This window comes from Mesorhizobium sp. P160927, assembly GCF_057766385.1.
On the sequence record NZ_JBYMDW010000001.1, the window covers coordinates 5,025,901 to 5,136,837 of the forward strand.

At 64.8% G+C, this 110,937-nt stretch carries 110 protein-coding genes and 4 pseudogenes (1 of these 114 only partly in view); 54 read left to right on the forward strand and 60 right to left on the reverse strand.

Annotated features, from left to right (window positions below):
* The 3 genes from AC3CB8_RS24495 to AC3CB8_RS24505 form a co-directional block, all read left to right on the forward strand.
* Positions 1–492 carry the end of an NAD(P)/FAD-dependent oxidoreductase gene (locus tag AC3CB8_RS24495; protein ID WP_352595300.1) on the forward strand. It extends 642 nt beyond the left edge of the window, so the window shows 492 of its 1,134 coding nt (coding positions 643–1,134); the start codon falls outside the window, past its left edge; it ends in the stop codon at positions 490–492.
* A gap of 45 nt (positions 493–537) precedes the next feature.
* Positions 538–2,166, forward strand: coding sequence for an ABC transporter substrate-binding protein (locus AC3CB8_RS24500; protein ID WP_352563640.1), 1,629 nt, complete (start codon positions 538–540; stop codon positions 2,164–2,166).
* Between the two features lie 87 nt (positions 2,167–2,253).
* The gene (locus AC3CB8_RS24505) at positions 2,254–3,354 is read left to right on the forward strand and encodes a serine hydrolase domain-containing protein (RefSeq protein ID WP_352563639.1); all 1,101 of its coding nucleotides are present in this window, start codon (positions 2,254–2,256) and stop codon (positions 3,352–3,354) included.
* A 6-nt stretch (positions 3,355–3,360) separates the two neighbouring features.
* Here AC3CB8_RS24505 and AC3CB8_RS24510 read toward each other — a convergent pair whose 3' ends face one another.
* A complete protein-coding gene (locus tag AC3CB8_RS24510) occupies positions 3,361–3,924 on the reverse strand; it encodes a cytochrome b (RefSeq protein ID WP_352547479.1) in 564 nt (187 codons plus the stop codon).
* A gap of 142 nt (positions 3,925–4,066) precedes the next feature.
* Positions 4,067–4,786, reverse strand: coding sequence for a 3-keto-5-aminohexanoate cleavage protein (locus AC3CB8_RS24515; protein ID WP_352547481.1), 720 nt, complete (start codon positions 4,784–4,786; stop codon positions 4,067–4,069).
* A 276-nt stretch (positions 4,787–5,062) separates the two neighbouring features.
* Between AC3CB8_RS24515 and AC3CB8_RS24520 the strand changes: the two genes are divergently transcribed.
* Positions 5,063–5,257: a hypothetical protein gene (locus AC3CB8_RS24520; protein ID WP_023774040.1), complete on the forward strand. Its 195-nt coding sequence runs from the start codon at positions 5,063–5,065 to the stop codon at positions 5,255–5,257.
* Between the two features lie 95 nt (positions 5,258–5,352).
* Here AC3CB8_RS24520 and AC3CB8_RS24525 read toward each other — a convergent pair whose 3' ends face one another.
* Positions 5,353–7,458: an EAL domain-containing protein gene (locus tag AC3CB8_RS24525; protein ID WP_023795768.1), complete on the reverse strand. Its 2,106-nt coding sequence runs from the start codon at positions 7,456–7,458 to the stop codon at positions 5,353–5,355.
* 228 nt (positions 7,459–7,686) lie between these two features.
* Between AC3CB8_RS24525 and AC3CB8_RS24530 the strand changes: the two genes are divergently transcribed.
* Entirely contained in the window at positions 7,687–8,136 is a 450-nt protein-coding gene (locus tag AC3CB8_RS24530; protein WP_023774038.1) for an ester cyclase, read from the forward strand.
* 61 nt (positions 8,137–8,197) lie between these two features.
* Here the strand turns inward: AC3CB8_RS24530 and AC3CB8_RS24535 are convergent, their stop codons facing one another.
* The gene (locus tag AC3CB8_RS24535) at positions 8,198–8,728 is read right to left on the reverse strand and encodes a hypothetical protein (RefSeq protein ID WP_051407678.1); all 531 of its coding nucleotides are present in this window, start codon (positions 8,726–8,728) and stop codon (positions 8,198–8,200) included.
* A gap of 127 nt (positions 8,729–8,855) precedes the next feature.
* Positions 8,856–9,182, reverse strand: coding sequence for a DUF1330 domain-containing protein (locus AC3CB8_RS24540; protein ID WP_023774036.1), 327 nt, complete (start codon positions 9,180–9,182; stop codon positions 8,856–8,858).
* 176 nt (positions 9,183–9,358) lie between these two features.
* On the opposite strand from AC3CB8_RS24540, the gene AC3CB8_RS24545 reads away from it, so the two are divergent.
* The 5 genes from AC3CB8_RS24545 to AC3CB8_RS24565 all read left to right on the forward strand — a co-directional run bounded on the left by AC3CB8_RS24545 (position 9,359) and on the right by AC3CB8_RS24565 (position 12,896).
* Positions 9,359–10,051 carry a winged helix-turn-helix transcriptional regulator gene (locus tag AC3CB8_RS24545; RefSeq protein WP_488377349.1) on the forward strand — a complete coding sequence of 231 codons (693 nt, stop codon included), beginning with the start codon at positions 9,359–9,361 and terminating at the stop codon, positions 10,049–10,051.
* Positions 10,052–10,115: 64 nt separating this feature from the next.
* Positions 10,116–11,234 carry a bifunctional DNA-binding transcriptional regulator/O6-methylguanine-DNA methyltransferase Ada gene (gene ada / locus AC3CB8_RS24550; protein ID WP_352563659.1) on the forward strand — a complete coding sequence of 373 codons (1,119 nt, stop codon included), beginning with the start codon at positions 10,116–10,118 and terminating at the stop codon, positions 11,232–11,234.
* 14 nt (positions 11,235–11,248) lie between these two features.
* On the forward strand, positions 11,249–11,467 hold the full coding sequence (locus tag AC3CB8_RS24555) for a hypothetical protein (RefSeq protein WP_352563637.1): 219 nt from the start codon (positions 11,249–11,251) through the stop codon (positions 11,465–11,467).
* Positions 11,468–11,604: 137 nt separating this feature from the next.
* Entirely contained in the window at positions 11,605–12,156 is a 552-nt protein-coding gene (locus tag AC3CB8_RS24560; RefSeq protein WP_352563636.1) for a methylated-DNA--[protein]-cysteine S-methyltransferase, read from the forward strand.
* On the forward strand, positions 12,153–12,896 hold the full coding sequence (locus AC3CB8_RS24565) for a 2OG-Fe(II) oxygenase (protein ID WP_023795765.1): 744 nt from the start codon (positions 12,153–12,155) through the stop codon (positions 12,894–12,896). Before AC3CB8_RS24560 ends, AC3CB8_RS24565 begins: the two co-directional genes overlap by 4 nt.
* Before the next feature lie 8 nt (positions 12,897–12,904).
* Here AC3CB8_RS24565 and AC3CB8_RS24570 read toward each other — a convergent pair whose 3' ends face one another.
* Positions 12,905–13,807 (reverse strand): LysR family transcriptional regulator, encoded by a 903-nt coding sequence (locus AC3CB8_RS24570; RefSeq protein ID WP_352563635.1) that lies wholly within the window; start codon positions 13,805–13,807, stop codon positions 12,905–12,907.
* Between the two features lie 185 nt (positions 13,808–13,992).
* On the opposite strand from AC3CB8_RS24570, the gene AC3CB8_RS24575 reads away from it, so the two are divergent.
* The 3 genes from AC3CB8_RS24575 (at position 13,993) to AC3CB8_RS24585 (ending at position 15,604) form a co-directional block, all read left to right on the forward strand.
* A complete protein-coding gene (locus AC3CB8_RS24575) occupies positions 13,993–14,907 on the forward strand; it encodes an alpha/beta fold hydrolase (RefSeq protein WP_023774030.1) in 915 nt (304 codons plus the stop codon).
* Positions 14,908–15,051: 144 nt separating this feature from the next.
* The gene (locus tag AC3CB8_RS24580) at positions 15,052–15,423 is read left to right on the forward strand and encodes an alpha/beta fold hydrolase (protein ID WP_352563634.1); all 372 of its coding nucleotides are present in this window, start codon (positions 15,052–15,054) and stop codon (positions 15,421–15,423) included.
* Positions 15,359–15,604 carry a hypothetical protein gene (locus tag AC3CB8_RS24585; protein WP_352547498.1) on the forward strand — a complete coding sequence of 82 codons (246 nt, stop codon included), beginning with the start codon at positions 15,359–15,361 and terminating at the stop codon, positions 15,602–15,604. Before AC3CB8_RS24580 ends, AC3CB8_RS24585 begins: the two co-directional genes overlap by 65 nt.
* Before the next feature lie 44 nt (positions 15,605–15,648).
* Here the strand turns inward: AC3CB8_RS24585 and AC3CB8_RS24590 are convergent, their stop codons facing one another.
* The 6 genes from AC3CB8_RS24590 to AC3CB8_RS24615 all read right to left on the reverse strand — a co-directional run bounded on the left by AC3CB8_RS24590 (position 15,649) and on the right by AC3CB8_RS24615 (position 20,661).
* The gene (locus AC3CB8_RS24590; RefSeq protein ID WP_352563633.1) at positions 15,649–16,581 is read right to left on the reverse strand and encodes a sigma-70 family RNA polymerase sigma factor; all 933 of its coding nucleotides are present in this window, start codon (positions 16,579–16,581) and stop codon (positions 15,649–15,651) included.
* Positions 16,578–17,108 (reverse strand): dihydrofolate reductase family protein, encoded by a 531-nt coding sequence (locus AC3CB8_RS24595; RefSeq protein WP_023782847.1) that lies wholly within the window; start codon positions 17,106–17,108, stop codon positions 16,578–16,580. The genes AC3CB8_RS24590 and AC3CB8_RS24595 overlap by 4 nt, the downstream gene beginning before the upstream one ends.
* A 2-nt stretch (positions 17,109–17,110) precedes the next feature.
* Positions 17,111–18,049, reverse strand: coding sequence for an alpha/beta hydrolase (locus tag AC3CB8_RS24600; RefSeq protein ID WP_352563632.1), 939 nt, complete (start codon positions 18,047–18,049; stop codon positions 17,111–17,113).
* A gap of 104 nt (positions 18,050–18,153) precedes the next feature.
* Entirely contained in the window at positions 18,154–19,035 is an 882-nt protein-coding gene (locus AC3CB8_RS24605) for an SDR family oxidoreductase (RefSeq protein WP_352563631.1), read from the reverse strand.
* Between the two features lie 122 nt (positions 19,036–19,157).
* A complete protein-coding gene (locus AC3CB8_RS24610; protein WP_352563630.1) occupies positions 19,158–19,745 on the reverse strand; it encodes a dihydrofolate reductase family protein in 588 nt (195 codons plus the stop codon).
* 37 nt (positions 19,746–19,782) lie between these two features.
* Entirely contained in the window at positions 19,783–20,661 is an 879-nt protein-coding gene (locus tag AC3CB8_RS24615) for an NmrA family NAD(P)-binding protein (RefSeq protein WP_352595307.1), read from the reverse strand.
* Positions 20,662–20,771: 110 nt separating this feature from the next.
* Between AC3CB8_RS24615 and AC3CB8_RS24620 the strand changes: the two genes are divergently transcribed.
* Positions 20,772–21,188: a winged helix-turn-helix transcriptional regulator gene (locus tag AC3CB8_RS24620; RefSeq protein ID WP_023782851.1), complete on the forward strand. Its 417-nt coding sequence runs from the start codon at positions 20,772–20,774 to the stop codon at positions 21,186–21,188.
* Positions 21,189–21,348: 160 nt separating this feature from the next.
* Positions 21,349–22,596 carry a DNA polymerase IV gene (gene dinB, locus AC3CB8_RS24625; protein WP_023795752.1) on the forward strand — a complete coding sequence of 416 codons (1,248 nt, stop codon included), beginning with the start codon at positions 21,349–21,351 and terminating at the stop codon, positions 22,594–22,596.
* Positions 22,597–22,657: 61 nt separating this feature from the next.
* Here dinB and AC3CB8_RS24630 read toward each other — a convergent pair whose 3' ends face one another.
* Positions 22,658–24,745, reverse strand: a complete 2,088-nt coding sequence (locus tag AC3CB8_RS24630; RefSeq protein WP_352595310.1) for an alpha/beta fold hydrolase — start codon at positions 24,743–24,745, stop codon at positions 22,658–22,660.
* 163 nt (positions 24,746–24,908) lie between these two features.
* Between AC3CB8_RS24630 and AC3CB8_RS24635 the strand changes: the two genes are divergently transcribed.
* Together AC3CB8_RS24635 and AC3CB8_RS24640 are read left to right on the forward strand one after the other, a co-directional pair.
* Positions 24,909–25,208 (forward strand): hypothetical protein, encoded by a 300-nt coding sequence (locus AC3CB8_RS24635; protein WP_352563627.1) that lies wholly within the window; start codon positions 24,909–24,911, stop codon positions 25,206–25,208.
* Positions 25,209–25,415: 207 nt separating this feature from the next.
* Positions 25,416–25,799: a YkvA family protein gene (locus AC3CB8_RS24640; RefSeq protein WP_023774017.1), complete on the forward strand. Its 384-nt coding sequence runs from the start codon at positions 25,416–25,418 to the stop codon at positions 25,797–25,799.
* Between the two features lie 78 nt (positions 25,800–25,877).
* On the opposite strand, the gene AC3CB8_RS24645 is transcribed toward AC3CB8_RS24640, so the two are convergent.
* Entirely contained in the window at positions 25,878–26,411 is a 534-nt protein-coding gene (locus AC3CB8_RS24645; RefSeq protein ID WP_023795749.1) for a sterol desaturase family protein, read from the reverse strand.
* A 184-nt stretch (positions 26,412–26,595) separates the two neighbouring features.
* On the opposite strand from AC3CB8_RS24645, the gene AC3CB8_RS24650 reads away from it, so the two are divergent.
* Positions 26,596–27,060 carry an NUDIX hydrolase gene (locus AC3CB8_RS24650; protein ID WP_023795748.1) on the forward strand — a complete coding sequence of 155 codons (465 nt, stop codon included), beginning with the start codon at positions 26,596–26,598 and terminating at the stop codon, positions 27,058–27,060.
* Between the two features lie 50 nt (positions 27,061–27,110).
* Here AC3CB8_RS24650 and AC3CB8_RS24655 read toward each other — a convergent pair whose 3' ends face one another.
* A complete protein-coding gene (locus AC3CB8_RS24655; protein ID WP_352595312.1) occupies positions 27,111–28,298 on the reverse strand; it encodes a Gfo/Idh/MocA family protein in 1,188 nt (395 codons plus the stop codon).
* A gap of 302 nt (positions 28,299–28,600) precedes the next feature.
* Between AC3CB8_RS24655 and AC3CB8_RS24660 the strand changes: the two genes are divergently transcribed.
* From AC3CB8_RS24660 to AC3CB8_RS24700, 9 genes are all read left to right on the forward strand, one after another.
* Entirely contained in the window at positions 28,601–29,494 is an 894-nt protein-coding gene (locus AC3CB8_RS24660; RefSeq protein WP_023774013.1) for a MurR/RpiR family transcriptional regulator, read from the forward strand.
* Positions 29,495–29,571: 77 nt separating this feature from the next.
* Positions 29,572–30,354, forward strand: a complete 783-nt coding sequence (locus AC3CB8_RS24665; protein ID WP_352563625.1) for an SDR family oxidoreductase — start codon at positions 29,572–29,574, stop codon at positions 30,352–30,354.
* Positions 30,351–31,883, forward strand: a complete 1,533-nt coding sequence (locus AC3CB8_RS24670) for a mannitol dehydrogenase family protein (protein ID WP_352563624.1) — start codon at positions 30,351–30,353, stop codon at positions 31,881–31,883. The genes AC3CB8_RS24665 and AC3CB8_RS24670 overlap by 4 nt, the downstream gene beginning before the upstream one ends.
* A gap of 31 nt (positions 31,884–31,914) precedes the next feature.
* Complete coding sequence (locus AC3CB8_RS24675; protein ID WP_488377350.1) at positions 31,915–32,832, forward strand: sugar phosphate isomerase/epimerase family protein; 918 nt, start codon at positions 31,915–31,917, stop codon at positions 32,830–32,832.
* Between the two features lie 89 nt (positions 32,833–32,921).
* Positions 32,922–33,956: an ABC transporter substrate-binding protein gene (locus tag AC3CB8_RS24680; protein ID WP_352726220.1), complete on the forward strand. Its 1,035-nt coding sequence runs from the start codon at positions 32,922–32,924 to the stop codon at positions 33,954–33,956.
* A gap of 168 nt (positions 33,957–34,124) precedes the next feature.
* Positions 34,125–35,672 (forward strand): sugar ABC transporter ATP-binding protein, encoded by a 1,548-nt coding sequence (locus AC3CB8_RS24685; protein ID WP_352563621.1) that lies wholly within the window; start codon positions 34,125–34,127, stop codon positions 35,670–35,672.
* Entirely contained in the window at positions 35,669–36,643 is a 975-nt protein-coding gene (locus AC3CB8_RS24690; protein WP_352563620.1) for an ABC transporter permease, read from the forward strand. Before AC3CB8_RS24685 ends, AC3CB8_RS24690 begins: the two co-directional genes overlap by 4 nt.
* Positions 36,644–36,719: 76 nt before the next feature.
* A complete protein-coding gene (locus AC3CB8_RS24695) occupies positions 36,720–37,718 on the forward strand; it encodes an ABC transporter permease (RefSeq protein ID WP_352563619.1) in 999 nt (332 codons plus the stop codon).
* 59 nt (positions 37,719–37,777) lie between these two features.
* Complete coding sequence (locus tag AC3CB8_RS24700) at positions 37,778–38,752, forward strand: nucleoside hydrolase (protein WP_023782862.1); 975 nt, start codon at positions 37,778–37,780, stop codon at positions 38,750–38,752.
* 180 nt (positions 38,753–38,932) lie between these two features.
* On the opposite strand, the gene AC3CB8_RS24705 is transcribed toward AC3CB8_RS24700, so the two are convergent.
* From AC3CB8_RS24705 to AC3CB8_RS24735, 7 genes and pseudogenes are all read right to left on the reverse strand, one after another.
* A complete protein-coding gene (locus tag AC3CB8_RS24705) occupies positions 38,933–39,241 on the reverse strand; it encodes a DUF1236 domain-containing protein (protein WP_023774004.1) in 309 nt (102 codons plus the stop codon).
* 69 nt (positions 39,242–39,310) lie between these two features.
* Positions 39,311–39,535 carry a hypothetical protein gene (locus AC3CB8_RS24710; protein ID WP_023782864.1) on the reverse strand — a complete coding sequence of 75 codons (225 nt, stop codon included), beginning with the start codon at positions 39,533–39,535 and terminating at the stop codon, positions 39,311–39,313.
* A gap of 786 nt (positions 39,536–40,321) precedes the next feature.
* The gene (locus tag AC3CB8_RS24715) at positions 40,322–40,924 is read right to left on the reverse strand and encodes a cupin domain-containing protein (RefSeq protein ID WP_023795740.1); all 603 of its coding nucleotides are present in this window, start codon (positions 40,922–40,924) and stop codon (positions 40,322–40,324) included.
* Between the two features lie 105 nt (positions 40,925–41,029).
* Entirely contained in the window at positions 41,030–41,338 is a 309-nt protein-coding gene (locus AC3CB8_RS24720) for a DUF982 domain-containing protein (RefSeq protein ID WP_023795739.1), read from the reverse strand.
* A gap of 87 nt (positions 41,339–41,425) precedes the next feature.
* Complete coding sequence (locus tag AC3CB8_RS24725; protein WP_023773999.1) at positions 41,426–41,650, reverse strand: hypothetical protein; 225 nt, start codon at positions 41,648–41,650, stop codon at positions 41,426–41,428.
* Positions 41,651–41,654: 4 nt separating this feature from the next.
* A pseudogene (gene groEL, locus AC3CB8_RS24730) lies at positions 41,655–42,389 on the reverse strand (chaperonin GroEL); the annotation flags it as partial.
* A 59-nt stretch (positions 42,390–42,448) separates the two neighbouring features.
* Complete coding sequence (locus AC3CB8_RS24735; protein ID WP_352563617.1) at positions 42,449–42,763, reverse strand: co-chaperone GroES; 315 nt, start codon at positions 42,761–42,763, stop codon at positions 42,449–42,451.
* Positions 42,764–43,155: 392 nt separating this feature from the next.
* Between AC3CB8_RS24735 and AC3CB8_RS24740 the strand changes: the two genes are divergently transcribed.
* Positions 43,156–43,434 carry an usg protein gene (locus AC3CB8_RS24740; protein WP_023773995.1) on the forward strand — a complete coding sequence of 93 codons (279 nt, stop codon included), beginning with the start codon at positions 43,156–43,158 and terminating at the stop codon, positions 43,432–43,434.
* Positions 43,435–43,524: 90 nt separating this feature from the next.
* Here AC3CB8_RS24740 and AC3CB8_RS24745 read toward each other — a convergent pair whose 3' ends face one another.
* The 3 genes from AC3CB8_RS24745 to AC3CB8_RS24755 all read right to left on the reverse strand — a co-directional run bounded on the left by AC3CB8_RS24745 (position 43,525) and on the right by AC3CB8_RS24755 (position 46,282).
* Entirely contained in the window at positions 43,525–43,665 is a 141-nt protein-coding gene (locus AC3CB8_RS24745) for a hypothetical protein (protein ID WP_023795737.1), read from the reverse strand.
* Between the two features lie 65 nt (positions 43,666–43,730).
* Positions 43,731–45,233: a helicase HerA domain-containing protein gene (locus AC3CB8_RS24750; protein WP_352563616.1), complete on the reverse strand. Its 1,503-nt coding sequence runs from the start codon at positions 45,231–45,233 to the stop codon at positions 43,731–43,733.
* A gap of 338 nt (positions 45,234–45,571) precedes the next feature.
* Positions 45,572–46,282, reverse strand: coding sequence for a glutathione S-transferase family protein (locus AC3CB8_RS24755; RefSeq protein ID WP_352563615.1), 711 nt, complete (start codon positions 46,280–46,282; stop codon positions 45,572–45,574).
* 215 nt (positions 46,283–46,497) lie between these two features.
* Here AC3CB8_RS24755 and AC3CB8_RS24760 point away from each other — a divergent pair, with 215 nt between their 5' ends.
* The gene (locus tag AC3CB8_RS24760) at positions 46,498–46,806 is read left to right on the forward strand and encodes a hypothetical protein (RefSeq protein ID WP_015316958.1); all 309 of its coding nucleotides are present in this window, start codon (positions 46,498–46,500) and stop codon (positions 46,804–46,806) included.
* A gap of 21 nt (positions 46,807–46,827) precedes the next feature.
* Here AC3CB8_RS24760 and AC3CB8_RS24765 read toward each other — a convergent pair whose 3' ends face one another.
* The 3 genes from AC3CB8_RS24765 to AC3CB8_RS24775 all read right to left on the reverse strand — a co-directional run bounded on the left by AC3CB8_RS24765 (position 46,828) and on the right by AC3CB8_RS24775 (position 49,632).
* Positions 46,828–47,658, reverse strand: coding sequence for an aldo/keto reductase (locus AC3CB8_RS24765; RefSeq protein WP_352547537.1), 831 nt, complete (start codon positions 47,656–47,658; stop codon positions 46,828–46,830).
* A gap of 86 nt (positions 47,659–47,744) precedes the next feature.
* A complete protein-coding gene (locus AC3CB8_RS24770; protein ID WP_023775517.1) occupies positions 47,745–48,377 on the reverse strand; it encodes a Vgb family protein in 633 nt (210 codons plus the stop codon).
* A gap of 34 nt (positions 48,378–48,411) precedes the next feature.
* Positions 48,412–49,632 (reverse strand): helix-turn-helix domain-containing protein, encoded by a 1,221-nt coding sequence (locus AC3CB8_RS24775; RefSeq protein ID WP_352563614.1) that lies wholly within the window; start codon positions 49,630–49,632, stop codon positions 48,412–48,414.
* Between the two features lie 291 nt (positions 49,633–49,923).
* On the opposite strand from AC3CB8_RS24775, the gene AC3CB8_RS24780 reads away from it, so the two are divergent.
* Positions 49,924–50,664, forward strand: coding sequence for a DUF899 domain-containing protein (locus tag AC3CB8_RS24780; RefSeq protein WP_023774862.1), 741 nt, complete (start codon positions 49,924–49,926; stop codon positions 50,662–50,664).
* A gap of 98 nt (positions 50,665–50,762) precedes the next feature.
* Positions 50,763–51,026 (forward strand): hypothetical protein, encoded by a 264-nt coding sequence (locus AC3CB8_RS24785; RefSeq protein ID WP_023774861.1) that lies wholly within the window; start codon positions 50,763–50,765, stop codon positions 51,024–51,026.
* A gap of 124 nt (positions 51,027–51,150) precedes the next feature.
* On the opposite strand, the gene AC3CB8_RS24790 is transcribed toward AC3CB8_RS24785, so the two are convergent.
* The gene (locus AC3CB8_RS24790) at positions 51,151–52,443 is read right to left on the reverse strand and encodes an MFS transporter (RefSeq protein WP_435053022.1); all 1,293 of its coding nucleotides are present in this window, start codon (positions 52,441–52,443) and stop codon (positions 51,151–51,153) included.
* Positions 52,444–52,641: 198 nt separating this feature from the next.
* Here AC3CB8_RS24790 and AC3CB8_RS24795 point away from each other — a divergent pair, with 198 nt between their 5' ends.
* Entirely contained in the window at positions 52,642–53,595 is a 954-nt protein-coding gene (locus AC3CB8_RS24795; protein WP_352563613.1) for a LysR family transcriptional regulator, read from the forward strand.
* Between the two features lie 55 nt (positions 53,596–53,650).
* Here AC3CB8_RS24795 and AC3CB8_RS24800 read toward each other — a convergent pair whose 3' ends face one another.
* Positions 53,651–54,265, reverse strand: coding sequence for a TetR/AcrR family transcriptional regulator (locus AC3CB8_RS24800; protein ID WP_023795646.1), 615 nt, complete (start codon positions 54,263–54,265; stop codon positions 53,651–53,653).
* A gap of 251 nt (positions 54,266–54,516) precedes the next feature.
* On the opposite strand from AC3CB8_RS24800, the gene AC3CB8_RS24805 reads away from it, so the two are divergent.
* The 6 genes from AC3CB8_RS24805 (at position 54,517) to AC3CB8_RS24830 (ending at position 62,221) form a co-directional block, all read left to right on the forward strand.
* Entirely contained in the window at positions 54,517–55,029 is a 513-nt protein-coding gene (locus AC3CB8_RS24805; protein ID WP_023774856.1) for a (2Fe-2S)-binding protein, read from the forward strand.
* Positions 55,026–56,084, forward strand: a complete 1,059-nt coding sequence (locus AC3CB8_RS24810; RefSeq protein ID WP_023784435.1) for an FAD binding domain-containing protein — start codon at positions 55,026–55,028, stop codon at positions 56,082–56,084. The genes AC3CB8_RS24805 and AC3CB8_RS24810 overlap by 4 nt, the downstream gene beginning before the upstream one ends.
* A complete protein-coding gene (locus AC3CB8_RS24815) occupies positions 56,074–58,332 on the forward strand; it encodes a xanthine dehydrogenase family protein molybdopterin-binding subunit (RefSeq protein WP_352563612.1) in 2,259 nt (752 codons plus the stop codon). The genes AC3CB8_RS24810 and AC3CB8_RS24815 overlap by 11 nt, the downstream gene beginning before the upstream one ends.
* Positions 58,333–58,446: 114 nt before the next feature.
* Positions 58,447–58,929, forward strand: coding sequence for a (2Fe-2S)-binding protein (locus AC3CB8_RS24820; RefSeq protein ID WP_023795643.1), 483 nt, complete (start codon positions 58,447–58,449; stop codon positions 58,927–58,929).
* Positions 58,926–59,909 carry an FAD binding domain-containing protein gene (locus tag AC3CB8_RS24825; RefSeq protein ID WP_352563611.1) on the forward strand — a complete coding sequence of 328 codons (984 nt, stop codon included), beginning with the start codon at positions 58,926–58,928 and terminating at the stop codon, positions 59,907–59,909. The genes AC3CB8_RS24820 and AC3CB8_RS24825 overlap by 4 nt, the downstream gene beginning before the upstream one ends.
* Complete coding sequence (locus AC3CB8_RS24830) at positions 59,906–62,221, forward strand: xanthine dehydrogenase family protein molybdopterin-binding subunit (protein ID WP_352563610.1); 2,316 nt, start codon at positions 59,906–59,908, stop codon at positions 62,219–62,221. The genes AC3CB8_RS24825 and AC3CB8_RS24830 overlap by 4 nt, the downstream gene beginning before the upstream one ends.
* Positions 62,222–62,314: 93 nt before the next feature.
* Here AC3CB8_RS24830 and AC3CB8_RS24835 read toward each other — a convergent pair whose 3' ends face one another.
* Positions 62,315–63,325: a zinc-dependent alcohol dehydrogenase family protein gene (locus tag AC3CB8_RS24835; protein WP_352563609.1), complete on the reverse strand. Its 1,011-nt coding sequence runs from the start codon at positions 63,323–63,325 to the stop codon at positions 62,315–62,317.
* Positions 63,326–63,422: 97 nt separating this feature from the next.
* Here AC3CB8_RS24835 and AC3CB8_RS24840 point away from each other — a divergent pair, with 97 nt between their 5' ends.
* Complete coding sequence (locus AC3CB8_RS24840; protein ID WP_352563608.1) at positions 63,423–64,349, forward strand: LysR family transcriptional regulator; 927 nt, start codon at positions 63,423–63,425, stop codon at positions 64,347–64,349.
* Positions 64,350–64,639: 290 nt separating this feature from the next.
* On the opposite strand, the gene AC3CB8_RS24845 is transcribed toward AC3CB8_RS24840, so the two are convergent.
* Both AC3CB8_RS24845 and AC3CB8_RS24850 read right to left on the reverse strand, forming a co-directional pair.
* Positions 64,640–65,521, reverse strand: coding sequence for an EamA family transporter (locus AC3CB8_RS24845; RefSeq protein WP_352563607.1), 882 nt, complete (start codon positions 65,519–65,521; stop codon positions 64,640–64,642).
* A gap of 200 nt (positions 65,522–65,721) precedes the next feature.
* Positions 65,722–66,804 carry a sensor histidine kinase gene (locus AC3CB8_RS24850; RefSeq protein ID WP_023784428.1) on the reverse strand — a complete coding sequence of 361 codons (1,083 nt, stop codon included), beginning with the start codon at positions 66,802–66,804 and terminating at the stop codon, positions 65,722–65,724.
* A gap of 161 nt (positions 66,805–66,965) precedes the next feature.
* Here AC3CB8_RS24850 and AC3CB8_RS24855 point away from each other — a divergent pair.
* Positions 66,966–67,124, forward strand: a pseudogene (locus tag AC3CB8_RS24855) (two-component sensor histidine kinase); the annotation flags it as partial.
* Positions 67,125–67,287: 163 nt separating this feature from the next.
* Here AC3CB8_RS24855 and AC3CB8_RS24860 read toward each other — a convergent pair.
* On the reverse strand, positions 67,288–68,748 hold the full coding sequence (locus AC3CB8_RS24860) for a coiled-coil domain-containing protein (RefSeq protein ID WP_352563606.1): 1,461 nt from the start codon (positions 68,746–68,748) through the stop codon (positions 67,288–67,290).
* A 269-nt stretch (positions 68,749–69,017) separates the two neighbouring features.
* Between AC3CB8_RS24860 and AC3CB8_RS24865 the strand changes: the two genes are divergently transcribed.
* On the forward strand, positions 69,018–69,620 hold the full coding sequence (locus AC3CB8_RS24865) for a sulfotransferase family protein (RefSeq protein WP_352563605.1): 603 nt from the start codon (positions 69,018–69,020) through the stop codon (positions 69,618–69,620).
* An 83-nt stretch (positions 69,621–69,703) separates the two neighbouring features.
* Here AC3CB8_RS24865 and minE read toward each other — a convergent pair whose 3' ends face one another.
* From minE to AC3CB8_RS24930, 13 genes and pseudogenes are all read right to left on the reverse strand, one after another.
* Entirely contained in the window at positions 69,704–69,976 is a 273-nt protein-coding gene (gene minE, locus AC3CB8_RS24870) for a cell division topological specificity factor MinE (RefSeq protein WP_023774842.1), read from the reverse strand.
* Positions 69,973–70,788, reverse strand: coding sequence for a septum site-determining protein MinD (gene minD, locus AC3CB8_RS24875; protein WP_023774841.1), 816 nt, complete (start codon positions 70,786–70,788; stop codon positions 69,973–69,975). Before minD ends, minE begins: the two co-directional genes overlap by 4 nt.
* A 167-nt stretch (positions 70,789–70,955) precedes the next feature.
* The gene (gene minC, locus AC3CB8_RS24880) at positions 70,956–71,861 is read right to left on the reverse strand and encodes a septum site-determining protein MinC (protein ID WP_352563604.1); all 906 of its coding nucleotides are present in this window, start codon (positions 71,859–71,861) and stop codon (positions 70,956–70,958) included.
* A 161-nt stretch (positions 71,862–72,022) separates the two neighbouring features.
* Complete coding sequence (locus tag AC3CB8_RS24885) at positions 72,023–74,080, reverse strand: response regulator (RefSeq protein ID WP_352563603.1); 2,058 nt, start codon at positions 74,078–74,080, stop codon at positions 72,023–72,025.
* Positions 74,081–74,083: 3 nt separating this feature from the next.
* Entirely contained in the window at positions 74,084–79,822 is a 5,739-nt protein-coding gene (locus AC3CB8_RS24890; protein WP_352547568.1) for a HAMP domain-containing protein, read from the reverse strand.
* A 189-nt stretch (positions 79,823–80,011) separates the two neighbouring features.
* Entirely contained in the window at positions 80,012–80,161 is a 150-nt protein-coding gene (locus tag AC3CB8_RS24895; RefSeq protein WP_352563602.1) for a hypothetical protein, read from the reverse strand.
* 56 nt (positions 80,162–80,217) lie between these two features.
* On the reverse strand, positions 80,218–80,505 hold the full coding sequence (locus AC3CB8_RS24900; RefSeq protein WP_015316916.1) for a hypothetical protein: 288 nt from the start codon (positions 80,503–80,505) through the stop codon (positions 80,218–80,220).
* Positions 80,506–80,700: 195 nt separating this feature from the next.
* Positions 80,701–81,024, reverse strand: coding sequence for a DUF2934 domain-containing protein (locus AC3CB8_RS24905; RefSeq protein ID WP_023774834.1), 324 nt, complete (start codon positions 81,022–81,024; stop codon positions 80,701–80,703).
* Between the two features lie 119 nt (positions 81,025–81,143).
* Positions 81,144–81,742: pseudogene (locus tag AC3CB8_RS24910) on the reverse strand (BA14K family protein).
* 118 nt (positions 81,743–81,860) lie between these two features.
* Positions 81,861–82,367, reverse strand: coding sequence for a DoxX family protein (locus AC3CB8_RS24915; protein ID WP_023784419.1), 507 nt, complete (start codon positions 82,365–82,367; stop codon positions 81,861–81,863).
* Positions 82,368–82,613: 246 nt separating this feature from the next.
* A complete protein-coding gene (locus tag AC3CB8_RS24920) occupies positions 82,614–83,093 on the reverse strand; it encodes a tetratricopeptide repeat protein (protein WP_023784418.1) in 480 nt (159 codons plus the stop codon).
* A 30-nt stretch (positions 83,094–83,123) separates the two neighbouring features.
* Positions 83,124–84,095, reverse strand: a complete 972-nt coding sequence (locus AC3CB8_RS24925; protein WP_023784417.1) for an MBL fold metallo-hydrolase — start codon at positions 84,093–84,095, stop codon at positions 83,124–83,126.
* Between the two features lie 134 nt (positions 84,096–84,229).
* The gene (locus AC3CB8_RS24930) at positions 84,230–84,475 is read right to left on the reverse strand and encodes a DUF680 domain-containing protein (protein ID WP_023774829.1); all 246 of its coding nucleotides are present in this window, start codon (positions 84,473–84,475) and stop codon (positions 84,230–84,232) included.
* 648 nt (positions 84,476–85,123) lie between these two features.
* On the opposite strand from AC3CB8_RS24930, the gene AC3CB8_RS24935 reads away from it, so the two are divergent.
* The 3 genes from AC3CB8_RS24935 to AC3CB8_RS24945 are packed head-to-tail and all read left to right on the forward strand — an operon-like array spanning position 85,124 to position 90,396.
* Positions 85,124–89,242, forward strand: coding sequence for a Pls/PosA family non-ribosomal peptide synthetase (locus tag AC3CB8_RS24935; RefSeq protein WP_352563600.1), 4,119 nt, complete (start codon positions 85,124–85,126; stop codon positions 89,240–89,242).
* 57 nt (positions 89,243–89,299) lie between these two features.
* Positions 89,300–89,746 carry a GNAT family N-acetyltransferase gene (locus AC3CB8_RS24940; RefSeq protein ID WP_245275628.1) on the forward strand — a complete coding sequence of 149 codons (447 nt, stop codon included), beginning with the start codon at positions 89,300–89,302 and terminating at the stop codon, positions 89,744–89,746.
* Positions 89,743–90,396: a 4'-phosphopantetheinyl transferase family protein gene (locus AC3CB8_RS24945; RefSeq protein WP_023774826.1), complete on the forward strand. Its 654-nt coding sequence runs from the start codon at positions 89,743–89,745 to the stop codon at positions 90,394–90,396. The genes AC3CB8_RS24940 and AC3CB8_RS24945 overlap by 4 nt, the downstream gene beginning before the upstream one ends.
* Before the next feature lie 295 nt (positions 90,397–90,691).
* On the opposite strand, the gene AC3CB8_RS24950 is transcribed toward AC3CB8_RS24945, so the two are convergent.
* From AC3CB8_RS24950 to AC3CB8_RS24960, 3 genes are all read right to left on the reverse strand, one after another.
* Positions 90,692–91,822 carry a KamA family radical SAM protein gene (locus AC3CB8_RS24950; protein ID WP_352563599.1) on the reverse strand — a complete coding sequence of 377 codons (1,131 nt, stop codon included), beginning with the start codon at positions 91,820–91,822 and terminating at the stop codon, positions 90,692–90,694.
* 86 nt (positions 91,823–91,908) lie between these two features.
* On the reverse strand, positions 91,909–92,805 hold the full coding sequence (locus tag AC3CB8_RS24955; RefSeq protein ID WP_352563598.1) for an NmrA family NAD(P)-binding protein: 897 nt from the start codon (positions 92,803–92,805) through the stop codon (positions 91,909–91,911).
* Positions 92,802–92,999, reverse strand: coding sequence for a YjiS-like domain-containing protein (locus tag AC3CB8_RS24960; RefSeq protein ID WP_352563597.1), 198 nt, complete (start codon positions 92,997–92,999; stop codon positions 92,802–92,804). The genes AC3CB8_RS24955 and AC3CB8_RS24960 overlap by 4 nt, the downstream gene beginning before the upstream one ends.
* Before the next feature lie 215 nt (positions 93,000–93,214).
* On the opposite strand from AC3CB8_RS24960, the gene AC3CB8_RS24965 reads away from it, so the two are divergent.
* Positions 93,215–94,126, forward strand: coding sequence for a transcriptional regulator GcvA (locus tag AC3CB8_RS24965; protein ID WP_023774822.1), 912 nt, complete (start codon positions 93,215–93,217; stop codon positions 94,124–94,126).
* A gap of 74 nt (positions 94,127–94,200) precedes the next feature.
* Here AC3CB8_RS24965 and AC3CB8_RS24970 read toward each other — a convergent pair whose 3' ends face one another.
* Positions 94,201–94,653 carry a winged helix-turn-helix transcriptional regulator gene (locus AC3CB8_RS24970; protein ID WP_352563596.1) on the reverse strand — a complete coding sequence of 151 codons (453 nt, stop codon included), beginning with the start codon at positions 94,651–94,653 and terminating at the stop codon, positions 94,201–94,203.
* Positions 94,654–94,766: 113 nt separating this feature from the next.
* Here AC3CB8_RS24970 and AC3CB8_RS24975 point away from each other — a divergent pair, with 113 nt between their 5' ends.
* Together AC3CB8_RS24975 and AC3CB8_RS24980 are read left to right on the forward strand one after the other, a co-directional pair.
* Positions 94,767–95,063, forward strand: a complete 297-nt coding sequence (locus AC3CB8_RS24975) for a YciI family protein (RefSeq protein ID WP_352563595.1) — start codon at positions 94,767–94,769, stop codon at positions 95,061–95,063.
* A 51-nt stretch (positions 95,064–95,114) separates the two neighbouring features.
* The gene (locus tag AC3CB8_RS24980; protein WP_352563594.1) at positions 95,115–95,933 is read left to right on the forward strand and encodes an oxidoreductase; all 819 of its coding nucleotides are present in this window, start codon (positions 95,115–95,117) and stop codon (positions 95,931–95,933) included.
* A gap of 159 nt (positions 95,934–96,092) precedes the next feature.
* Here AC3CB8_RS24980 and arsK read toward each other — a convergent pair whose 3' ends face one another.
* Genes arsK through AC3CB8_RS25000 form a run of 4 tightly spaced genes read right to left on the reverse strand, consistent with a single transcriptional unit; the run spans position 96,093 to position 98,797 of the window.
* On the reverse strand, positions 96,093–97,319 hold the full coding sequence (arsK, locus tag AC3CB8_RS24985; protein ID WP_352563593.1) for an arsenite efflux MFS transporter ArsK: 1,227 nt from the start codon (positions 97,317–97,319) through the stop codon (positions 96,093–96,095).
* Positions 97,300–97,713 (reverse strand): arsenate reductase (glutaredoxin), encoded by a 414-nt coding sequence (arsC, locus tag AC3CB8_RS24990; protein WP_352563592.1) that lies wholly within the window; start codon positions 97,711–97,713, stop codon positions 97,300–97,302. The genes arsK and arsC overlap by 20 nt, the downstream gene beginning before the upstream one ends.
* Entirely contained in the window at positions 97,710–98,402 is a 693-nt protein-coding gene (locus AC3CB8_RS24995; RefSeq protein ID WP_352563658.1) for an aquaporin, read from the reverse strand. The genes arsC and AC3CB8_RS24995 overlap by 4 nt, the downstream gene beginning before the upstream one ends.
* 41 nt (positions 98,403–98,443) lie before the next feature.
* A complete protein-coding gene (locus AC3CB8_RS25000) occupies positions 98,444–98,797 on the reverse strand; it encodes an ArsR/SmtB family transcription factor (RefSeq protein WP_023795619.1) in 354 nt (117 codons plus the stop codon).
* 42 nt (positions 98,798–98,839) lie between these two features.
* Here AC3CB8_RS25000 and AC3CB8_RS25005 point away from each other — a divergent pair, with 42 nt between their 5' ends.
* Entirely contained in the window at positions 98,840–99,376 is a 537-nt protein-coding gene (locus AC3CB8_RS25005) for a DUF6428 family protein (RefSeq protein WP_435053018.1), read from the forward strand.
* A 78-nt stretch (positions 99,377–99,454) separates the two neighbouring features.
* Here the strand turns inward: AC3CB8_RS25005 and AC3CB8_RS25010 are convergent, their stop codons facing one another.
* Both AC3CB8_RS25010 and AC3CB8_RS25015 read right to left on the reverse strand, forming a co-directional pair.
* Positions 99,455–99,667: a tautomerase family protein gene (locus AC3CB8_RS25010; protein WP_023774813.1), complete on the reverse strand. Its 213-nt coding sequence runs from the start codon at positions 99,665–99,667 to the stop codon at positions 99,455–99,457.
* Positions 99,668–99,755: 88 nt separating this feature from the next.
* Positions 99,756–100,511, reverse strand: coding sequence for an SDR family oxidoreductase (locus AC3CB8_RS25015; protein WP_352552044.1), 756 nt, complete (start codon positions 100,509–100,511; stop codon positions 99,756–99,758).
* A gap of 104 nt (positions 100,512–100,615) precedes the next feature.
* Here AC3CB8_RS25015 and AC3CB8_RS25020 point away from each other — a divergent pair, with 104 nt between their 5' ends.
* A complete protein-coding gene (locus AC3CB8_RS25020) occupies positions 100,616–101,509 on the forward strand; it encodes a LysR family transcriptional regulator (RefSeq protein WP_023774811.1) in 894 nt (297 codons plus the stop codon).
* 149 nt (positions 101,510–101,658) lie between these two features.
* A pseudogene (locus AC3CB8_RS25025) lies at positions 101,659–103,316 on the forward strand (acyl-CoA synthetase).
* A 363-nt stretch (positions 103,317–103,679) separates the two neighbouring features.
* Here AC3CB8_RS25025 and AC3CB8_RS25030 read toward each other — a convergent pair.
* A complete protein-coding gene (locus tag AC3CB8_RS25030; protein WP_023774809.1) occupies positions 103,680–104,042 on the reverse strand; it encodes a nuclear transport factor 2 family protein in 363 nt (120 codons plus the stop codon).
* 430 nt (positions 104,043–104,472) lie between these two features.
* On the opposite strand from AC3CB8_RS25030, the gene AC3CB8_RS25035 reads away from it, so the two are divergent.
* Positions 104,473–104,823: a DUF2200 domain-containing protein gene (locus AC3CB8_RS25035; protein WP_023784400.1), complete on the forward strand. Its 351-nt coding sequence runs from the start codon at positions 104,473–104,475 to the stop codon at positions 104,821–104,823.
* 66 nt (positions 104,824–104,889) lie between these two features.
* Here the strand turns inward: AC3CB8_RS25035 and AC3CB8_RS25040 are convergent, their stop codons facing one another.
* A complete protein-coding gene (locus AC3CB8_RS25040; RefSeq protein ID WP_031241435.1) occupies positions 104,890–105,780 on the reverse strand; it encodes a LysR family transcriptional regulator in 891 nt (296 codons plus the stop codon).
* Between the two features lie 205 nt (positions 105,781–105,985).
* Between AC3CB8_RS25040 and AC3CB8_RS25045 the strand changes: the two genes are divergently transcribed.
* Positions 105,986–106,975, forward strand: coding sequence for a DMT family transporter (locus AC3CB8_RS25045; RefSeq protein WP_352563591.1), 990 nt, complete (start codon positions 105,986–105,988; stop codon positions 106,973–106,975).
* A complete protein-coding gene (locus tag AC3CB8_RS25050; RefSeq protein WP_023784398.1) occupies positions 106,972–107,694 on the forward strand; it encodes a haloacid dehalogenase type II in 723 nt (240 codons plus the stop codon). Before AC3CB8_RS25045 ends, AC3CB8_RS25050 begins: the two co-directional genes overlap by 4 nt.
* Positions 107,695–107,740: 46 nt before the next feature.
* On the opposite strand, the gene AC3CB8_RS25055 is transcribed toward AC3CB8_RS25050, so the two are convergent.
* Positions 107,741–109,750 carry an ABC transporter ATP-binding protein/permease gene (locus AC3CB8_RS25055; RefSeq protein ID WP_352552071.1) on the reverse strand — a complete coding sequence of 670 codons (2,010 nt, stop codon included), beginning with the start codon at positions 109,748–109,750 and terminating at the stop codon, positions 107,741–107,743.
* A gap of 185 nt (positions 109,751–109,935) precedes the next feature.
* Between AC3CB8_RS25055 and AC3CB8_RS25060 the strand changes: the two genes are divergently transcribed.
* Positions 109,936–110,820, forward strand: coding sequence for a hypothetical protein (locus AC3CB8_RS25060; protein ID WP_352563590.1), 885 nt, complete (start codon positions 109,936–109,938; stop codon positions 110,818–110,820).
* The last annotated feature ends 117 nt before the right edge of the window (positions 110,821–110,937 follow it).

Here is a 110,937-nt window from a genome sequence, read left to right on the forward strand (position 1 = left end):
CAGCCGAAACGGCGCACCGCCTTCCTGTTCGATCCGCCCGCCGGGTTGGACATCGCGGGCTGGCCGCTGGTGGTCGACCTGCACGAGCAGTTCTACTTCAAGCCCGATGCCGGCAGATTGATCGGTTCGCTCGCCGACGAGACAGACTCCGAGCCTTGCGATGCGTATCCCGAAGATATGGACGTCGCCATCGCCGTCGACCGCATCGAACAGGCAACGTCGATGCGCATCGGCCGCCCGTCGACGCCATGGGCGGGCCTGCGCACCTTCGCGCCCGACCGCACGCCGGTCGCCGGCTTCGACCCGCGCCTGCCCGGCTTCTTCTGGCTCGGCGGCCAGGGCGGCTACGGTTTTCAGGTGTCGCTGACGCTGGCCAGGCTGAGCGCCGCGCTGATGCGGGGCGAGCCGCTGCCCGAAGATGTAATCGCGCTCGGCATCACCGCTGGGGCGCTGGCGCCTGATCGCTTCCTTACCTCGGCGGCGACGCCATGAAGTTCCTTCCCTCAACCCCGAAATGCGTCATCAGGAGCGTTTGCGATGAAATCTATGCGCGCGGTGCTTGTCACGTCCCTTCTGGCCACGTCCCTTCTGGCCACGTCCCTTCTGGCCTCATCCGTCCTTCTCGGCGGGCAGGCCTACGCCAAGACGCTGGTCTATTGCTCGGAAGCCAATCCCGAGACCTTCAACCCGGCGATCGGCATCGCCGATTCCACCATGGACGCCGCCGCAAAGACGATCTTCAACCGGCTGGTCGAGTTCAAGCCGGGCACGACCGAGGTCGGACCGGCGCTGGCCGAAAGCTGGGACGTCTCGTCGGATGGCAAGACCTACACTTTCCATCTCAGGCACGACGTGAAGTTTCAGTCGAACGAGCATTTTTCGCCCACGCGCGACTTCGATGCCGACGACGTGCTCTACACCTTCAACCGCCAGCGCGACGCCAACAATCCCTATCACAAGCTTGGCGGCGGCTCTTACGAGTACTTCAACGCGTTGGGCATGGGCACGCTGATCGGGAAAATAGACAAGGTCGACGATTACACCGTGCGCTTCACCCTGACGGCTCCCAACGTCACCTTCCTGGCCGGGCTGGCACTCGACTATCTCTCCATCCTGTCGCTGGAACAGACCGAAAAGATGGTCGCGGCCGGCACGCCGGAATTGATCGACAGCATGCCGGTCGGCACCGGCCCGTTCGTGCTTGAGGCCTATGTGCCCGACAGCCAGGTCCGCTACGCCGCCAACAAGGATTACTGGCGCGGCGCGCCGAAGATCGACACGCTGGTCTTCGCCGTCACGCCCGAGCCGACGACCCGCGTCGAGCGCATCAAGGCCAATGAATGCCAGCTCGCCGCCCCGCCGCCGCCAAGTGCTGTCGCCGACCTGCGCAGCGATCCCGACATCACGGTTCTCGACCTCAAGGGCCAGAACATCGGCATCCTCGGCTTCAATGTCGAGCACCAGCCGCTGGGCGACGTGCGCGTGCGCACGGCACTGGCCAAGGCCATCGACCGCAAGGCGATCGTCGATGCGGTCTACGCCGGCGCCGGCACGGTGGCCGGCAGCGTCGTGCCGCCGGCGCAGCTCGGCGCCGTCACCGATGCCGGCATCGACTACGATCCCGATGGCGCCAAGAAACTGCTCAAGGAATCGGGCCACGAAAGCGGCCTCAAGATCAGCCTGTGGGCGATGCCGGTGTCGCGCCCCTACAACCCCAACGCCAAGCGCATGGCCGAGATGATCCAGGCCGACTGGGCGAAGGTCGGCGTGCAGACGGAGATCGTCAGCTTCGAATGGGGCGAATACCTCAAGCGCACCGCTGCGGGCGAACAGGACGCCTTCCTGCTCGGCGGCAGCAGCGACAATGGCGATCCCGACAACATGCTGAGCTATCTGCTCTCCTGCGACGGCGTGAAGGGCGGCTCCAACCGCTCGCGCTGGTGCGACAAGGGTTTCGAGAAGCTGCTCGATGAGGGCCGCGTTGCCGCCGACCCGAAAGAGCGCGCCGCGATCTATGGAAAGGCGCAGGCCATCCTGAAGGCCGAGGTGCCGGTGGCGCCGATCGCCCATTCGATGGTGGCGATCCCGATCCGCAAGAGCGTCCTAAACTACGTGCTCGACCCCTTCGGCCGGCAGAATTTCGCCGCCGTCGACATGTCGGAGTGAGGCTTGTCACGCCGGGTGCCCCCTCATCAAAGGCAAAACGCCAGCCGATTTGCGAAGATCCCGCGATCCACAAAAAGCGAGACCACCGTGCCAAAAGACCTGAACGCTCTCCTCGATGCCTACCTCGGCGATGGCGCGGTGGGTGCGTCGCTCGCCTATGCCAGGGGTGACACCACACCGACCGCCCTCACCGCGGGCCTCGCCGATCGCGCGCAGGGCACGCCCGTCACGTCGGACCATCTGTTCAAGATCGGCAGCTGCACCAAGACCTTCGTCGCCGCGGCCCTCGTCAAGCTCGCCGAGACCGGCGAGCTCGACCTCGGCGCGCCGATCGCCTCCTGGTTCCCGGACCTGCCTGGCGCCAAAACCATATCGGTACGCCAGCTGATCAACCATCGCAGCGGCCTGCCGGAATTCGAATATTACATCCCGATGGACCCGAGCTGGCAATGGACGCCGCAACAGCTGGTCGACATCGCGTTCGCCTCCGACAAGCAGAAGGCGCCGGGCGGACCTGCCGTTTACAACAACACCGGCTATGTGCTGGCCGGCCTTCTGATCGAGGCGGTCGCGAAAGACTCTCTGGGCGGTTATGTCAGGACCGCGATACTGCAGCCGCTCGGCCTGAAAAATACCTGGTCGCCGGCGACCGAAACCTTTCCGGAAAAATCGATGGTGCGCGGCTATTACCATCGGCCACCGCCGGCGCCGAACGCGCCCACCGATATAGCCTCGGGCGGCGAGATGTGGCGCATGGACGGCGTGCTGCCCTACCGCGATGAGCTGCAGGATTCGTCCGACTCCTTCCCGTTCGCCGCCGCCTATGGCTGCGGCGACATGGTGTCGACCCCGTCAGACATGGTCGGCTTCATGCGTGGCCTGTTCTCCGGCAAGCTGCTGTCGCCCTCCTTCTTCGCCGAGATGTTCGAACACCGCGTACCGGCGAGTTTTCCAGGCACACGCATGCGGGAGACGGGCGCGGGCATGTTCCGGAGCGCCTATGCCGGCCGCGCCTTCTACGGCCACCAGGGCAGCATTCCGGGCTACGTCGCCGTCATGCTGCACGACCCCGAGACGGACCTCACCATCGCCATGACCAGTAATGTCGGCTCCGGCAATCGCCTCTCCTTCCAGGCCAGTGGCCTGCACGGGGTCGTCGATCAGGCGATCCGTATCATTCTCGACTGACCACGTTCAGCCGCCCCGGCGCGACGACGGATCGGGCAGGCCCGGCAGCATCTGGCTCAGCACCCGGTCGCGAAGGAAGAAATGGTGGAAGATGGCGGCGGCCGCGTGCAGGCCGGCGAGCCACATCATGACGTCGCCGAGCGTGCCGTGAATCTCCGCCAGCGGCGCGCCCCAGCTGCCCGAAAATGGACCGATCGCTCCCAATCCATAGACAGTAACCGGGTGGCCGCCGAACAAGGCGCCGACCATGGCTGTCGCCGGAACCGCGAACAGCAGCGCATAGAGCGCCCAATGCGTTGCCTTCGAGGCGACCCCCATCCAGGACGGCATGGCCGGGGCATCGGGAACACGATCGAACCGGCGCCAGATCAGGCGAACGACCAGCAAGCAGAAAACGGTGAAGCCGAGCGACTCGTGCAGCAGCAGCGTCGACGCCCTGGCCGCCGAATAGACCCGCTCCGGCGGACCGCCCGCCGAGACCAGGAAGGCAATGAGCACCAGCAGTGCCGTCAGCCAATGAAATGCCTGGGCGAGGCGCCCATAGCGGGTTGTCGTGCCGGACAGCGACATGCGAGAGCTCCGAAACGGTTGGACATCTCCCCTCGCTCGTGAATGTGGCCTTATTTCAGCTGTTCCTCAATCGCCTTGCTGCGCGAATGGCATCGCCGAGTTCGCTGGCGGCGCAGCCCGACAAGGTCCGACAAGGTTCAGCTTAACTCGTGGAGCGGAAGATTGTGGCGGCGCCAGCCACCATCTCGGCATTGTCCCTAGCCACCGTTCCATCGGCGAGCGTCTTGCCGTCCTCCAGCCCGACTCGTGTCGACCAGCGCTTTTGCCGCGCAAGGTGCACGAACGGCCAGACCGTGCCGTCGACGCCGTGCAGCAGGATCTGCCGCCGCACGCCTGCGCGGTCGAGCACGGCGGCGATGTCATGCGCCTCGTCGAGGGCTCCAGGCAGGTCCGGTATGTCGATCTCGATCAGGATGCGCAGTACGCGGCCGTGATCGGCGAGCGCCACGAAGCGCTCGGCATCTTCCGTCGTGGCCAGCCCCGCCTCGATGCCGACGCCCTGCTTGCGCAACAGCTCCATCACGGCGGGCGCGTCGGCTTCCGAAAGATTGACCGAGGCATAATCGGGCAGTTCCCGCCAGGCGGCGATTGCCGCGCGGGTGCGCGCCACATCGTTCTCGATCCAGTCGCCGGTCGAGACGCCGATCAATGTGCCCGGGCAGGCTTGGCGCACGGCAAGGACCGTCGCATCCACCGCCGCCAGGCTTTCGCGCCCGTCGGCGCCGCGCGGATGGATGTGCAGTTCGGCGGCACCCGCGGCGACGCAGGAAGCGGCATCGCCGGCCATTGCCTGTGCCGTCAGCGGCAGCGTGGGATGGAAATCGCGCGGACGCGCGCCGTTGATGCAGGCTTGAACGATCATCGATTTCACCTCGGACTAAAGAGCGCACTCCAGCTCTGTGCCTTTTACGCAATTCCGGACGGAAACCGGTTACACACTTTCCTGGGATTGCTTGTCTTATGACTCTAGCCGCGCCGCCAAACCGTGCAAAGCCATGGCGCCCTGACACGGCGGCGCCGCCGCCAGGGCGCCTCTCACGGCATTCGCCGGCATTTGAATAAAAGGCGCCTGGGGATATTTACGCCACTTTGCGCCAGGCCGGCCAATATCCATCAGGGCGGGATCATGGAGGGACCATTGACCAGCGATTTTTCAGCCGCCCGTCTCCATCTCGAACGCGCCTACCACTATCTGCGCGGCAATGACGAGACGAGCCGCGCCACATGCGAGGCCCTCGACCTGTTGATCGAGATGGTGGCGGAAGCACAACACAGGAAGCCGGAACCCGGAGTGCTGGAATTTCCGCGAGCGTCGGCGCGCCGACTCGGCTGAACAGCACGCGTGGAATTGGTTCAGCCTGCGCATCAAGTCTACGTCTTCACGCTTGGCGCTCCAGGCCGTTTTTGGAGCGACGTGCATCTGATCCGTCAGGACGCCCTGCGTCTCGATGCGGCGCCGGCCATTCGAGCCGCTTGCGCCACGACCCGCTCCAGCGGTTCGGGCCGGTGCAGCAGAAAACCCTGACCGAACTCGACGCCCATATCGCCCAGCATGGCCACCGTGTCCTGCCGCTCGATCTTTTCGCCCACCACGGTGCAACCGAGGCTGCGGGCAATGCTGGTGATGGCCAGCACGATCTCGCGATCGAAGCGGCTTTCGGTGACGTGTTCGATGAAGGAGCCATCGATCTTGATCGCGTCGACCGGAAAGCGCCTGAGATATTCGAACGAACTCATGCCGGCGCCGAAATCGTCGAGGCTGACCCGGCAGCGCCGCTCGCGCGCCTTGCGCACGAACGCCTCGGCCGCATCGAAATTGGTGACGGCGGCGGTTTCGGTGATCTCGAAGCCGATACCGAAATGCGGCGTCCCGGTTTCCTCGATGACCCGGTCGACAAAATCCCATAGTCCCGGGTCGCTCAGCGTCTGCGCCGACAGGTTGAAGCCGAGCGTGATCGCGCCGGACTTCATCGCCGCGCCATGCCGAGACAGCGCGGTGCGGATGATCCAGCGGTCGAGCCGCGCGGCAACGCCGAAGCGCTCCGCCGCCGGAATGAACTCGCCAGGCGGGATCAGCCGGCCACCCTGTCCGGCAAGCCGCGCCAGCACCTCGACATGGCGGCTCTCTTCCCAGGGCCTGCCCAGCAGGTGGATCTGCTGGCCGAACAATTTCAGCCTGCCGTCATCCATGGCGTCGACCGTGTCGGCTGCGAGCCGAGCCGCGTTGAGGCCGACCGAACCGGAGACGGCATCGGTCGAAAACAGCGCGAAGCGATCGCGCCCGGCGGCCTTGGCCGCGTAGCAGGCATCGTCGGCGCAGGCCAGCGCGTCGGCAACCGTGGTGGCACGGTCGCGGACGATGGTGATGCCGATGCTGGCCGCCAGCCGGCGCGACGTCGCGGCAAGGCCAAGATCGGCGTCGCGCACGGCCGCCAGGATGGCGGCGGCCAGACCTTCTGCTTGCACGGCGTCGCAATCGGGCACCATCAGGGCGAACTCGTCGCCGCCGAGCCGCGCCGCATGCGCCGATGGCGGCAGGCAGCGGCCGATACCCGCCGCGACGCTCTTCAGCGCCAGATCGCCCGCGGCATGGCCGGCGAAATCGTTGAGGGCCTTGAAGTAGTCGAGGTCGACATAGAACACCGCCAGCGGCACGCCAGTCGTGATGTGGTGGGCGAGCAGCCGGTCGAAGGCGGCGCGGTTCCAAAGGCCGGTCAGTGCGTCGTGTCGGGCGGCGAAGGCAAGCTCCTGTTCGCGCAACTTGTCCTCGGTGATGTCGCGCACGGTGCCCAGGACCTGGCCCGCGGCACCGGCGGCGGCGATGAAGCGCAGCAGCGAATCGACATGGCGGATCTGGCCGTCGCGCTTGATAATGCGGTACTGCGCGGCGATGACGCCGTCGCTTTCCAACGGCACCCTGTGGGCGCGTTCGGCGGCGTCCTTGTCGTCGGGATGCAGGTAGCTGTGCCAGAGATCGGCCGTCACCTCGTCGGTCACTGCGACGAGGCCGAATATCTCTCTTGTGCGCGCGTCCCAATAGCTCTTGTTGGTAGCGATGTCGTAGTGCCAGATACCGGTGCCGCTGGCGGCGAGCGCCAGGCGAAAGCGGATATTGACCTGTTCGAGCGCGGCTTCGGCCGCCTTCTGCTTGGAGATGTCGGTCTGCACGCCCATCAGCCTGAGCGGCTTCCCGTCGGCGTCGCTCTCGACGATGCCGCCTCGGTCGAGCACCCAAACCCAATGGCCCTGCTTGTGCTTGAGCCTGAGTTCGGTCTCGATGGCGTCGGTCAGCCCGGCAATGTGGCGGTCGCCACTGGCCTGCGCCCGTTCCCGATCGTCGGGATGGGTAAGCTGCAGCCACAGGTCACTGGTATTGGCGAGTTCGCCCTCCTCGTAACCCAGCATTCGCGCCCAGGTCGCCGAATAGAAGCAGTCGCCGGTGCTGAGATCCCAGTCCCAGACGCCAAGATGGGCCCGCTCCAGGGCCTTGGCCCAAAACGCTCCGCTGCGACTTTTCTTACCCTGACCCGCCATCGTCCGTTCCGCCACCCCCGCCCCTGGGCAATCTGCGGCAAAACCAGAGAAGAAACCGTTACCGGGCCGTGGAAGGGCGGAATGTCCACCCTCCCGGCGACGATCTTGGCATCAGCCTTTTGATTGGCGGGCAAGAACCGGAGTTTGGCGCGCCTCGATTGATCATAGGAATGGCCGTGTTCACCAGCCAGTCCGGTGATCGCGAAGCAGGACAAAAAGGACCTCCCAATGACCAAGCAGGAAGACAACAAGGCCGTCGTAATCAGATGGTTCACCGACTTCTGGGGTGAAACCTGCGACCTCTCCGTCGTCGATGCCGTCGCCGCCCCCGATATGCTGCTCAAATACTCGCTGCACGAGCCGCGCCGCGGGCGCGCCGACATCAAGGCATTCATGACCGATTTTCGTGCAGCCTTCCCGGATCTCAACTTCTGGGCCACCGCCGATCTCATCGCCGAGGGCGACTACGTCGTCGGCCAGTGGGAAGGGGGCGGCACGCATACCGGCCCGGCCTTCGGCGATTTTCTCATCGGTTCGCTGCCCGCCGCGACGGGCCGCACGATGCGCTTCACCGGCACCACGGTGCTCAAGGTGATCGACGGCAGGATCGTCGAGGAAATCGGCCTCGACGACGGCGTCGCCGCCCTCACCCAGCTCGGGCTGATCAAGACCGCCTGAGAAACTTCACCCAGAATCGAGACTTCGGCCAGGCGGCATTGGCGCCGCCTGGCTATGCCGCTTACTGGCTCGGCGCCATCGCGTGTTCGCACGACACTTTCGGGTTCATGTCGGCGAACGTGCCGGTCGGGTTGCCTTTCCAGGCCCAGACATGCAGTTCGTAGAACTCACCCAGGCCATAGCGATTGGGCGCGCTGTTGAAGTTGAACAGCTGTCCCTCGAGCGACGCCGGCCCCTTCGAGGTGATGTATTCGACCGCCACCAGCTTCAGCGTGCCGTCGGCCATCGGCTCGTACATCACCGCTTCGGGACGGGCGATGTCGATCTTGTCGTCCTTCAGGTACCCGCCATTGACATAGTGGATGCCCATGGCGCCGCCGGTGATACCGCTGGCGCAGGGAATGGGCGCATAGCCTTCCGCCGTCGCGGCGTTGACGTCGAGAAACCGGCTGTTGGCGGCCCGCACCTTTTCGGCCAGCGGATTGGCACCGGACGCGGTTTCGGCCGCCTCCTGATGCGCCTGGGCAAAGGTGGTGCAGACGGCCAGAATGGCCCCTGCCACGAAAAGCCCGTTGCGAAAATCGCGTATCATGTTTGTTCCATTCTTCTTGAAAAAGCACTGCGGGCCGGCCGCCGAAAATACGGAGGCCCGGCAGGCAAGCGCTGTGACTGTTGTTGCCTGGTGACCCCGGATACGGTGCAAGGAATGCCGGGAGAGATCATCCCTTCGGCAGATACGGGATCGTTCCTGCCAGATCGGTGTCGTCGATCAGCTGGAAACGGCTGTCGCTGCCGCCCTGGCGGGCCGAAACGAAAGGCGCGTAGGCCGGATCGTCGGTGAAGGCGCGCGCCGCCGCTTCCGACGGGAACGCCATCAGGGCGATCAGCGTGGTGTCGAGCGGCTTGCCTTCGAGCGTCTTCACATTGCCGCTGCGCGACAGATATTTGCCGCCATGCTTGTGGACGAGGTCGTGCACCGAGGCGGCATAGGCCGGCACCCATTTCGGGTCCTTCATCTTGATATCGGCGATAACGTAAGCAGTCATTGTCGTCTCCTGGTTGCGGCGCACAGGGATATCCCGTGCAACCGTCCAATGGGTTCGCATGGCGGGGCCCGAGCCGACCAGTCCGCGATCTGTACTGGGCCGGTACAGTTTCTGTACTCGCCGCTTCAATCACGAAGGCCTAATGTTCTCCCAAGGTTCGAGGGAGAGGCACGGCCATGACCCAGCACGGATACAAACAGTTCTGCCCGCTATCGATGGCCGCCGAGGTGCTGTGCACCCGCTGGACGATGGTGCTGATGCGAGAGCTTGTGGCCGGTTCGACCCGTTTCAACGACTTGCGCCGCGGCGTGCCCAAAATGTCGCCGACCCTTCTGTCGCAACGGCTTAAGGAGCTTGAGCTGGCAGGAATCGTCGAGCGCAAGGAGGTCCTGGGAGAAAAAGAAATCTTCGACTATCGGCTGACGGAAGCCGGCCGCGATTTGCGCCCGGTGGTCGAGGCGATGGGCTTCTGGGGCCAGAAATGGGTCGAATCCAGGCTGTCGCTCAAAAACCTCGATCCGTCGCTGCTGATGTGGGACATGCGGCGCAATTTGAACCCCTCGCCGCTGCCCGAGGGACGCACGGTGATACAATTTCTGTATCAGGAACTCCCCGCCTCCAAACGCTCCTGGTGGCTGATCGTCGAAAAGCACGGCGAAGTCGACCTGTGCTGGTACGATCCGGGCTTCGACGTCGACCTCTATGTCTCGACCGACCTGCACACGATGACGGCGATCTGGATGGGAGTGCTCACCGTCGAGAAGGCCGGTGCGAAGGTCACCCTGACCGGCGACCAGGCCATCGGCAGGAAAATGCAGGCCTGGCTGGGGCTGAGCCCGTTCGCGGTGGAACCCAAACGCGCGGCGTAGGCACGCGCGGGCCCTGTCAGGAAACGGGTGGCGAGGCCGGCTTTTGGCGGCTTCAATGCCGGCCATGTTCATCGCCCTGGCCAAACATCTGCAACCCGCGCCGCTGCCAGTCGCCCACGATCCGCGCTGGGCCCGCATCGTCGCGCGCGACAAGTCGGCCGATGGCGCGTTCTGGTATTCGGTGGCGACAACCGGCGTCTATTGCCGGCCCTCCTGTCCGTCCCGGCGCGCCAACCCCGCCAATGTCCAGTTGCACGACACTTTGCAGGCGGCGAAGGCGACAGGCTTTCGCCCATGCCGGCGCTGCAATCCGGACGGCCGTTCGCTCGAGGCCGCCAACGCCGCCATGGTCGCCGATGCCTGCCGCAGGATCGAAGAGAGCGAGGACGAACCGCCACTTGCCGAACTGGCTGCCGCCGCCGGCCGCAGCCCCGGCTATTTCCACCGCGTCTTCAAGGCGATCACCGGGCTGACACCGAAGGACTATGCCGCGGCACGGCGGGCCGCCCGCGTCCGCCAGGGTCTCGAGGACGGCGCCAGCGTGACGGCGGCAATCTATGACGCCGGCTTCAATTCGAGCGGGCGTTTCTATGAAAAGTCCACCGGCATGCTCGGCATGACGCCGACGCGCTACCGTTCCGGCGGCACCAACGAGGACATCCGCTTCGCCGTCGGCGAATCCTCGCTCGGTGCCATCCTGGTCGCGTCGAGCCGAAAAGGCGTCGCTTCGATTCTGCTCGGCGACGATCCCGACGCGCTGGTGCGCGACCTACAGGACCGCTTCCCCAAGGCCCGGCTGATCGGTGGCGACCGCGACTACGAGGCGCTGGTCTCCCGCGTCGTCGGTTTAGTCGAGGCGCCGGCGCTCGGTCTCGACCTGCCGCTAGACGTGCGCGGCACCGCGTTCCAGCAGCGCGTCTGGCAGGCCTTGCGGGACATCCCGGCCGGCCGCACGGTTTCCTATGCCGAGATCGCCGGCCGTGTCGGTGCTCCCAAGGCGACCCGCGCCGTCGCCGCCGCCTGTGCCGCCAATGCCCACGCGGTCGTCATCCCTTGCCATCGTGTGATCCGGAAGGATGGCGCCCTGTCGGGCTATGCCTGGGGCGCCGAGCGCAAACGCGCGCTGCTCGACCGTGAAGCCGGCGAGGCACCCGACAATGCCTCCCGGTCCTCGCGGGCCTGACGGCAATGCGCGCGATGGCCAGGTCTTCCACCGCCGGTGCGAACGGCCAGGTCGCCAACGGCGCTGCCGTCGGCCTGGAGGACGCGAAGGCGCTGGTGTTGGCTGCCATTGGCGAGCTTGTCGAGGATGGCAAGGCCGAGTGGCGCCGCATGGCGACCGGCGAGTTCGAGCTGCGGCTGATATCAGGCGAAGTTTTTTTGCTGGGCGAGATCGGCGTCACCCGTGTCGCATGAGGGTGGTCAAAAACCGCACTCGACGGCACCTGCTTTCGCCGTTCAGCCCCCAGGGATTTGAATTTGAAAGCAAGCACCGGAGTGAGGAACATCAGGCACATGGCTAGGGTTCAGGCACACAGAAGGAGTGAAAGGCGATGAACCACATGCAACCCGATCTCAAGGCGACAGCCGCCAGCGTCGGCCTCGACACCATCACCTATGCCATCGGCCAGTCGGCGCTTGGAAACATCCTGGCGGCGCGCGGGCCCATCGGCGTCTGCGCCATCCTCATCGGCTCCGACGCCGGCACGTTGCGGCAGGACCTCGCCAACCGCTTCCCCAGCAGGGTGCTGCTCGAAGACGCGGCCGGCCCGAGCAATGATCTCGCGGCGATAGCGCGCTTCATCGAAACGCCCGGCGCCGGGCTCGACCTGCCGCTCGACATGCGTCACGGCACGCCCTTCCAGCAGCGCGTGTGGGAGGCGCTGCGCGCCATCCCACGCGGTGCCACGGTCACCTACACCGCCCTTGCCCGGCGCCTCGGCATGCCGGAGGGCGCCCGCGCCGTGGCGACTGCCTGTGCCGCCAATGCCATCGCGCTCGGCATTCCCTGCCACCGCGTGTTGCGCGCCGACGGTTCGCTGTCCGGCTACCGCTGGGGCATAGAACGCAAGCGCGTATTGCTGGAAAGGGAGGCCGCGATATGAACGCCGACGCCAAGGTCGCGCCATCGCTGATCGAAGCCGCCGAGACACGCATCGCCGCCTATGATTGGCCGGCGCTCGCCACCGAGCTCGACGGCTTCGGCTGCGCGGTGATGGAAAAGCTGCTCTCCGCCGATGAGTGCCGGCAACTCGCCGGCCTCTATCCACAGGAGCAGCATTTCCGCAGCCACATCCATATGGCCAGGCATGGTTTCGGCAAGGGCGAATACCGTTATTTCCGCTATCCCTTGCCCGATCTGGTCGGCGGCCTGCGCGGCGCGCTCTACCCCAGGCTGGCCGAGGTCGCCAACCGGTGGAACGAGCGCATGGGCGTCGCCACGCGCTACCCCGCCACGCATGCCGCGTTTCTCGACCAATGCCATGCCGCCGGCCAGGTCAGGCCGACGCCGCTTTTGCTGCAATATGTGCCCGGCGACTTCAACTGCCTGCACCAGGACCTCTATGGCGACCTCGCCTTCCCGCTGCAGGTGGCGATCCTGCTTTCCGAGCCGGGCGAGGATTTCACCGGCGGCGAATTCGCTTTGACCGAACAGCGGCCGCGCATGCAGAGCCGGGTCGAAGTGGTGCCCTTGCGCCAGGGCGATGCGGTGGCCTTCGCGGTCCACAACCGGCCGGTGCAGGGCACGAAAGGCAATTACCGCGTCAACCTGCGCCACGGCGTCAGCCGCCTGCGCTCAGGCATGCGCCACACGATCGGCATCATTTTTCACGATGCGAAATGAGCGCCGGCTCAAGCCTCCCAATAGGGCGGATCGCCAAAGGCATCGCGCAGCCATGCGGTCAGCGCGCGCAGTTTGGCGGAACCGCGCCTGTCCTCGGGACACGCTATATAGATGGCGGCTCCTTCAGGCTCGGCGCCGACATCGATGACCGTCAATCCCCTGTCGGCGATCTCGGTCCGGATGAAATAGGCGGGGAGCAGTGCCAGGCCGAGGCCGGCAAGGGCTGCGTCGCGCATCAAAATCCCATTGTTGACGCGCAGCGCGGTTTGCGGGCGGATCGTCACCAGCCGCCGCGAAATCTTGAACCGCCAGTCGGCTGCACCCCGGATGGAAAAGATGATGCCCTTGTGGCGTTTCAGCTCGTCGGTGGTCGCCGGCCGTCCGAATCGCTCGACATAGTCCGGTGAGGCGACCAGGAAGCGACGGCTGGAAGCCAGCTTCCTGACGATGACGGCTCCGTCATCGACGATCGGCCCGTGACGCACGATGGCATCGTAGCCATCGGCCACTATGCTGACGAAACGATCGTCGAGATCGAGCGTCAGCTCAACCCCCGGGTACCTGGCGAGGAAGCCATACAGCGCCGGGCCGAGATGGAGAATGCCGAAACTTGTCGGCGCCGATATCCTGAGCGGTCCGGCGAGTTCGCCGCGCTGTTCGGCGATTTCGGCTTTGGCCTCGACCACCTCCTGCATGATGCGCTTGGCGCGCTCGTAAAAGCCTCGCCCCGCTTCGGTGATCGAGAGTTTGCGGGTGGTGCGGTCCAGCAGCTTTGTGCCGAGGCCGCGTTCAAGCTCCGACAGCCGTTCGCTGATGACGGATTTGGACAGGTTCATGCGCCTGGCCGCCTCGGTGATCGAACCGGATTCCGCGACGGCGACGAAGGCGGCGGCGGATTCGAGCTTCAGCATTGTTCGGCTTTCCCGAATTCACAATCAGGCGACCGACGCCTAACGAAATCAAGGACATGGTGTCATAGTTCACAAAACCGCGATACCGCGGTGATAGAGCAATTCCAGGGAAAGTGCGTAGCGGTTTTCCGTCCGGAAATTGCGCAGAACAAAGATTCCAAAACAAAATCTCCAGGAGTGATTTCATGTTTCGTCCTTTGGTCATCGTGCTCGGGTTGTTGGCAATGAGTGTGCCGGCTTCGGCCCGCGTGGTCGCTTTTCCTGCCAGTTTCAAGACGCAGACGATCAAGACCAACGGCACCAGCCTGCACGTCCGCGTCGGCGGAAAAGGTCCGGCGGTTGTACTCCTGCATGGCTTCGGCGATACCGGCGACATGTGGGCTCCGGCCGCGATAGCCCTGATGAAGGATCACACGGTGATCGTGCCGGACCTGCGCGGCATGGGCCTTTCGGCGCACCCGGACAGCGGCTACACCAAGAAGAACCAGGCGGTCGACATCGCCGGCGTGATGGACGCGCTGAGGGTCGACAAGGCCGATCTGGTGACACACGACATCGGCAACATGGTCGGCTATGCGCTAGCCGCGCAGTATGCGAAGCGCATCACCAAATGGGTTGTCATTGACGCGCCGTTGCCGGGCATCGGCGATTGGGACAAGATCAAGCAAAGCCCGCTTCTGTGGCACTTCAACTTCCGCGGCCCCGATATGGAGCGGCTGGTCGCAGGCCGCGAGCGCATCTACCTCGACCGCTTCTACAATGAACTGTCGGCCGATCCGAAGAAGATCGACGAGGCGACGCGCGTCCACTACGCAAAACTCTATGCGCGGCCGCATGCCATGCATGACGCCTTCGAGCAGTTCAAGGCATTCGACGAGGACGCCATCGACAACCAGGCGATGCTTTCCACCGGCGGCAAACTGCCCATGCCGGTGCTGGCGGCCGGCGCGGAGAAATCGGCAGGCACGACACAGGCCGACGTCCTGCGGTTCGTTGCGTCGGACGTGACGGGCGCCATCGTGCCAGCGTCCGGCCATTGGATCATGGAGGAAAACCCGGATGCCACCGTCAGGCTGATTACAGATTTCCTCGCCAAGTAGCAGCACGGCTTCAGCGACCACTGCGCCCAGCAAGGGTGCGGCCCTTCGCGACGATGGGAGACGTTCTATTCCGCTAACGCATTTTCCTGGCTCGCTCTGGGAACCGCGTTCTCCTGACGGCGACAGCACCGGCGTCAGCCGCCGATGTTCCAAAAGAAAACGGTCGTCCTGGTGCATGGCGCCTTCGCCGACGGCTCGAACTGGAGCAAGGTCATTCCCTTGCTGGAGGCCAAGGGGCTCAATGTGGTGGCGGTGCAAAATCCGCTGAGCTCGCTTGCCGCCGATGTCGGCGCAACCAAGCGCGTCATCGATGCCCAGCAGGGGCCGGTCATTCTGGTCGGCCATTCCTGGGGCGGTGTCGTCATCAGTCAGGCGGGCGTGGACGACAAGGTCAAGGCGGTGGTCTACGTCGCCGCCTTCGCGCCGCCAAAGGGCCTGTCGGTGAACGATCTTGGCGAGGGCCAGCCGGCACCTGATCGCCGCCACGCAAGGTCCGCCCTTTGCCGGCATTTTTGACGAGAAGCTCACTGCCGCCGCCTACGAGACCAAGCCGAGCTTCTACATCGTCACCAGTCATCATGGCATGATACCGCCGGCTGCCGAAGCGGCGATGGCCAAGGCGATCGGCGCTGAGGTGACCGAGCTTGCGACCAGCCACGTCGCCATGCTCGCTAAGCCCCGCGAAGTCGCTGGGTGAAGTAGGCAGAGAAACGATACCGGCGAGGAGACAGGATAAATCCATTACCCCTCCGCGTTTGCCATCTCCAGCATCCATGGACACGCGTAGTAATCGGCAATGCTGTCGATCACCCCGCCCGTGGCGCCGATCCGGACCAGATACGCCTGCCGCCAGACCTCGCCATATTGCCTGTCGACGACCAGCACCATCTCCCCTTCGAACGTGCCTGGCCGCATGCGCCAGGGCAGTTCGCTGCGCTGATATTCGACGAAGTAGGGCGAAGCCGAGAGCAACCCGCTGTAGCAATCCGACACTTGCAGGCGTGCATCGGCGCTGGTCAGTGCGCGCACGCCGTCCCAGTCCCTGGCGTTGAAGAGCGCGACATAGCGATCAAGCAGCCGCTCCAGTTCGGGATCGTGTGGCGGTGCCGCTGCCGGTTGCGCGGGTAGAGCGGCGAGTTTGGCGCGGCCGCGGCTGAGCGCCGACTTGACGCCGCCCGGTGTCGAGCCGACCAGCTCGGCGATCTCCTCCAGCGAGTGGTCGAAGACATCCTTGAGCAGCACGCAGGCACGCTCCTTCGGTGGCAGATGCACCACCAACCGCTCGATGGCGCGGCCGGCGCCCGGACCGGCCGGCTCGACCGGCTGCACCATGTCGTCGCCGCCGTAGAAGGCTTCGGCCGCGTGCCGCGTGCGGCGATTGCGGATGAAATCGATGCACCTGTTATGCGCGATGCGGAAAAGCCACGGCCGGAGCGCCCGCGCATCGTCGAGCAGCTCGATCTTGCGATAGGCCTCGAACAGCGCCTCCTGCATGATGTCCTCGCCATCCAGCGCCGAGCCGGTCATGCGCGCGCAATAGCCATGCAGCCTGGCGCGCAGATGCGAAACCGTCTCCAGGAACGCGGCGTAGCGCAGGTCGAACACGCGGTCGGACCCGGGCCAGGCCCGCATACCTTGCGCCGTGTCGGGGGATTTGCGGATCTGCTGGTTCATCGCGGCACATAGGTCAGCGTCACCACGCCATTGGCAAAACGGTGCGTGTCGACCAGTTCGAGATCGATCGGCCCGACGTCGTCGAAGGCGCGCTTGCCGTGCCCGACCCATGTCGGCACGATCGACAGATGATACTCATCCACCAACCCAGCGGAAAGCAAGGTGCGGTCGAGTTGCGACACGCCATATTTCAGGATGTCGCCGCCCGGCTGGCGTTTCAGCGCCGCGAGCGCCTCGGCGACGTCGCCCGTGATCAGCGCGGCATTCCACGACACCGTCTTCAGCGTCGTCGAGGCAACCAGCTTCTTCAGGCCGTTGATGCGGTCCATGTACGGACCCTTGGCCCCAGGCCAGCGCGCGAAGAACATCTCGTAGGTGGCGCGGCCAAGCAGGAAGAACTCGACGTTCGAAAGCGCCTGCAAGGCGTGCTCCACATTGTCTCCGACGAAGAATGGCGAGGCCCACGTCATCGGCGCCTCGATGACGCCATCCAGGGAGACGAAACTCGATACGATCAGCCGCCGCATGCTCACGCAGCCTTTTCGCTGGTCTTCTCACCGGCGGCCGGCAGCCCCAGTCTCGGCCGTACCCACGCGGCGAAGCGGGCAATGGCGTCGTCGGCCTCCGGCGCCCGCCCTGCCATCATCTGGAAAGAGTGGAGCATGCCGTCAAAGACGTCGAGCCGCGTCTCGACCCCCGCCTGCCTCGCCCGCTCGGCGAACATCCGGCTTTCGTCGGCCAGCGCCTCGTCGGCGCCGGCCTGCAGGAAGACGGGCGGAAAGCCTGAGAGGTCGGCGTAGAGCGGGCTGACTTCGGGATCGCGCCGATCGGCATCGCCGATGAAATTGGCCGCTAGCCAGTCGACGGCTTCCCTGGCGAAGGCCGGATCCCTGTCGCGGTTGGTCTCGTAGCTGGCGCCCGTCAACGCCATGTCGAACCAGCCGGAGATGATCAGCGTGGCGACGGGCAGTGGCCGCCTTTGCGCGCGCAGCCGCTGCAGGACGCCATAGGTCAGCACCGCGCCGCAGGAGTCGCCGGCGATCACGATCCGCTTGGGGTCGAAGCCTTGGTCGACGAGCCAGTCCCAGGCCGATGTCGCGGCTTCGAGCTGGGCCGGATGCTTGGCTTGGTGCGCCAGCGGATAGTCGTAGAGCAGCGCCCGGCAGCCGATAGCCTTGACGAGATGGCCGACCAGCCTGCGGTGGGTGTAGATCGAGCCGCCGATGAAGCCGCCACCATGCGCATAAAACAGCACCCGCTGCTCGTCGGCGCCCTTCGGCACGACCCACATCGCCGGCACGCCGCCGGCATCGACCTCGATGTAATCGACGCCGCCCGGCTCGCCGGTCAGCGCCGTCCAGTGCATATCGTTGTGGTCGATGATGGCCCGCGGGCTGGTCAACTTGCCTGCATTCGCCGCGAGCGCGGCGTAGTGGTTCCTGTTTGCCTGACTTTGCATGCTCGCCATGACTGTTTCTCCGTTGCTGCCGATCGCGGTCCGGCGCGACCTTCAGGCAAGAGACGGACGGGCAGGTAAAAAGGATACGTGCCGACCTGCTTTTTTTCGGCGGCCTACGCCCCGCCCCGCAACATCGCCGCGTGGCGTTGGGCGAATTCGACGAACGGCGTTGCGCGCACGCCGAACATCTCGTGAGTGGCAAGATGCACCCGCGATTTCGGCCGCCGCAGCCGCTCGGCCAACTGCTCGTCCAGCGCATCGGCGAAGTCGGCGGGAACGCCGGCGGCCAGCAGGTTGCGTCGGCGGTCCTGCGGGCTGATGTCGACATAGCGGACCGGCTTGCCTATCGCCTGCGAAATCCGCGCCGCGATATCGCTCATCGTCAGCGCCTCGGGTCCGGTCATGTCGAGGCTCTCGCCTTCATGGCCGCCATCGCGCAGCAGACGGGCGGCGACCTTGGCGATATCCTCGACATCGACCGGCGACAGTTCGGTGCCGCCAAGCGCCAGATAGAAAGCGCCTTCGGCGGCGATGGTCGGCGCGTCGCGCAGATAGACCTGCATGAACTGGCTGGGGCGCAGATGCGTCCACGCCATGCCGGCTCCTTCGAGATAGCGCTCGACCTCTTCATGCATGCGTGTGAAGCGGAACTTCGTCGCGTCATAGCCGATGTTGGATTCGGCACCGGAAAACTTCACCACATGCGCGACGCCGGCCTGCTTGCAGGCGTCGATAAAACGGCACTGCGTCTCGACCATGTCTTGCGCGGCGGCCGAAATCATCAGCACGCGATCGACACCATCGAGGGCCGCGCCAAGCGTCTCCGCCCGCCGCATATCGCCCTCGGCCAGCTCGACGCCGGCAAGTCCGCCGAGCCCTGCCGCGGATGCCCGGTCAAGATCGCGAACCAGCGCCCTCACTTGATGCCTCTGCCGCGCGAACTCGCGCACGATTGCCTTGCCGTTCAGGCCGGTGGCGCCTGTCACCAGGATCATCTGTCTCTCCATTCAGAATTGATGCGGCCGCCCTTCCGGCGACCCACCTAGAAGACGAAGAGAAGCGGGCAAAGGATTCCGGCCAAATGTCTTTTACCGGCGTGCGGCCCGCACGCCCGCGATCAACCTGCCGGCGCGTAGCGGCTGACCACCATGCCGCAGGCATAAGCCTTCGAACCAAGCAGAAGCAGGTTTTGGAACCCGCCTTGGTCGAAAATGCGGCGGCCGGCGCCCAGCACGGCCGGATTGACGAACAGCTGGAACTCGTCGATCAATCCGGCCGCGATCAGCGCCGACGCAAAGCCAGCCCCGCCGAAGACGGCCATGTCGCCGCCCTCACCCGCCTTCAATGCGTTGACCTCGCGCGGCAGGTCGCTGCTCACCACCGTCGTGCGCTCCCATCGCGAGGTCTCGAGCCTGTCGCTCGGCACCACCTTGCGCGCGTCGACGATGCGCTGGGCGAAGGCATAAAACGAATCGGCCGGATATTTGCTCGCCGCATGGCCCCAATGGGCGAGATAACCTTCCTCAGCCATCTTGCGGCTGAGCAGCACGGTGTCGATGCCGGCAAACACGGCGTTGAAATCACGCTTCAGCTCCTCGTCCCACCCGATGTCGTCGCCCCATCCCCAGAGTTGCCAAGGATGGTCGGCATCGCCGCCGACGAAACCGTCGACCGACATCTGCATCTGAAGGATCAGCTTTTTCATGGGGTTCTCCTCGTTTCCGGATTCCAGTCAGGAAGGATCACGCCGCGTTTTGCGAACGGGCAAAGGCTTGTGCCCAGCTTTCGAAAGTGGTCGGCGTGGCGTTGCGGATTGACGGTGCCTCAAGCGCCCAGCGTTCACCCTTGTTGAAACTCGCCGCCGTTTCGCCGAGCGCATCGGCAAAGCTCGGTGACAGGCCGCTGGCGATCATCCCGGCGCGCGCCTCAGTGAATGGGGCCGCCTTGTAAGCGACCTGCCTCCCCATCGCGCTGCCAAGGATCGCGGTGGCCTGCTCCAAGGCATAGTAGCCGCCGCCATGCAATTCGATGATCCGCTCGCTTGGAAAACGCGTGGCGTCCAGCAGGGCGGCGGCGCGCTGGCCGACATCGCTGGCAGCAATCAATGGCATCGGCGGATCGCCCCGGAACGGCGTCATGAAGATGCCGGAAGCGGCCTGCCGGACAAAGCCCATGCCCTTGGCGAAGTTCTCCATGAAGAATGAGGCGCGCAAAAACACCAGTTCGTGGAGGCCGAGCGCCGCCAGCCGTTCCTCCATCAAGGCGGCGCCGAGCGAAGTTCCCATCCTCAGATGGGCGTTGAGGCCGCTGAGCAGCACGACGCGGCGCACGCCTGACTTCGCGATCGCCGCCGCCAGCCGCGCACCCACTTCATCCTCGAAGCGATGAAGATCCGGCGCCGTGATGTCGAACGGAATCATTACATAGGCGCTGTGGGCACCGGAAAAGGCGGAGGCGAGCGCGTCGCTATCGTCAAGCGCCACACCCAGGCTGCGCGCCACGCCGCGCACAATATGCCCCCGCCCGGTCAGGACCTGGGCGACCGCCTTGCCAACCTCGTTGGTAGCCCCGACGACCACGACGGTTCTTGGTGTGCTGATTTTCCCGATGGCCTGGCTCATGACGTCCTCCTGCTGGCCAAGTTGCGATCTAACGATTTACTTTTGGAAGCATTTGACTGATGGAAAGAATGATGTCAATAGTAAAGTGATTTAAAAATGGAACCATAGAGATGTCAACGCGTGAAAGATCCGGCTGCCCCATCAGCCTGTCGCTGGAACTGCTCGGCGATCGCTGGACGTTGCTCATCATCCGCGACCTGGTCTTCGCCGGCAAAAAGCATTTTCGCGAGTTCCTGCAATCCGATGAAGGCATCTCCTCGCGCACATTGGCCGAGCGGCTGCAGACGCTGCAAGACGAAGGCATCCTCACCCGCAGCGACGACCCCAGCCACGGGCTGAAGGCGATCTATCGGCTGACCGAAGCCGGCATCGATCTCCTGCCGGTGCTGGCGACGCTTGGCGCCTGGGGCAGCAAGCACCGCAAGTCCGACGACAAGCTCGCCCGTATCGCAGACGAACTGTCGGCCGGCGGCGAGCCGGCGCTGGAACGGATGAAGGCGGCACTGCGGGCGGAGCATGTTGTCTAGGAAGTGGCGCTGCCTCCCTTCTTTCCTGTGGAGAAGCAGGAGCTTTGCGCGCCTCGGTTACTCCTAAAGAGCACCGGTGCGCCAAAGATCAATTGACAATGATCTCTATTTGTTCACTATATGTTCCTATCTATCAGCAATCGCGGATGAGCGGAACAGGATGGAAACGACGGCCACCATCCTGCATGCCGATCTCGACGCCTTCTATGCCTCGGTCGAGCAACTGCTCGATCCGACGCTGCGTGGCAAGCCGATCGCGGTCGGCGGCGGCGTGGTGCTCGCCGCCTCTTACGAAGCGCGCGCCTTTGGCGTCCGCGGCGGCATGCCGGGGCGCAAGGCGCGCGAGCTTTGCCCGCAATTGATCTTCGTCGGCGGAAATTTCAGCCACTACCAGCGGCTGGGCGACGCGGCGATCAAGGTGCTCGACGATTTCACGCCGGTGGTCGAACGCATCTCCATCGACGAGGCCTTCGCCGATGTCGCCGGCTGCACGCATCTGTTCGGCTCCCCGCGGGAAATCGCGACCACGATCCGCGGCCGTGTGCGAGCCGAACTCGGCCTGCCGATCTCGATCGGCGTGGCGCGCACCAAGCATCTGGCCAAGATCGCCTCGCAAGTCGCCAAGCCCGACGGGCTGGTGGTGGTCGAGCCCGGCACCGAGCTTGCCTTTATGCATGATTTGCCGGTCTCGCTGATGTGGGGCGTCGGCCCGGCCACCAGGGCGCGCTTGGCCGAGATCGGCGTCGAGACCATCGGCGAGTTGGCCCGGACCCACAGCGGCGCCCTGGCCCGGCTGCTTGGCCCCGCCGCCGGAGAAAAGCTCGCGGCGCTGTCGTGGAACCGCGATCCGCGCAAGCTGGAGACGAAGCGCCGGGCGCACTCGGCCGGCGCGCAATCGGCCCTCGGGCAAAAGCCGGCCGTGGCCCGGGTGATCGTGCCGACACTGCTGCATCTGGCCGACCGCGTCGCCAGCCGGTTGCGCGCCAAGAACCGCCCCGGCCGCACGGTAACGGTGCGCGTGCGCTTTGCCGATCTCAGCGCCGTCACGCGCTCGATCACGCTGGAACAGCCGATCTCGGCGACCGCCATGCTGGCCGAGATCGCTGGGGATTTGGTGCGCGGCGTGCTCGCCGAGCATCCCCGGGAGAAAACGATCTCTCTGCTGGCGATCTCGGTCTCGCACCTGGAGGAGAGCGCTGAACTGCAGCTCGACCTGCCACTCGGCCTCGCCGACGAGAAGCGCCGCCCGGGCAGCCAAAAAGGCCTCGCGCGCTTCGGCGCCGACCGCGCCATCGACAAGATCCGCCAGCGTTTCGGCAAACAGGCGGTCGGCTACGGTACGGTGGCCCTGGAAGCGGCCCGCTCGGTGCCCGACGCATTCAGGGAACTGGCGGAAAAGGAGCTTTGACCGGAAAAAGGGACTGTCCCCGGCGGCGCGTCAACCGACACCATTCCGCGCTTCGCCGCTGTCAGGCCGACGCTGCACCGACCCCATAGAGTTGCCCGCCTCCCGGCACGGCGCCTGTTTCGGTCCCGCCGCGCTCTGTAAACACAAGGCTGGAGCCCGGCACGAGGTCGCGGATTGTGCGCGACGTAATGATCTCGCCTGGCGAGGCTTGGCCGAGCATCAGCACTGCTTGGTCGATGGCGGTGCCGGTTAAATCACCGTTTTCCCTTTCGCACTCGCCAATATGCACCGCGGCACGGACGGCGAGGCCAGAAGGCTTCAAACTGTCGCGGATCGCCATGGCGCATTGGATCGCCCGCGTCGGACGCTGGAAGGCAGCGAGGAGGCCATTCGCGTCGCGCCGGATCTCCCTGCCCTGCGCCAGCTGCACTTGATCGCAGATCGCGTCCACATATCTCCGCCTCAAATCCCGGCCATCGGCGGAGGCAGATGGCGAGGTGATGTCCACGCAGAGAATGGTGACCAGCACACGCTCGCCGGGTGCCGCCGGCAAGGTGCCGCTGACGAAGGACTGGATCTCATCGATCAGGCGATCCGAGCCCTCACCCCAGATGACATGGTCGTTGCCCGCGAGCTCGATGTAGCTCGCGCCCGGGATGTGTTTCGCCAGGTAGCGTCCCTCCTCGGCCTTGACCCAGCGATCGCCCGTTCTCTGAACGATCAGCGTTGGAACGTGGATGGCTCCCAGTATCTCCCGAACGTCGATCTCGACGCTCCAGCACCACAGCGAGATCGCATCGGCGGGCGAAGCTGAATTGCGCAGGAAGGCCGCGAACCATTCGCGCTCGAATGCATCGTTCATCAGGCTGGGCGCGGCATTGCTGAGGTCGGCCGGCTCTCCCCATTCGCGCTCGATGGATATGAGTTCTCTTTCCACCTGCGCCTTGGTTTTCGCCCAGGGGTAGTCCGGCGCCCATACACCTCGGGCATAGGTCCCGTTCAAGACGAGGGCCGCCGTGCGTTCGGGATAGGTCGCGGCAAACAGCATGCACATGCTGCCGCCCTCGGAGCTGCCGAACAGGACGGCACGGTTCGAACCGACCGCGTCCAGGACGGCGCGCACGTCTTCCATACGCTCTTCGAGCGTCGGCAGGCCGACATTGCGATCCGACAGTCCGGTGCCGCGCTTGTCCATGCGGATCAGCCGGCAAAAGGAGCCAAAACGGTGCAGGACATGCGCCAGCCTGGGCGATGCCCAGGCAAGGTCCAGATTGGAAACCCAGCCTGGCACATAGATGAGGTCCACTGGGCCGTTGCCCGTTACCTGATACGCGATGTTGCTGCCGGCCGATTTGACATAGTGGGTCGGCGGCGACGTAGGCCGTGCGCCGGGCGCAACCGGCCCGGCGGGTTCTGGAGCAGCCGACGCCGTGCGGCGGGCGCGAAGCTGTTCATAGAGCTGCCTCGTTTCCGGTTCCGGCTGAACATGTAGCTGGCGCTGCAAGGCATCGCGGCAGAGCTCATATTGTTTCAGCGCCAAATTGACGCGACCTTGGGCCGCACAGGCCCGCATCAAGGCACGGTGGATATCTTCACGCAGCGGCTCCCAGGCTAGCAAGCGTGTCGCCGCCTGCACGCAGGACGCCAGATTGTTCTGTGCGAAGTAATGCGCGACGAGCTTTTCCAGCACCAAGACGGCCGTGGCCCGCAGCCGTGCGCGTTCGACCCGCAGCCAGTCCTCGAAGGGTTCTTCCTTCAGGCTGAAGCCATCGAGGAGATCGCCTCGATAGAGGCTGATGGCCTGCTCAAGCTGCTCGGGTGCCGCCTCGGCGGCCAGCACCTCGAACCGGGCGACGTCGAAATCGAGATCATCCAGCTCCAGCATGATGCTGTCGCCATCGATCAGGAAGCGCCCGCCATTGGCCGAGGGCATAGCCTTCCTCACGACAGAAAGGGCCTGCCGAAGGTTCATACGTGCCTGCGGCTCGCCGGTGTCGCCCCACAGCAGGGCGGCAAGCTTTTCGCGCGAGAGGGAATGCCCCGATTGGATCGCAAGATAGGCGACCATGGCGCGCGCCTTGCGGGTGAAGGACGGGGCCACGGCACCGCCAGCGAAATCGAACCCACCCAACAGTGAGAGGCGCGCCATCGGATCCACCACAGCTTCAGCGGCAATCCTTTACCGGTGCCGATACCAATTCAACCGGCATTCTGCGTCTCGCGACGCTTTTCACGATTTCGTCACGCTGACACCAACGCGAGTCCGACGGCTGTGACGCACGGTGCTGCTGACAACTGTCATGGAGAATACGATGCTGCTCCCGCACCCAACAGACTGGCCGCCGCTGTTCTACGGCGATCCATGGCTGACGTCGCGGTCTCGGGACCGGGTCACGCCGCAGCGCTACGACCTGGCGCTGGCAGGGTACCTGGAAAAACAGGCGGCCAACCGGGAGGCGGATCGCCGGCCAGGCCTCCTCGGCCGCCTTATCGACAAGATCCGTCAGCGTTTCGGCAAACAGGCGGTCGGCTACGGTACGGTGGCGCCCTGGAAGCGGCCCGCTCGGTGCCCGACGCACTCAGGGAACTGGCGGAAAAGGAGCTTTGAGTGAGTAGTCCCCCCGTCGCTCACGCTTTCCGGATCGACGTCCCGAACCAGGTGGCGCGGTGGTCGTCACCAGCACCCGGCTTTCAATAGGTCTTCTTCACGCACGCCCCTCGGGTGGCGGGTCAGTTTGCAGATCGTCGACATCGCTGCAATGATCCAGGCGAAGGAGCGGAGACGCCGATGTTCGGGGCCTTCTAAGGAGAGTTGCCGGGTGACTGTCCTCGACAAGGCAAAGCAATGGGCGAGAGCCATCAAGCGCGATGTCATGGCCCTGTGGCTGGCCGCCCGCGATCCTCGCGTTCCCTGGTACGCCAAAGTTGCCGCCGGCATGGTCGCCGCCTACGCGCTCAGTCCTATCGATCTGATACCCGATTTCATTCCCGTACTCGGGTATTTGGACGATCTGATCATCGTACCGCTTGGCATCCTGCTTGCGGTGAAGTTGATCCCCGCCGATCTGATGGCGGAGTTTCGCGCGGAAGCCATTCGCCGATCGAGGCCGACCAGCCGCGGCGGTCTCGCATTCATCGTCGGAATTTGGGTTCTGATGGCCGCCGCGCTCATCTGGTTATTCTGGCCAGATCGTTTCGCCTAGATTTCGGCCTCGGCGTTTCTCGTCACTCGACCGCCCGTCAGACCACAATCGGTGGCCCGCCGACAGACCCATCCCCTGTCAAAGCCTAGCGGTGCCGAAAATCCGGTCCCAGAATATCGAGGTCACGCCGAAATTGGCGTTGTCGTCGATATGGTGGTGCACCGCGTGGCGGCGCTTGAGCGTGTAGAGATAGCTCGGATGGGCCGGATGCCAGTGGTGGATCATGTGGTGGACGCTGATGTACCAGAGATAGCCCAGCATCAAACCGCAACTCACCGCGCTGGCGGTCGCGAAGTCGGAGACCACCCAGACGGGCAGGAACGCCACCAGCGCATGCACGCCCAGACTTAGCCAGGTGGGGGTGCCCACCGGACTGCGCTCCTCGACGTGGTGACGGTCGTGCAAGTCCCGGATCCAGGGGACGTGGTGCAGCACGAAGCGGTGCAGCACATATTCGATCAGCGTCCACAGGCCAAGGCAGATCATCATCGTGCCGACCCAGTCCGGAGCGCCTTCTTCTCCGGCCTCGATCAGTCCGGCCACCCCCAATATGGCGATCACCAGGGGATAGACCACGAAGTCGCTGTAGTAGCCGATCAGACCCAGCTGCATTCGGACGCCTCACCTGATTTTCGACGCCGCCCCAAAAACGATGCTATCAGTTTGCCGGACTCGCGCATGAGGTGCAATGCGGATGCATCTGACATAGCGTCGCAATTTCCAGGTGCAAGATCGGCAGCCATGATCGCTCGGAATCGGCCGGCTTCGCACCGGTGCCGCAAACGGACATGCAAACATGGCAAAACGCAGCGCGGGTCTGCTGATCTATCGCCGGAGCAATGACGATATCAGCGTCCTTCTGGTTCATCCCGGCGGCCCGTTCTGGGCAAAGAAGGACGATGGCGCCTGGTCGATCCCGAAGGGCCTCGTCGAGGAGGATGAGGACGAATTGGCGGCGGCACGACGCGAGACCGAGGAAGAGCTCGGCATCGCCTTCGAAGGCTCCTTCGTCCGCCTCGGCGACTACAAGCAGCCGGGCGGTAAGATCGTCATGGCCTGGTCCGTCGAGGCCGACATCGATGTGGCCGCCATCAAGAGCAACACCTTCACCATGGAATGGCCGCCGCGGTCCGGATCGATGAAGGAATTCCCGGAGGTCGACAGAGCCGGCTGGTTCACCTTGACCGAAGCCGGAGTGAAGATTCTTCAGGGTCAGCGCCCGATGCTGTCGGATTTGGCGGAACAGTTGGGTATCGCATGATCGCCAACGGCAAAAGCTGCCGATCTCCCTCTCGCAGGGAGATCTGCAGCTCATCCCGCAAACCTTGCCGCCGTCCACGCCCCGCCGGCCGCGTTCGACTCCACCGCCGCCGCGACGAACTTCACGCCGCGCGCGCCGTCGATCACGTCGGGCACCCGCGCCGCGTGCGCTGCATCCACCACCCCACCGGAACGATGCGCCCGAATGATGTCGGCGGCGTCGCGATAGAAATTGGCGAAGGCCTCGATATAGCCTTCGGGATGCGCCGCCGGCATGCGCGACACGCGGCGGGATTCAGCGGTCGAGCCGTGGCCGCCGCGCACCAGCGTGCGGGTTTCCTCGCCATAGACGGAAAAGCGTAGTTCTTCCGGCCGCCCGCCTGACCATTCGAGCCCCGCTCTGTCGCCATAAATGCGCACGGAGAGATCGTTGTAGTGGCCGGGAGAGGTCTGGCTGGCCAGGATCGTGCCTCGTGCGCCATCGGTCCAGCGCACCAGCACATGGGCGTTGTCGTCGAGCCGGCGCCCCGGCACGGCGGTGAACAGGTCGGCCGACACCGCCTCCGCCTCGCGGCCGGAAATGAAGCCTGCCAGGTTGAAGGCATGCACGCCGATATCGGCCAGCACCGCCGACTGCCCTGCCCGCGCCGGATCGGTGCGCCATTCGGCCTGCTTCTGGCCCTCGGCGTCGATCGGCTTGGTCAGCCAGTCCTGGATGTAGGCGCCGTGCACCGACACGATCCGGCCAAGCTCGCCCGCCATCACCATCTCGCGCGCCTGGCGCACCATCGCGCAGCCGGTGTTGTTGAGGGTGACGACGAAGCGGCGGTTTTTCGCCTTCGCGAGTGCAACCAGTGCCTCGGCGTCGGCCAGCGTCGTCGACAGCGGCTTGTCGCAGATCACGTCGATGCCGGCCTCGAGGAAGGCGGTGGCGATCGGCGCGTGCAGATGATTGGGCGTGACGATGACGACCGCCTCGATACCGTCAGGCCGGGCGGCCTCCGCTTTGGCCATGGCGCGGTAATCGGCATAGCTGCGCTCCGGCGCGATGCCGATCTCGGCGGCCGAGGCGGCGGCATTGTCGGGATCGGACGAGAGCGCGCCGGCGACCAGCGCGATCTGGTCGTCGAGGCGCATGGCCAGCCGGTGCACGGCGCCGATGAAGGCATTACGGCCGCCGCCGACCATGCCGACGCGCAGACGCTGGCGCGCCGATCCATCCGATGTTGCGTAGACCATGTTTTCTCCTCGGAGCTGATCACTAGCAGGGTCGTCATCCTGGGGCGTAGCAAGGAGCGAAGCGACGCGGCGCAGACCCCAGGATCCATGCCGGGGACTCCGGTGCGTTGCCACGGTGAACAATTCTGCTCCGTTGCACTCTACAACCAAAGTCGCGGCATGGATCCCAGGGTCTCCGGACGCCGCTGCGCGGCTGCTTCGCCCTGGGATGACGAAATCGCCGAGCCCTCGCCACTATCCCCAGCGAACACCATTTCCAATTTCCATATTGTAAAACGATCGTATCGCGCTAGCCTGAATTCATGAGCGGGGCGAGAAAACCATCCGGACGATCCAGTGCCGACGAGGCGGCGACGCGCAAACGCGGCCGTTCGCTCGCGGCACTCGGCTATATACAGCCGCGAACCTATGAGGAGCTGCGCGCGGTGCTGTCGTCAGGCACCGTGCATTTTCCCAAGCGCCTGCGCCAGGTGGCGATCTTCCTGTGGCAGCACCCGAGCGAGGTGGCGCTCGGCACGATCGCCCAGGTGGCGGCACAGGCCGGCGTGCAGCCCTCGACCCTGGTTCGCTTCGCCCAGATCTTCGGCTATTCCGGCTTTTCCGACTTCCAGGGCCTGTTCAAGGACCACATCAAGGGATCTTGGCCGGAAGGCCGCGGCGAGCAGCGCGCCGAGGCAGAGCCCAATGCCGCCACGCATTTCCTGCGCGGCATGGTCGGCGCCTCGCAGGCCTCGCTCGGCCGCATCGAAAGCGGCTTCGATATCCAGAGCTTCGAGAAGATGGTGGCGACGCTGGCCAAGGCGGACCTGATCTACGTCATCGGCTCCAAGCGCGCCTTCCCCGTCACCACCTATCTGTCGCTCACGCTTTCGCAGCAAGGCGTGCGCAATGTGCTGGTAGACAATGTCGGCTCGACCGCGCTCGACCAGATCGGCTGCATCGGCCGGCAGGATGCGGTGCTGGCGGTGTCCTTCAGCCCCTACAATTCGATCACGCCGGACTTGGTGGCCGTGGCGCATGAGCGCAAGGCGCGCATCGTCACCATCACCGATAGCACCTTCTCGCCGCTGATCCGGCTGTCGGACAGCTGGCTGGAAGTGGTGGAATCCGACTTCGCGGGCTTCCGCTCGCTGGCGGCGTCGCTGGCGGTGGGCATGGCGCTGGTCCAAGGCGTCGCGGCGCGCCGCGGCACATGAGGCGCCGCTGGTACAATTGACTATCGGGAATTGGCATTCCATATTTCAAAAATAGAAACTTTGTTCCGGGAGGAGGAATGGAGATCAGGCTCGAAGGCAAGGTGGCGCTGGTCACCGGGTCGACGCAAGGTATCGGCCGTGCCATCGCCGAGACGCTGGCGCGCTCCGGCGCTGCCGGCCTGCTGATCACCGGGCGTGACCGCAACCCCGGCGAGGCCGTGGCTGCGGAACTGTCGGCCCTCGGTACTCCGACGCTCTTCGTCGCCGCCGACCTCGGAGACCCGGAAACGCCCGCCCTTTTGGCGCAGGCTTGCATCGACCACTTCGGCCGCATCGACGGCCTGGTCAACGCCGCCGGCCTGACCGACCGTGCCTCCTTCCTAGACGCGACCCTCGATGACTGGTCGGCGCTGTTCGCCGTCAACGCCCGTGCGCCGTTCTTCCTGATGCAGGCCGCGATCGCCGACATGAAGAAGCGTGGCCAGGGCGGCGCGATCGTCAACATCCTGTCGATCAACGCCCATTGCGGCTCACCGGAACTCGCCGTCTATTCGGCCACCAAGGGCGCGTTGGCGACGCTGACCAAGAACGCCGCGAACGCCCACCGCTTCGACCGCATCCGCGTCAACGGCATCAATGTCGGCTGGACCGACACGCCGGCCGAACGCATCATGCAGGCGCGGACGCTGGGCAATGGCCCGGGATGGCTCGACGCGGCCAATGCCGCGCAGCCCTTCGGTCGGCTGCTCAAGCCGGACGATATCGCCAATCTCGCCGTGTTCCTGCTTTCCGACGCGGCCGGGCCGATGACCGGCGCGGTGATCGACCAGGAACAGTCGGTGGTCGGGGCGAACCGGTGAACGCTATCGAAAGGCTCGGGCCCGGACTGCTGGAGCGGCTCCCCGCAGCCGTGCAAAAGCCGTCATACGACCGCGCGGCGCTCTCACCAGGCATGGCGCATCTGGGCGTCGGCGCATTCCATCGCTGTCACCAGGCCGAATACACCGACGACCTGCTTTCGCGCCGGTTCGACCGCTGGGGTATCGTCGGCATCAACATTCGCCCGCCCGCCCTGGCCGAGACGCTTGGCCGGCAAGACGGCCTCTACACAAGGCTGATCCGCGAGAACGGCCATGTCGAGGCACGCGTCATCGGCAGCATTGTGAAGGTGGTCGACAGCCAGGACAGCGCCGCACCGGCGCTCGAGGTGCTCGTCTCCGCCGACATCGAGCTGGTGACGATGACGGTGACCGAAAAAGGCTATTGCCACGTCCCCTCGACTGGCGCGCTCGACCTCGATCATCCCGACATCGTCCATGACCTGGCTAACCCGGAAGCGCCGCGCAGCGTGCCCGGCATCCTCACGCGGGCGCTGGAGCAACGTAGGGCCACGCATGCCCGGAAGCTGACGCTGCTCTCCTGTGACAATATTCCGACCAACGGCAGCATCCTGGAAAATGTCGTGCGGAGCTTTGCCGAACGGCGCGGCAATGGCCTGGCCGACTGGATCGCGGCCAATGCCGCCTTCCCCTCGGCCATGGTCGATCGCATCGCGCCGGCGGTGACCCGGCAAGACCTCGACAGCGTCGAACAGCGCTATGGCTATCGTGATGGCGCGGTCGCCGTCGGCGAACCCTTCCGGCAATGGGTGATCGAGAAAAAATTCGCCGGCCGCATGCCAGGCTGGGACCTGGCCGGCGCTACCTTCGTCGATGACGTCACCCCGTTCGAGCACCTCAAGATGCGAGTGCTGAACGGCGCCCAGACGACACTCGCCACGCTCGGCGTACTGGCCGGCCTCGAACACACGTCGGATGCCATCGCCGACCCGCTGCTTTCGCTCTTCGTCAGGCGCATGCTGGTCGAGCAAACCCTGCCGACACTGATGCCGGTGGCTGGAATGAACCCATCGGCGTATGTCGAGCAGAGCCTTGACCGGTTGAAGAACACCGCGATCCGCCATCGCAACCACCAGATCGCCACCGACGGCTCGCAAAAAATCGTGCAGCGCCTGCTCAACCCGATTCGCGACCGCCTGAACCTGGGGGCCGGTATCGGCCTGCTGTCGGTGCCGGTCGCCGGCTGGATGGCTTATCTGATCCTGGCCTCGGCAGGCTTCGGCAAGCGCTGGCCAGTGTCGGATCCCTATGCCGGCATGGTCGCCGCGATTGCGGACGAAACTGGCCACGATGCGCGGGGGCTGGCTTCCGCCATCCTGGCCATCGACACGATATTCGACCCGGGCCTTGCCGCGAACGAGACGTTCCGGCAGGCCGTCACATTGGCGCTTGGCGAACTGCTTTCGGGCGATCCGATGGCGGCAGTCCGTCATAGTCTCGAACAAGACGAGGTCGCGAGGTTGAAGCGATCCAAACAATCGGCATTATAGGCATCGATCGCGGGTTCGCGGTCAGGGAGGCATGATGAAACTTGGACTGCTCACCGCACCGTTCGCGGACACGCCGCTTGGCGAGGTCGCCGGCTGGGCAAGCTCTGTCGGCTTCGAGGCACTGGAAATCGCCTGCTGGCCGAAAACCTCCGGCGCGACCCGCCGCTATGCCGGCACCAGCCATATCGATGCTGATGGCACTTCGGCCTCGCGGGCGAAAGAAATCGTTGCCTCGCTGGCGGAAAAGAACCTCACGGTTTCCGGCCTCGGTTATTACCCCAACCCGCTGCACCCGGATGCCGCCCATCGCGAGGCGGTCATCGGCCACCTGAAGAAGGTCATCGTCCTGGCCGCCAACATGGGCGTTCCCGTGGTCAACACCTTCTGCGGCGGCGATGCCTCCAAGACAGTCGACGTCAACTGGCAGGACGCGCTGAAAGTCTGGCCGGAAATCGTCGCCCATGCACGCGACCACGGGGTAAAACTCGCCTTCGAAAACTGCCCGATGATCTTCAGCCATGACGAATGGCCGGGCGGGCACAACATCGCCTATTCGCCGCAGGTCTGGCGCCGCATCCTGGAAGCCTGGGGCGGCGAGGTCGGCATGAATTTCGACCCCTCGCATCTGGTCTGGCAGATGATCGACCAGGCCCGCTTCATCCGGGAATTCGGCCCCTATATGCTGCATGTCCACGCCAAGGACCTGATGATTGATCATGATGGTTTGTACGAGCGCGGAACCCTTTCGGCGGGGATAGGCTCGCAGGTGCCGCGCATGCCGGGGCTGGGCGATGTCGACTGGAGCGGCTTCTTCTCGGGTCTTTACCGCGCTGGTTATGACGGATCGGTCATCATCGAACACGAGGACAGGCGCTTTGAAGGCAGCGACGAGCAAGTGAAGCGGGGCTTTCTGCTCGCCCGCGACGTGCTGCGCCCCTTCGTCAAGTGACGGCAAAGCGGCCCGCTTGACACTGATTGTGAGTGGCGCGGCTTAACGGGTTGAAACTGAACTGAAAAACAATGTGGAGGAAGACTGAAATGAAGAAATATCTGACCATGGTCCCGCTGCTTGCCAGCGCGGCGCTGCTGGCCTCGGTGGGCGCGTCGTCCGCTGCCGGCAAATACACGATCGGCATTTCCAACACCGTGCAGGGCAATGGCTGGCGCGAGGAAATGGTTTGCGCCATGAAGGCGCAGGCGCTCGCCTCCGGCGAAGTGACCAAGCTCAACATCGCCCACCGCAACACGGATGCCGCCGGCCAGTTGGAAGACATCCGCAACCTGATCAGCGCCAAGGTCGACGCCATCGTCGTCAACCCCGCCGACCCGGCCGGCATCAAGGCCGGCCTGGAAGAAGCCACCAGGGCCGGCATCGTCGTCGTCGCCGTCGACCAGGCGGTCACCGAGCCGTCGGCTTACATCATTTCCAACAACCAGGAGCAGTATGCGTATCTCGGTGCCAAATGGCTGTTCCAGCAGATGGGCGGCAAGGGCGAGGTGTTTTATATGCGCGGCGCGGCGGGCGCTTCGGCCGATAGCGATCGCGACAAAGGCTTCAAGAAGGCACTGGCCGAATTCCCCGACGTGAAGGTGGCGCAGGAGGTCTTCACCGGCTGGCAGCAGGATCAGGCCAAGCAGCAGATGCTGTCGTTCCTGGCCACCGGCACGCCGTTCAACGGCGTGTGGACGTCGGGCATCGATAACGTCATCGTCGACGCGCTGGTCGAATCGCAGGCGCCGCTGGTGCCCGTGGTCGGCGCCGACAATGCCGGCTTCGTCGGCCAGCTGAGCTCGGTCAAGGGCCTCTTGGGTGCCGCCGTCACCAACCCCGGCTCGATCGGCGGTGCCGGCCTGACGCTGGCGCTGCAGATCCTCGACGGCAAGAAGCCGGCGCAGCAGACCGTGCTGGTCGACCCGCAGCTGTGGGAGAATGCCACCGAGGAAGGCAAGGCCAAGCTGAAAGCCGCCGCCGACCCGTCGCTGAGCCCCGAATGGCCGGTCTCGATCATGATCCCGGAGTGGACGACCTACACCAAGGAGCAGATCGTCGCCTGCAAGGGCCCGGGCGAGTAAGGCTGGCTTCGCCAGCGGACCCTCCGTTGGCGCCGTCCCTCACCTGCCTGCACGGCGCCGCAACAGCTTCTCTCTCCCCGTCATACGGGGAGAGATGTCCAGCGGGACAGTGAGGCGCGGCGCCGACGTTCGCCAGGATTTCACCACAGAAACCGAGAACCATCCGATTTGACCACCGCCCCCCTCCTCGACGCGTCAGGCGTCGCCAAGAACTACGGCGCGGTCGCGGCTCTCCGCGACGCGTCGCTCTCCGTGCTGCCGGGCGAGGTGCATGCGCTGATGGGTGCCAATGGGGCCGGCAAGTCGACGCTGGTGAAGATCCTGACCGGCGCGATATCAGCCAATGCCGGACGCATCCTGATCCGTGGCGAGGCGCGCGACATACGCTCGCCGACCGCCGCGCGCCGGGCCGGGCTGCTGCCCGTCTATCAGGAGCCGTCGCTGATCCCCGATCTCGACGTGCTGTCCAATCTGCGGCTGACCGGCACGCCGGTCGAGCCGTTCCGCGCCTGGGTACGCGAACTCGGCATACCTGACCTCGACCTGCGCGACACCGCGCGCCACATCCCGCTCGCCATCCTGCGCGTGCTCGACCTGGCGCGTGCGCTGGCCGTCGAGCCCGACGTGCTGCTGCTCGACGAGATGACGGCGGCACTGCCCGCCAACCTTGCCGAAAAAGTGCTGGAAGTGATACGTCGCCAGGGCGACGCCGGCCGCGCCGTGATCTTCATCTCCCACCGCTTCGTCGAAATCTCGGCCCTTTGCGACCGCGCCACGGTGCTGCGCGACGGCGCGACCGTCGGCGTCGTCGACATCGTGCCGGGCGTTGAGGAAAAGATCGTCGAGCTGATGCTCGGCACTCGCATCGTCAAGACCCATGTCGCCGCCCGGAGCGCCAGCGAAAAGGCCCGCGCCCCTGCCCGCCCGCGCATCGCCGTGAGAAACCTGCGCGTCGGGACCAAGCTCAGCGATGTCTCCTTCGATCTCCGCGATGGCGAGGTGGCCGGCGTCGTGGCGCTGGAAGGCCAGGGCCAGGACGAACTGTTCGCCGCCCTTGCCGGCTCGATCAAACCATCGGGCGGCACGATCGAGGTCGACGGCAGCCCGGTGAAATTCGCCCACCCGATCGACGCCATCCGATCGGGGATCGCCTATGTGCCGGGCGACCGTTCGGAGGCGCTCGCCATGCAGCGCTCGGTGCGCGAGAATATTGCGCTCCCCTTCAGCGCCGCCTTGCGCAACTGGGGGCCTATTCGTATGCGCAAGGAGCGCGCCACCGTGGCGAGCGCCATCCAGCGCCTGCAGATCGACACCCGCGCGCAAGGCGAGGTGCAGCGCCTGTCCGGCGGCAACCAGCAAAAGGTCACCATCGCCCGCTGGATCGCGGCCGACGCGCGCACAATCTTGTGTTTCGACCCGACGCGCGGCATCGATGTCGGCACCAAGCAGGAGATCTATCGTCTGCTGCGCGAGCTCGCCGGCAACGGCAAGTCGGTTCTGTTCTACACCTCCGAACTGGAAGAAGTGCAGCGTGTCTGCGACCGCGTCATCGTCATCTTCGGCGGCCGCCTGGTCGATATTTTCCCCGTCGAGGAGGCCGACGAGCCGACGCTGATGCGCGCCGCCTACGGCCTGCCGCGCGGCGTCAAGGCGGATATCGGTATTTTGGCCGCACCCACGGCCAATGCCTCCGATGCGCCGGAGGCAACGCCATGAGCCATTTCCTGCGCCGGCAGGGCTGGGTAACAGGCCTGTTCGCCCTTCTCGTCATCCTGTTCATCGCCACCAAAATCATCCAGCCGGCGTATGGCAGTGGCGATTTCGGCTCGCTGGCGCGGGCCGTGCTGCCCTACGCCTTTGCCGTCGCCGCGCAGACGGTCGTCGTCATCGCCGGCGGCATCGACCTCTCGGTCGCCGCCATGATGGCGTTGACCAGCGTCACCGCCGCCTCGATGATGGCGGGCGCGAGCGAGGAATACGCGCTGTTCGTGGTGCCTTTCGTGCTCGCCATGGGGTTCGTGCTCGGCGCGCTCAACGGCCTGCTCATCGTCGTCACCCGCGTGCCGGACATCGTCGTCACGCTGGCCATGCTGTTCGTGCTGCAAGGTGCGGCCCTTCTGGTGCTCGGCGCCCCGGGCGGCGCGGCGGCCGAATGGCTGAAGGCGCTGATCTCGGGCACCGCGCCGATACCGGGCCTGCCCGACGCCGTCGACGCGTGGCTGCCCAAGGCGCTGCTGGTGCTGATCGTCTGCCTCTGCATCGTCTGGATTCCGCTTCGGCGGTCGCGCCTCGGCCTTTCCATCTACGCCATCGGCTCCAGCGAACTGGCGGGGTTCCGCAGCGGCGTGCCTGTCGCCCGCACCAGGGTCATCGCCTACGCGCTGTCAGGCCTGTTCGCGGCCATGGGCGGGTTGGCGCTGACCATGAGCACAGGCATCGGCGCGCCGATTCCCGGCCCCTACCTGCTGGCCAGCGTCGCCGCGGTCGTGCTGGGCGGCGTGGCGCTCGGCGGCGGCAAGGGCGGCCTGCTCGGCCCTATCGTCGCCGTCTTCGTGCTGCGGCTGGTGCGCACGGATCTCACCTTGCTCGCCATCGACCCCAACGTCACCGCCATCATCGAAGGCCTGATCATGGTCGCCGTGGTGATGTTCGGTGCCTTCATCACGATGCGAGGTCGCCAATCATGAAACTCCCTCGCAGCGCTCTACGGCGCCGTAGAGCACCATCCTTCCAGAACACCTCCTCGCGAGCAGGAGCCACCCCATGAGCACCACCGCGATCACGCCCGCGCCGGTCCCCTTCGGCCGCCGCATAAAACGCTTCATGGCCGATCGGCCTCTCATCCCGCTGATCATCCTGCTGGTCATCCTGGTGATGATCCTGCAGATCCTGCGCCCCGGCATCGTCAACGAGCGCTGGATCGCCAACACCATCAAATTCGCTATTCCGCTGGCGATCCTCGCCGGCTGCCAGACCATGACCATGTTGACCGGCGGCATCGACCTTTCGGTCGGCACGGTGGCGACGATGAGCGCCTTCATCATGGCAACCCAGATCGTCAGCCAGGACCCGGCGGTGGCCTTCCTCCTGGCGATGATGCCGGCGGTGCTGATCGGCCTCGTCAACGGCATCGGCGTCGGCGTCTTCCGTGTCCATCCGCTGATCATGACGCTGGGCACCAGCCTGATCGGCACCGGCTGCCTGCAGGTCTACCAGCGGACGGTGATCGCGTCGGGCGCAAAAATTCCCGATTTCCTCGCCTGGCTCGGCACCGGTGTGACCCCCATGCTCGGCTTTGCCTTGCCCAACGCCTTGCTGCTCTTCTTGCCGCTGGCGGCCCTCATCGTCTTCACGCTCGCCCGCACCGGCTTCGGCCGCCTGCTCTACGCCGTCGGCGACAATGAGCGCGCGACGCGCCTGTCGGGCGTGCGATACTGGCAGGTCATGACGGCGCTTTACGTCACCTCCAGCGTGCTCGCCGGCATCACCGGCTTGCTCTATATCGGCCTGATCAAGGCGCCATCGCTGTCGCTCGCCGAACCGCTGGTGCTGCCCTCGGTCGCCGCCGCCGTCATCGGCGGCACCTCTATCTTCGGCGGCCGCGGCGGCTATACCGGCACCGTCATCGGCGCGCTGATCTTGACGGTGCTGACGACGCTGCTGACGATTTTGCAAATGCCGGAGGGAGCGAGAAGGATCCTGTTCGGGTTGATCGTCCTGTTCGTGACGGCGGCATATCTGCGCATTGTCGAGGACAAGTAGGCGCGGCCGACTATTGGCGCGGGGCAGCCACAGGCTCCGCCGACAAGGGAGATGAAATCATGGAAAAGATCATCCTGGACTGTGATCCTGGGCACGACGACGCCATTGCCATCCTGCTTGCGGCGGGAAACCCGATTATCGACCTTCTCGGCATCACGACGGTTTCGGGAAACCACAATGTCGAGAACACCACGCGCAATGCTCTGGCCGTCTGCACTGCCTATGGCATCAAGGTGCCGGTGGCGAAGGGCTCACCCGGCCCGCTCATCGGCGACCAGGTGCTGGCCGTCGAAATCCATGGCGATACCGGGCTCGACGGCCCCGTCCTGCCGCCTGCCTCGTTCGAACTCGATAAGCGGCATGCCGTCGACTTCATCATCGACACCGTCATGGCACACGAGCCGAAAACCATCACGCTGGTGCCGGTCGGTCCCTACACCAACATCGCGCTCGCCATTCGCAAGGAACCACGCATCATCGGGCGGGTGAAGGGCGTCGTCGCGATGGGTGGAGCGTACACGCGCGGCAACATCACGCCAGCGGCGGAGTTCAACGTCTATGGCGACCCGGAGGCGGCGGACGTCGTGTTCCGCGCTGATTGGAACGTCACCATGGTCGGCCTCGACCTCACGCACCAGGCGCTGGCCACTCCGGACCTGCAAAACAGGGTACGCGCCGTTGGCGGCCCGATAGCCAAGTTCGTCCTCGATATCTGGGAATTCATAGCGACCACGCATGGCGGCCTCCTGCAGATCGAGTATCCTGCCGTCCACGACGCCTGCTGCGTCGCGGCCATGATCGACCCGACCGTCTTCACCACCGAGAAGGCCGATATCCGCGTCGAAATCGCCGGGCGGTGGACCAAGGGGATGACGGTCTGCAATTTCGAGCAGATGGGCGGGATGCACCATTTTGGCGGCACCGCGAGCGAGCAGGTCGACTTCCGCCATACGGTGGCGATGAGACTAGACCATCCAAAATTCTGCGACCTGATCGTCGATGCGCTTGAGCGACTGACCCGCGGCAAGGCATGACGCCGCCCGTTTACCCGCACGACCGGCGGGTGTTGGGCAAGGGTCCTGTTGAAGATCGCACGGCCGTGTGAACGGTTTCGACTGTGTTCACAGGCATTAAAGTGGCTCCGTTTAGAAAGCCCGCCGCGCCATTCGCGGCACGGCGGGCCGCCCCCTTTGACCAGGGGCCACCTACCAGCATCACTCGATGATCTGCACGACCCTGCGTGTATCGGGGTCCACCAGGACCGCATGGTCCCCGACAACGGTGTATTTGTATCTGACGTCGGGAACGTCGATTGTATGGAGCTCGACAGTGTCAGGGAGAGCGGAGCCGACGTTGAGTTCGACGCCGAGTAGGCTGACTGATGCGAGTTTTTGCTTGTGGATGTATTCGCGGACGACCGTCTGCTGCTCAGGCTTGAGAATTACGACGTCTCCCGCGAAGGAAGCACCAATTCCAGCCGCAAGCGCGAGGGCCGCGACAGCGCCGACAAGATATCTTTTCATGACAAGTCCTTTTGTGAACTAAGAAACATTCTCAGAGGCCAGAACAATTCTGGCCTCTGCCGCAGCCAATCAGCCGCCATTGGCAGGTGCGGCGGGCTTCGCGGGCGCTGAAGTGGCCGGAGCTTCCACCTTTGGCGCCTCAACCTTCACGTTGATGTCCTTCCCGCCGCCGCCACCGATGTTGATGACGCCGGTAAATATCAGCAAGACAACGATGGCGATTATCGCAAGAACAATAGCGACCGCAGTGCCGCCGCCACCTCCAGAATTAACAACAGTTGGACCGTCAGCCATGACTTTCTCCTCTCCTATTCTTTGAGTTGTCACCGGTCAGCAACGGCTCCCGCTGCATTGCGTTCCCGGGCAAGGCTTAGGTCTTATAGACGGCAAGACCGAGGTCTTATGCGGCAACCCAAATCTTGCCGATACGTTAGGTTTCGCGCGGGAGCACGCGGCCAATCATCCATCATCGCCGAATCCAGCTCGACCGCCGGATATTCTGAGAGCGAGGCAAGCAGTGACATCAGCCCACAGACCGAGCATCCGCGACGACAATCGCCCTGCAAATGACAATGATGTTCAGGCACCGGAAATCCCCTCGGCCCTGCCCGTCTGTTTGAGTGAGGACGCCAACATTGTCGATCTTGTCAGGCGAACCGAGCGCTTGGCCATCGCGGTTGTCGTGGGAATGGCGATCTGCCTGACGCTTATCCCGGCGATCTATGTTGCCCTGACCTACGGAATGTAGACGGTATGGCAGTCGTCTGTCCGCCTCCGAGGCAGGCGCGATGTCTTGACCACCTGCTCTCTCCAGGCTTTGCTCCCAACATCGCGCCTGGCATGCCGGATCCCGCCCGCGTCAATCCCGAGAAGCTCAGACAAAAAAGAACCCGCCCCGGCGTCAACCGAAGACGGGCTCTCTCCGTTTTCCAGTCCGTTGATAAAGCACTCGACGGCTACCAACCTCCAATGCCCGAGAGCGTTCCACCGGAATAATGACCCATGCTGGGATCCGCCGGTGGATCGTTCCGAGGCAGGGCTTGCGTCGGCAAGCTTTGCTCTCTTTGGCTTTCGGCGTACTCAATCTTTCTTCCACGCCGCCAACAGCGGGCCCTTGCCTCCATAGACGGGGTCCTTGCGCGGACGGCCGACCTTGGGGATCGTCACCACCGCCTTGACGTGGTCGGCGGTGGTCGTGCATTCGTCATAGGTGCCGGACGGCGGATAGGCGCCAACGACGAGAAAGTCGTCGGAGGCGGAGATGCGCTGGTGCCCGGTGCCGGCCGGAAGGACCGCGACATCGCCGGCCTTCAGCGCCAGCGTTCGGCCCTTCTTGCCGCCAAACCGGACTTTCGCCGTGCCACGGGCCACGCCGAGCACTTCGTGGATGCGCGAATGGTAGTGGACATAGTCGTAGATGCCGTTGCGCCAGCTGTCCCCCCAGCCATTGGCCGAGAAAAGCTCCTCTATCACGGCCGCGGGATCGAAGTCTTCCGGCAATCTAACCGCGCCGCGATAGACGACCAGCGGCCACGACGGGTGATTGGGCACCAGGCCATCGTCGCCAAACCTGAACTCGTTCGCTTTTCGCGGCCTGACAAGGTCGGCCGCCTGTCGACTGTCCGGTCTTGCGGCACCGGTCACCTGTTCGGCCACTTTCTTGATGCTTTGCAGGATGCTCATGACGTCGCCTCGCTTGGGGAGCCCAGGGCTGATTCAACCCGATGGCCATCGCTTGGTTCCCGCGGGCTCGGCGCCCGTCGCGGCCGCGAGGCGGAGCACCAAAGATCAGACGGACCTGCCGCCTCCCCCCGCCTGCAGCGCATTGTCCATCGCAGAGGCCGGCGAAACCATGTCCGGCAGCAATATGTCGTTGCGGCGTGCGAAGGTGACCAGCGTCGCGCGCACCGTCTCCGGGTCGATCTCACCGGCGATGCCCGCCTTGCAGGCGTTGAGGGCGACGGAATGAGCGCTGTTGCGGCTGGCGGCCGGCCATTCCTGCAACACCACGTAGGCTTCCATCAGGCTTTCGATCTTCCTCGGAAAGCCCATTCCGACCAGAATGGTCACCGGTTCTTCAAACTGCCAGCGATTCATGGCTTGTGCCTCCTCTCGATTGTGCGAGCCAAACACCGGAAGGGCGAGGCCCGCCGCGTAAGGGTTAATGGGACTGGATGTCGGCGCTCAGCCGCCGGCCGATGCCTCGGACGCCTCCGACACCTGTTGCGCGGCCAAGAACATCAGCGTCGCGGCAACGGTCCGCCGCTTCCAGCCGGCGGCTTCGGCTCTGTCGAGCAGTTCCGCCAGCAGCGGCTTCAGCGCCGCGCGGCATTCGCTTTCATAGGCCAGGAACTCCTTTGCCTGAAGTGTCGGCGCGGGCACGGCCCCAAGGTCAGCAAGTGCATCCATATCTCTCTCCCGACTGGACCACCGCTTCCAGCACCGGAAGCAGTGCCTGCAGGTTGGCTAGCTTCTTTTCATGGATCAGCACGTAGGGCTCGTCGAGTTCGACGCGCATCTTGTCCTGGTTGGTGACGAAATAGGGCGAGAGGTAGCCGCGATCGAACTGCATGCCTTCGACGACTTCCAACTCGGTCTCGGCGGTCTTGGCTTCCTCCACCGTGATGACGCCTTCATTGCCGACCTTCTCCATCGCTTCGGCGAGGAAGCGGCCGATCTCGGCGTCGCCATTGGCGGAGATGGTGCCGACCTGCGCGATCTCGTCGTTGCGGGTCACCTTGCGGGCGTTGGCCTTCAGCTCGGCGACGACAGCGTCCACCGCCTTGTCGATGCCGCGCTTCAGGTCCATCGGGTTCATGCCCGAGGCAACGGCCTTGGCACCCTCCTTGACGATCGCCTGGGCCAGGACGGTCGCGGTGGTGGTGCCGTCGCCGGCAAGGTCATTGGTCTTGGAAGCGACTTCGCGCACCATCTGCGCGCCCATGTTCTCGAACTTGTCCTCGAGCTCGATTTCCTTGGCCACGGTGACGCCATCCTTGGTGATGCGCGGCGCGCCGAACGACTTTTCGATGACGACATTGCGCCCCTTGGGGCCGAGCGTCACCTTCACCGCATTTGCCAGGATATCGACGCCGCGCAGCATCTTCTCGCGCGCTTCGGTATGGAATTTTACCTCTTTTGCAGCCATTGGATCACTCCTCTATCTCTAGGCAGCATTCGTTGACTGGTGGTTTTTCGAAGAAGCCGTCAGGCGGCCTTCTTCACTTGCGCTGTCTGCTCGATCACGCCCATCACGTCGCTTTCCTTCATGATGAGCAGATCCTCGCCCTTGAGCTTGATCTCCGTGCCGGACCATTTGCCGAAAAGGATACGGTCACCCACCCTGACATCCAGTTCGGCCAGTTTGCCGCTGTCGTCGCGCGCGCCTGGACCGACGGCGATGACTTCGCCTTCCTGCGGTTTTTCCTTGGCGGTATCGGGAATGATGACGCCGCCGGAGGTCTTTTCCTCGGCCTCGATGCGGCGGACCAGGATACGGTCATGCAATGGACGGAACGCCATGTCGTTCTCCTCTTGGGACAAACAGGTTTTCAGCTTCCTCCACACCGGACCGGCAATTCGGGCCGCTGCGGAATGCGGCGACCCTTTGGCAGGCATCGCGCGCGCATATCGAGCTAGTTTTCCCTTTTTTCGGTTTCAAGAGGCCGGCCAGAAAATTTTAGCACTCACGCTGGTGGAGTTCCAACCTACTGTTATTGCGGTCTTATTCGCTCTGCGTTGAGAGCTGACGGTTGAATTCCCGCCTCGATACGGCAAAAATATCCGCGGCCAGTACCATCGCGGGCGCCGGAACCGCTCACCCTCTGAAGGAGTTGTTTGCCGACGGCGCACGTCGATGGGCCGAAAGATTTTTTCGCCATTACGGCCACCGCTGCCGCCGAAAGGAGACATGAATGATCGCAAACGTCAGCAAGGAGTTCCGCCTCCAGATGGAGGGCTATGGCCTGACCACCGCACAAATCCATTACCATCTGCCTGACCATCGGAGCCTGCTGCAGCTTTATGTCTGGCAGGACTACGACCTGGCGCCGGAATTCCCCGAACTCAAGGGATTTCTCTCCTATTGGGAGCGCGAATTGGAAGGGCCGCTTCACTCCGTTCACATCGCGCATCACCGGCTCATCACCCCATCGGAATGGCGGGCGGTCGACGGTGTCATCACGGTCCAGTAAGGGCGGCGGCGTCGTGCGGTGCTGACCTCATCAGAAGCCGACCAGCGACCTCATCGGCATCGCCTTCGCACCGCCGCCTGCAAGCAAGCTTCAGATACGATGATCGACCAGCGCCACGCCGAGCCCGGCAAGGATCGAGCCGCGGGTTCCCTGCACCGGCAACCCGGCGCCGCTTGCCGGGGACCGCGCAAGCGCCAGCGAGGCGATGCCGACCGCCGCTAGGTCCGCCATCGAGAACCAGCGGATCAGCGTTCGCCGATGAGGTCGCACTGCAGCCACGGCCGCGTTGGATGCCCTCACAATGCCAGGCTTCCCTGCTCCGCCCCCTCGGCATTGGGATCGCCGGGCGCCGTTGCCCAGGCGAGTTCGACCAGCGTCACGGTGCGCTTTCCCGTGCCGTCGAGCTGGCAGACGATGAGGCCCTGCTCCTCGATATAGGTGAGCAGCCGCCGGGCGCGGCGCATGGAGTGCGAGCCGTAGGCACGGGCGATCGCGCCATCGCTCGGGCATGGCCAGCCCTCCTTCGCCGCGCGCGCGATCATCATGAACACGCCTTGCATGTCCTCCGGCAGCAGCGAAGCGCGCACCGAGACGTCGCGCCACACATCGTCCTCGCTGGTTTCGGCCCCCAGCCCGGCACGGGCGCGCGTCAACATGCGGCGGAAGGCGGGCAGATCAGGCACGACCGAGGCGAGGCCCTCGATGCGGCAGCGCACGACAAACTCCTGGTAGAGCACCCCGATCACGCGGAAGCCCGCGTCAGGTTGTGCAAGAATGGCGCGCAGCACGCGGTCCACCCGCTCGCGCCGCTCCGCCAGGTCCTCGGCGCTGACTTGCGGCTCCGCAGGTTCGGGGCGGATTTCCAGCGCAGCCGACTTCGCCGCCATCAGCTGGTCGAGCAGGTCCGGCGACGCCACCCGGCGCGGCGCGCGCATCGTCTCGGGCGGCGGGGCGGCCAGGATGATGGCGCGGGCATCCTCGAGCGCCGCCTCGGGCAGCGGCATCAGCCTGGGCGTGCCGTTGCGCGGGCTGGTGTCGGTGGGGCCGATGCGCAGGCCGAGCGGCCGGCGCGACAGTGCCGGCCCCAATGCCATGAATTGGCCACGCTCCAGATCGCGGAACGCCTCCGCCTGCCGCCGCTCCATACCCAGGAGATCGGCCGCGCGCGCCATGTCGATATCGAGGAAGGTGCGGCCCATCAGGAAATTGGAGGCTTCCGCCGCCACGTTCTTGGCGAGCTTGGCCAACCGCTGCGTGGCGATGATGCCGGCAAGCCCGCGCTTGCGGCCCCGGCACATCAGGTTGGTCATGGCGCCGAGCGAAAGCTTGCGCGCCTCGTCCGACACCTCGCCGGCCACCGCCGGCGCGAAAAGCTGAGCTTCGTCGACCACCACCAGCATCGGGTACCAGTGGTCGCGCGCGACCTCGAACAGCCCGCCGAGAAAAGCGGCGGCGCGCCGCATCTGGTTCTCGGCATCGAGGCCTTCGAGGTTGAGCACGGTCGAGACACGGTGGATGCGCGCCCGCTCGCCGGCCGCCTGCAGGCCGCGCTCGGTATGCTCCTCGGCATCGATCACCAGATGGCCGTAGCGTTCGCCCAGAGACACGAAGTCGCCTTCCGGATCAATGATGGTCTGCTGCACCCACGGCGCGCTCTGTTCCAGGAGACGCCGCAAGAGGTGCGACTTGCCGGAGCCCGAATTGCCCTGCACCAGGAGGCGGGTCGCCAGCAACTCCTCGAGATCGAGTTTCGCCGGCGCACCCGCTGTCGTGTGTCCCATCTCGATCGCAACGGTCATGCCAGACTCATCAGCTCCTTCGCAGACGGGCTTAGCAATCCGATCGCGGCTCGTCGAGCGTGGCATGGCCGGCGATTCGCGTTGCGCACAGCCGAGACAATGACGACTTGGCCGCGATGGACGGCCGCAATCCGGCGGGCCGCCTGCCGTTACAGCCCCGACCTGTGGATAGTAACCACCTGTTCACCATGGGCCGGCGTTCCGCTTGCGGCGGCCGGCCATCCGCTTAGCCTGGTCTTTGCATCGCCCCCCAAAGCGATGCACCCCAACGCCCCAAATGGCGGCCGGCGTTTTCAAGTTTCTCTCCAAACGTATACGCCGGTCGCCACCCGTTTCGACTACAGCCTCGGTGCCGCCTCATGCGGCTCGACCCGTCCTGGGACTGGCGGCAATCGCGGCGCGTCCAGACCCTCGAAGGGATCACGCCAGGCGTCGATCGCTTCAAGCCGCCGATACCAGCGATCGACCAGCCGATAGTCGCCGAGCGGCAGGCCCGCGACATCGTTGAAAGGCAGGAAGGTCGCCATGCGGAAGTCGGCATAAGAGACTTCGTCCCCCACCAGCCATTGCCGGCCCGCAAGCGCGGTCTCCAGGATCGCCGCCGTCGTGTGGAACAGTTTCAGCCCCTCCTTGACCACTTGGTGATCGATCGGCCCGATGTGATAGCGCTGCTTGGTGCCGCGCTCGAAATGCACCATGTCGCAGGCCCGCATGAAATTCTCCTTGCCCCAACTCAGCCAGCGGATCATCTCGGGCTCATCGTCGTTCGTGCGCCAGAAATCGGAACCCATGTCTCGCGACAACCGGCAGGCTATGGCGTCGGCCTCCCACAAGCTTCCGCCGGGCCAGACCAGTATGGGCAGGGAAAGGTTGGGATTGAGGGGCCGGAATCGCTCCGCTTGCCCCGGAGCGAACGGCGCCGCGAATTCGAAGGTCAGCCTCGCCCCGAGATGACGCGCCACCGCCACCCCCAGGCGCGGATTGGGGTTGCGGCTGAAGTACAGTTTTGTTTCCACGTCAGCCGGCATCGGCTCGACTCCGTCACTCATGAATGCCTCTCCTTGTCCCGGCGACCGTCGCCAGATCAAGGACGCCAGATCAAGGACGGGCGCGGCTGGTGCAATCCGACAAAATCATCCACTCCCCGCGCGCCAGGCGGAACGAGCAGCCCATCGAAACAGGATGGGTTGCGCAAAAGTTTGGGTTGACCGTCTCCGACGACGAGGCGACACTTCATCCCACAGCAAGGCAGGAGGAAATTAGGATGGACGAGCCCGACCGCTGGCGCCACATGTCGAGCGCGCCAAAAGACGGCAGCCGGATCCTCGTTACGGTGCGCCCGTCCGAGCAGGGGCCGGCGGAAGTCGACCTCGCCTACTGGTCACGCGCCGATCAGTTCGGCGACGAGGGCTGGCGCGCCTCCGATTCCTCGCCCGGCCGCGTCGTCGAATATGCCGAGCCGGAGCTGAAATGCTGGATGCCGATGCCCTCGGCCAATCTCAGCCGGGGCGCCTCGATGCCGGCGCCGTGGGAAGGCGACGACGCGCAACAGCTGGACGGCTCGGGGATTTAGCGCGCCGACCGCTTCGTCCTCTCAGAACAGAAACGCCGCCGTCACCGGATTCGGACCGTTACGGCCGTCAGCCGAATCCATGCCGGCGATCGTCTCCAGGTCCTGCGCGTCCAGTTCGAAATCGAAGACATCGAAATTGGCCGCGATGCGGTCCTGGCGCACCGACTTCGGGATGACGATCAGCCCTTGCTGGAGATGCCAGCGGATCATTGTCTGCGCGGTGGACTTGCCGTGTTTGCGGGCAATGCTTGATATGGTCGGGTCGCTCAGCAACCGGCCGCTGCCCAGCGGACTCCAGCTTTCCGTATGGATGTCGTGCCGGGCGTGAAATTCCCTGAGATCGCGCTGCTGGAAGCGCGGGTGCAGCTCGATCTGGTTGACGACGGGCGTCACGCCCGTCTCGCCGATGATGCGCTCCAGATGATCCCTATTGAAATTCGAAACGCCGATCGACTTGACGCGGCCGGCCTGCTTCAGCTCGACGAGCGTCTTCCAGGCCTCGACATATTTGTCCTGGCTGGGCACCGGCCAATGGATCAGGAACAGGTCGAGTTGCTCGACGCCGAGCTTCTTCATCGTGTCGTCGAAGGCCCGAAGCGCCGCATCGCGCTGGTGGGCGCCGTTGCGCAGCTTCGAGGTGATGAACAGCTCTGCCGCCGGCACGCCGGCGGCGCGGATCGCCTCACCGACCCCTTCCTCGTTCCGGTAACCCTCGGCGGTGTCGATCAGACGGTAACCGGCCTGGATCGCCCAGCCCACCACCCGCGCCGTGATGTCGTGATCGACCTGCCAGACGCCGAGGCCAAGCTGGGGAATGGCGGTGCCGTCGTTCAACGTAATCTGTTCGGGCATGGGAGAATCCTTTGTGGGGGATGGTCCAGCCTATCTAGGTTTGGCGTCCCACAACGGCCAGTCGATTTGGGAAAATTCGCGGACCCTCATTTCGGCCGGCGCACCGCCCTCACCACGCCGGCGTTTCCGCTGCCGCAGAACAGTCGGTCGGCGCCATCGGATTCGAGCCCCGAGACGCCCATGCCGGCAGGCATGTCGAGCTTCTCCAGAACCTTGCCCGTCCGGGGATCAACGCGCCGAAGATCGCTTTCGTCGCCCTCCCAGGTGGCGTGCCACAATTCGCCGTCGACCCAGGTCACCCCAGTGACGAACCGGTTGGATTCGATGGTGCGCAGGATCGCGCCGGTCTCCGGGTCGATCTGGTGGATCTTGCGCTCCCGGTGCTGGCCGACCCATAGCGTGCCTTCGGCCCAGGTCAGCCCGGAATCGCCGCCATTGCCGGGGGCTGGAATGGTGGAAAGCACCTCGCCCGTGTCGGGATCGATCTTCTGGATGCGGTCCTTGGCAAGCTGGAAGAAATGCCGGCCGTCATAGGCGGTGCCGGCATGTGCCGCGACATCGATCGAGCGCAAGGCCTGCCCGCTCTCGGGATCGAAAGCGTTCAGCCTGTCGCCTGAGGCGAACCAGACATTCTTGCCGTCAAAGCTTACCCCGGCCACCGTATTGGCACCGGGAAAGGGCCCGTATTCCCTCAAGATTTCGGCCGCCGAATGTTTCATGTGCTTGTCCCTCGATGCTGGTCGTCGTCACTTTCTAGCCATTGGGAAGCGGCGCGGGGAGTAACAAGGTGGTCGTGAAACCCGCCACCGGCGGCGTCATCCAGCGGCGCGCCCGGCCATGGCCGAAGGACTGTACCTTGCCGGCCTCGGCAAGCGGCTCAAGCGCCCGCTGCACACTGCGCTGGCCGGTTCCAAGTGCCAGCGCCAGGGCCGAGCTCGACCAGGCCTCGCCGTCGGCCAGCAAGGCAAGCACGGCCGCGTGCCGTTCCTCGATCGGCCGCGCCAGCACCATCACCGCATGGGCCTGGCGCGGCGCCAGCGTGAAGCCATGCCTGGTGGCGCTGATGCCGGCCAACGCGCGAAGCTCGGCACGCAGCCGCCCGATCTCGACGCGCAGGCGCGCGCGATGCGATTCATCGGCATGCTTGCCTCCGAAGGCCCGTGCCACGAGTTCCCCTCGCGACACGTCGCCGGGCCAGGCTTCGGCGAGCGTCCGCGCCAAGGCGAACAGCACAGGCCGGCTCGCCAGCGAAATCGTGGTCCGCCCGACCCGCACGGCGTAGCGGAAGGCATCGACGACCAGCGCCGGCGACCCCTGCAATGCCTCCACCTCTTCGAGCAGCAGCGGCTGCTCCCTGCCCTGCGCGATCAGCCGCGCCGCGGGTGTCTCCAAGGCCAGCCACGCGCTGTCGACCTCCGCGATGAGGCCGGGAATGCCCGCCTTGCGAGCGGCATGGCGCGCCCACTCCAGCGCCGCGCGCGCCGGCCTGGTCCGCAGGCGCCGCATCGCGATGCCGGCGACGGCGAGTTCGTGGGCGGCCCTTGCCGCCGGCGGCAGCGGCGCCGGGTCGAGCCCGGCCAGCACATGCTCGGCCTCGTCGAGGCGGCCGATCAAGAGCAGGCGCCGCACCTTGAGATGGCCGGCATGCGCCGCGTTCAACCGGTCGCCATGCTTTTCCAGCGCCGTGCGGGCCGCGTCGAGCGCCTTGGCCGGCCAGCCCAAATCACGCGAAACCAGCGCGATCTCGGCCTCGGCGACGACGCATCTGGCGCGCGCCACCGCCTCCTTCGGACTGAAGGCACGCGCGGCCCGCCGCAACAAGAGCTTGGCGCGATCGAAGTCGCCGAGCTGCGCCATGGCAATGCCGCGCAGCGCCAGCGCCGGCGCATCCTCGCGCAGGGCGACGCGGTCGAGCGCGCCGAGCGGATCGCCGGTCGCCAGCGCCAGCGCTGCGGCGGTGATCAGCGAGTCCATTCAAATCCCGTCACACTTGTAACTCCCACCTCGGCGTCGCGCGGCCCTAACTTACGTCAGTACCGTCAACCAGCAAGACGTGCCGGCAATGACGGCAGCAAGGGAGAATCAGAAAATGCCTGCCTCCACCGACCTCGACCTCGACGCGGCCAATGATACGGCCAAGCACGCCGCACGCCACCCCTGCTGCGCCGGGCCGGATCTCTCGGATTTCGCCGCGCCTGCGGCTCCCCGACATGCCCAGGCAACACCACACCGCAAAGACGCCACGACTGGCAAAGGAGAAGACCAATGACCATGAAGACTCCCCCGATCGTTTCACAGCAGGATTGGAACGCCGCGCACGAAAAGATGCTGGTGAAGGAGAAGGCGACGATGCGCGCCAGGGACGCACTGTCGGCCGAACGCCGGCGCATGCCGTGGACGGAAGTGGATAAGGCCTATGTCTTTGAGGGCCCCGACGGCAAGGTGAGCCTTCTGGACCTGTTCGAAGGCCGCCGCCAGCTCATCGTCTACCGCGCCTTCTTCGAGCCCGGCGTCTATGGCTGGCCCGATCACGCCTGCCGCGGCTGCTCGCTCGGCGCCGACCAGGTCGGCCACCTCGCCCATCTCAACGCCCGCGACACCACGCTCGCCTACGCCTCTCGCGCCCCGCAGGAAGACATTGCGCGGCTGAAGCAGCGGATGGGATGGGAGATGCCCTGGTACACCATCACCGACAGCTTCGACAAAGACTTCGGCGTTGACGAATGGCACGGCCACAACGTGTTCATCCATGACGGGAACCGTATCTTCCGCACCTATTTCATCAACAACCGCGGCGACGAGGCGTTGGGCACCGTCTGGAGCTATCTCGACGTCACGCCGCTCGGCCGCCAGGAGGTGTGGGAAGACTCGCCCGAAGGTTATCCGCAGACGCCACTCTACAGCTGGTGGAACTGGCACGACAATTACGATGCCGGGGCCGACAAGAAATGGGCCGAAGTGTCAGCTGCCGGCGAGGCCGCGTTCCGCGACAAGGGCAACCAGTAAGCTGGCGCAAACCTGTCCAGCCTGGGTTCCTCTCCCGCCTCCGGCAGGGCCGAGGACCCCAGGCCCTGACGGGCGGCAACCAAGAAGGGAATAAGATCATGAGCGATATCCATTCCGGCATCGGCATGGTGACCCCCGAAAATGTCGCCCCCCGTGGCATCGCCGACTGGCTATGCCTCGCCGCGGCGCCGACCTTTGCGGCGATGGCGCTGCTTTCCCGTCTTCAGGGCGGCGACGGGACCATGCTGTGCATGGGCGACTCGCCGCTGACCGGCTCGATCCTGACCGGCATGCCGGCCATGTATCTGCTGATGAGCGCTTTCCACCTGGCGCCCTGGCTAAGGGTGATCTCCCGCCGCTAGGCGGCACCAGTGTAGTCCAGGATATCATCTCGTTGGTTTGCGCACCCGCATGCTGGCGGGCTTCGCGCTTCGCCGCCGCATGGCTGCCGGCGGCGGTCGCCAGTTCGGCCACGCCGGGGATGTCTTATCCCACCGTCTCGTAGCGGGCGCGGCTCAGGCTGACCAGGCAGGCGATGGCCGCGCAGATGCCGGCCAGGACCAGCGCGAGGCTGGGTGCGCCTGTCACCGGTAGGGTCGCGAAAATGATCGACATCGAAATGGCGCCAAACGTTTGTCCCAGCAGCCGTGCCGTGCCCTGCATGGCTCCCGCCGCACCGCTGCGCGCCTTGGGTGCGGAGAGAAGCAGGATGCGGTTGTTCGGCGTCTGGAAGAGACCAAAACCCGTGCCCGCGACGACGGTTCCGACCAGGAAGGCAATCGCCCTTGGACCGGGCGGTGTCAGGCCCGCGATCAAAAGGCCGATCGCCAGCAACCCGCCGCCGGCGGCGCACAGCCACGCCGTCTTGAAACGATCGGCCAGCCGCCCCGAAATCGGCGCTATGATGATTGTCGCGATGGGCCATGGCATCATGTAGAGACCCGCCTGGACCGGGCTCATATGCAAGGTGTGCTGCAGGTAGAATGGCAGCGCGACGTAGCTGAGCATCTGCCCGGTGAAGCACGAGATCGAAGCGATGACGGCCACCCGGAAGGCTGGATCGGCCAGGAGGTCGGTCGGCACGATCGGTGCGGCACTCCTGCGTTCGAGAGACAACAAGATGACGAGGCACAGGACGGAACAGCCGATCAGGATCGACCCGCTGACCGGCGCACCGGCGATGCGATCGGCCCCCGTGAAGAACAGGATGAACATCAGCGTGTTGGCCAGCAATGCCGCAACGTTGAGGTGACGCTTCACGCCATCCAGATGCGCAAGCAAGCCGCCGGACAACAGGACGATGATGCCGATCGGGATGTTGACGGCGAACAGCCACGGCCAGCTGGATACGGAGAGGATCGCGCCGGCGACGCCAGGGCCGGCGGCCGCGGAAATCGCAATCGTCATCGCGTTGAAGCCGATGACGGTTCCAAGCAGCCGCTGGGGCACCGAAACGCGCAGGTTCATCGGCCCGGTCGCCATGATGGCGCCCGCCCCCAGCCCCTGGATGGACCGGGCAGCCACAAGAACAGGCAGGCTGCCGGCGAAGGCACAGCACGCCGAAGCCACCGTGAACAGCGCGACACCCAGAAGAAAGACACGCCGGGGGCCGTGGATCTCGCCCAGCGCGCCGCAAGGCAAAAGGGCCACAAGCACCGCAAGCTGGTAACTCGATACCACCCATACGGTGCTGCTGGCACTGGCATTGAGCGACGCCGCGATGGATGGCAGCGCGACATTGGCGATGGCGCCGTCCAGCACAACGAGCACCAGCGTCATCAGCAGGACGCCAATGGCCAGGTAGCGGCGTGGCGACGGCAGGCCGTCATGGGCGGGATTGATCGTTGCGGCTATGGACATCGGAGGCTCCGCTTCGTTGGTTGTCTCCGCATCGATACCGCTCACCCCATAATTGCACCAGACGCAACGGGGTAAACTGACCGTTGCGTCAAACGCCTCACCCCGTTAAGCTCTCTCATGCTCAATCTCGACTTGAACCTTCTGGTGGCGCTTGACGCCTTGCTTCGGGAGCGCAGCGTCTCGGGCGCCGCCAAGAAGCTTGGCCTCAGCACGTCCGCGATGAGCCGCACACTGTCGAGGTTGCGGCTGGCGCTAGGTGATCCCATCCTGGTTTCGGCGGGACGCGCCATGGTGGCGACGCCTCATGGCGAAGCGATCGCCGAACAGGTGCACACGCTGACGTCGGCGGTCCGGTCCGTCCTCAGCCCATCGCCGGAGATCGATATCAGCCAGGTGCGGCGCGATTTTACCATCCGGGCCAATGAAGCCTTCGTGCTGCTCTACGCCGCGCGTCTCCATGCCCTTGTCACCAGTGCCGCGCCCGGCATAAGGCTGCGCTTCGCGCCCCGGCCGGACAAGCGCATCGAACTGCTGAGAGAAGCCACGATCGACCTCGATATTGGCGTGCTTTCGGGTGCTGGCGCCGAATTGCGCGGTCAGACGTTGTTCGACGACCGTTTTGTCGGCGTGGCGAGAGCGGGGCATCCCCTTCTGGAGACCGAAATAACGGCTGAACGTTACGCCGCGTGCCGGCACGTGGTCTCATCCCGGCGAGGCCATTTCATTGAACCGGTCGATGAAGCGCTCGCCGAACTCGGCCTTTCGCGAAAGGTCGATCTGGTGGTGCCTAGCTATCCGGCGGTTGTCGCAGTCGCGGCCGCATCCGATCTTGTCGGACTGGTGCCGCGTTCGTACCATCTGGGTGCGACAGGCCGTACCCACATGTTTGATCCGCCGGTGGCAATCCCAGGCTTCACCATCACCCAGGCATGGCACCCCCGCATGGATGCCGATCCCGTGCATCGCTGGCTGCGATCGTTGATCTTCAAGGAGTTTCCGGACGCGGTTCGTCGATTCGAGCAGCCGGCGACGGCAGGGAGTCTGGCGGCGGATCGACGGCGGACCGACTGATCTTATCGTTTGTCATCGCTCGCCTCATGCCGGAGGGCGGGCGGCGTTCGCCCTCTCATCCAGCCTTCGCCGCCCCGAACCGCAACCCGTCCATCAGGAGCTTGACCAGGCGGCGCGAACGGTCGCGCCACTCGGGCGTATCTGGTGCCGAGTAGATGCCGCCGAGTGCATGCAGCACGTCGGAGGCATCGACATCGCCGCGGATGGTGCCGTCGGCCACCGCCGCCTCGACCAGTTGCCGCAGCGCTTGCGACACCCGTCCCGACGTATCCGAAAACAGCGTCGAATTGGTGGTGAACAGGATGCGCAGGCTGGTCGCAAGGCCGCGCTTGGTAGCGATGTAGTCGACGAAGCGGCGCATCCATTCTTCCAGCGCCACATCGGAGGGATGTCTTGCCGCGAGCTCGCCGGCCGCCGCGCACAACCCCTCGGCCTCGCGGCGGTAGACCACCTCGACCAGATGCTCGCGTGTCGGAAAATGCCGGTAGAGCGTGCCGATGCCGACACCGGCGCGCCGCGCGATCTCCTCCAGCGAGGCGTCGATGCCGCGCTCGGCAAAGACCGCAGCCGCCACCTCGACCAGCCGGTCGCGATTGCGCCGTGCATCCGCACGCAGCGACTTGGCGGCGGCGGGTTTTTGGTCAGCAGTTGTGACGGGCTCAAAAGCCAATTTTTTTCTCCACCAAGGATATGGGGGCTTGAACCACGCCTGGCTAGCCCCCAAGTAGATAAACGGAGGCGCCTCCGCTTTAGTGGAGCACGTTTATCATATAATCAGGGGAACCGGTATGTCACGCCTTTCGAAGCCGCAACCCGCCACTTTTCCAACCCGCGGGAGATTGGCCGCAGCCTGACCTTGCCCTGCCCCGCCCCCTACCCCAATTCTTCCCCTCAGCGTCAAGCAACTGGAGCCAGGCGCCCATGACCAGCCTTCCCATCTCGCTTACCGTCAACGGACATCGACACGAACTGGAGGTCGACCCACGCGTAACCTTGCTTGACTTGCTGCGCGAGCGGCTTGAACTCACCGGCACAAAGAAGGGCTGCGACCGCGGCCAGTGTGGCGCCTGCACGGTATTGGTCGACGGCAAGCGCATAAACTCCTGCCTGGCGTTGGCGGTCAGCCATGACGGCGCCGAGGTGCTGACCATCGAAGGCATCGCTCACGGTGAAGAACTGCACCCTGTGCAGGCCGCCTTCATCGCCCATGACGGCTTCCAATGCGGTTTCTGCACGCCCGGCCAGATCATGAGCACGCTCGGCTTGATCGCCGAAGGACAGGCTGGCGACGATCCCGAGCGCATCCGCGAGGGGCTGAGCGGCAACATCTGCCGCTGCGCGGCCTATGGCGGCATCGTCGAGGCGGTCCTGGAAGCCCAGAAAAACATGGCCGACACCGCCACGACCGAGGCACGCAGGAGGACCGCGGCATGAGAGACTTCGATTTCATCAGGCCCGCCACCGTCTCCGACGCCATAGCGGCGGCGGCCGAACCGGGTTCGGCTTATCTCGCCGGCGGCACCAATCTGCTCGATCTGATGAAGGGCGGCATCGCCAGCCCCGAACGGATCGTCGACATCACCCGCCTGCCGGAACTCAATCGCATCGAAATGCTGGATGATGGCGGCCTGCGCATCGGCGCGCTGGTCCGCAATGCCGATCTCGCACATGATCCGGCCTTCGCCAAGGCCTATCCGGCGGTGGCCGAAGCGCTGCTTTCGGGCGCCTCGGCGCAGCTTCGCAATGCCGCCACCGTCGGCGGCAATCTGCTGCAGCGTACGCGGTGCAGTTACTTCTACGACACCGCCAGCGCCTGCAACAGGCGCGAACCCGGTTCCGGCTGCTCGGCACTTGGCGGCGAGAACCGCCTGCATGCGGTGCTTGGCTGGAGCGATGCCTGCATCGCCACCCATCCCTCCGATTTCTGCGTGCCGCTGGTGGCGTTGGACGCCGTCGTCGAGATCGAGGGCAAGGGAGGCCGGCGCCACGTCACCTTGGAGGAATTCCACCGGCTTCCGGGCGACACGCCGCAGCGCGAAACCGTGCTGCAGCCGGGCGACCTGGTCGTTGCGGTGCGCCTGCCGGCGGAAGCAGCGTCCTTCGCCGCCCACGCCCGCTACCTGAAACTGCGCGAACGCACCTCCTATGCCTTCGCCGTCGTTTCGGCTGCCGCTGCCCTGACGGTCGCCGACGGCAAGATCCGCGCCGCGAGGCTGGCGCTCGGCGGTGTCGCGGCCAAGCCATGGCGGGCGCGCTCGGCGGAAGCGGTGCTGCTCGGCGCCGATGCCGACGAAGCGAGCTTCGTTCGGGCCGCGGATGCGGCTCTGGCCGACGCCAGCCCCTCCGGCGACAATGCGTTCAAGATCGAGCTTGCCCGCCGCATTGTCGTCAGGGCGCTGATGTCCGCGCAGGCAGGCACGCCCGCTCTGATGCCCGCTTTGCCTGCTTCCCCTTTTTCCTCCCTTCCCGGAGTGCGTCATGACGCTTGAACTCGGCCTCAACCAACAGCCTGCCCATACGCGCCAAGGCTCCAGCATCGGCCAGCCGCTGACCCGTCGCGACGGATTTTTAAAAGTCACCGGGACCGCGCGCTTTGCCGCCGACAACAATCCGCCCGGCATGCTCTATGCCGTGCTTGCCGTCTCCAGCATCGCGCGCGGCCGGGTTGTCTCGCTGGATGTCGAGGCGGCCAAGGCGCATGCGGGCGTGGTCGAGGTGATGACGCCTCTGAACCGGCCGGCGCTCGCCGTCGATCCGGATGCCAAGGACCATCCCTTCATGTTTCGGCTCGACCTGCTGCAGAATGATGGGGTTCGCTACCCCAACCAGAGCATTGCCGTGGTGATAGCGCAGACGCTGGAAGCGGCGACCGAAGGCGCGGCGCTGTTGTCGCCGCGCTATGAGGAGTTGCCGGCGCGCGTCGGTCTGGACGGCGCCAAAAGCTTCGTGCCGCGCGGCGTTGGCGTCGGCAACCCGGCGGTGCAGGAGAAGGGCGATGTCGAGGCCGGCCTCAAATCGGCAAGGACGCGGATCGAGGCGACCTACGAGACGCCGGCCCAATACCACAACGCCATGGAGCCCCACGCGATCGTCGCTGCCTGGGATGGCGACCGGCTGTCGATCGACACGCCGAGCCAAGGCCTGGCCATGGCGCAGGGCCGCATCGCCGGCCTGTTCGGCATTGCGCCGCAAAACGTCCATATCCGCAGCCCCTTCCTGGGCGGCGGCTTCGGCTCCAAGGGCATGATTTCCGGACCGCAAGTGCTCGGCATCCTGGCGGCGCGTCTCGTCGGCCGCCCGGTCAAGCTGGTGCTCCGGCGCGAGCAGATGTACGGCCCGGTCGGTCACCGCGCCCCGACCCGCCAGACATTGCGCATGGGCATGGATGGCGAAGGGTTGCTGACCGCGATCTCCCATCACGCCAGGACCACGTCGAGCACGTTCGACGATTTCTTCGAACCTGCGGCGGACGCCTCGCACACGCTCTATGCCAGTCCGGCCATCGCCACCTCGCACGATGCCGTGCGGCTCGATACCGGCACGCCGCTGTTCATGCGGGCCCCGGGCGAGGCCACCGGATCGATCGCGCTTGAGAGCGCCATCGACGAGGCGGCCCATGCCTGCGGCATGGACCCGCTGGAATTCCGGCTCAGGAATTATGCCGAGGTCGAACCGATGACCGGCAAGCCGTTCTCCTCCAAGGCGCTGCGCGAATGTTACGAACAGGCCGCCGAGGCGTTCGGCTGGGCGAGCCGCCCGCTGCAGCCGCAGCGGATGCGCGACGCCGACGGTTTCCTCACCGGCTGGGGCATGGGCACGGCGACGTTCCCGGCACTCATGTTCCAGGCCGAGGCACGCGCGGTGCTGAGGGCCGACGGCAGCGGCTTGATGGAGACCGGCGCTCAGGACATGGGCCAAGGCGCCTGGACGGCTTTTGCCCAGATTGCAGCAGACGGGCTGGGGCTCGACATCGACCAGGTCGATTTCAGGGCCGGCAGTTCCGACCTGCCCAATGCGGGTATCGCCGGCGGGTCGGGTCACACGGCGACGGCCGGCATGGCCATCCACAATGCGGGTGCGGCCGTCATCGCCAACCTTGCCGATCTCGCCACCGGCGACGAAGCCTCGCCGCTGTTCGGAGCCGGCAATGAAGGCGTTGTTGCACGCGGCGGACGCCTTTATCGGCGCGACGACGAAAGCCGCGGCGAAAGCTATGCCGAGATCCTCGTCCGCGCGGGCCTGACCGAAATCGAGGGCCGGGGCAAAGGCGCTCCGGATCCGGCCTCCCAGGAGACTTACGCCAAGCACGCGCATGGAGCCGTCTTCGCCGAGGTGAAGGTCGACCCGGATCTCGGCCAGATCCGCGTCACCCGGCTGGTCGGCGCATTCGCCGCCGGACGCGTCATCAATCCGCGGCTGGTGCGCAGCCAGTACTATGGCGGGATGATCTGGGGCGTTTCCTTCGCGCTGCACGAGGAAGCCGTCACCGACCGGCGTTTCGGCCGCATCCAGAATGCCAACCTGGCGGACTATCATGTCCCGGTGAATGCCGACGTGCCCTCGGTCGAGGCGCTGCTGGTTCACGAGGACGACCCTTATGTGAACGCCCTCGGCATCAAGGGCGTTGGCGAAATCGGCATAACCGGGACTGCCGGCGCCGTCGCCAATGCGGTCTGGCACGCGACCGGCGTGCGCGCACGGCGCTTTCCGATCCGAATCGAGGACCTGCTGGGGTGACGAGCGGTCCGCCCGAAACGACAGGCCCGCGCCAGGGCAGGCAAGCGGTCGGTCGGACCGCCCTGCCCCAGTCGAGTTCATTCCACAGCGTCAAGCAACTGGAGCCAGACGCCCATGACGAGCAAGACCACAATTCCCGTCCATCTCGATATCAACGGCCAGCATCACACGCTGGAACTCGAGCCGCGTGTCACGCTGCTCGACGCCTTGCGTGACAGGCTCGGCCTGACCGGCACCAAGAAGGGCTGCGACCACGGCCAGTGCGGCGCCTGCACCGTCCATGTCGACGGCGAGCGCGTGCTGGCCTGCCTGACGCTGGCCGCGCAAGCCGAGGGCCGCGCCATCGCCACCATAGAGGGGCTTGCACGGGAGGGCGAACTGCATCCCGTGCAGGCTGCCTTCCTCGAGCAGGACGCCTTCCAGTGCGGCTATTGCACGCCAGGCCAGATCATGTCGGCGGTGGCCTGCATCCGCGAGGGCCACGCCGGGTCGGACGAGGAGATCCGCGAATACATGGCCGGCAATCTCTGCCGCTGCGGCGCCTATCCGCACATTGTCGCCGCCGTGCGCCAGGCAGCGCTGGAGGCCGCGTCATGAGGGATTTTTCCTATTTTCGCGCCACCTCGGCTGACGCCGCCCGCCAGCCGGCCGCGCTCCCCGGCGCCATGCTTCTGGCAGGCGGCACCACGCTGATCGACCTCGCCAAGTGCGGCGTCGCCGAGCCCGACACGCTGGTCGATATCACCCATCTCAAGGGGTTCGACCAGATCGAGGTCGACGAGCGCGGCGTCGTCATCGGCGCGCTCGCCAGGATGGGCCATGTCGCCGACCACGCGGACATCAAGAGCCGCTTCCCCGCCATCTCCGAAGCGCTCTGGCAGGCAGCCTCGGCGCAGATCCGCAACATGGCGACGATCGGCGGCAATCTGATGCAGCGCACGCGCTGCCCCTATTTCCGCGATCCCGCGAACTTTGCCGCCTGCAACAAGCGCGAACCAGGCAGCGGCTGTTCGGCGATCGGCGGCGTCACCAGGGGCCATGCCGTGCTTGGCACCAGCGAGGCTTGCATCGCCATGTATCCCGGAGACCTCGCCACCGCGCTCGTCGCCTTCGACGCAACGGTCCACCTCGGCGAACGGCGCGTGCCGGTGGAGGACTTTTTCCTGCTGCCAGGCACGACGCCCGACAGGGAACACGCGATCGAGCCGGGCGAGATGATCACCGCTATCGAAATCCCTTCTTCCGCCGTCGCCCGCCGTTCGACCTATCTGAAGATCCGCGACCGGCAGTCCTATGAGTTCGCCGCGGCCAGTGCCGCCGTCGGGCTCGAACTGGAGGCCGACGGGCGCACCATCCGCAACCTGCGCGTGGCGCTCGGTGGCGTCGCCACCAAACCCTGGCGGGCGCGAGCCGTGGAAGCCGCGCTGAAAGGCAAGGTGCTCGAGCCGGAAGCCGTTCGCACGGCCAGCCTGCTCGCCGTCGAAGGCGCGGTCGACCATGGCGCCAACCGCTACAAGGTCGAACTCGCGCCGCGCGTCGTCGCACGCGCCATCCTCAAATTGGGAGAAGCGGCATGACCGTTCACATCGCAAGCACTGTTTACGTCGGAAGACATGGCGACGCGTCCGACGGCGCGCAGGTGGAGACCGTCGGCGGCCGGCTGTCGCGCGTCGACGGCCCGGCCAAGATCACGGGTGCGGCGAGATACGCGGTCGAGCAGCAGCTCGAAGGGCTCGCCTATGCCGTGCTGGTCGAAAGCACCATCGCATCCGGCAAGGTGCGCGCCATCGAGACGGCGGAGGCCGAGAATGCGCCGGGCGTCCTCAAGGTGTTGACACCAGACACCATCATCAGCCTGAAAACCGCCTCGGACTGGTTCGGCACGCCGCCGCCGGACAATCCGTATTGCCCGCTGGCGCGCGACGTCACCTTCTCGGGCCAGCACGTCGCCGCCGTGGTCGCCGAGACCTTCGAGCAGGCCGTGGCCGCCGCGGCGATGGTCAAGGTCAGCTATGATGAGACGCCGGCCATCGTCGACCTCAGCGACGGCAAGGCCGGCGACGGCATCCCGGTCGATGCCATGACCAAGGAATGGGGCGACGCGGCCGCCGCCTTCGCCTCCGCTCCGGTGCGCGTCTGCGCCGCCTACAACACACCGCGCGAATACCAGGCGCCTATGGAACCGCATGGCCTGATCGCCCGCTGGGAGGGCGACCATCTCACCGTATGGGAGCCGAGCCAATGGCTGGACGGCATGGCGCGCACCTATGCCGAATGGTTCGGCGTGCCGTTCGAGAATGTGCGGCTGGTGTCGCCCTATATCGGTGGCGGCTTCGGCTCCAAGGCGCTGGCGCTGAGCCATGGCGCGATTGCCGCAAGTGCCGCGAAAATGCTCGGCCGGCCGGTGCGGCTGGTAATGACGCGGCCGCAGACCTTCACCGGCTATGGCGGCCGCGCCGCGACGCGGCAGACGGTGACGATCGGCGCCGACCACGACGGAAAAATCCAGTCGATCGTGCATCGCGGCGTCAACGAAACCTCCATCGACGGCATGTGGGTCGAGCCGCTGGGCTCGGTCACCTCGATCATGTACGCGACGCCAAACTTCTCCTCGAAACAGAACGTCGTGCGAGTGAATTCGGTGGTGCCGGGCGCTATGCGCGCCCCGGGCGAAAACCCGTCGGCCTTCGGCATCGAAAGCGCCATCGACGAGCTCGCCTACGAGGTCGGCATCGATCCGCTGGAAATCCGGCTGCGCAACTACGCCGAACAGGATCCGCACGCGAAAAAAGCCTGGTCGACCCGGCAGTTGCGCGAGGCTTTCGCGGCGGGTGCCGAACGCTTCGGCTGGGCCAGGCGCACGCCTGAGCCACGCTCGATGCGCGACGGCAACCATCTGGTCGGCTGGGGCGTGGCCGCCGGGACTTATCCGGTGCGGCGCGCCTATGGCGAGGCCATCGTGCGCATCTTGGCCGACGGTTCGGTCCAGGTCGAAAGCTCCTCGATCGACATGGGCCAGGGCACCTACACGATCTTGGCGCAGACCGCCGCCGAAACGGTCGGCGTTGCGGCCGACGACGTGGTGGTGAAGCTTGGCGATTCGCACTTCCCCCGCGCCGGCGTCGCCGGCGGCTCGCGGCTGGCCGGCGTGATGACGGGCGCCGTCCACAAGGCCGCGACCTCGGCGCTCGACCAACTGGTCGGCCTGGCGATCAGCGATCCGCGCTCGCCCTTCAACGCGCTGCAGGCCAACACTTTGGTCGTCGCCAAAGGCCGCATCGCCACGCCGCGCGGCGACGGCCCCGACGTCTCGATCGCCGAATTGCTGAAAAGCGTCGGCCGCGACCGCATCGAAGCGACGGGCGACACCATGCCGGCCAATTCGACAGCGGATGATCGCTATAGGAACTACACCACCATCGCCATGGCGCTGCCGCACACCGAGGGCGACTATTCCCGCCACTCCTGGTGCGCCCATTTCGTCGAGGTGCGCGTCGACGAGGATTTCGGCACGGTGCGTGTGTCGCGGGTCGTGTCGGCGCTGGATTCAGGCCGCCTCTACAATCCGAAGCTGGCCGAGAGCCAGTGGAAGGGCGGCATCATCATGGGCATCGGCCAGGCGTTGCTCGAAGAAGGCATCGTCGACCGCCGCCACGGCCGCATCGTCAACAACAACCTCGCCGACTATCTCGTCCCGACCAACGCCGACGTCCCCGACATCGAGGTGATCTCGGTGGGGATTCCCGACCCGCACTCCTCGGTGCTCGGCGGCAAGGGCGTCGGCGAACTGGCGATCGTCGGCATGGCGCCGGCCATCGCCAACGCGGTGTTCCATGCGACGGGAAAGCGGATACGCGACCTGCCGATCACGCTGGATAAGCTAATTTAACGGTGAGGCTGCCAATCTCCCCCTCGAGGGGGGAGATTGCACGTTGCGACGGTTTCGCGAATTTCAACGTTGAAGAAATGGCGCCTGCGCCGATCACCACTCCAGCCCGAACACCAGCTTGCCGAAATGCAGGCCGCCGGCGGCCATGTGAGCGTAGGCTTCAGTGGCTTCATGAGGTGAAAACACCTTGTCGACCACTGGCTCGATCCGGGCTGCGCCGACGGCGCGCGCGGCGTCGAGAAGATCGGACACGGATCCGGTGTTGTTGCCGACCACCTTCAGCGCCTTGATGATGATCGGCAGCAGATTGATCGTGGCTTCGGCACCGGTGACGAAGCCGATGGTGAACAGCGTGCCGCCGGGCGCGGTGGCGTTGACGGCGCGGGCGAAGGTGGCGCTGCCCCCGGTCTCGACGACAAGGTCGGCGCCGAGGCCGCCGGTCAGCTCCAGTACCTTGCCGTCCCAGTCGGGCGTCGCGCGGTAGTTGATGAGATGATCGGCGCCAAGCGCCTTCGCTCGCTCCAGCTTTTCGTCCGACGACGAGGTGATGATGACGGTCGCGCCGACGGTTTTGGCAAGCTGCAGGGTGAAGATCGAGACGCCGCCGGTGCCAAGCAGCACGACAAACGAGCCCGGCCCGACATCGGCGGCGCGGATGGCGTTCCAGGCGGTGGTGCCGCAGATGGGCAGAGTCGACGCCGCCTCGAAGGAAAGATGCGCCGGCACCGGCACAAGCGAATTGGCCGGCAACGCGACATATTCGGCCAGTGACCCCGGCAGCGAAATGCCGCGCATCTGCCTCATCTCGTAAGGCCGCGGCGGCCCACCGATCCAGCGCGGCTTGGCATGCGCGACGACGCGATCGCCGATAGCGAATTTCGCAACGTCCTCGCCCAGCGCCACGATCTCGCCGGCGCCGTCGGCGACAGGGATGAGCGGAAAGCTCGGTCCGGGATAATTGCCGCTTGCCACCGCCACATCGACGAAATTGAGGCTCGCCGCACGCTGGCGGATCAGCACCTCTCCGCGCTGCGGTTCGGGGGTTGCAACGGTGGCGGCGCGGAAGGCGTCCAGCCTGGGCTGGCTGAGTTCGATGGCTTTCATGATTTCACTCCGTTGGGACGATTGATGGATTGAGTGAACCTATTTGTTGCGCTATCTCTGGATAATCCTTGCTTTGAGCAATTGAGAACTGTGATTTATGCAGCAATCTCACGAACCCGCTGCCCTTGCCGAGATGGCTGCCTTCGCGGCCATCGCCGAGGCGCGGTCCTTCACCAAAGCGGCGGCGCGGGTCGGGCGCGACGCGACCATCCTGTCGCGGCGCCTGCAATCGCTGGAGAGGCGGCTCGGGGTGAGGCTGCTCTCGCGCACGACGCGCAGCGTCTCGCTGACCGAAGCGGGCGCCGAATTCCTGGTGCGCGTGCGCGCCATCCTTGCATCCGTCGACGAGGCCGAGGCCGTCGCGTCCGCGCATGCCGGAGGCCGCCCCCGCGGCGTTCTCAGGTTGGCGCTGCCCGGCACGTTCGGGCGCATGTGGATCGGGCCGCTGCTGCCTCAATTCCTCGCCGAATTTCCCGATGTCCGCATCGAGGCCGAACTCTCCAACCGCTTCACCGATCTGGTCGCCGAGAATTTCGACGTCGCCGTGCGGCTGGGCAGCCTGGAGGATTCGCGCCTGGTGGCACGCAAGGTGGCGACGCGACGCAGGCTGCTCTGCGCGGCTCCCTCCTATCTCGCCCGCAGCGGCACGCCGGAGACGCCGCGGGCGCTGCTCGACCATTCCTGCCTGGGCTTCTCGGGCTTCCAGACCTTTCCGGCTTGGGAGATGACCGACCGCGAGGGCCGGCGCGCGCGCGTCGAGGTATCCGGGCCGTTGGTCAGCGACGATGCCGAGGTGCTGGTCGAGGCCGCCGTGCAGGGGCTCGGCCTGATGATGAGCACCGACTGGCTGGTCGGGCGCGAGCTTGCCGACGGACGGCTGGTGCCTGTGCTGGAGGAGTGGACCTTGGCGGATGAAGGCGCCGTCTATGTCGTCACGCCCTCGGCCAAGGGAAAAGCCGCCAAGACCCGCGCCTTCACCGACTGGATCGGCAAGCGCTTCGCGCCGGAACCGCCCTGGCGGTAAAGCCGCTGACCCGCTGGCGGTAGAGACCGCGCGCTCCGCCTTCAGGGCCAATGAGTCGCTAGGGCATGCCGATGTCCGACACGAGTTGACGAGGCCGGCTCGACGGTAGTGGAAGCCGGCATCGACATGAAAGTGTCGCCCAATGCCACGCTCGGCCTGTCCTATTCCGGGCAGTTCGGCGGTGGCGCGTCGACAACGGCGCCAAGGCAAACCTCAGCGTCAAGTTCTGACGACAACAGGCAGCCGGCTCGCGCCAAATTGACGTCGCCGGGCGGTCCTGGCGTCCACCCCTACTCCGGCGACGGCACCGGCGGCTTCGAGGTTAGCGCGGTGCCGGCGGCGGCCACGATCACGGCGGCGATGCCGGCCAGTTGCGGCGTGGTAAGGCTTTCCCGCAGGAACAGGAACCCGGCCAGCGCGCCAAGCCCCGGCTCGAGGCAGGTCAGCGTGCCATAGATGCGCGCCGGCATGCGGGTCAGCGCCACCATCTCCAGGAAGAACGGCAGGGCACTGGAGAACAGGCCGACGAGCAGCGCGCTGACCAGGATCGACGGCGCGAGCAGGCCGCTTCCCGCCTCGGCGATGCCAAAGGGCAGCACCAGCACGGCGGCGATCGCCATGCCATAGGCGGTGGTGGGGGTGCCGAGTTCCGCGCCCGCCTTCTGCGCCAGAACGATGTAGAGCGCCCAGAACCCGCCGGCCGCCAGCGCCAGCATCACGCCGATCGGGTCGAGCGGCTTTAGCGAGTGGATGAAGGGCGACAACAGCACGATGCCGGCGACGGCAAGCGCGATCCAGGCGAAGTCGCTGGCCCGCCGAGAGGTCAGTGTCGCCACCAGCAGCGGACCGGAAAACTCCAGCGCCACCGCGACGCCGAGCGGGATCCTGGCAAGTGCCGCGTAGAACAGAAGGTTGAGCGCGCACAGCGTCACTCCATAGGCGACGAGCCACGGCATGGTGGCGCGCGAGGGCCATGCCTGCCAGGGCCGCAGCACCGCGATCAGCATCAGCGCGCCGATGACCAGCCTGAGCGTCGTCGTGCCTTGCGCGCCGATCACCGGAAACAGCGTCTTGGCGAAGGTGGCGCCGATCTGGATCGACACCATGGCCCCCATCAGCGCGGCGACCGGCAGGGGTGCGGCTTCGCGGCTGGCAACCGGCATTGATGTCACTTGTGTTCATCCTCCATGCGCAGAGGCGAAAACCTGCCCGGCGGCACTGCAATAGGATGAACCAGCCTGCCTGTCGTGAGACAGGGCGGATACCTCGATGGGGGCACGGCCAGAGACGGCCGCCGTCCTCGGTTCAGGGATTTCCGCCGCAACGGCGGTACCGGGCGGGACAACCACTACACACTTTTTCTGGGATTGCTCTAGGCCGCGGCGGCGGAGCGCTTGAATACGATCGTGACCCGGGTGCCTTCGTCGGCGCTGGAAGTCACGTCGAACTCAGCCTTGGCGTTCTCTGTCAGCGATTGTGCGATGAGCGCGCCGAGCTTGCCTTGTTTGGGCCAGCTCTCGCCTTCCGGCAACCCGATCCCGTCATCGGCGACGACGACCCGGCAGCCATCCCCGTTCACGACGCTATGCAGCGTGATCGTCCCGCTGTCGCGCCCGCGAAATGCATGCTTGAGCGCGTTGGTCAGCAGTTCGTTGACCACCAGGCCGGTGGGCATGGCAACGTTGATCGAGACCGGGTAGGTGTCCACCTTCATGTCGAGGCGGATGCCCTCGACAGCATGCGAGCTCATCACGGCGGACGCGATCTGGCTCAGATAGACGCCGAGATCGACCTCCTCCTTGTGCTCCTCGCCCGATAGCGTTTGGTAAAGGATGGCCAAGGCGTCGACGCGGCCAGCCAGTCTTTCGAAGCGTTTCCGGTCCGGCTCGGTCGCATTGCGCGTTTCGAGGCGGATCAGGGCGGTGATCATCTGCAGATTGTTCTTCACCCGGTGCTGCAATTCCCGCAACAGCGTGTCTTTCTCGCGGACGCGCTCCTCGATCGAGCCCGCATCTTCGGTCTCGCCATGGACCGAGACGTCGACCAATGCCACCAGCCGGAAGCAGGCCTTGCCGTTGTCGTCCTCGATGACGTTGGAATAGACGTCTACGATCGCATGCTTGTCCTCGGCTCGCTCGAGCCGGAACGTGCCGACGAAATCGGTCCCGTCGACCACCGCATCGGATAGCGCGCGGTCCTTCTGCTGGTGCAGGCCAATGCCCGAAAGTGCCGCCCAATGCCTCTGAGCGAGGCTCGCCGCCCTTAGGCCCGACAGTTTCTCGAACTCGGGATTGGCGTAGACGACACGTTCCTGCCCGCTGAGGTCCGAAACGGCGATGGCAATCGGCACCTGGTCGAGGAACTTCTTGAACTGTTCGCTTTCCAGCGCGCTAGCAAGGTCCGGCGTCTCCAGCAACTGCTCGACCGTTTCCGCCTTATCTGAATTCGATGTCATCTGTTGCATCCAGGAATTCTCTGGACGCACCAATATCAGCGAAGCGATGCGCGAGCTATCGCCAAAAATGCCACGTTCACCGGCATTAGGAGCAGGCCCTCGCCAGCCAGGTGCCGCGCAACGGCGACGCCATGGTGAAATCCAGGCCATCACCAAGACGCTCGGCCGAGGTCAAGGCCACGGCGCACGCGCTGAACCAGCTCTCGTCCAGGCTGAAGACGGCCACGGAAAGCCGCATACGGCTGGTGGCCGCCGCCGGCCATGGCCTACGCACGCCGATCACGCGCATGCGGCTGCGCGCCGAATTCCTCGACGAGGAGATCATCGAGCGCTACGGGCGGCACCGTGAGGCTGAAGAACCGCCAGGGCGGCGGGCTGGCGCGGACGGTGGTGTTCGCGGCGGTGTGATTGGGTCAGGCCCGTCCACATCGCGAAAGGCAGCCCAATGCTGGGACTGCCAAGCAACGAGGCCCGCGAAGCGCGCTACGACGTGGCGCGCAGATTCCTGCGGATGGGACGTCTGCCCGTTGCACGGGCTTTCTCGGCCACCACGGCGGCGATCTCCACCACCTCGCCCTCGCGCGATTTGCCGTTGGTGGCCTTGTGGAGCCGCTCGTAGGGCAGCAATTCCTTGATCCGGGCATTGAGCGACGCGATTTCGGCCCTCAAATCCTCGCATTCCTGCCGCTGGACATCCCTTTGTATGTCCTCCGATGCCTGTTGCAGCGCAAGTTGCGAAAGATTGGCGTTCGCTTTCGAAAGGCTCAGCTTGTCCGCTTCGTTCTCGTCGGTGAGCGCGGACAATCTTTCATCGGCGATTTTCTTTTCGGCCACTGCATCGTCCAGGTCGGTCTTGAGCCTGGCGATTTCGGCGGCGGCCGCACTGTTCTCGTTCGAGGCCCGCTCCAGCCGCGATTCCAGGTCTTGTATCCCGGACCGCAATCCGCGCATTTCCGTCTGGCCGCGCGCCCGTTCGGCTTCCCAGTCGCCTTGCATCAGGCTGGCCGTTTCGGTCTTTTCCGCCAGCTTGGCCTGTGTGGCCTCGAGCGCCTTCTGCAGCCGGATCTCCTCTTTCTCGCTCTTGCCGAGCGCCGCCATCAGTTCGGCAAGGCGCGCCGCTTCGCTGGCGTGGATTGCGGAAAGCTCGTCCAGCCTGTGGCGCGCCTGGCTCTCCCGCTTCAGCACCTTGTCGAGTTCGACCGACAGGCTGACATGTTTTTCCCGCAGCATCTTGCTCTCGCGCAAGCGCCTGTTGGCCTCGACCGTCCTTGCCGTCAGCCGGTTGGCGATGTCGCCGAATTCCGCGTCGCGTTTGGCGCTGGCATTGCCCATCTCGGCGAGCTCAAGCCTTGCCGCCGCCAGCGTTGCGCGAAGCGCGTCCCGGTCCTGGACCAGGTCTGTCTCGCGCTGCTGCAGCACTTCGCACGTGCTGTCACGCTCGCGCAGCTTCGCCGCCGTGTCGTGCAGCTTTTCCGACAGCGCTCTTTGCTCGGCGATCAGGCCGGCGTTTGCGAGTTCCAGCTCATTGGCGCGAAGAATGTCGGTGTGGAGGATGTTGAGGAATTCGCGCGTCAGATGGTGCGAGGTCGAGATTTCCGACAATTTGCCGTTGATCTCATCCAGATAATCCCTGGCGTCGTGGAACATTCCTTCGAAGGCGTTCAACGCCGCGAGCCGGGTCTGGGCATGGGGCGTCAGTCGTGGCGTGGTTTCGGCGGTGTCGGCGTTGCCCGCATCGTCGGGATTGTCCGCGCCCTCCGCTTGCGCCGCATCGGCTTGGGGTGGCGAGACGGGTGACGGGTCAGCGGGGACATCGTCGCCCTGTGGCGGTGCCTCGAATTCGCTGTCAAGGCTGGCATCCAGGGCGTCCGCCAGATCGTCCTGCAACTCCTGGAGTGCATCGTCTACGTCTTCAGCACGCTTGATCAGGCTCTTGAAGTTCATACGGAACTCCCTCTTACGCAATCAAAACCAGATATTTAACAAACTGCTAATTTGTATCCTTACATCCGCTGGTTCCGCTGGGGAAGCCCCCCTAGGGAAATGTAAATTTCAGACATTTGGGGATTGCACTGCCGCGACAGCCAGTGCCGAGTACCGGGCTGGCGCAGACCGTAGCGTTCGCGGCGGTGTCAACGCTTCTCGTGCATATTCCGTGTACAGCCTGATATGCTGCCAGCAAACGCTTGCAAGTCGAACGGGAGGGGGTGGAGATGTCGATCAAGGTGATCGGAACCGGCTTTGGCCGAACTGGCACGGATTCGATGCGCAAGGCGTTGGCCATTCTCGGCTACGGCCCCTGTCATCACATGCATGAAGTGATCGGCAACGAGGAGCAGAAACGGATGTGGCGTGCGCTGGCCCAAGGTGCCGCGCCGGATTGGAACCAGCTGCTGTCGGGCTATGTCTCCTGTCTGGACTGGCCTTCGGCGTACTACTGGCGCGAACTGATCGAATTCTATCCAACTGCCAGGGTGATCCTGACCTACCGCTCGGCCGAAAGCTGGTGGGAGAGTTTTGAAAAAACGATCGCGAGGGGACTTGAGCAAAGCGTCGACCAAGAATCGCTGGGCCTTGCCCTGATCGCCAAGCAGGTGTTCGGCGGCCGGCCGGGCGATCGAGCGCATGCCATTGCCTGCTACGAGGCCAATGTCCGTGCGGTGTACGCCGAAGTGCCACCGGAGCGGCTGCTGGTCCACGCTCTTGGCGATGGCTGGGAACCGCTGTGCACCCATCTGAGCGTTGCGATACCGGATCAAGACTATCCCAATCGCAACAGCGCCGCGGGCTTCAGGTCGAGATTTTCGCTGAACTGATCTGGACCAAAACCGGCGGTGTCGGCCCGGCAATCCGGACACCTCGCCCCACATGGAGTGGGGCGAGGAAAAGGCGCACGGTTCTACCCCGCCATGGCCAGCGGCACGGCGCTCTTGTTGGGGATCTGGATGTCGATTTCCAGCGTCGACATGGTCTCGCCGCGATCCATTGAGACCTGGAGATAGTCCTGGTCGATCTGCACATGCTTGGCGATCACAGCCATGATCTCCTCGCGCAGAATGGAGACGAGGTCGGGCTGGCCACGGCTGCGGCGCTCATAGGCGAGCAGCACCTGCAGCCGCTCGCGCGCCACCGGCGCGCTGGTGCGCCGCTTGAAGAGGTCGAGGATGCTCATGCGGCCCTCCTTCCGAGCAGACGGTCGAGGAAACCCTTGCGTTCGAAGGGCACCACCACCGGCAAATCTTCGCCTTCGAGCCGCCGTGCCGCTTCGAGATAGGCGCGTGCCGCGTTGTTGAGCGGTTCCGACAGCGTCACCGGCGAACCGAGATTGGAGGCGCGCAGCACATCCTGGCTTTCCGGGATGATGCCGAGCAGCGGCACCGACAGGATTTCCAGGACGTCGTCGATCGAGAGCATTTCTCCCCGCGCGGCGCGCGCCGCGTCATAGCGCGTGACCAGCACATGCTTGGCGATCTGCTCACCCTGTTCTGCGCGCATGGTACGGGCGTCGAGCAGGCCGATGATGCGGTCGGAATCGCGCACCGACGACACTTCCGGATTGGTGACGATGACGGCCTCGTCGGCAAAGCGCATGGCGAGCTGCGCGCCGCGCTCGATGCCGGCCGGGCTGTCGCAGAAGACATAGTCGAAAACCGAACGCAGCTTGTCGATCACCTCGCCGACGCCGTCCTCGGTCAGCGCGTCCTTGTCGCGCGTCTGCGACGCCGGCAGCAGGAACAGCGTGTCGACGCGCTTGTCGCGGATCAGCGCCTGCGACAGCTTGGCCTGACCCTGGATGACGTTGACGAGGTCGAAAACGACGCGCCGCTCGGCGCCCATGATCAGGTCGAGATTGCGCAGGCCGACGTCGAAATCCACCAGCGCCACCTTCTTGCCGGTCTTGGCGACCGCGGCACCCAGCGCGGCCGTCGAGGTGGTCTTGCCGACGCCCCCCTTGCCCGATGTGACGACCACTACCTTGCCCATGGAAAAAGCCTCCGTTGCCTGTTGTCGTTCGTTGTGCCGTGCGCCGCACGGCTGTTGTCAGAGCCTGCCATCATGCCATCCCAAACCGGTCCGAGGCTTGCGCGCGGCGATGCCTCGGCGCTTGTCCTGGCCGGAACCGTTAAGCCGGGCGTCAGCACCGCGCCGGCCTAGTTCAGCGGCACGACGGCGAGCATGTCGCCTTCGAGGAAGGCCTGCACGGCCTTGCCGCGCGAGACGCCTTCCATCTCTTCGGCGGTGGTGTACCAGCCGTCGACCGAAATCAGCTCCGCCTCGTTCTTGCGGCAGAAGATGCGTGCCGAGCGATTGCCCTGCGAGCCAGCGATGGCGCGGCCGCGTAAAGTGCCATACACATGGATAGAGCCCGCCGCGATGATTTCGGAGCCGGACGCGACCGAGCCCAAAACGATGACATCGCCATGCGGATGAAAGATCGACTGGCCCGAGCGGATCGGCGACTTGACCATCAGCGTGCCGGCCTGGACCGTTTCGATGGCGCCGGCTTCCGCCATGGCCGCCTTGCCCTTGCCGGCCTCGGCCCTGCCTTCGTCGACCTTGCCCTCGCCTGCCTTGACTTCCCCGGCTTTGACTTCGCCTGCCTTGACTTCGCCGGCTTTGACTTCGCCGGCCTTGCCGGCATCCTTGCCGCGATCCGAAAACACGGTTTCCAGCTTGCCGGCTTCATCAGCCGCCTCCGCCTTGCCCTTGCGGCCGGGCTGAGACAGCAGGCCATCCGTAGTGGCCTCCTTGGCGGCGCTAAGCAGCGGCGGCAGGTCAAGCCCGAGGGAGGCCCCTTCAAGCTCGATCGCGTAGACCCGGATGCCCCGCGCACCAAGCGAAGCAACCAGCAGCGCGATGTCGGCGACGTCGGGCTTCAGTACGTTCAAATCGAGCACCACCGGCCGCCCCGCAAAATACCCTGGCGAATTGCCGATCCAGTGATCCAGCCCCTCCAGCCAGGCGGAAATCGGCGCCTCCGGCGTGAGCGTAAAGGCCACGAACGAACGGGCGCGAAAACGAATGGATTTTGTTTCGACGGGGGCGGCAAAGGTCACGGCCAGCGAATCCTTACTGAGAGGTAAACGCTAGGGGGTTAATGGTTAACGAATGGTTAACGGCAAAGGGCAACTCGGCAGCTAGCGCGAGAAATCGGGAGGTCTGCTAAGCGCCCCGCGGAGACCGGCGACAGGTGCGGGCTGCTCCCGAAGCAGGCGCATCAGCGGCGGCGCGAAGCTGATCGAATGGCTGCTACCAGGTGGGCATCTTCGAAGGGCTTGCTGATCAATGCCACGTCGTCAGGGCGGTCCGAGATTTTCTCGGCATCGGCGTAGCCCGTGACGATGAGTGCCGGCCAATCCGCGCGCAAGCTTCGGGCGAAGCGGATGACGTCGATGCCGGAGATGAGCGGCATGGCGAAGTCGGTTACGATGACGTCGAAACGGTCCGGCTCCTTTTCGATGGCGGCAAGGGCCTGGGCGCCGCCCGAAAACGCCGTCACGTCGAAGCCCGATTGCCGCAGCGACATCGCCGTCAACTCCCGCAGGGACTGACTGTCGTCGACGAGCAGAACAGTCGGCAACTCATCCTCGGCCGCCGTCGGGAGGTCCGTGCCGGCATTGTTGGCGGCACTGGCTTCGAAAACAAGCTCATCTTTAGCGGTGATGTCCTGCGCCTCGCGTGAACGCGGCAACCAGAGCTCCATGGTTGTGCCGTGGCCAAGCTCGCTGTCAATCCTGAGCGTGCCACCCGACTGCTTGGCGAAACCATAGACAGTGCTGAGGCCCAGACCCGTGCCCTTCCCGATCGGCTTTGTCGTGAAGAACGGCTCGATCACCTTGCTGATGACATCCGCGGCGATACCTGTCCCGGTGTCCTCGACCGCAAGCCTGACATAGTCGCCCGCGGCAAGCCCCTGGCCGGTGGGGCCGACGCTGCGATTGTGGGCCTTGACGCGGATTGTCCCGCCGGAAGGCATCGCGTCCCGGGCGTTGAAGACCAGGTTCATCAACGCAAGCTCAAGCTGCGCCGGGTCCGCATGCACCGGCCATGTATCTTCACCGACATGCCAGTCGAATCGCACCAAGCCGCCCAGGATCGGCGCCACCAGGCCGGTCATCGTGTCTCCCAGGGTCGACATACGCACGGCAACCGGCTTCAGATCCTGGCGCCTTGAAAAGGCGAGCATGCGCTGGATGAGGTCCTTGCCCTGGGAAGCGGAGCGGCGCGTCATGTCGAGAACCTGGGCCGCCTTGCCGTCGAGGCTCACTTGCCTTTCGAGCAGGCTCAGCCCGGAGAGGATCGCCGCAAGCAGATTGTTGAAGTCGTGGGCAAGTCCGCCGGTCAGCTTGCCGACCGCGTCGAGCCGTTGCGATTGCAGCAATTGGCTTTCCAGATGGCGCTGCTCGGTGATGTCCTGCATGGTGCCCAGCAGTTCGAGCCCGGCGCCATCCCTGGCGACCACTCCCTGATCGAGGAATATCCGGTATTCCTCATTGGCGCGTCGCCAGCGGAACTCGCACGCATAAGAGCCGGTCTCGTGGGCGGCCGAAAGCGATCTTGTCACTACGTCCCGATCAGCCGGATGGACCCGGCTGATGCCGAAATCTGGATCCGCCATGAACCGGTCCGAAGAAAATCCCGTCAACCGCTCGACCCCCTTGGAAACATAGGTTGCGGCGAATGGCGCCTCGGCTGTGCGGGCGTGAAAACAAATCGGCAGCGAAGCGAGGATCGTCTCCTGCCGGGCCTCGGAATGCCGCAGCGCCCGCTCGGCGTCGAGCTTGTCGGACGTCGCCTTCAGCGCTCGCTCAAGCAGCAGCTGCTCCCTGGCCGCGTTCCGCTCGATTTCCCTCGTCTTTTCATAGAGATCGACGAAGACCATGACCTTGGACCGCAGCATCGACGGGTCGAATGGCTTGAACAGATAATCCACCGCGCCGGCGTCATAGCCGCGCAACATATGTGCTTCTTCCTTGTTGATGGCGGTCAGGAAGATGATCGGTGTGGCGTTCGAACGTTCGCGCCTCCGGATCAGGGAAGCGGTTTCGTAGCCGTCGAGACCGGGCATCAGCACATCCAGCAGAATGACGGCGAAGTCGTCCTTGAGCAGAAAGCGCAGCGCCTCGTCGCCCGACTGAGCGCAAATCACCTGCCCGACCCCGTCGAGTGCCTCCTCTATGGCGAGGAGATTCCGCGCGTCGTCGTCGACAGCGAGAACGCGAACCGGCCCCAGCTTTTCGAACGGTTCGCTGCTTTCTGCTTCCATCGCGGCCATAGGCTAGATCCGCCGGGGCGCGATCAGATTGCGGTCGTCGCCGTCTGCCCGCGATGTCCCCGCCCGCGAGCGCGAGCGACCGACCCAAACACGCAGCAGGGCGAGGAGCAGGTCGAGGTCGACTGGCTTGGCGATGTAGTCGGACGCGCCGGCGTCCAGACATTTCTGGCGATCTCCTTTCATCGCCTTGGCCGTAACGGAAATCAGCGGAATGTGCGCGATTTCCGGCTGGGAGCGTATCCGGCGCATGGTCTCGTACCCGTCCATCTCGGGCATCATGATATCGATCAGGGCGACATCGACGTTCGGCGCCTCTTCAAGCATGGCTATGCCATCCCGTCCCCGCTCGGCATGCCGCACCTCGATACCGTAGGTCTCCAGCACGCTGGTCAGCGAATAGATGTTGCGAATGTCATCATCGACGATCAGAACCTTGGCTCCGGCCAGATCGGCGTTGTCGAGTTGTTCGGAAGCCAAGATTTCCTTGTCGGGCCTGTCGCCTGGAAGGGCCGCGGACATCAACAAGCCAAGCTGGGAAAAGTTGTCGGCACGCGGAACATCGCTGAGCGGCGGATGCAAGGCGATCTGCTGTTGAAAGGCGTCCGGATGGGGCGTGAAGAAGAGCAGGCGCGGGACAAAATCGCCGAACTGCGACATGATCTCATCGAGCATCTGGGCGTTGTCCTTGGCCGAACGGCCAAAACCGAACACGACGGCGTCATATCCGGCAATACCATCCCCGTCGGCATTAGCCGCGACGCGGCCTATGGCGGTGACAGACGTGACGCCGTCGCGAATGGCTTCCACCAGCGCGAGGCGACGCTCGGGATCCGGGTCCGCGACCAGCACATTGCGTTGTGTCCTGAGTGTCCTCGACTGAATGTCCTCGAAGACACGCGAGAGTTCGCCGGCGGACACCGGCTTGCTGGAAACGCTTGCGGCGCCTCGGCGTGTGAGAAGCTCGATGTCTTCAGCGCCGGAGATAACGTGGATGGGTATGTTCCTGGTCTTCGGATCGTGCCGCAAAAGGTCGAAAAGGACCCAGCCGTCAATGTCCGAAAGGCCCAGATCCAACGTGATCGCATCGGGCATGAGCTTGCGTGTAAGCGCCAGCGTTCCCGAGCCGGCGGTGGAGAGCACCCCTTTCAATCCGGCCGATCGCGCGAGACCAAGCAGCAGCCCGCCGAAAGTGGGGTCGTCCTCCACGATCAGCACCACCCTGTCCGACGGGTCGATCGCATCACGGTCATCGGCGAGTTCCGGCGTTCCTGTCGTGCTGCTGGCCGCAACGGAAACGGCAGCCGGCGAAAGCTCGATCTGCGGTGCAAGACTGCTGCTGCGCGGGCCATCGAAGGGAATGACAAGCGTGAAGGTCGATCCCGTCCCTGGCTGGCTTTCGACGCGCAACTCGCCGCCGAGCAGGCGGGCGATTTCCCGGCTGATCGAGAGGCCGAGGCCAGTGCCGCCATATTTGCGGCTGGTCGTGCCGTCGGCTTGTTGGAACGCCTCGAAGATCAGCTTTTGCTTGTCCTCCGGAATGCCGATGCCTGTGTCGGTGACAGCGATTGCCAGCGCCTGGGGCAGTGTTGCCGCGCCGTTTCCGCGGCCGGTCCGCTCGGCATGGATGCTGAGCGTCACGTCGCCTTGGGACGTAAACTTGAAGGCGTTGGACAAAAGGTTGAGGACGATCTGCTGCAGCCGTTTTTCGTCCGTACGGATCGTCTCGGGCAGGATTTGATCGATCTCGATCGTAAACCCAAGCCCCTTGTCGGCCGCAAGCTGGCGGAAGGTTCGCTCCATATGCTGACGCAGATGTGCGAGCGGCATGTCGTTGAGCTCGATCGAAACCGTGCCGGATTCGATTTTCGAAAGATCCAGTATGTCGTTGATGAGGCTGAGCAGATCCGTGCCCGCCGAGTTGATCGTGCGAGCGAACTCGATCTGCTTGTCGTTCAGGTTGCCCTGCTGGTTGGTCGCGAGCAAGTTGGACAGGATCAGCAGCGAGTTCAGCGGCGTCCTCAGCTCGTGGCTCATATTGGCCAGGAATTCGGACTTGTACTTGGACGTCAGCGCCAGCTGTTCCGCCTTCTCCTCGAGCGCCCGTCTGGCCATTTCGATCTCGAGATTCTTGTTCTCGACCTGTTTTTTCTCGTTCTCGAGAAGCTGGGCTTTCTCCTGCAATTCCTCGTTGGTGGCGTGAAGTTCTTCCTGCTTTTTGGTGAGCTCGGTCTGGCGCGACTGCAGTTCGGACGTCAGAAGCTGTGACTGCTTGAGAAGCCCTTCCGTGCGCATGGTCGCGGCGATCGTGTTGAGCACGATGCCGACCGATTCCATCAATTGCTCGAGGAACAGGCGATGCGTGTCGCTGAAGCGGCTGAACGAAGCGAGTTCGATGACCGCCTTGACCTCTTCCTCGAACAATGCAGGCAGAACGATAGCGCTGGCCGGCGGTGCTTCGCCGAGGCCCGAGCTGATGCGCAGGAAGCTCGACGGAACCTCGTCGAGCATGATCGCCCGTTTGTCGGCCGCGCTTTGACCGATCAGGCCTTCCCGGAAGTCCACACGCTGGCGAATCTTGGCTTTGCCCTCGGCGGCGTAGGACGCGGCCAGTTCCAGATAGGATTCTTCCTCGTCGCGATTGGTCACGTAGAAAACGCCGTACTGTGCGTTCACCAGCGGCGCCAGCTCCGAGATGATCATGCGCGACACCGTGGCCAGATCGCGCTCGCCCTGCAGCATGCGCGAGAACCGAGCGAGGTTGGTTTTCAGCCAATCCTGCTCGGCATTCTTGAGCGTTTGATCCTTCAGGTTGCGGATCATCTCGTTGATGTTGTCCTTGAGCGCCGCGACCTCCCCGGAAGCCTGGACGCTGATGGAACGGGTAAGATCGCCCTTGGTGACCGCGGTCGACACCTCGGCGATGGCCCGCACCTGTGTGGTCAGGTTCGCCGCCAGCTGATTGACGTTGTCGGTCAGGTCGCGCCACAGGCCGGCGGCGCCAGGCACCCTCGCCTGGCCGCCGAGCTTGCCCTCGATGCCGACCTCGCGGGCGACGTTGGTCACCTGATCGGCGAAGGTCGCCAGCGTTTCTATCATGCCGTTGATGGTGTCAGCCAGGGACGCGATCTCGCCCTTGGCATCGACGGCGAGTTTGCGCTTGAGATTGCCCTGCGCCACTGCGGTGACGACATCGGCGATGCCGCGCACCTGGTTGGTCAGGTTGGTCGCCATGAGGTTGACGTTGTCGGTCAGGTCCTTCCATGTGCCCGCCACGCCCTCGACCTGTGCCTGGCCGCCGAGCTTGCCCTCGGTGCCGACCTCGCGCGCCACACGCGTCACCTCGCCGGCAAAGGAGTTGAGCTGGTCGACCATGGTGTTGATGGTGGACTTCAGCTCCAGGATCTCGCCCTTGACGTCGACGGTGATCTTCTTCGACAGGTCGCCGCGCGCCACCGCGGTCGTCACATCGGCGATGTTGCGGACCTGGCCGGTCAGATTCTCGGCCATCGAATTGACGTTGTCGGTCAGGTCCTTCCATGTGCCGGCGACGCCGCGCACCTGTGCCTGGCCGCCAAGCTTCCCCTCGGTGCCGACTTCGCGCGCGACACGCGTCACTTCCGAGGCGAAAGAATTGAGCTGATCCACCATCGTGTTGATGGTGTCCTTGAGCTCGAGAATTTCGCCGCGAACGTCGACCGTGATCTTTTTCGACAGGTCGCCCAGCGCAACGGCGGTCGTCACTTCCGCGATGTTGCGGACCTGGCCCGTCAGATTCGCGGCCATGGCGTTGACATTATCCGTCAGGTCCTTCCACGTGCCAGCGACACCGCGGACCTGTGCCTGGCCGCCAAGCTTGCCGTCCGACCCCACTTCGCGGGCCACGCGCGTCACCTCGGATGCGAAGGAGTTCAGCTGGTCCACCATCGTGTTGATGACGTCCTTGATCTGCAGAATCTCTCCTAGTGCATCGACGGTGATTTTTTGGGTGAGATCGCCGGTCGCGATCGCGGTCGCGACCTTGGAGACATCGCGCAACTGCACGGTCAGGTTGCCGGCCATGGCGTTGACGTTATCGGTGAGGTCCTTCCAGGTGCCGCCGACCCCCTCGACATGGGCCTGGCCGCCGAGTTTTCCCTCCGAGCCCACTTCGCGGGCAACGCGGGTGACTTCGGAGGCGAATGAGTTGAGCTGGTCCACCATCGTGTTGACGGTGTTCTTGAGCTCGAGGATTTCGCCCTTCACGTCGACCGTGATCTTCTTTGAGAGATCACCCCGCGCAACAGCCGTCGTCACATCGGCGATGTTGCGCACCTGGCCGGTGAGATTGGCGGCCATCAGATTGACGTTGTCGGTCAGGTCTTTCCAGGTGCCTCCGACGCCACGGACTTCCGCCTGGCCGCCGAGCTTTCCCTCGGTGCCGACCTCGCGCGCGACGCGCGTCACTTCCGAGGCGAAGGAATTCAGCTGATCCACCATCGTGTTGATGGTGTTCTTGAGCTCCAGGATCTCGCCCTTCACGTCGACCGTGATCTTCTTCGACAGATCGCCAAGAGCCACGGCGGTGGTCACTTCGGCGATGTTGCGCACTTGGCCGGTCAGGTTGGCCGCCATTGAATTGACGTTGTCGGTCAAATCCTTCCAGGTTCCGGCGACACCCCGCACCTGCGCCTGGCCGCCAAGCTTTCCCTCCGTGCCGACCTCGCGCGCGACGCGCGTCACCTCGCCGGCAAAGGAGTTGAGCTGGTCGACCATCGTATTGATGGTGGACTTCAGCTCCAAAATCTCTCCCTTCACGTCGACGGTGATCTTCTTCGACAGGTCGCCGAGCGCCACCGCGGTCGTCACATCGGCGATATTGCGGACCTGGCCGGTCAAATTGGCGGCCATCAGGTTCACGCTGTCCGTCAAATCCTTCCAGGTGCCACCCACGCCCTCGACGCGGGCTTGGCCGCCGAGCTTTCCCTCGGTGCCGACTTCGCGCGCGACGCGCGTCACCTCGCCGGCAAACGAGTTGAGCTGGTCGACCATGGTGTTGATGGTCGACTTCAGCTCCAGGATTTCGCCCTTCACGTCGACGGTGATTTTCTTCGACAAATCCCCCGAAGCGACGGCGGTGGTCACCTCCGCGATGTTGCGCACCTGGCTCGTCAGGTTGGTCGCCATCGCGTTCACATTGTCGGTCAAGTCCTTCCAGGTGCCCGCCACCCCCTTGACCCGGGCCTGGCCGCCGAGCTTGCCCTCGGTGCCGACCTCGCGCGCCACGCGCGTCACCTCCGAAGTGAACGAGGCGAGTTGCTCGACCATCGTGTTGACGATCTTGCCGATCCGCAGGAATTCGCCGCGCAGCGGCCTGCCGTCGATCTCCACCATCATGGTCTGGGACAGATCGCCCTTGGCGACGGCGCCAATGACCCGGGCCACCTCGGCGGTCGGTTGCACCATGTCCTCGATCAGGTCGTTGACCGATCTGACACTTGATTCCCAGCTACCTTTGGCGTTCCTGACATGGCCGCGCTCGCTGATGCGCCCGTCTTTGCCGACCACCCGGCTGAGCCGCGCGAATTCCCGCGTCACCTGGTCATTGAGTTCGACGATTTGGTTGAACGTGTCTGCAATCTCGCCACTCAGCCCATCATAGACGTTTTCGATACGGACGGAGAAATCGCCGTTTCGAAAGGCTTTGAGAGCGCTGAGAATTTGTCGAGAGTCCAGTTGTTCTTTTGGTAACCGAGATACGCCCAAAAACCCCTCCACGCGGACCCCACGGCCGGATCAGGCCGAAGCTCCTAACGCGTAGCCGCATATTTTGTTCCATATGATTTGCCAGCGCTGCTGAAAGGCCTCGCAGCGCTTTGCTGGCCCCCGGGAGGACGAAGCGGGTTGGCCTACAGCGGTCTCGGCCTCTGTCTACCGCTATGCACGGCGATCGCCTCAATGCCGCTTGAAATACTGCACTTGCCTTTCGTGCTTCTCCGCCGCTTCGCGGCTGTCGAACGTCCCCAGATTCCGCCGCTTGCCCGTCTTCTCGTCCTTCTTCCTTGAATAAAGCCGGTATTTCCCGTCTTTCAGCTTCCTGCTCATCAGTCGCTCCCCAGGAAAGGAGGTAGGGCCCGGCGATCGCCGGGCCCTACCTATTGTCAGTCGCGGTGTTCGGGCATGGCTTTCAGCTGGTCCTTGGTCCAGCTGGTCACGGCATGGACGTCGCCGTCCTCGTCACGCATGAAATCGAGTTCGTTGGCGGCGACGGCGACCGGCTTGGCGCCGATGCCAAGGAAGCCGCCGACGTCGATGACGACCTGGCTGCTGCCATGCATATGGTCGACGGAGCCGATCTTCTCGTCGTTGGGACCGTAGATGGTCGCGCCTTCAAGCGTGTCCGGGGTCAGTTCGGCGCGGCTGAGCCTTACGTGGTTGGCGTGGTCCATGAGTGCATCTCCTTTGGGGTGGGGACAGGGTGAACCTCCGAGGCGGCCAAGGGTTCCGACATTGTCGGAGATGACCAGGGATAGCGCTCCAAGAGAGCGCCGGCTTCGCGACAGTCATGGTTTTGCGCTGGGTGGCTCGATGAATCATCTTGTCATCGAGTTGCGCCAACCCGTTGTTTCGAAAGGCTCGCGCGTTCAGCGCCCGCGCTTTGGCTTGAGGCTGCGTGCGGCTTGCTCGATCGCGGCGCGGTCGGTACCGAGGCGGTCGATCAGCTCCTGCGCCTCCTCGCCCGTTATGCCCGCGCGGATCGCCAGTTCCTCCACCGTCAGAACGTCGGAACTGGCGATCTCGCCGGTTTGCGGCAGCGCGTCATCCGCCGTCAGCGGCAGGGCGGCTTCCCTGTCGATCTCCATCTCGGCCCGGCGCCAGTGCCGCTCATGGTCGCCATGCGCCCCGCCTTCGCGTTGCCAAATCTCGTAGGCGCGGTTCCTGATCTTGTCGTCGCGGTCGTCGCTCATGTCATTCCTCCACTCATGTGAGGCATGAACGCGGCGCCGATGCTAACGATCCAAAAAATTTGCGTGATCGTCGCGATGACCAGATGCACCCTTCAGCCACGCCTGCCCGGCACCGGCGGCTATTCGCACTGGCGCCTGGGTCCGCCGGAATATGGCTGGTAGCTGTTGTCGTCGGGCCGGTAGGAGCGGTAGCGGCTGAAGCAGGAATCGACATGGTCGGCGGAAAGCGCCGTCGTGGCGACCGCCGGGGCGACACCGCCCTCGACATAGCTGACGGCTGCCGATGGCTGCGCGCCCTGGTCGGCGCCGGCATCGAGATAGGGTGAGACGCAGGGGCGCTGCTGCCCGCTGTAGGACATGTAGCTGTTGTCGTCGGGATGGTAAGAGCGGTAACGGCTGGCGCACCACCGGACATGGGACACCGGCAGCGCGTCGGCTCCAGCCGCCGGGCGATCGATCCGGTCGCGGTGGGATCGGGTGCCTGCGCCTTGACGGCGACCTCGGGCGGCGCGGGCTGGTCGGCCGGCAAGCGTTGCAGATTTTGCGCCGCCTTGTTCACCGGCCGCGCGTCCCTGGTCCACAGTTCCGCCACGCTGAGGGTCGGCCTTGCCTCATGCGCGGGCTTGGCGGCGAGCAGCCAGGCGGCAAAGCCAAGCCCGCTACCGAAGACCGCAAGGGTCAAGACAAAGCCGCCGACCAGTGCCAATATCGCTTTCACGTCACCCTCCTTGAGTCCCTGCTTATAGAATGCGGAGCATCAAGGCTGGTTCCAGCAAAGTGCGTGTGGCGGGCGTATGAACGGGTCGCGGCCTCAGCTTCTCCTCAAACCGGCAGCCTCACCTCTGGGAAAACTGGTTCTCGACCGCCAGCAGCAATGCCACCGTTTCCCTATCGCGCTGGCGCTGCCGCAGGGTGCGGGCCAGCAGCCAATCCAGCGAGATCCGGCCGGCGCCGGCGACGGCCAGCACGAACATGCCGCCGGCGATCGCCAGATCCTTTTCGAAATTCAGCAGCTCGCTCTGGCTGGCGAAGTTGGTGTGGAACAGTGTGGCCGTTGCCAGGCAGAAGAGGCCGAGGCCGATCGCCCCCAGCCTCGTCAGCACCCCCGTTGCCACCGAGAGCCCTGCCCCCAGTTGCAGCGCGATGGTGGCGACGAACAGCGGCAGCCCGACGCCTTGCGCGGCCATCGCCTTGGCGGCGCCGTCGAAATGAGTGGCCAGCGTCACCCCCTCATGCAGGAAGATGAAGGACATGAGCAGGCGGCCGGCAAGCAGGGTCAGATCCCTGACATAGAGTCTGGTGGCGAGGGCGTGCAGCTTCGCGGCGCGTTCGTTCAGGGTCATGGTCAGCCTCCGATATTTTGACACCGTGGAGGCGCCACGCGGGAACGGCGCCTGCCGAATGTGATGACTAAAAGGGCCGGAGCCGGCTCGAGGGAGAGGCGCCGGCTCCGGCAGTGGGCGCCAGCCACGAGCGCCCGAACTTTGCGATCCATCGGGGTTGGCGCAAGGCCCCTCATCCGTCGCTTCGCGTCCAGCTTCTCCCCGAGGGGATTGCCCGAATTGCCATTCGCAATCCGGGGGGAGAACTTACTTCGTCACCTTGGTGTCGATGGCTTTCCGCAGGTCGGAAAGCTCGTCGCAGCCGGCGGGGCAGAGTTTCTGCAGGGAGGCCAATTGCTCATCGGCCTTGGCCATGTCGCCGCTCTCGACATAGAGCTCGCCCAGATATTCGCGGGCGGCCTTGTGGTCGGGTTTCAGCTCCAGGGCCTTGTTGTAGTAGGTCAGCGCGGTGGTGAAGTCGCCGGTCTTGCGCAGCGTGAAGCCGAGCAGATTGTAAACGTCGGCCTGCTGGTTGTCCTGCGCGAGGTCGCGCAGATCCGCCAGCGCGCCCTTGTAATCCTTGGCGTCGATCTTGGCCTTGACGGCGGTGAGGTCGGGCGCGTCGGCACCCTCGATATCATCGACCGCATAGGCCGGGATGATGGTTGCGACGGGAACCACGGTCAGCACGGCAATGGCGCCGAGCAGGCCAAACAGGGCGTGCTTGCCCAGATAGCATTGTTTCATTGTCTGTCTCGCTAGGATTGAGTTACCCGTTCAAATTTGAACGGGAGAGAAGCCGTAGGCATTGCCGTCCTTGACGAAGACGCCGGTGCCCGGGAACGGGAAGTGCGAACCGGAAATGCGGATGTTGTCCGCGATCACCCGGTCGATAATCTTGTGGCGCGTGGCGATCGCCGTCGGCCCGTCCTGGTCATAGGCACCCTGCCATTCCGGATGCGGCGCGAGAAGCGCCGGCACATACATGGTGTCGGCCGAGATCATCAGTTGTTCCTTGCCGGAATTGGCGAGGTACACCGAATGTCCCGGCGTGTGGCCGGGGGCTGCGATGATCTGGATGCCGGGCGCGACCTCGGCGCCGTCCTCGACCAGCTTCCAGTTCTTCCATTTCGGGAAGTTTTCGGCGATGCGCTTGCCCGCCGGCTTGCGGCCCTCGGGCAGCTTGGCCAGCCTGCTGGGGTCGGTCCACCACTTGTATTCGGTGGCGTTGACGATCAGCTCGGCATTGGGGAACACCGGCGTGTTGGTGCCCTTCTCCATCAGGCCCCAGACATGGTCGGGGTGGAAATGCGAGATCATGATGGTGTCGATCGCCTTGTAGTCGATGCCGGCGGCGGCCATGTTGGCCGGCAGATGCGTGGCATTGGCCTGCCACTGGCCGACCCCCGAGCCGGCATCCATCATGATCAGCTTGCCGCCCATCTTGAGCACGGCGACGGTGAGCGGAATGGGCATGAAGTCGGTCGTCAACCCCGCCTTGGCGAGCGCTGCCTTGGTATCATCGACCGAAACATCCTTGATGAAGGCCGGGTCGTGCGGCTTCTTCCAGATGCCGTCATAGATGGCGGTCACCTCGATATCGCCGACCGTGTATTTGTAGAAGCCGACGGTGGGTTCCACCGGCGTCTGCGCGAAAGCGGGCCGGGTGAATTCCAGCTTGCCGGCAAGGCCGAAGGCGGCAGCGGCGGCGGCGGATTGAAGCACTGTGCGGCGTGACATGCTGAACATGGTGATCTTCTCTGTTGAGTGGTGACTATGGCGCGAAAGGTCGAAGGGAATGACGGAGCGCCAAGCCCCTGGCCCTCCGTCGCTGGTCGCGGGATCGGATCGGCGCCGTCGGGATCCGGTGCCGAGCCGTGAACTCAGTTGCCCCAGATGCCCTGGCCGGGTTCCTTCGCATCGGATTTGGTCGCCGGCCGGCTCGGCCCGGTCGTCACCTTGGTATCGACGCCATGAGGACGTGCCGTGTAGGGGATCGAGGCGGTGGCATTGGTGTCGACAGCGGCGCCAGGCTGGTTGACGTTATCGGCGCCGAAATGGTCGCTGCCGGCAAAGGCAGAAGTCGAGGCAAGCAACATCGCAGCCACGCTGAGAGCGAGCTTGGTCATTTCGGTAAATCCTTGTTTCGTTTTCTTAGGGTCGCGGACCGCAAGATTGCTCCGCTTGCAGAGAAGACCCGCAAGGGCCCCGCTTTATTCCCGGGCGGTATGAGATTTTTCTGGAAGGGCTGAAATTGAGGGAAGCGGTCCTACGGAAGACTGCCCAGACACAATTCAGAAACAAGATTCAACAGTTCGGAAAAACTGGCGAAAAGATCGGCTGGCATAAGCATCCCTCAACGGCCGGAAATCTGGCCGCCGCACAAGCACTGACACAGGCGCACGGACACAGGCGCACGGACGCACGGAATTGGGTACGGCAATGCAAAGAGGTTCGAACGGATCGACGGGTGCCCTGCCCCGCATGTCGCTCGCCGCCGGTAGCGCCCAGGCAACGCGCGCGCTTGCGCGATGCGCCCATGCTCCCGAAACTGTGAAGACGGAGCGGTCAATTCCGTGATAACCGCCCGGCCAAAGAGGGTACGGCCGGCGATCGCCGGCCTGAATTCCCGAATCTTCCGTTCTGGAAGCTTCGGTCATTCCCCCTCCATGAACAACGATGAAATTGCAGCGACGGCACAGTCGGCAATGCCCGCCGGCGCGGCGGCGTGACCGAGATGTGCCTGTAACGGCTTGCCAGGACGAGAAAGTTTGGAAATGGACCACGGTATCGATATCGCCGAACTGGACAGGGAAGCGGCAAGAGCGGGCACAGGGCCCGAGACCAGCCCCGACAGCGTCGATGCACTTGCGGGAGTTGCAGCCGGAGCGCACGGCCAAGTCCTGGCGGGCGCCGATTTTGCCCGTGCGGGTCAGCCGGACGAGCGGCTCGACAAGGTCTTCGAGCAACTCGCCGAAACATTCGCCACGCTGCCGGCGGTGATCTCCGAGGGCCGCACCTGGACCTATAGGGAACTGGACAAGCGCGCCAACCAGTTCGCTCGCCTGCTGGTCAAGCGCGGCGTGCGGCCTGGTCACCGTGTCGGGCTCATCCTCGACCGGTCCGCCGAAACCTATGTGGCCCTGCTCGCCGTGGTGAAGGCAGGCGCCGCCTTCGTGCCGCTGGCCACCGCCTTTCCGCAAGAGCGCATGGCGCTCATCATCGAAGACGCCAGCGTCAGCCTGGTCGTCACCATCGCCACCTACGCGTCGCGGGCCGACCAGTTGCCGGTTCCGCACCTGTTGATCGACAGCGCCGCCGCCGAAATATCAGCCCAGTCCGACGCGCCGCTGAAGCCGCACAAGGCGCCGGCCCCCGCTGAGGTCGAAGACATCTGTTACATCCTCTATACATCGGGCACCACCGGCAGGCCCAAGGGCGTCGCCATCCGCCATCAAAGCTTCGTCAACTTCATCCGCGTCGCCGCCGCATCCTACGGCTACCGGCCGGGCGATCGCGTCTACCAGGGCATGACCATCGCGTTCGACTTTTCCTCCGAGGAGATATGGGTGCCGTTCGTCGCCGGCGCGACGGTCGTGCCGGCACCAGGCCAGATGCCGCTCGTGGGCGAAGAGCTCGCCGATTTCCTGCGCCATCACGACATCACCTGCATGGCCTGCAGCCCGACGCTTCTGTCGTCCATGACATCGGACGTGCCCAGCCTTCGCACGCTGCTGGTCGGCGGCGAGGCCTGCCCGCACAATCTGGTGGTGCGCTGGTCGAAGCCCGGGCGGCAGATCCTCAACACCTATGGCCCCACCGAGGCGACCGTCACGGCAACCATGGGTGCACTGACGCCGAACCGGCCGGTGACGATCGGCGCGCCGCTGCCCACCTATTCGATCGTCATTCTCGACCCTTCGCTACCTCAGCTTGCCGAACCTGGCGAACTGGGCGAGATCGGCATTGCCGGCATCGGGCTGGCGGTCGGCTATCTCAACAGGCCGGACCTGACCGAACAGAAGTTCATCACCGATTTCCTCGGCCTGCCGAACAACCCGTCGAAGCGCATCTACCGCACCGGCGACCTTGGCCGGATCAGCGACGCCGGCGAGATCGAGTATGCCGGGCGCATCGATACTCAGGTGAAGATCCGCGGCTATCGCATTGAACTCGGCGAGATCGAGGCCGTGCTGCTCGACCAGCCCGAGATCGCGCAGGCCGCCGTCACCACCTGGGAGATCGAGCCCGGCCGCGTCGAACTTGTTGCCTATTACGCGCCCAAGGCCGGCCAGCCGCCGCTCTCGCGCGCCGACATCGCCCAGACGATGAAGCGGCGGCTGCCGGATTACATGGTGCCCTCCTATCTTGAGGAACTGCCGGCGATCCCGATGACGGTCTCCAACAAGGTCGACCTTCGCCAGTTGCCCAAACCGACCAGCGTCCGGCTCTCGGCCGACCGCGCCATGGTGCCGCCCGGCAACGACGACGAGCGTTTCCTGGCCGACGCGCTATGCGCCGTGCTGAAATTCGACGACGTTTCCGTCGAGGACAATTTCTTCGACGATCTCGGCGCCAACTCGCTGCTCATGGCGCATTTTTGCGCGCGCGTGCGCACGCGAAAGGAATGGGCGACGACGTCGATGCGCGACATCTATCTCTACCCAACGGTGGCGCGCCTGGCCAAGCACCTGAGCGTGGCGGAAGAGATGACGACGGCCACCAACGAGCCCGTTCTCACCCGCCAAGCGTCCAATTTCGTCTACTGGACCTGCGGCGCGGCGCAGTTGCTGTTTTACGCAGCCTACAGCTACGTGGCCTTGTGGGCGATCAATGACGGCCTCAACTGGGTCTATGACACGCTCGACGACCCGCTGCAGCTTTATTTCAGGTGCGTGGTGCTCTCGGCCGGTGTGTTCTTCGGCATGTCGGGCTTTGCCATTGCCGCCAAATGGGTGCTGGTGGGCCGCTGGAAAGCGGAAGCGTTCCCGATCTGGGGCCTGCGCTATTATCGCTTCTGGGTGGTCAAAACCTTGATCCGTACGGCACCCGTCGTGCTGTTCCGCGGAAGCCCGCTCTACAGCCTCTACCTGCAGCTTCTGGGAACCAGGATCGGCAAGAACGTGGTCATCGAATCCCGCGCCGTTCCCGTGTGCACGGACCTGATTTCGATCGGCGACCGAACGATCCTGCGCAAGGAATCGCTGATCCTGGGCTATCGCGCCCAGGCCGGCTATATCCATACCGGGCCGCTGACCATCGGCCGCGATGCCTTCGTCGGCGTCGGCTGCACGCTCGACATCGACACCGCGATAGGCGATGGCGGCCAGCTCGGTCATTCCTCCTCGCTGCAGCGCGGGCAAAGCATCCCCGACGGCGAACACTGGCATGGATCGCCCGCGGTGCCGACCACGGCGGACTATTGCAAGGTGCGCAATGTCAATCCTCCCCGCATCCGGCGCTTCCTCTACGAGGCCGTGCAGCTGATAGGACTGTTTGCCATCGTCACGCCGCTGCCGCTTTTGTTCCACAGCTATTGGGAGAATGTCGGCGACGACTATCAGGAGACGATCGGCATTGTGGCGATCGGCACCACGGTCACGCTGTTCGGCTACATCGTCGCGGCTTTTTTCGCCGCCACGGTGGTGCCGCGCCTGTTCAGCCTGATCCTGAAACCCGGCCGTACCTACACGCTTTATGGCTTCCGCTACTGGCTGCAAACGGTTGCCGAGTTCTCGAGCAACTCGCGCGTGCTCGGCCTGCTGTTCGGTGACAGCTCGGCTATCGTCCATTACATGAGCGCCATCGGCTGGAACCTCAACAAGGTGGTGCAGACAGGCTCCAATTTCGGCTCCAACCAGCAACACGAAAACCCGCTGCTATGCGAGATCGGCACCCAGACCATGGTGTCAGACGGGCTTTTCATGATCAACATGCACAAGTCCGCTTCCGCGTTCCGGCTCGAGCCGACCCGGATCGGCGAACGCAACTATCTCGGCAACAACATCTACTATCCGCCGGATGGACGCACGGGCGACAACGTCCTGCTCGGCACCAAGGTGATGGTCCCCATCGACGGGCCATTGCGCGAGAATGTCGGCCTTCTGGGCTCGCCGCCCTTTGAAATCCCACGCATGGTGAACCGCGACAAGGAACTCATCGCCGGCATCGACGAGCAAGACCGGCGCCAGCGCATCCCGCTCAAGAACCGTCACAATCTGGTGACGATCCTCCTATTCATGGCGACGCAATGGGTCATGCTGTTCGCCACGCTGGCGATCTGGGATCGCGCACTGAACTACTACACCGAATGGGCTGAGATCGCCCTCTTCGTGGCGGTGCTTTTGACCTCGGCGATCACCATTCCGTTCTACATCTTCGTTGAGCGGGCAAGCCTCGGTTTTCGCAAGCTGAAGCCGCGGATAACGACGATCTACGACGTCACCTTCTGGCGTCACGAGCGCCACTGGAAGCTCGCGGATTCGCCTGTTGTGCGCCTGTTCGCCGGCACGCCGTTCCGGCCGATGATCCTGCGCATGCTCGGGGTCCAGGTGGGTAAGCGCGTCTATGACGGCGGCGCCAACCTGACCGAGCGTTCCCTCGTGGTGATCGGCGACGACGTCACGCTCAATGAAGGCTGCGTCATCCAGGCCCACTCGCTGGAAGAAGGTGCGTTCAAGTCCGACTTCATCCGTATCGGCGATGGCTGCACGCTCGGACCGTCCGCCTTTGTCCATTACGGCGTGGTGATGGGCAAGGGATCGATGGTCGATGCCGATTCCTTCGTGATGAAGGGCGAGGAGTTGGAGCCCAACTCGATCTGGCGCGGCAACCCGGCCAAGCTGCACCGGTTCGTCGAGCCGGTCATGGAAGACGGCTCCAGGGCGTCGTCCTGACCCTCGATCCCGATCGTCGGAGGCCACGTGGCAGAGCGATCCGGAAGCACCGTGGACATCCGGATCGGCCCGGTCACCCCAGCCAATCGCGCTTTGGTTACCGCATTGCAGCTGGCGCCGGAGCAGATGGACTTCGTCGCCAGCAACGCAGCCTCCCTGCGTGAGGCCAAATCCGATCGCGGCGCGCGGCCACGCGCGGTCATGGCAGGCGAACAGATCGTGGGGTTCGTGATGTACGAGGCGCCGCGGGACGATGACGAGGCGCGCATCTACCGCTTGATGATCGACCGCGCCTGGCAGGGCCGGGGCTACGGCAAGGCCGCATTGCGTGAAGTGCTGAAGGAAATCGGTGGGCTCGGCCACATCAGGCACGTGTCGATCTGCTACGAACCGGAGAATGAAGCGGCACGGCGGCTCTATCGCAGCGCCGGCTTCGTCGAACAGGGGCTCGACGAGGACGGCGAAATGATCGCGGATCTCATTCTGCCCACCGGCCACCGATGACGCCGCCCGCCGAGCCGTCCGAGGAAATCGCCCTGGCGCGCGCCATGGCCGCCATGGCTCCGGCCGGGGTCCGCACCGGTTGCCGGATCATCCGCGAAGGCGACGAGACCCATCTGTTGCCGGCGGAAGCACGCTCCATCCCCGCCCGCCAGCCGTCCATGCGGCGGGCCAGCGGCGCGGCGCGATTGATCGCGCACCGGCTGCTGACGGATGCCGGCTTCGACGGTTTCGCCCTCTTGCGCGGGCCGTCCGGTGCACCCGCCTGGCCGGAGGGGATAACGGGCTCGCTCGCGCATGACGACGACATGGCCGTGGCGGCGGTCGCGGCTGTTGCCGGCATCGGCTCGCTCGGCATCGACGTCGAGCCGGCGCTGGCCCTGCCCGATGAGATTTTCTCGCTCGTGGCAATTCCCGAGGACCGGATCGACGCCGCCGACCGGCAGCTCGCCGGCCGCATCCTTTTCGCCGCCAAGGAAGCGGTCTACAAGGCCGCCTATCCGCTGGATCGCGAGGTGCTGGGCTATGAGGATATCGGCGTGGACCTCAAGGCCGGCCGCGCGACGACAACGACAGGCCGCAGCGTCAGCCTGGTCTATTGTACTGCCCCGCGTGTCGTGGTGTTGGCGTTTGTCGAGGGTGATAGGGTTTAGCGAGGGCGGACGCGGTTATCCCGCTGCGCAGCGATCTCCGCCGTTGGCGCTGCCCCTCACTGTCCTGCCGGACATCTCTCCCCGTATAGTGACGGGGAGAGAGGACCAGCTGCAACGCCGTTGGTCTTCCCGCAACGCACGAGATTGGCGAAATCGGCGACGGCAGCGCCCCTCTCCCCGTCACTATACGGGGAGAGGATGCCGGCAGGCAGGTGAGGGGCAGCGCAAACACTGGCCACTATGAATAGTCGCTATGACGCATGGCGTTATTTATCCAGTGGAAAGCATCATGGCGTCACGAACCGGCATTCGGTTTGCACGAAGACCCTTCGCCCACAATCTCGGTGTACTCTTTCACCTGCCCATCCAGCCCACGTATGCGCCAGCTCTGCCCGTCCTGTTCCTCGACATGGCAAGGTCCGAGCGGCACCTTGCCGCCCCCGTCGGGCAGGTCGAGCACATAGACAGGGTTGCAGATCCCCGACAGGCGCGCGCGCAGCGCTTCCACCAACGCCTGGCCCTGTGCGATCGTGGTGCGCCTGTGCGCCATGCCGCGTGCGAGATCGCCATGATGGAGGTAGTAGGGTTTTATCCCCAGCCGGTACATCAGCTCGCGGCAGAGCTCTTCCAGCGCGTCGACCGTATCGTTGACGCCCTTCAGCAGAACGCTCTGGTTGAGCATCACGAAGCCGGCCTGTCGCAAGGCGCGGCAGGCCACTTCAGTGGCGTCGGTGATCTCGCGCGCGTGGTTGAAGTGGGTGACCACCGTCACCATCAGCCGGCCCTGCAGCGCCGCGACCAGCCCTGGCGTGATGCGCGACGGCAGCGCCACCGGCACGCGCGTGTGGAGGCGCAGCAACCTCACATGGGCGATGTCCTCGATGCGCGCCCGGATTTCGGCCAGTGCCTTGTCGGGCAGCGACAGCGGATCGCCGCCGGTCAGGATCACTTCGCGGATTTCGGGATGGCCCGATATATAGGCCAGCGCCGGCTCCAGCGCCTCGCGCGTATAGCCACGGCCGATCGACGTCAGCGATTCCTTGCGGAAGCAGAACCGGCAATAGACCGCGCACTGATAGGTGGGGAACAACAGCACCCTATCGGCATGGCGATGCGTCAGGCGCGGCACCGGGCTGAATTCGTGATCGGCGATCGGGTCGCCAAGCTCGCCCTCCGCCTCGTCCAATTCCTCAGGCGACGGGATCACCTGCGCCCGGATCGGGTCGGCGGGATCGTTCCAGTCGATCAAGTCGAGATAGGCCTTTGGCGCGCGCACCTTGTGAAGCGCCGCGGCGGCTTGCGCGGCTTCGCGCTCGGCCGGCGAGAGCGGCAGGGAAGCGAGGTCGCGCACATGGCGCACGCCGGCGCGGACATCGTCTTGCCAGGCGATGTCGGCGGCGCGGGTCGCAGCTTTGAGGTCGGTCATCGGTGTCTCGGCTGTTTGCGCGGACCTATCGACCGGATGGACAGCGCGGTCAACCGCTGTCGCAACGCCAACCATGTCCCCCGCCCTCACAACCTTGGCCCACCCGCGCCAGCCATCGCCACAAAAGCGCTTTCGATCGTCTCGAACCTCAGCTCCGGATAAAGCGTCCCGGCTTCCGGAGTGGCCGTCTCAAGCGCGGTTTCGCCGCGGATCCAGAATGCGCGCAGCAATCCAAGGCCGGGAACCGCCGCGATCAGCGCCTCCAGCTCCTCGGCGCTCATCTGCTTGACGCGCGGCGAGCGGCCGCTCACTTGCCGCCACAGCTCGATCATCGCGCTCTGCGTAATCTTGTTCTGCGCGATCCGTATCTCGCTGCGAACAGCATTGGAATCCTCCAGCGCGCGCATGGTGACCGCGGCGATATCCTTCTCGCTGACGAAGGTCGCCGGCACGTTGCCCTCGCCATAGAGCGTCACCTCGTCGGGCGGCAGCGGCGACGATCCGAAGCGCGTCAGGTCGCCCAGCGTCGCCACCCAGGTCGAGAAGAAGCCGTTGGTGTAGATCACCGTATAGGGCAGGTCTGCCTCACGGACCGCGTCGAAGACGGCCCGCTTGATGTCGAGCGGTTCGATCGAGCCGGGCGCGGCGGCGGCAAAGTCGAGGCCGAAGCCGGCGGAGGGCACATAGCGGGAGACGCCGGCATCCCTGATCGCGCGCACCAGTGTCATCTCGCTGGCCGAGCCGACATGCACCGAACTGATGACGCGGTCGACCTTGCCGACGGCGCGCACAAGACTGTCATAGTCGTCGAGATCGCCGACATGCACGGTGGCGCCGAGCTCCTTCAGCGGGCGCGTCCGCGCTTCATTGGCCGAAGTTGCCTGCCGGGCCAGGACATGGAGGCTGTCGCCATTGCGCGCGCTGGCCTTGGCCATCTCGCTGCCGAGCAGTCCGGTGGCGCCGATAATCAGGGTGCTGGTCATATCGCCCTCCCATTGGCCAGAATTTCGTTAGCAAGGATGGAACCATCCCAGTCGCGTTCGAGGCCGATGTCATGCAAACGGCGATCGGAAAGCCGGGAGATCCGGCGCAATGTGCGGCGGCGCTCGAACGCTGCCGCGCTTCGCATGGCAAGGCCGCTCATCGCGGCGCCGATGGGTCGAAGGGTCAAGGTCATGTTCGTCTCCTGTGTTTCACTGGGCGCAAGCCCGCCGATGTCGCCCGGGTGGGGCGAGCATGACGATTGCTCACACTTGTCTGGTCAATTCAGCGCATCGATGAACCGGAAGGCCGGTGTGGATGCTTGGTACGCCTGAATATTGGGCCGTTGAGGGCTGGACGACAAACGACTCTTTGTGCAGGATTTGTGAGCAACACTCACAGGTCGATCCGATGCCGCGCAGACTGCCGCCCCTCACCGCTTTGCCCGCCTTCGACGCGGCCGCCAGGCATTTGAGTTTCTCCAAGGCCGCCGGAGAGCTCAACCTCACCCATGGCGCGGTCAGCCGCGCCATCCGCAACATCGAGGACAGGCTGGGCATCCAGCTCTTCGATCGCGGCACACGCTCCGTGCGCCTGACCGCTGTCGGCGCGGCCTATGCGGCGGAAGTCGGCAAGGCGCTCGACCAAATCGCCGCCGCCACCATCGCCGCCACGCCCGACCGCTCGACGCGCATCCTCAATGTCAGCACGTCCGACGGTTTCGCCGGCCGCTGGCTGGTGCCGAGGCTGCATCGTTTCCATCGCGCCAATCCCGACATCGACGTGCGGCTGGCGACTTCGGGCGTGCTGGCCGATTTCGTCAGCGACGGCATCGACATATCCATCCGCTACGGCCGCGGCGGCTATAGCGGGGTGACCGCGGAATTCCTCGCCGACGAGGAGGTCTTCCCCGTCTGCAGCCCGGAATTGCTGCAAGGCGAGCATCCGCTGCGGCAGCCGGACGACTTGAGGCACCACAAACTGATCCACGACGCCTTTCGGATCGACTGGGCGACATGGCTTGAGCAGGCCGGTGTCGAAGGCATCGACCCCACACGCGGCGTACGCTTCGATTCCGCCACCTTCGCCGTCGAGGCCGCCGTGCACGGCGAAGGCGTGCTGCTCGGCCGCAGCGCGCTGGTCTCGGCCGACCTCGCGGCAGGCCGGCTGGTCCGGCCCTTCGATCTCGCGCTGAAATCGGCGGCCAGCTACTACGTCGTCTATCCTGAAGGCGCGCTGCGCCAGAAAAAGATCAGGGCGTTCCGCGACTGGCTGTTCGCCGAAGTGGCCGCCGACTGGATTGATGCGAACAAGAGCGGCTGATCCGACGAACGCCCACCTGAATTCCCTCTCTTTCCGGCCAGATATCGCCGTTCGCTCCGGAGTTGCGCATCCAGTCAGTCCGACGGGCCGTCAGGCAGCTTGGGGATCACGATCCGTATGGGACGGCTGCCGATCGGCGCTCCAGTCCCGCGATCGATGCTGACTGGGTCGATCTCGGTTCCTGTCTCGGCGTCGAAGAACCGGGTGAAATTGCCACCGCCCCGGTGCTTGCTGCCCCAAGCGGCGAGCGAGAACAGCACCGGAAGCAAATCCCGACCGGCCTCGGTCAACAGATATTCATCCCGTGGCGGCCGCTCCGAATATCGCCGTTTCTCCAGCAGCCCTTCCTGCGTCAAGGTCGCCAACCGGCTCGTCAGCATCGTCGGAGCGATGCCGAGATTCTTGCGAAATTCGTCGAAACGGCTGAGCCCCGCATGGGCATCGCGCATGATCAACATGCTCCACGCGTCGCCCACCGTGCCGAGGCTGCGGGCGATCAAACAGGGCTGGCTGGAAAGATCCTTCACATCGATACCATTTTGATAGTGACTTACTACTAATTTGATAGTATCTTATCTCGCGAGGCCGTTCCATCGAAAAATGATGGTGACGGCCGCACACGGCGCCGCTGGAGTCCCAAATGAAGTTCTATCTCTGCAAGTACATCCCGCCCCGTGCCGACTTTCGTGCATCCATGACCGGCGACGAGCGGGAATGGATGAGGCAGCATGGCGCCTTCTTGGACGAGTTGCTCGACCGCGGACTGATCGTCGCCCATGGTCCGGTGATGGATCCAAGTGGCGGCTATGGCTTGTCGCTATTCCGGATCGGCGACGACCAGGACATCAAGGCGATAACCTCACAAGACCCCATCTTGAGAAATGGCGCCGGCCATTACGAACATCACCCCATGCTTCATTTGAGCGTACACGGCTGACAAGTCCGACAGCACAAAGCGTCATGATCATGCATCTCGAAGGATATTGAAATGAGCAACAAAAATCGCGGCGTCGCCGTCGTCACCGGTGCAGCGGGCGGTATCGGCCTTGCGACAGCCAAAGCCCTTCTGTCGGCCGGCTACTACCGCGTCTTCGGCACGAGCCGGAAAGCCGCAACCGGGTCACCGCCGGGGATCACGATGCTGAGCTGCGACGTGACCGACGCGGACTCCGTCGCAAGCATGGTGTCGGAGGTCATAAGCCAGGCCGGGCGCATCGACCTGCTTGTCAACAATGCCGGCAATGCCCTGATCGCGGGTGCGGAAGAATCGTCCATCGAACAGGCAAAGACCCTTTTCGACGTCAACGTCTTCGGTCTCATCCGCGTCACAAACGAGGTGCTGCCGATCATGCGACGTCAGGGCGGCGGCCGGATCATCAACATCAGCTCGGTTGTCGGCTTTGTCCCCAGCCCGTTCAGCGCGCTCTACACATCCACGAAACATGCCGTCGAGGGCTACTCCGAGTCGCTGGACCATGAGGTCCGCCCCTTCGGCATTCGCGTCCTGCTGGTCGAACCGGCCTTCACCCGTACGGCTCTCGATCACAATGCGATGAAGCCGGACAGGATGATGAGTGTCTATGACCAGGCGCGGGCAACGGCGACGGCGGTCTGGAACGGCGCGATCGAAAACGGCGATGCTCCCGAGGTCGTCGGACAGGCGGTCCTCACCGCGGCCACCGCGACATCGCCGAAGTTGCGCTATCCCGCCAGCAAGCAGGCGCGGCGCCTGTACCTGCTGCGACGGTTCGTTCCCGCGCATGCTTTCGACAAAAGCCTCCGAAAACAGATGAACCTGCCGTCGTGACAAAGGCGCGTAGCCGCTGTTCGGCGGGCCAGTTTTGAGACGCCAGACATCCGCTGCCGCGGCCGGACGATTTGAGGCACCACAACCCGATCCACGACGGTTCCGAGAGGGGGGTCGGCGGAGTGGCGCCAAACCGCCTTGGGCATCCCTGCCCGCGTTTCAGGTGGCGCTCGACACTTTCGCGATCGCCGCCAGCACCAGCAAAGCCAGACAGCCAACAAGCGCCATCAGGCCCAGCGACCAGGAAATGCCGATATGGGCCATGGCGAATGCCAGGGCGAACGGCGCGACCGCCGAGACGATCAGGCGGGCGGACATGGCGCGTCCCTGCAGCCGGCCGTAGCCTTCGCTGCCGAACAGCGTCAGCGGCAGTGCCCCGGTGACGATGCTGAACAGCCCGTTGCCCATTCCGAAGATGACTGCGAACGCCATTGCGCCGGCGACCGAAGGCGCGGTGCCAAGCAGAATGACCACGCCCGCCGTCATCAGCACGGCTGAGATGATGGCGAGCCGCAGCGGCGGCAGGTTGATCCCGAAGACCATATTGACGAAACGGCTGAGCACCTGTGACGGCCCGAACAGCGTCCCAACGATGGCGGCGGCGGTACCCAGACCGAGCCCGGACAGCAGCGGCACCATGTGGACCAGCACGGCGGCGCTGACCAGGTTCTGGAGCGAGAAAGCGACAACCATCAAGGCAAAGCCGAGCGGCCGCGCCGGGGCCGGCAGCGATCCCGCGACGTGCCGGGGCGGCTCGATCGCCGCGCGCCTGCTCCTGGCCAGCCCCTGCGATAGCCAGGCGTGCAGCGGCAGGCAGACCAGCAGGTTCAGCCCGGCGAAGACGAGGTAGACTTCTCGCCAAGGCAAATGCGCATGCATGGCCGATGTGATCGGCCAGAAGACGGTCGATGCGAAACCGGCGATGAGGGTGAGATAGCTTATGCTGAGCTGCGCGGCACGCGGCCGGATCTGGACCAGCAGCGCGAAGGCCGCGCCGTATTGGACAAGGTTCGATGCGGCCTGCAGCGCAACCAGCGCGGCGACGAAGGCTGGACCGTTGGGCGCATAGGCACAGGCGGCAAGCGAAGCGGCAGCAAGTGCCGAGCCGGCGGTCATGATCCGTCCCCCGCCAAAACGGTCGATCCAGCCGCCGAGCCAGGGTGCGGTCAGCCCGCCGGCCAGCAGCGCGGCCGACAGCGCGCCGAATATCCATTCGGTCGGCCAGCCCATATCCTTCGCCATGTCGCCGGCAAGGATGCTGAAACTGTAATAAAGCGTGCCGTAGCCGATAATCTGGGTGACCCCGAGCGCGGCGACAGCCGCTATCGGCGCACGCTCCGCGGTTTCGGCTTTTGCAAGGCTTCCGTCATTGCCCACCGCGGTCATGGCTCACCACCTCGCCGTCTTCCTTGGTGAACTGGCTCACCGGGTGGTCGAGCAGATCCAGCACAAGCTCGGACGGACGGCACAGCCGTGTCCCTCTCGGCGTTTCGACGATCGGCCGGTTGATCAGGATCGGATGTTCGAGCATGGCATCGAGCAGTTGGCCGTCCGACCATTTTGGGTCGGCCAGGCCCAGTTCGGCATAGGGGGTGCCCTTTTCACGCAGCAAGGCGCGCGCGGGAATTTCCAGCGTCGATATCAATTGCTCCAGCCGCGCACGTGGCGGCGGATGTTTCAGATATTCGACGATGGTCGGCTCCTCGCCGCTCGCCCTGATCATGGCAAGCGTGTTGCGCGAGGTCTCGCAGTCCGGATTGTGGTAGATGGTGGTCGTCATGGCCTGGCCTCGATGGGGAGCGGTTGAACGTGCGGCTGCAGCAGCCATGTCGTCAGCGCCAGGGCAATGCCCGCGCCGGCCAGTTCGGCGGCGATGAAGCCCGGCAGGCTTGCCGGACTGATTCCGGAAAAACTGTCCGTCAGTGACCGTGCGGCAGCGACCGCCGGGTTGGCGAACGATGTCGATGCGGTAAACCAGTAGGCGGCAGTGATATAGAGGCCGACCAGCCAGGGGATGGCCGAGCGCTCGAAGCGCAGGCCGGCGAGAATGACCGCCAGCAACCCGAAGGTCGCGATCCCTTCCGAAAGCCAGAGCGCGGGTCCCGTTCGGTCATGCGTCGACAAGGCCAGCGGCGCAAGCCCGAACATCAGGTGCGCGCCGACCGTGCCGGCGACGCCGCCGGAGAATTGGGCGAGCGCGTACCAGGCGCAGTCGCTTGCCGGCAGCCGGCGCGACAGCGCCATGGCCATCGAAACGGCCGGATTGAAATGGGCGCCCGAGACCGGCCCCAGTATCGTGATGAGAACCACGAGGATCGCGCCCGTCGGCAAGGTGTTGCAAAGCAGCGCCAGCGCACGATCGGGCGTCAGCGACCGCGCCATGATGCCGGAGCCGACCACCGTGGCCACCAGCAGGCTCGTGCCGAGAGCTTCCGCCGCGAGCCGGCGCGGCAAATCAAAGCCGGCCATGTCCCGGATGGAGGACGCGCCAGGCACACGGTGGTCGCAAGTCATCGGGCAGGCTCCCGCGGGTCGGCCGCACAGCAGCCCGGCAACACCGCCGGCGCGCAGATTTCCGGCCGGCCGGAGCAACAATCCTCCATCAGGAAGCGGATAAGACCGCTCAGCATGTGGTACTCGGCGCTGTAGACCATGGAGCGGGAATCGCGGCGCACGCTCACCAGCCCCGCGCGTTCAAGCTCCTTGAGGTGGAAGCTGACATTGGACGCCGAAACCTCGACCTTTTCGGCTATCGCACCGGCGGCAATGCCGTCGGGACCGGCAATCACCAGATGCCGCAGCACGCGCAGCCGCGTTTCCTGCGACAGCGCCGCGAAGGCCGACAGGGCTTGACGTTCATTCATATTTCAACAATCCTATGAATATCGAAGCAAGGATTATCGCACATGCTCGCCTCTGACAATCGGGAATTTGGCCCCGTGATCACAGCCGACCCGCAAGACATCACCATGGCCGGCTTGCTGGGCTTTCTGGCGGATCACAAGGACAGGCCGCTGGTGTTTTTCTACGAGGGCAGGCCGGTGCTGCCGGGCTACCATGTCACGGAGGTCAAGGCCGGCCGCTTCGACGCGCTCGACTGCGGCGGGAATCCGGAATCCTGGTCGGAGATCTTCGTGCAGCTATGGGACGTCAACGAGGACCGCACCCATATGCCGGCTGGAAAATTCGCGGCGATCATCCGGAAAGTGACCGAGCATGTCGGTCTCGGCGAGGCGGCCAAGCTGACCTTCGAGGTCAGCGACGGCGTGCGCCCGATGCAGCTCTACCGGGCCGCCCTGCCCCGGCTGACCGACGGCGCCGTGCATGTCGAGCTTGCGCCACGGCCAGCGAGTTGCAAGCCGCGCGACCGCTGGCTGGAGGAGGAAAAGAGTGCCAAGGCCTGCTGCGGGCCCTCCGCCGGGCCACGGCCATGCTGCGGCTAGCGAAGGGTCCTTTTGAGTATGCGAGCACCGGGGGGCGCAGGCGCGAGCCCTTTCCAGGTCGGCCGAATACCGCCGATCTTAGTCCTTGGCGCGAAAAGCGTCCGGCACCACGAACACCTCGTCGGCGCGGCCATAGCCGCCATCGGCGACTTCCTCCACCAGCACCATCGTGTAGGGCCGCACGCCCTCGCCGAAAAAGTCGACGAACATGGCTGTCGTGCGATGGATGAGGTCTTCCTTCTGCGCCTTGGAGAGCGCCGCCCGTGGCATCTTGATGTTGGCGAATGGCATGATCTTTTCCTTGTCTTCTCAATTGTTTGGGGTGGGTTTCAAAATGGGACGGGAGACAGGCCGCCACAGCAGCAGCGGCCAGCCTCCTTCAGATCACGCCGCCATTGGCGCGGATGATTTGCCCGTTGACCCAGGCACTGTCCGGCCCGGCTAGGAACGAGACCACGCCGGCAATGTCGTCGGGCTGGCCGAGCCTGCCGAGCGGGATCATTTTGGCCGTGGCCTCGATCTGCGCCGCGCTCTTGCCATCGGTGAACAGCGCCGTCTCGACTGGTCCGGGCGCCACCGCGTTGACGGTGATGCCGCGCGCGCCAAGCTCCTTGGCCAGGATGTGCGTCATCGCCTCGACCGCCGCCTTGGTGGCGGCATAGACGCCGTAACCCGGCTGATAGAGGCCGACCACGCTGCTCGAAAAATTGACGATGCGGCCACCATCGCGAAGGCGTTTTGCGCCTTCGCGCATGCCACGGAACACGCCGCCGAGATTGATCGCGACCTGGGTGTCGAAGAAGGCGTCATCGGCCTGCGCGATCGGCGAAAGCTTCATGATGCCGGCATTGTTGACCAGGATGTCGATGCCGCCGAACGCCTTCTCGCCCGCATCGAAAAGCTTGGCGATGCCGGCCGGATCCGCGATATCGGCCCGCACGGCGATCGCCTTGCCGCCATCGGCTTCGATGGCGCGCACCAGCGCCTCGGCCTCGGCCTGTCCCCGAGCATAATTGACAACGACGGCGATACCGTCACGGGCGAGGCGCCGCGCGATCGCCGCACCGATGCCTTTGGAGGCGCCGGTCACGATCGCCGCTTTGGTTTGGTCTGTGCTCGTTTGGCCTGAAGTCATGGAAGTCTCTCCTTCTTGTTGGTGAGGTTGATATAGGTGGGGCCAGCTTCCGGGATAATCAGCCCTGTCTTGACATCACTATTCGGAAACTGCGAACAAAGAGCATGGATCGTCTGGACACGATGCGGCTCTTCGTTCGCGTGCTGGAACGGCGCAGCTTCACCGCTGCCGCCGCCGATCTCGGCCTGCCGCGCTCGACCGCAACGGAAGCGATCCGGCGGCTGGAAGAACATCTCGGCGCAAGGCTGCTGGAGCGCACCACACGCCAGGTAAACGCCACGCAGGACGGCGAGGCCTATTACCGGCGCTGCCTGTCCATCCTGGCCGAGATCGAGGATGCAGAGGCCGCCTTCCACAATGCGGAACCCTTCGGCCTGCTGCGCATCGACGCCAGCACGCTGCTCACCCGCACCTTCCTGTTGCCGCGCCTGCCGGAATTCCTCGCCCGCTTTCCGCGCGTCGACCTGCAGATCGGCCAGAGCGACCGGCTGGTCGACTTGGTGCGCGAGGGTGTCGACTGCGTCATCCGCGTCGGCGAGCCGCCCGACAGCGGCATGATCATGCGCCGCCTTGGCATGATCCGCGAGATGACCTGCGCCAGCCCCGCCTATCTCTCTCGGCATGGCACGCCCGCCTCCCCCGACGCGCTCGACGGCCACCAGGCTGTCGGCTTCGTCTCCTCCCGCAGCGGCGAAGTGCTGCCCTTCGAATTCACCGTCGGCGGCAAGACGCGCGAGGTGAGGCTGCCCGGCCGCGTCGCCGCCAACAATTCCGACACCGCCGCCGACCTCGCCCGGCTTGGCCTCGGCCTCATCCAGGCACCGCGCTACCGCTTCGAGAAGGATTTGGCGGAGGGAACACTGGTCGAGGTGCTGGCCGAGTATCCGCCCTCGCCGACACCGCTGTCGGCGCTCTATCCGCAAAACCGGCAGCTTTCGCCGCGCCTGCGCGTCTTCCTCGACTGGGCGGCACGCATCTTCGCCGAGGCGAACTTGTAAGAGCAATTCCAGTATTTGGCGGTTTTCTGTCCGGTATTGCGTCAACACAAAGGAACAGGCACTCGCCGTTGCCCATCGGCGCCATCTGATGTCAATGTCGCCGCGACAGCGCGCCATGGGGAGATGGCGCGCCGCCAGGGAGGATTTTCATGACCAAGACGCAAGCCGGCTTGCCGCGCTATGACGATGCCGTTGCAAGCTTTCGTATCGAGGACGAGATCACCAGACTGCAGGGCGACCCCGCGACCGGCATCAACGCATATGTCGAATGCTGCGGCCGGCATACCGGGCGAAACCGCCTGGCGCTACGCGCCATCTCGGCCGACGGCGAACTCAGCGAATTCAGCTTCGAGGATCTCGCCGACATGTCGGGCCGGGTCGGCACTCTGCTGAAGGAGTTGGGCGTCGGCCCGGGCGATGTCGTGGCCGGAATGCTGCCGCGCATCCCCGGACTGCTGGCGCTTATCCTCGGCACCTGGCGCATCGGCGCGGTCTACCAGCCGCTGTTCACCGCCTTCGGCCCGAAGGCGATCGAACACCGGCTCGGCTACAGCGGCGCAAAGCTGGTGGCGACCAATCCGGCCAATCGCGGCAAGCTCGACGAGGTCGCGAACCCTCCGCGAATAGCCATCTCCTCGGGGCGGGCGACGCCCTGCCCCCGGGCGACATCGATTTCCGCGTCGCCCTTGCCGCCGCTTCACCCAACTGCGCCCCGGTGATGTGCAAGGGCGAAGACCTGTTCATGATGATGTCGACCTCGGGCACCACCGGCCTGCCCAAGGGCGTGCCGGTACCGCTCAACGCGCTGCTCGCCTTCGGCGCCTATATGCGCGACGCGATCGGCCTGCGCCCAACCGACATCTTCTGGAACATAGCCGATCCCGGCTGGGCCTATGGCCTCTACTACGCCATCACGGGCCCCCTGCTGCTCGGCATCGCCACGACCTTCAACGAGGGCGCCTTCACCGCCAAAAACACCTATGATGTCATCGAGCGGCTCGGCGTCACCAGTCTCGCCGGCTCCCCCACGGCCTTCCGTCTGCTGCTCGCCGAAGGTCCCGACGCCGCCGCGCGTGCAAAAGGCCGGCTGCGCGTGGTGAGCAGCGCCGGCGAGCCGCTCAACCCGGAAGTGATCCGCTGGTTCGACACCCACCTCGCCGCCCCCATCCACGACCATTACGGCCAGACCGAGAACGGCATGATGGTCAACAATCACCATGGCCTGGCGCACCCTGTTCGCGCCGGCTCGGCTGGCTTTGCCATGCCGGGCTACCGCATGGTGGTGCTGGACGAGGCCGGCAACGAGCTCGGCCCCAACCAGCCCGGCATCCTTGCCGTCGACATCGCCAACTCGCCGCTGCGCTGGTTCGACGGCTACCACCAGGCCGAAACGCCGGCCATATCGGGCGGCTACTACCGAACGGGCGACACGGTGGAATACGAGCCGGACGGCTCGGTCTCCTTCATCGGCCGCGCCGACGACGTCATCACCTCGTCCGGCTACCGCATCGGCCCCTTCGACGTCGAAAGCGCGCTGATCGAACATCCCGCCGTCAACGAGGCGGCGGTGGTCGGCGTGCCCGACCCCCAGCGCACCGAGATCGTCAAGGCCTTCGTCATCCTGGCGCCCGCCTACGAAGGCAGCCCGGAACTCGCCGAAGAACTGGCGCGACATGTCCGCAAACGCCTCTCGGCCCATGCCTATCCGCGCGAGATCGACTTCGTCGGGGAATTGCCGAAGACCCCGAGCGGCAAGATCCAACGGTTTTTGTTGCGCATGGCTGAGGTGGAGAAGAGGAAGGGTTGAAGGGCGGCGGGAAGATTGGAGTGGGTCCTGCGCCAATTGCTGAGACTTGCCGAGGAGGGGGTGGAAAAGCGACCTTTAAGAAAGGCATGACCTGCGCTGACGCGCATAAATTTCCGCGGCAATCAATTTTTTAATTTGCCACGGGTTGCGATCGCGAATGCCATGTTATTCCAACTTGCTGATGGTGTTGGACGCATGCTGCGCAGCTGATCCCCAATGGCCTGCCGCTCGGGAGAGTACGCTGACAACTTTGGAGAGAGGTCTCTTGCCAGGGTGCGCGCCACCACCGCGCAAAGCCGTAAAAAGCGAAGGCCTTCAGACGCCCGTCTGCCGTTCAACTGCGATCGTCGATACGGATCATCCCTATTGATGAAGGTGATAGAGCTTGCCGACGATCTTCCACTCTCCGGAGATCTTGAGCAGGGAAAGATAATCGGTGAACTTCATGCTCCCGAACTCGTTCTCGATCTTGACGATGGCTGCGTCGTTGGTGACGTCGATTAAGCTGATCGTCCAGCTTGGGCCGTGATTCGGCGGCAGGCCCGCACCCAGTACCTCGCCCACATAGGCATCCACGGATAGCCATTCGACCGCGTTTTGATAATTGCCGATCACCGATGCAGAGGGATGGAAGATAGATCGCAGCCCTTCCTCGTCAGCAACTGACATGGCTAGGGTATAACGTTCAACGGCAGCGCTTATCAGCCCTTCATCGGTCTGTGACATCAAGGCAGCTCCAATCCTTACCCAACGGCATACTGCAATTAAAATCCTTACCCAACGGCATACTGCAATTAAAAGCCATAAGCCACCTCATGGCGTCGCTTCGCGTCCCCATCGCCTCGCACCTGTCGAAGTTATAACCGCCGCCAGGCGTAAGCGGGCGTGGTTCAAATGAGGAGTTTGGATTGGCTGAGCATTGATGAGTTTCAATGAGATGCGTCCCGAAAATCAAGTGTGAACCTGGCTTCGTTTGCGCCATCATCGATGCCCCGCATGGCAGACTTTGGAGCCGGAAGCTGCCGAACTTCTTTTGGTGCAAAAGTTGCCATGTCCGCGCGCTCCCTGTGGCTCCATATTGCTAGTGGCTGGCTGGACAGGCGCATTAAAGGCAAAGCTGGGTGCGGGCGATAGGCGCCACCGGTAAGGGCACGTCATGACGGAGCATCGAATCTATTCCACAAGCTTTGCTAGCGTCTATCCGCACTATGTCGCCAAGGCGCAAAGGAAAGGACGCACCAGAGCCGAGGTCGATGAGATCATCCGCTGGCTGACGGGCTACACCGAGAAGGAACTCGACGCCGAACTGGAGAAGAAAACCAGCTTCGAGGATTTCTTCGGTCAGGCCCCTCGACTGAATCCTTTGCGGAATTTGATTACAGGGGTGGTCTGCGGCGTCCGCGTGGAAGATATTGAGGATCCACTGATGAAGGAAATTCGCTACCTCGACAAGCTGATCGACGAGCTTGCGAAGGGGAAAGCGATGGAGAAGATACTCCGAAAATGAGGCGAGAGGCTCGAGCGCGGGATATCATCGACCGAGCGCATGGGCGCAAGCGCTAATCACGTCTCCTCACACCGCGATCTGCAGCGTCCCGTGGCGCCTCACCTCAGCCTCTATCTCCCGCACCAGCGTCTCCAGCGCGGGATTGCGGACGTTGCGGGCGCGGCGAATGACGTAGGCGAGGTCCGGAGGCTTGGGGAACGACTTGTCGACGATCTCCATGCCGGGCCGCAGGTGGCGCTGGCTGAGCAGCGCGACGCCGAGGCCGGAGGTCACGCCGGCGATAATGCCGGCGGCGCTCGAACATTCGAACACGATCTCGAACACCGTTCCCTCGTCCTGGCCGAGATCGAGGCCCCAACGGCGATAGAAACAGTTCTCGTCGAAGGACAGGAAGGGCACCGGGTCGCCTTTCGCCAGGGTCAGTTCGGGCGACTTCACCCAATGCAGGGTCTCGCGGAACAGCAGGACATCGGTGGGGCGGACGTCGTGCTGGAACACCTGGATGATGGCGGCGTCGAGCGCGCCCTCGCCCAACAGCTTCTGCAGGGCAAGGCTCATGCGCACTTGCGTGCGGACGCTCACCTCGGGGTACAGCCGGCGAAACCGGCCAAGGATGCGCGAAAGGTCCGTGCAGGTCGTGTCCTCGGTCATCCCCAATGCGATCTTGCCTTGCAGCGTGCTTTTCGACAGGCTCAGGATCGCCTCGTCGTGGATGCCCAGGATACGCCTGGCATAGCCCAGCAGATCCTGCCCTGAACTGGTGAACATCGGCGCATTCGCCTTGCGGCTGAGGATTTCGCAGTCGAGGCTCGCTTCAAGCCGCCTGATCTTGTGGCTGACGGCCGATTGCGACAGGCCCAGCATCTCGGCCGCCCGGGTAACGCCGCCATGTTTCTCGATCGCCACCAACGCGCGCAAGGCATCGACATCCAGGCGGCGGCTCATCACTCCAGCCATGACAATCCTCGTTTGAAACGCAAGCTGTGCTCCAAGGTCTCGGCGGAGAACGGGCTTTGCGGTCAATCAGATATGCCGCATCTCGCTCCAATTTCATGGTTACATCGAAATTTGTCATGTGCAAAGGCGCTTGCGCGTCGCCATAAATCCCGCATCCGAGATCGGCCCTGATCCGCTGGCAAACCCGCTTCGACGAAGAGACCGCATGACGCTCCCGAAACCTCGGTCCCGTCGCCTGGCCTGGCCGCTTCTGGCGGCAGCGCTGGTCGTAAGCTGGAGTTCGGGCTTTGTCGGCATCCGTTACGCCAGCGAGAGCGCCGACGTCATGCTGGTGCTGTTCTGGCGAACCTTGATGTCAGGGCTGGTCCTTCTGCCCTTCGCGCTCTTGGTCGGGCCGCGCATCAGCGTCCGGGCGCTGATCCAGCAGATGGCGTTCGGCGTGGCGATGATGTTCCTCTATCTCGGCGGCTTTGCGCTTGCCATCGGCCAGCGCGTTCCGACCGGCCTTGTCGCGCTGATCTCGGACCTCGTTCCCCTCGCCATCGCGGCGCTGTCGCAGCCCGTTCTCGGCCACCGGCTGACATCGAGGCAATGGACCGGAACGGCGCTCGGCGTGTTTGGCGTGCTGATCGTCTCGCTGAACAGCCTCAGTCTCGGCACCGCGCCGGCCTGGGCGTACATGGTGACGATCGCTTCCATGATGGTCTTCGCGCTGGCGACCGTGCTGCAGAAGCGGATGGGGACGATCAACATGCCCATCCACCAGAGCCTGTGCATCCAATGCCTGACGGCGGCGCTGCTTTTTGCCGCTTGCGCCGAATGGAAGAGCGGGCTGATGCCGCCCCTTGATGGCCGGTTCGAGTTCGGTATCGCCTGGCTGGTGCTGTTTTCGACCTTCTTCTGCTACGGCGTCTATTATGCGAGCCTGCGCCTCCATAGCGCCGCGCAGGTCAGCAGCGTGATCTATCTCAGCCCGCCGGTGACGATGCTCTGGGCCTGGCTGCTCTTCGGCGAGCCGCTTTCGGCGGCGATGGTGCTCGGCCTCGCGGTGACGCTGTTCGGCGTCTGGCTGACATCCTCGCGCGGCACCGCATCGAAGGGCGAGGCAGGTCTGCGCCCGCCGGGCAGCCGGCCGATTGCTCGCCGATCCACGCAAACCCCAGCCAATTATCCACCTCAAGGGAGTGAACCATGAAGCTGACTGATTTCAAGGCCCTGACCTTCGACTGCTACGGCACGCTGATCGACTGGGAATCCGGCATGATCGACGCCCTGAAGCCGCTGACCGGGCGGGTTGGCAGCGGCCTTAGCCGCGACGAGATCCTGCAGGCGCATGCCAGGCACGAGTCCAGCCAGCAGAACTGGACGCCGCAAAAACGCTACAGCGACCTTCTGGCTGTCGTCTACAAGCGGCTCGCCGAGGAATGGAGCGTCGTGACCACGCCGGAGGAATGCATCGCCTATGGCCAAAGCGTCAAGGACTGGCCGGCCTTTGCCGATACCGCCGCCGCCCTGCAATACCTCAAGCAGCACTACAAGCTCGTCATCCTCTCCAACGTCGACAATACGAGCTTCTCCTTCAGCAACAGGAAACTCGGCGTCGATTTCGATGCGATCTACACGGCGGAGGACATCGGCTCCTACAAGCCGTCGCCTCGGAATTTCGACTATATGCTGGAAAAACTGGCGACGCTCGGGATTGGCGACAGGCAAGTCCTTCACACTGCCGAAAGCCTGTTCCATGACCATGCCGTGACCAACCGCCTGGGCCTTAAATCGTGCTGGATCCACCGCCGGCACGCCGATCAGGGTTTCGGCGCCGCGATGCATCCCGGCGAGATGCCGAAGGTGGACTTCCGCTTCGACAGCATGGCCGACCTCGCCAAGGCGCATCGAGAGGAATTGCACGGCTGATGGAAGACCATCCCTCGAGCTGAAATCAGAACTCGCCTGAGCGCCATCAACTCTTTTTACGGGTGGTGCCGCGCTTTTCGGCGGAAGTGCCGGAACCCCACAAGGCGCGGCCGAGCAAGCCCCTGCGTTTGCGCGGGGCGAGGTCGATATCGCTGACCAGCTTGGCGCCGCCCTTGCGCCGCTCGAGCGTGATCTTGCGGCTGTGGAAGGCCTCCAGCTCGGCGCGGTGCGCCACGCTCAAGATGGTCACATTAGGCAATTCGTGGATGATGGTCTCCATCATCCTGTCCTGGCTCTTCTCGTCGAGTGCCGCCGTCGCCTCGTCCAACACGATGATATCGGGCGCGTGCAGGAGCAGCCGCGCAAAGGCAAGCCGCTGCTTCTCGCCGCCCGACAGGGTCTGGTCCCACGGCGCGTCTTCGTCGATCCGGTCGCCGAGATGACCGAGCCCCACCTTGTCGAGGGCAGCCCTGATCTGCGGGATCGCCCAATCCTCGGCGGCGCCTGGATAGGCAGCGGCCCGGCGCAGCGTGCCCGAGGGGATGTAGGGGCGCTGCGGCAGCATGAACATGCGCTTGCCCGGGTGGAAATCGACGCTGCCGCCGCCCCACGGCCACAGGCCCGCTATCGCCCGCACCAGCGTACTCTTGCCCGAACCGGATTCGCCGGCCACCAGCAGCCGCTCGCCCGGCTGGATCACCACTTCGGTTTCCTTGACCACGGCGGTGCCGTCATCGAGCGACACCGACAGATTGTTGAGGCTGAGCATCGTGTCGTCCTTGGTCTCGCCGCGATTGATGCGTCCGAGCGCGTCGCTCTCTTCCGCGCGCTCAAGCCCGTCCAGCGACATCATCAGCGAGGCGATGCGCCGTGCCGAGGCGTTCCAGTCGGCCAGGCGCGGGTAGTTGTCGACCAGCCATCCGAACGCGCCCTGCACGATGGCAAAGGCGGATGCCGCCTGCATGACCTGCCCAAGCGACATCGAGCCGTCGAGGAATTTTGGCGCGCATAAAAGCACCGGCACCACGGGCGCGAACAGGCTTGATCCCTGCGATACCAGCGCCGTGCGCATGTGCTGGCCCGCAAGCATCGCCCACTTCCCCAGCACGCCGGCGAAGGTCCTGTCGATGCCGCTGCGCTCCTCCTCCTCGCCGCCGAGCAGGGCGATGCTCTCGCCGTTTTCGCGCACGCGCGTCAGCGTGTAGCGAAATTCCGCTTCCGCCTGGTTCTTCTGCTCGGAGAGTTCGACGAAATGCCGGCCGATGACCACCATCGAGGTGGAGGTGATGCCGGCATAGATGACCGCAGTGATGACGAGGAAGCCTGGAATGGTCACTGTCGAACCGGCGATCGGCAGTGTGAGCGCGCCGCCGATGGTCCACAAGACGACGATGAAGGTCGAGGCCGCCAGGAAGGCGTTGAGAACGCCGGAGACGAAATCGACAGGTGATTCGGTAGCGATCCGCAAATCGTCGGCGATGCGGGCTTCCGGGTTCTGGTGATCGCCGCTGACGAGATTGAGCTGGTAGTAGCGGCCGTTGGTGAGCCAGCGGCCGATGACGGATGTGGTGAGCCAGGAGCGCCAGCGGCGCTGGATCGTCATGCGCAGATAGACCTGCGCAACGACGAGGCTGGCGCTTCCAAGCACCAGCGGCACGAACACGGCGCTCAGGAAATAGACGGACGGCGCATTGCGCTGTTCGATGGCGTCGAAGATCGAGCGGTTCCAGACATTGATGCCGTACTGGAAGCCGACATTGACGCAGATCAGGATCAGGAGCGCGATCGTGCACGGCCAGGCGAGCTTGTCGCCGCGCCGGCTCCAATAGCCGCGCGCGCTGATCCAGAAGCGCTTCAGCAGGTATTTCTTGCGCGCCTGTTCGGCCTGTTCGGGGCTCAGCTGCGGATCGGGTTCCACCGCCGCAGGCGGCGGCGCCGCCTCGCCGACGACCTCGGATGCGGCCTCGACATCGGGTACCTTCTCCCGGCGGGGCTTCCTGGCACCGTTTGGCTTGGCGCCGCCGGCCGGCCTCTGTTTGGGTTTGATGTCTGCCACAACGGCCATAACGGCCTGGGTATCGGAAGGTTTCATGCCTGGGTATCGGAAGGTTTTATTATCAGGGCTTGCGACCGTGCCAAGGCTGTCCTTGTGCCCCGATATCCGCGACGCCTCGCCATGACTCACCGCCGCACAATCGCCACCAAGCCACGCGAAGAGCTTGTAAAACGGAGGTTTTCACGATGCGTCTGGTCTGGACTTTGGTGTTCGCGCTGGCGAGCGGTGCGGTGTATGCGGCTTCGCCGGAGGACGACTACATCGCCGCGCGCGACAAGGCGATCGCGGCCATCGCCGCGATGGAAAGCGCGAACGCTCCCGTGGAAACGCTCGATGCGGCCAATGAGAAGGCCCGCGCCGATCTCGAACAGCGCCTTTCGACGCTTCTTGGACCTTTCACGGTCAAGGGTTTTCCGGCGGCCGGCAGGATCAATATCGAAAGCCTCAGTTCCTCCGATGTCGGCTTCGGCATGCTGGACGGGCTGCGTCACGGCACCGAGGATGGTCCCAGCATCGTGGCGTCGACACGCGGGCTGGTCGAGCGCTGGCTGCAATCGCGCGCGGCCGAGACGGACGCCGATCTCAAATTGCCCACCAGCTTCGACGCGGCGCTGAAGCTCGATGCGTTCTACACCCAGGCCATCGGCAGCGACGCCGCTTTCACCGGCACGCTCGACTTCACGCTGAAGACGCCCGATGGCACCGACATGGCGATCGCCCGCCTCGGCGGCTGGGCACAGGATGTCGGACCCAACTACGACCAGGAAATCGTCGTCACGCTGGTCAAGGGCAACAGTGTCATGATCGCCGAGGCGCCCGCGACACCGCCCGTCCCAAGGATCGCGGCCTGCGACGCGGTCTGGACCGCAGCCGACGCCGCCGCGCAGAAACTGGTCAAGCAGGCAACCGACGACAGCGACGAAAGTACATCCGATGCCGCCGACGCCGCCTGGGCAAAAGGCGACAGCGACTTCCGCGCCTGCATGGGGGCACAATTGGCTAAAGACGCCGCCTACCCGGCGCTGCTTGCCCAGGCGCAAGCGCTGGCGGACAAGATGGCGGGGAAGTAAGAAATCAAGATGGAACGTCGGCGCCGCCCCTCACCTGCCTGCCGGCATCCTCTCCCCGCATAGTGACGGGGAGAGGGGCGCGCTTCGCCACTTTCGCCAATCGCCAATGTTGCCTAG

Bases quoted from the DNA above. Each gene is read 5' to 3' on its own strand.
- AC3CB8_RS24500 (WP_352563640.1), top strand. From the start codon at position 538: ATGAAATCTATGCGCGCGGTGCTTGTCACGTCCCTTCTGGCCACGTCC.
- AC3CB8_RS24510 (WP_352547479.1), bottom strand. From the start codon at position 3,924: ATGTCGCTGTCCGGCACGACAACCCGCTATGGGCGCCTCGCCCAGGCA.
- AC3CB8_RS24515 (WP_352547481.1), bottom strand. From the start codon at position 4,786: ATGATCGTTCAAGCCTGCATCAACGGCGCGCGTCCGCGCGATTTCCAT.
- AC3CB8_RS24525 (WP_023795768.1), bottom strand. From the start codon at position 7,458: ATGGCGGGTCAGGGTAAGAAAAGTCGCAGCGGAGCGTTTTGGGCCAAG.
- AC3CB8_RS24530 (WP_023774038.1), top strand. From the start codon at position 7,687: ATGACCAAGCAGGAAGACAACAAGGCCGTCGTAATCAGATGGTTCACC.
- AC3CB8_RS24535 (WP_051407678.1), bottom strand. From the start codon at position 8,728: ATGATACGCGATTTTCGCAACGGGCTTTTCGTGGCAGGGGCCATTCTG.
- AC3CB8_RS24540 (WP_023774036.1), bottom strand. From the start codon at position 9,182: ATGACTGCTTACGTTATCGCCGATATCAAGATGAAGGACCCGAAATGG.
- AC3CB8_RS24545 (WP_488377349.1), top strand. From the start codon at position 9,359: ATGACCCAGCACGGATACAAACAGTTCTGCCCGCTATCGATGGCCGCC.
- ada (WP_352563659.1), top strand. From the start codon at position 10,116: ATGTTCATCGCCCTGGCCAAACATCTGCAACCCGCGCCGCTGCCAGTC.
- AC3CB8_RS24555 (WP_352563637.1), top strand. From the start codon at position 11,249: ATGGCCAGGTCTTCCACCGCCGGTGCGAACGGCCAGGTCGCCAACGGC.
- AC3CB8_RS24560 (WP_352563636.1), top strand. From the start codon at position 11,605: ATGAACCACATGCAACCCGATCTCAAGGCGACAGCCGCCAGCGTCGGC.
- AC3CB8_RS24565 (WP_023795765.1), top strand. From the start codon at position 12,153: ATGAACGCCGACGCCAAGGTCGCGCCATCGCTGATCGAAGCCGCCGAG.
- AC3CB8_RS24570 (WP_352563635.1), bottom strand. From the start codon at position 13,807: ATGCTGAAGCTCGAATCCGCCGCCGCCTTCGTCGCCGTCGCGGAATCC.
- AC3CB8_RS24575 (WP_023774030.1), top strand. From the start codon at position 13,993: ATGTTTCGTCCTTTGGTCATCGTGCTCGGGTTGTTGGCAATGAGTGTG.
- AC3CB8_RS24580 (WP_352563634.1), top strand. From the start codon at position 15,052: ATGTTCCAAAAGAAAACGGTCGTCCTGGTGCATGGCGCCTTCGCCGAC.
- AC3CB8_RS24590 (WP_352563633.1), bottom strand. From the start codon at position 16,581: ATGAACCAGCAGATCCGCAAATCCCCCGACACGGCGCAAGGTATGCGG.
- AC3CB8_RS24595 (WP_023782847.1), bottom strand. From the start codon at position 17,108: ATGCGGCGGCTGATCGTATCGAGTTTCGTCTCCCTGGATGGCGTCATC.
- AC3CB8_RS24600 (WP_352563632.1), bottom strand. From the start codon at position 18,049: ATGGCGAGCATGCAAAGTCAGGCAAACAGGAACCACTACGCCGCGCTC.
- AC3CB8_RS24605 (WP_352563631.1), bottom strand. From the start codon at position 19,035: ATGATCCTGGTGACAGGCGCCACCGGCCTGAACGGCAAGGCAATCGTG.
- AC3CB8_RS24610 (WP_352563630.1), bottom strand. From the start codon at position 19,745: ATGAAAAAGCTGATCCTTCAGATGCAGATGTCGGTCGACGGTTTCGTC.
- AC3CB8_RS24615 (WP_352595307.1), bottom strand. From the start codon at position 20,661: ATGAGCCAGGCCATCGGGAAAATCAGCACACCAAGAACCGTCGTGGTC.
- AC3CB8_RS24620 (WP_023782851.1), top strand. From the start codon at position 20,772: ATGTCAACGCGTGAAAGATCCGGCTGCCCCATCAGCCTGTCGCTGGAA.
- dinB (WP_023795752.1), top strand. From the start codon at position 21,349: ATGGAAACGACGGCCACCATCCTGCATGCCGATCTCGACGCCTTCTAT.
- AC3CB8_RS24630 (WP_352595310.1), bottom strand. From the start codon at position 24,745: ATGGCGCGCCTCTCACTGTTGGGTGGGTTCGATTTCGCTGGCGGTGCC.
- AC3CB8_RS24635 (WP_352563627.1), top strand. From the start codon at position 24,909: ATGCTGCTCCCGCACCCAACAGACTGGCCGCCGCTGTTCTACGGCGAT.
- AC3CB8_RS24645 (WP_023795749.1), bottom strand. From the start codon at position 26,411: ATGCAGCTGGGTCTGATCGGCTACTACAGCGACTTCGTGGTCTATCCC.
- AC3CB8_RS24650 (WP_023795748.1), top strand. From the start codon at position 26,596: ATGGCAAAACGCAGCGCGGGTCTGCTGATCTATCGCCGGAGCAATGAC.
- AC3CB8_RS24655 (WP_352595312.1), bottom strand. From the start codon at position 28,298: ATGGTCTACGCAACATCGGATGGATCGGCGCGCCAGCGTCTGCGCGTC.
- AC3CB8_RS24660 (WP_023774013.1), top strand. From the start codon at position 28,601: ATGAGCGGGGCGAGAAAACCATCCGGACGATCCAGTGCCGACGAGGCG.
- AC3CB8_RS24665 (WP_352563625.1), top strand. From the start codon at position 29,572: ATGGAGATCAGGCTCGAAGGCAAGGTGGCGCTGGTCACCGGGTCGACG.
- AC3CB8_RS24675 (WP_488377350.1), top strand. From the start codon at position 31,915: ATGATGAAACTTGGACTGCTCACCGCACCGTTCGCGGACACGCCGCTT.
- AC3CB8_RS24680 (WP_352726220.1), top strand. From the start codon at position 32,922: ATGAAGAAATATCTGACCATGGTCCCGCTGCTTGCCAGCGCGGCGCTG.
- AC3CB8_RS24690 (WP_352563620.1), top strand. From the start codon at position 35,669: ATGAGCCATTTCCTGCGCCGGCAGGGCTGGGTAACAGGCCTGTTCGCC.
- AC3CB8_RS24695 (WP_352563619.1), top strand. From the start codon at position 36,720: ATGAGCACCACCGCGATCACGCCCGCGCCGGTCCCCTTCGGCCGCCGC.
- AC3CB8_RS24700 (WP_023782862.1), top strand. From the start codon at position 37,778: ATGGAAAAGATCATCCTGGACTGTGATCCTGGGCACGACGACGCCATT.
- AC3CB8_RS24705 (WP_023774004.1), bottom strand. From the start codon at position 39,241: ATGAAAAGATATCTTGTCGGCGCTGTCGCGGCCCTCGCGCTTGCGGCT.
- AC3CB8_RS24710 (WP_023782864.1), bottom strand. From the start codon at position 39,535: ATGGCTGACGGTCCAACTGTTGTTAATTCTGGAGGTGGCGGCGGCACT.
- AC3CB8_RS24715 (WP_023795740.1), bottom strand. From the start codon at position 40,924: ATGAGCATCCTGCAAAGCATCAAGAAAGTGGCCGAACAGGTGACCGGT.
- AC3CB8_RS24720 (WP_023795739.1), bottom strand. From the start codon at position 41,338: ATGAATCGCTGGCAGTTTGAAGAACCGGTGACCATTCTGGTCGGAATG.
- AC3CB8_RS24725 (WP_023773999.1), bottom strand. From the start codon at position 41,650: ATGGATGCACTTGCTGACCTTGGGGCCGTGCCCGCGCCGACACTTCAG.
- AC3CB8_RS24735 (WP_352563617.1), bottom strand. From the start codon at position 42,763: ATGGCGTTCCGTCCATTGCATGACCGTATCCTGGTCCGCCGCATCGAG.
- AC3CB8_RS24740 (WP_023773995.1), top strand. From the start codon at position 43,156: ATGATCGCAAACGTCAGCAAGGAGTTCCGCCTCCAGATGGAGGGCTAT.
- AC3CB8_RS24745 (WP_023795737.1), bottom strand. From the start codon at position 43,665: ATGGCGGACCTAGCGGCGGTCGGCATCGCCTCGCTGGCGCTTGCGCGG.
- AC3CB8_RS24750 (WP_352563616.1), bottom strand. From the start codon at position 45,233: ATGACCGTTGCGATCGAGATGGGACACACGACAGCGGGTGCGCCGGCG.
- AC3CB8_RS24755 (WP_352563615.1), bottom strand. From the start codon at position 46,282: ATGAGTGACGGAGTCGAGCCGATGCCGGCTGACGTGGAAACAAAACTG.
- AC3CB8_RS24760 (WP_015316958.1), top strand. From the start codon at position 46,498: ATGGACGAGCCCGACCGCTGGCGCCACATGTCGAGCGCGCCAAAAGAC.
- AC3CB8_RS24765 (WP_352547537.1), bottom strand. From the start codon at position 47,658: ATGCCCGAACAGATTACGTTGAACGACGGCACCGCCATTCCCCAGCTT.
- AC3CB8_RS24770 (WP_023775517.1), bottom strand. From the start codon at position 48,377: ATGAAACATTCGGCGGCCGAAATCTTGAGGGAATACGGGCCCTTTCCC.
- AC3CB8_RS24775 (WP_352563614.1), bottom strand. From the start codon at position 49,632: ATGGACTCGCTGATCACCGCCGCAGCGCTGGCGCTGGCGACCGGCGAT.
- AC3CB8_RS24780 (WP_023774862.1), top strand. From the start codon at position 49,924: ATGACCATGAAGACTCCCCCGATCGTTTCACAGCAGGATTGGAACGCC.
- AC3CB8_RS24785 (WP_023774861.1), top strand. From the start codon at position 50,763: ATGAGCGATATCCATTCCGGCATCGGCATGGTGACCCCCGAAAATGTC.
- AC3CB8_RS24790 (WP_435053022.1), bottom strand. From the start codon at position 52,443: ATGACGCTGGTGCTCGTTGTGCTGGACGGCGCCATCGCCAATGTCGCG.
- AC3CB8_RS24795 (WP_352563613.1), top strand. From the start codon at position 52,642: ATGCTCAATCTCGACTTGAACCTTCTGGTGGCGCTTGACGCCTTGCTT.
- AC3CB8_RS24805 (WP_023774856.1), top strand. From the start codon at position 54,517: ATGACCAGCCTTCCCATCTCGCTTACCGTCAACGGACATCGACACGAA.
- AC3CB8_RS24810 (WP_023784435.1), top strand. From the start codon at position 55,026: ATGAGAGACTTCGATTTCATCAGGCCCGCCACCGTCTCCGACGCCATA.
- AC3CB8_RS24815 (WP_352563612.1), top strand. From the start codon at position 56,074: ATGACGCTTGAACTCGGCCTCAACCAACAGCCTGCCCATACGCGCCAA.
- AC3CB8_RS24820 (WP_023795643.1), top strand. From the start codon at position 58,447: ATGACGAGCAAGACCACAATTCCCGTCCATCTCGATATCAACGGCCAG.
- AC3CB8_RS24825 (WP_352563611.1), top strand. From the start codon at position 58,926: ATGAGGGATTTTTCCTATTTTCGCGCCACCTCGGCTGACGCCGCCCGC.
- AC3CB8_RS24830 (WP_352563610.1), top strand. From the start codon at position 59,906: ATGACCGTTCACATCGCAAGCACTGTTTACGTCGGAAGACATGGCGAC.
- AC3CB8_RS24835 (WP_352563609.1), bottom strand. From the start codon at position 63,325: ATGAAAGCCATCGAACTCAGCCAGCCCAGGCTGGACGCCTTCCGCGCC.
- AC3CB8_RS24840 (WP_352563608.1), top strand. From the start codon at position 63,423: ATGCAGCAATCTCACGAACCCGCTGCCCTTGCCGAGATGGCTGCCTTC.
- AC3CB8_RS24850 (WP_023784428.1), bottom strand. From the start codon at position 66,804: ATGACATCGAATTCAGATAAGGCGGAAACGGTCGAGCAGTTGCTGGAG.
- AC3CB8_RS24860 (WP_352563606.1), bottom strand. From the start codon at position 68,748: ATGAACTTCAAGAGCCTGATCAAGCGTGCTGAAGACGTAGACGATGCA.
- AC3CB8_RS24865 (WP_352563605.1), top strand. From the start codon at position 69,018: ATGTCGATCAAGGTGATCGGAACCGGCTTTGGCCGAACTGGCACGGAT.
- minE (WP_023774842.1), bottom strand. From the start codon at position 69,976: ATGAGCATCCTCGACCTCTTCAAGCGGCGCACCAGCGCGCCGGTGGCG.
- minD (WP_023774841.1), bottom strand. From the start codon at position 70,788: ATGGGCAAGGTAGTGGTCGTCACATCGGGCAAGGGGGGCGTCGGCAAG.
- AC3CB8_RS24885 (WP_352563603.1), bottom strand. From the start codon at position 74,080: ATGGCCGCGATGGAAGCAGAAAGCAGCGAACCGTTCGAAAAGCTGGGG.
- AC3CB8_RS24895 (WP_352563602.1), bottom strand. From the start codon at position 80,161: ATGAGCAGGAAGCTGAAAGACGGGAAATACCGGCTTTATTCAAGGAAG.
- AC3CB8_RS24900 (WP_015316916.1), bottom strand. From the start codon at position 80,505: ATGGACCACGCCAACCACGTAAGGCTCAGCCGCGCCGAACTGACCCCG.
- AC3CB8_RS24905 (WP_023774834.1), bottom strand. From the start codon at position 81,024: ATGAGCGACGACCGCGACGACAAGATCAGGAACCGCGCCTACGAGATT.
- AC3CB8_RS24915 (WP_023784419.1), bottom strand. From the start codon at position 82,367: ATGACCCTGAACGAACGCGCCGCGAAGCTGCACGCCCTCGCCACCAGA.
- AC3CB8_RS24920 (WP_023784418.1), bottom strand. From the start codon at position 83,093: ATGAAACAATGCTATCTGGGCAAGCACGCCCTGTTTGGCCTGCTCGGC.
- AC3CB8_RS24925 (WP_023784417.1), bottom strand. From the start codon at position 84,095: ATGTTCAGCATGTCACGCCGCACAGTGCTTCAATCCGCCGCCGCCGCT.
- AC3CB8_RS24930 (WP_023774829.1), bottom strand. From the start codon at position 84,475: ATGACCAAGCTCGCTCTCAGCGTGGCTGCGATGTTGCTTGCCTCGACT.
- AC3CB8_RS24935 (WP_352563600.1), top strand. From the start codon at position 85,124: ATGGACCACGGTATCGATATCGCCGAACTGGACAGGGAAGCGGCAAGA.
- AC3CB8_RS24945 (WP_023774826.1), top strand. From the start codon at position 89,743: ATGACGCCGCCCGCCGAGCCGTCCGAGGAAATCGCCCTGGCGCGCGCC.
- AC3CB8_RS24950 (WP_352563599.1), bottom strand. From the start codon at position 91,822: ATGACCGACCTCAAAGCTGCGACCCGCGCCGCCGACATCGCCTGGCAA.
- AC3CB8_RS24955 (WP_352563598.1), bottom strand. From the start codon at position 92,805: ATGACCAGCACCCTGATTATCGGCGCCACCGGACTGCTCGGCAGCGAG.
- AC3CB8_RS24960 (WP_352563597.1), bottom strand. From the start codon at position 92,999: ATGACCTTGACCCTTCGACCCATCGGCGCCGCGATGAGCGGCCTTGCC.
- AC3CB8_RS24965 (WP_023774822.1), top strand. From the start codon at position 93,215: ATGCCGCGCAGACTGCCGCCCCTCACCGCTTTGCCCGCCTTCGACGCG.
- AC3CB8_RS24975 (WP_352563595.1), top strand. From the start codon at position 94,767: ATGAAGTTCTATCTCTGCAAGTACATCCCGCCCCGTGCCGACTTTCGT.
- AC3CB8_RS24980 (WP_352563594.1), top strand. From the start codon at position 95,115: ATGAGCAACAAAAATCGCGGCGTCGCCGTCGTCACCGGTGCAGCGGGC.
- arsK (WP_352563593.1), bottom strand. From the start codon at position 97,319: ATGACCGCGGTGGGCAATGACGGAAGCCTTGCAAAAGCCGAAACCGCG.
- arsC (WP_352563592.1), bottom strand. From the start codon at position 97,713: ATGACGACCACCATCTACCACAATCCGGACTGCGAGACCTCGCGCAAC.
- AC3CB8_RS24995 (WP_352563658.1), bottom strand. From the start codon at position 98,402: ATGGCCGGCTTTGATTTGCCGCGCCGGCTCGCGGCGGAAGCTCTCGGC.
- AC3CB8_RS25000 (WP_023795619.1), bottom strand. From the start codon at position 98,797: ATGAATGAACGTCAAGCCCTGTCGGCCTTCGCGGCGCTGTCGCAGGAA.
- AC3CB8_RS25005 (WP_435053018.1), top strand. From the start codon at position 98,840: ATGCTCGCCTCTGACAATCGGGAATTTGGCCCCGTGATCACAGCCGAC.
- AC3CB8_RS25010 (WP_023774813.1), bottom strand. From the start codon at position 99,667: ATGCCATTCGCCAACATCAAGATGCCACGGGCGGCGCTCTCCAAGGCG.
- AC3CB8_RS25015 (WP_352552044.1), bottom strand. From the start codon at position 100,511: ATGACTTCAGGCCAAACGAGCACAGACCAAACCAAAGCGGCGATCGTG.
- AC3CB8_RS25020 (WP_023774811.1), top strand. From the start codon at position 100,616: ATGGATCGTCTGGACACGATGCGGCTCTTCGTTCGCGTGCTGGAACGG.
- AC3CB8_RS25030 (WP_023774809.1), bottom strand. From the start codon at position 104,042: ATGTCACAGACCGATGAAGGGCTGATAAGCGCTGCCGTTGAACGTTAT.
- AC3CB8_RS25035 (WP_023784400.1), top strand. From the start codon at position 104,473: ATGACGGAGCATCGAATCTATTCCACAAGCTTTGCTAGCGTCTATCCG.
- AC3CB8_RS25040 (WP_031241435.1), bottom strand. From the start codon at position 105,780: ATGGCTGGAGTGATGAGCCGCCGCCTGGATGTCGATGCCTTGCGCGCG.
- AC3CB8_RS25045 (WP_352563591.1), top strand. From the start codon at position 105,986: ATGACGCTCCCGAAACCTCGGTCCCGTCGCCTGGCCTGGCCGCTTCTG.
- AC3CB8_RS25050 (WP_023784398.1), top strand. From the start codon at position 106,972: ATGAAGCTGACTGATTTCAAGGCCCTGACCTTCGACTGCTACGGCACG.
- AC3CB8_RS25060 (WP_352563590.1), top strand. From the start codon at position 109,936: ATGCGTCTGGTCTGGACTTTGGTGTTCGCGCTGGCGAGCGGTGCGGTG.